The following is a 115,343-nucleotide window of genomic DNA, read 5'->3' as shown; positions in this document are numbered from 1 at the left end:
GTTAATATAAGTTAAAATAAACAGTAATTTTTTGTTATCCCTATTTATAATTTTGGGTAGAATTAAAATATAATTATTCTTTGGGGAGGAAAGCTATTATGTGGGGTTATTTATTAGCTACTGTAGGACTGTGTTTTTCTGCTAGCTTGGGTGCAGCGATGGATATCCCTGCCCATGACAAACAAAAAAGATATCCACAAGAATGGGCTTCAGTCGTTCATTCTTTAGAAAAGAAACATAAAAGTTCTACTCGCCATACAGTCAACTTTTCAGACATAATAGGAGAGATAAAAGAAGGGGACTACACACCATGTGTAGATTTTTCTAGAAACTTAAAAGATTTTATGCCTGATGAATTAGATAAAAGTATACCAGAAGAAAATATACTCCATAAGAGCTATGATAGAAGAGAAAAAGTAATAAATACATCTCTACCTCCCTATTGTTTTCATGCCGGACTAGAAATCGCATTTCCTAACTCTGACTCATACTTAGGAACTGGCGTTTTAATAGGCCCCAAACACATACTGACAGCTGCACACAGTATTTTTAATGCGCATCGAGGGGGATGGGCAAAAGAAATTATAGTAAAATTAGGTCAAAATGGGGGCAAAATTTTTAATAAAATGAGGGCTTCACAGCTGATCTGCTTTAAAGGATGGACAAGATACCCGGTCCCTGACCCAATTTATAATATAGCAATGATCATTTTAGAAAGAGATATTGAACCAAAAATAGGGTGGTTTGGTTTATTTCCTGCTCCAGATAAATTTCTTAAGAATCACAAAGTCTCTGTAACTGGGTATCCTGTAGATAAAGGGGGAACTCAAATGTGGACTATGAAAGGAAAATTAATTCACTCTCAACCAGAAAGATTATACTACGATATTGATACTACTGAAGGACAGAGCGGTGGAGGTGTGTGGATATCTTTAGTTGACAAGGGCTATTATCTTATTGGTATTCATGCTTATGGTGAAGCGACAGAAAGTCAGGAAGTTGCAGAAGAAGGATATCAGAGAGGTAATATCGCCACGCGATTGTCTGTGACAAAATTTACTCATCTCCTTTCCTGGATGAAAGAGAGCAATTTTAAACCTAAAATTAATAATTATTTCCAACCCTCTTTAATAAGAAAAGCTTCTTACCTAAAAAAGCTTATGAAAAGCGCTCAAGAGAACGATGCAGAATCTCAATATAAGCTTGCCAAGCATTATGAGGCAGAGTGCAACTTAGTTCAATCATTAGAATGGTATCAAAAAGCGGCCACCCAAGGGCATGTTCACGCGAAAGGCAGGCTAGGGGCCGCTTATCTAAGGAATTCAGAAACTAGAAAGGAAGGCAAAACCTTACTTCGAGAAGCAGCTCAAGCAGGCAATATTTATGCCTTACTAAATATTTTAGACTTAGACAATAATCCTTTTACAGAAGACACTTATTTAGATTTTTTCTATAATTGCTTCCAAGCTTCTTCTAACTTATTGGAAATGGGTACTTATGAAAATGAAGCATGGATGAATAATATGATAGGCGTCATCTATCACGAAGGTAGAGGTGGAGAACAAAACTACAAAAAAGCCCGGCAAGCATACGAGATGGCAGAAGCAAAAGGAAATCCAGCAGCAACTCGTAATCTCGGGTATATGTATTACTATGGTGAAGGAGTTAAGCAAAATTATGTTAAAGCCTATAAATACTTGGCTCGTGCTTTTATGGAGGGGTATCAAGAAAGCTTTGTACTAAATGCCTTGTGGGAAATTCGGGATAATTATCCTGCAATAAATGTAGAGGTACCTGGGGTTTTATCTTTGGATCAGTATAAAAACCTACCTACTGAGGAACAACTAAAAACATGTCGATTTTTAAGTCATTACTACCAGGGTAAAAGAAATGACTATTCAAAGAAAAATCCCAAGCACGACGAATATAGCAAGCTAGCTAACGATTATTTTGCAATGGCGGGAAAAAACTTATATGCTTCTCTTCCTAGGAAAGAGTATCTTGAAAGAGGTGGCATAACAACATCTTTTGTTAAAACTCTTCAGCTTTATTTAGCCTATCGAGATGGACTCCTCGACCCCTCATTTCAAGGCCCTCATAGAGTAGAGATAGCATCCAAACTAGGCCCTTTACTTCTTAAAGACAAAAGAAAAGGCACACTGTCCCTGGCTGATATTAAAGAACAGGAAACTACAAAGACAAGTGAAGAACAAGACAAGTTTAAACATTATTTATTTACCCAATTTAAGCTTCAGCAATTAAACCTTTGCTCTTGTCTAAATAAATTATATGCTCCATGCGTAGATGAGAATGGCTTTATTTGGCTATTTGTTTCTTCTGACCAGGGAAAAAGTTGGGAGAAAAATTTACCTGCAGAGTCCGTGGAAGAGGATGATTGGATTGCAGTTACAAATGGGTTTCCATGTCCTATTAATAGTCCAATTCAGATGATTGCTATAAATAAAGGCTTATATTGTGCTTTTGTAACAGCTAATTCAAGCATCAGAATGGCTTATTCAGAGGATGGCCGACAATGGAAGTTACAAAAAAACTTAGAGCTTTTACGTAATGCTGGTTATAATAAAAGTATTACTCACTTTAAATTGATAAATTTTAAAGATGAACTTCATGCATTTTGGATGGAAAAGGCGCACGATATGGCAATTCTGCGCTATGCTTCTTTTGGTGAGGCTGGTTATAGTGATTGGTATCATATAGATCAAGTAAAAAAAGTCGCAAGTATTTTCCCAGAGTGGTTACCAATAGAGCAAATGGAACCCATATGTTGTATGGATGTAATTAACCATAAAGAACAGTTTTATATTGCGTATGTCGAAAAAGAAGATTTAATTAAGATTGGAATACTTAATCAAAAATACAAACAGATCGAATCATTAAAGCGCTTTGAAAGACCTGTCAACGACATAGGTAAACTTAAAACTATAACTTCTATAAAGTTTATTGAATTTTTAAACAATTTATATTTAGTGTATGCAGATAAGGAAGGCCTAATTTACCATGAGGACCTTGAAGATTTAAAAAAAATTTACAAAGGTAATAACACTACAAATGAGGACAATAAAGTTCTCCCACCGACAAATTCACTAGAAGAGATGCATAATCAAGAAGCATACTTTCCCCGGTGTTTGCTTTCATAATTTCAAGGGTCCGTCGCATTTAGAAAAGCAGGCTATAGCTATCGCTTATCTTTGCACCGTCATCAACTTGTCTGTTTAAAATCCTGCAAGATAATACTCATCAAGGGGTGCCGTCAAGTTGTTTAGAGGGAATAAAATAGGGATTCCTTCCCCTCTCTTATTTGGCATAATGGTGGTGTGAAGCCACAATTTCGTTAAAGATAGCTAAAGATTGAATAAATTTTTGTCGATACTCTTTGGCGCTCTGTTTATATCGTCTTACTTTTAAAAGGTTAAGAAAAGCACCCATACTGCTCAAAAACCTTTGGGCATTTGGTACACTTTTAAAACCTCTCATTTGTCTCTCTTTTTCTCGGGTCGGCTGATGATCTAGCCCCAGATTGTAAACTGCCGCGCTATTTTGCACTTTTTCGGCCGAATTAATTTGCCAATTTTTTATAAACAACAAACAAGCTCTAGCATTCACTATCATAATTGGGTATTGAAATTGATGCTTATCGTGTATATGTAATTTTTATGCTTTCTATCTTTTAATTTAATAAGAATATTTAAAATGCGAAATCTAACTATTCTTTATACTAGCCTTAGTGTAGTTGCCTCCTTTGTTTTTTCTTCTGTACAAGCATCAGAAGAACTAAGCAAGGAGCAGAATCCCCAAGCCTTAACGACGCAAGTTATCCAACAATCTGACGAGGAATTATATCAAGAAGCTCTCAATTACCGGAAAGATAATAAATTCAAGATTGATAAGAAAGATCCTGATACATTAAGAAAAGCGGAAATTCTTTTTCTACCTTTAGCAGAGCGAGGTCATTTTAAAGCCATGCATAATGTTGCGACGATCCAGTATGGAATGGGAAATTATCTTTCTGCTTTTAAATGGTTTCGAGAAGCAAGTAAGAGCGGGATAGAAACCTCTTCTGGAAATCTTCAAAAAATGAAAAAACTAATCGAGGAAAATAAGTTAAAGTTTAAATCAATAAAAGAAGAAGAAGAAATAAAGAGTCTTATCCGGAAAATGGCTTTTAAAGAGAGGTGGGGAGATGAGAATCTAACAGTTCTTGATATCCTACCTACCGAAATAATTGATTATATTTTAGGTTTCTTCGCATTAGACAAGGTTCCTCAATTCGAGTCTGTATCAAAGCCACTCCGCGATATAATTGTGATGAAATTCAAGCATATTGGTGAAAAAACAGTCCATCCACATGATATTTTATATTTTAAGTCTCTCTATGGGAACGACACACCAATAAATTGGAAAAGACTAGCGATTTGTCATAATTGGGTGGAAAGGGGTTGTTTCTTGTTAAGTAATATGTACCTGAGCAATAAGAAAATTGGGATTTCTTTACTAATAAGAGCGGCAAATAATGGGTCAATAAGAGCTCATAAAAAGCTGATAAGAAAGATTTTACCAGCAGTCTCAAAAGAAACTACGCAAGTACGACAAGAAGCTAAGGAGTTGTCGTTAAGATATTTATCTCTATTAAGGCCTATCCTTCCTTCTATCGGTTTGTCACCTAGTGAAGAGGAATATTTACAAGCTAAATATTCTATTTTTCTAGGTACCGATGAGCAGGAGTCTATAGAAGCTTTTACCCGATTAGCGGAGAATAGCCATCCTAAAGCTTTATATAAGTTATATCAACTTACAAAAGATCAATTTTATTTGGAGCGTTCCTCAGAGGCTGGATATGCTTCCGCACAGTTTGGTTTAGGAACTATTATGCAATCAAAACGCAGCATTCAGGAAGCTAAAAGACTGTATACCTTAGCTGCTGATCAAGGTTGCACCCCAGCACAATATAATTTAGGTGACTTAATGGAAGATGAGGGAAATAATGAGGAAGCTAAAAGGCTTTACACTTTAGCTGCTGACAAAGGTTATGCTCCAGCTCTATGTAATTTAGGCAATTTAAGGAAGAAAGAGGGAAATAAAGAGGAAGCTAAAAGGCTTTGCACCTTGGCTGCTGACCAAGGTCATCCCCCAGCTCTATGTATTTTAGGCCGTTTAAGGAGGAAAGAGGGAAATATTAAAGAAGCCAAAAGGCTTTACACCTTGGCTGCTGATAAAGGTAGTGTCTCAGCTCTATGTAATTTAAGCGGTATGATGATAGATGAGGGAAATAAAGAGGAAGCCAAAAGGCTTCTCACCTTGGCTGCTGATAAAGGTAATGCTCACGCTCAATACAATTTAGGTGCCTTACTCTACAATGAAGGTGATATTGAAGAGGCTATCAAGCTACTCATTTCATCCGCCAAGCAAGGGAACCCTGATGCTAAGAGAGCTTTAGAACGCTTTAATATAGATTATTGATAAGGGGGACTCCCCTTTTTCTTCCTATAACATATGGTTATGGTTTTCAGCTTTAGTTGGCTCTTTACCGTTTATAGTGAAATTGCAATGAGGGACGGTAATGGTTTAAGGTAGGAGCAAAAAGCAAAAGGTCCCGGAAAAATGACACAAATTGGGGTTGTGCATCGGAATGACGGATATTTGACAAACCCGTCTATAGACTTATTGATTTTAACAACAGTGCCAACCTATTTATCCTCTATATCTTGCAGCTCTTCAAGAATCATGCCCTCTTCTTCCAAAGCCTCTCGTGAAGCTTTTTTTAGATGTTCTCTAAGTAATTCCTCATCGAATTGATTAATATCTTTTTTTGTTGCTCAAGAAACCTGCTTTTTAAAGATGTCTTTTGCTCAACCTGTACCTCTTCCTGATTAGTTTGCATTCTATCTCTGTCCTTATTCCCTATTTCATCTGTAGTATTTATAGGCTTCTCAATAGAGAGTTCCATGGAGTTGACGAGAACAATGGAAGCAGGATAAGCCATTAAAAAAAATACACTTAAAAAAAGGGATTGTTTATTGTTCATGATTTCTCTCCACAATTCTTTAACCACTTTAATTATAAATTACCATTTTTTATCCCCAGTAAGTAGGAGAGCATCCCAAACCCGGGGGTCATTAGGGAAAGCAAGGAAAAATATTTTATAATTGTTAATTTAAAAGTATACAGGCTTATTTTTATGAATTTCTAGGCAAATTGAGGTCATGTGAATTTAACAATAATCTATTTCTTTTTGCCGTCACCCCCAAGTTTGGGATGGTCCCCAAGCTGGTGTTCTTGCAAATGGGGAGCTTTTGTTAAGGACATAGCTCGTTATCCGAACTTTATTTTTTCTTACCTTACTCTATTTTTGCATTCTTGTTAAGTTGACGATGCCCCTGACACAGATAAACTTTTTAAAACGGATCATCGTCACATCATATCTGAATTAATACACTTAATTTAATATTTTTATAGATAATACGAAAACTTGTATTTGCTTGGGTCAAAATTTTGCAATTCTATATTTGTATTAATAGTTAACATAGTATCATCAGAACTAGAAACTTTTTACCTCAAAAGCAACAACTTAACAAACCTCTCTGTTTGTTATACAATTACCTTATACTTTAATCCTACCTACACAAAATTCCTAATGGCCCCCTTTATTTATATAAACAAGGCAAAAAACCCAATTACACTATTTCCCATAGCTATTAATTGGGTTTTTCCAGATTTACTAGCTTAAGACTCTGCTTCTTCGGTTGCTCCTGGCTCAACAGTTGCATCATAGTTTGTCAACAAGGTGCTAGGTGCTACTACTGAGCTTGTAGGCTGTATTATTGATGAAGAAGTTATTATTGAGCTAGTGGTTCCTTCATTTTGCTCATCAAAATTCATTCCTCGTCGGATGGAAGTTCCTTTGGTTTCAAGTCCAGCTCGGCGCCTTATAGCTGTTATTGTTTTATCTGCATTATCTAACTCGTTTGTTGGAGTAATGGGTGAGCCAGTGTTTACATACGTAATGCTAGGGAGATTAGCCTGCTGATTTCCTCTTACACCTCCAAGATTTTCAAAAAGAAATATAAGTTCGTTTACAGATGTTTTAGTGTCTTTTCTAACTGCTTTCTGATGGTATGTGGGTAGATCACTAAGATTTATATTTTGGGAAGCTTTCTGTCTAAGTATGGTTTGATTGTTTGAATTTGTAAAATGACTTCTAACATATGCAAGATAATAAGGACTGCCTTTCATTAATTTGTTTACAAAGAATTCATTGAAGTCATTTAATTCTTTTTCTAAAACAGATTTTTCATCTTCTACCCTTGCTATCTCTTCTGTCAATCCACTAGCTATCTCTTCTAGTTCACTAACTTTATTTTGGTACTGCTCAAACCTTGAAGTAACTTTAGCTAGAATAACGCTATCAGGTTCTTCTTGATGTGAGCTTGCGAAGGCAACAGAAGAAATAAATAAGTTAATTAAACTTAAAGTAAAGTACAAACCTAATTTTTTTTCATTTCTAAATTCCTTTCTTATATAAGAGATTAATTTTTTAGCTTTTTTAAGTTTAAGGACACTTTAAGAATACTGCGGAAATTAACTATATCTATCCGTCAAACATACCTAAGATAAGTACTTAAGTAATATTTTGGGAACCATTCAAAAGTTGGGGCTGCGACACGAGGTCTTTGTTGAGAGCTGTTCTCCCTTGAATAAAGGAGAGGACCACCTGTACCACCAGGTGAACCTAAGGACATGAATAAAGTCGCACACAATCTCCTGGCGGATCTTGTTTTATATGTAAGAAACAGAATCAGCCCTGCTATTGTGTGGATGTCGGAGCTACTTTGAGAGTTATGACCGTCCGCTCAATGGCGTCTTGTACCCGTAATAAAGTCTGGTCTTGGGGCTTGTGGTTTTTATATTGATGGATCGTAAGATACCTCGTTTAGGAGATTATACATTTCAAACCACCCCAACTATAGCAGCTCCGGCAATGGCCTAAGCCCCATATAACCGGAGGTTTTACAATGAGCAAGAAAAAAAGCGCTAGTGCAAAAGGGTTGGAAATGATTAATCTTGATGCGGCAGGTATAGATATTGGCTCAAAAATACATTACGTTTGCGTCCCAGAAGATAGAGATAGTGTACGCATAAGATCATTTGGCAGCTTTACTGAAGACATAAATATGATGGCAACATGGTTAAAGAAATGTGGAATTAAATCTGTAGCTATGGAATCTACAGGTGTTTACTGGATTCCAGTATACCAAATACTTGAACGCGCAGGATTTGAAGTTAATCTTATTAATGCTCAACATGTAAAAGGTGCACCTGGACGCAAAAAAACTGATGTCGAAGATTGTGGTTGGTTGCAAAAATTACATAGTTATGGATTGTTGAGAGCTTCATTTCGGCCTGATGATCAGATTTGTGTTCTTCGTAGCTATATACGTCATCGAGCACGTTTAATTGAAAGCGCGTCAAGCCATGTTTTGCGTATGCAAAAAGCTTTAACGGAGATGAACATACAGCTCCATAACGTAATCAGCAATATTACTGGCGCTACTGGTACAGCTATTATTAATGCGATTCTTACAGGTGAACGTGACCCGATTAAATTAGCCAAATTACGAAATAATGGGATCAAAAGCAGCGAAGACGTTATTGCCAAATCATTGAATGGTGATTATCGGCAAGAGCATCTCTTTGTATTGAAGCAAGAGTTTGAATCATACAATTTTTATCAAAAACAGATAGAAGACCTTGATAAAGTAATTGAGGTTTATTATCAGGAACTTGACAAAAAAGAAAATAAAGAACCATTAAAAAAGAAGAAGCGTAGGTTATCATCTTCAAATATTCCTAAATTTAATCTTAGGGAAAGCTTATATGCGCTTATAGGTGTAGATTTTACGGCTATTCCTGGTCTGAACGAGCTTACAGTGCAAGCTATTACAGCAGAAATTGGCACAAACATGAGCAAATGGCCCACAGAAAAGCATTTCACGTCATGGTTGGGTTTAAGTCCTGCAAATAAAATTAGCGGTGCAAAAATATTGGGGAGTAAAACCAGAAAGGTAAAAAATAGTGCATCTAAGGCATTTAGATTGGCAGCCTGCTCTGCAGGGAAAACTCAAACGGCAATTGGGGCATTCATGAGGCGAGTAAAAAGCAAAGCAGGAGCACCGAAGGCAATTACGGCAACTGCCAGAAAAATAGCATGTTTATTTTATAGATTGCTTAAATACGGCCAAGATTATGTTGAGCAGGGTATAGAATGCTACGAAAAGAAATATAAAGCAAATTTAGTGGGGAAATTGGAAAAACTGGCAAAACACCTCGGATATGATTTGATAGAAAAGATAGAAAAACAAGGATTTAATATAGGTGTTTCTTAGGAGGAGAGCTGTCCTGACAATGTAGCGAAGCATAGTAATGCAGGATAGGAATCGTGAGAGGAATATCCTCCTGAGAGCCGAACTTGGGATAGCGCTAGGTAGCTGGTATGGTGAATGTAATGTGAACTCACGTAAGGATCGTAATTTGGGAACAGGTGCAACGGCTGATACACCTGACCTAAAAAAAAATAGGAAAAGAGATAAGAATGAGAGCTTCCCTAATCTCCATTCGTGGTTAAGACATCTCTCGGTCTACAGTGGGCACCTAACCCAGTATGCTTTTGACAAGGAAACGTGGCAACCTTGTATAGTTCCCAGGTATTCCCTGGGAAAGCGCGTCGTGAGATGAGCTGGTAACTATGCAAGAAAAGGAGATGAGAAAAAGCGAAGGCTACGCTGTAATGGCGCAGATATTGGTTTAAATGTTACCAAGCACGAAAGTGAGCTGACGTCTCATTGGTCTTTAATCGTGAGAGAATTGGCAGAACCGATAGAATGAAGAAAAGCAAATGACAGTAATGGAAGCTCCACAAGCTGGTGCATCTTCAGCATACGATAAAGACTGGGATAGCATTGATTGGCAACCAGTTATCGCTCATGTACATCGGCTGCAAATGCGTATCGCGAAAGCTTATCGGGAAGGGAAGAAAGGCAAAGTAAACTCTTTGCAAAGGCTTCTTACCCATTCGTATTATGCTAAGCTATTAGCTGTAAAACGAATTGTCCAAAATCGAGGTGCAAAAACACCAGGTATTGATGGAACTGTCTGGAGAACATCCAAACAGAAAATACAAGCAGCAAGATCGCTCAAGCGTAGAGGGTACAAAACCCAACCGCTAAGGCGTATCTATATTCCTAAGAAAACAAAAGGCACGTTTCGCCCATTATCAATTCCAACGATGGAATGTCGAGCCCAACAGGCACTTCACCTGCTTTCACTCGAACCCATCGCAGAAATGATAGCAGACAAAAATGCTTACGGTTTCAGACCTCTACGATCAACCGCAGATGCGATTGCCCGGTGTTTTGATGCACTGGCTCGAAAGGATGCTGCTGAGTACATCTTAGAGGGGGACATAAAAAGCTGCTTCGATAGTATATCAGGAACATGGTTACAAGATAATGTACCCATGGATAAACGAATGCTCAAGAAGTGGCTTGCTGCTGGCTACATAGAAAAAGGGCGATTTTACTCTATGGAAAACGGTACGCCTCAGGGTGGGACAATTTCGCCAGCACTTTTAGTCATTGCGTTAAGTGGCCTAGAAACAGTAGTTAAGGCTGTCGCTAGAAGACAAGATAAAGTTAACATATGTATCTACTGTGACGACTTTATCATTACAGGCGCAACAAGGGAAGTGCTAGAAATAAAGGTCAGACCAGCTGTAGAAGCCTTCTTGCAAGAAAGGGGTTTATCTCTTTCACAAGAGAAGACGAAGATCACTCATATCAATGAAGGAATTGATTTTCTAGGAATGAATATACGTAAGTATAAAGGTAAGTGCATCATTAAACCTGCCAAAAGCAATGTTAAACGATTTCTTACTGAAATTCGAGAAATCATAGAGAGCCGCGCAACAGCAAAGACGGAAGAGATTGTCCAACGTCTGAATTCAAAGATTAGAGGCTGGGGAAATTACTATCGTCATGTTTGTTCAAAGCAAACCTTCAGCTATGTAGACGCTCATATCTTCTTCACTCTATGGAGATGGTCCAAAAGACGACATCCGAATAAAGGCAGAAGATGGATTAGAGACAAATATTTTCTACGATACCAACAGAGAAACTGGGTGTTTTCCGTGAAAACTAAAGATAAGAATGGAAATCAAACTTACCTAAGGTTGATGGAAGCAAGCAAGATTCCTATACAGCGGCATATCAAAATAAGAGCTGAAGCCACTCCCTATGATCCAAATTACCAAGAGTATCTTGGCAATCGATTAATAAAGCGTAAAGGTGATCAGCCTAAACGCAGAAGGTTGGGCTTGTTATGGGAAAACTTGTTAAAGGTACAGGACAGAAAAGCTGGATCATCAAGAAATGGTCTTATAAAGGCTTGAGCCTCGTGGACAGAAATGCCCACGAGGGGTTCTTAGGAGAGTTGGGCTCAGCAATGGGCCCTGCTTATCCGGCGTGACGGCAAAAAGAAATATATTATTGTTAAATTCACATGACCTCAATTTGCCTAGAAATTCATAAAAATAAGCCTGTATACTTTTAAATTAACAATTATAAAATATTTTTCCTTGCTTTCCCTAATGACCCCCAGGTTTGGGATGCTCTCCAAAATATCTAAAGCGAATAGAGTTAAAATTCTTCCTATATTCATGAGTTTTTCTAACATTGCAAAGCTTTTCTAAAAGGTTGCTTTGAAACTTATGCTAAAAATAAAAGGTAAATAAACCGCACTAAAAAATTAGTAATTTATCCTTCTATAAAATGGCGTTTTTGAGAAAGGAGATTTTTTATCCTATAGATGCATATGCCAATTAGCTATCAAAAAACTACGCCATTTAATTCTCAAGTTTAATAGAGTAGACCAGTCAGTTTCCTGAGCTGGCCCCTCGTTAGAACCACATCATGCCCTATTAAGGCAATGGGCTCACGATAACTTCATTCACCTGGGTGAGATGCTTAAACCATACAATGTACAATGTGAATTGATGGAAGTGGAAAACGCTTTATAAACAGTCTAAAGTGTTCCCAGTCAAAGGATCGACGTTGGCTCCGTCGATTCAGCCACTTAAACATAATTCTCGTGGCTTTATCGATGAATGTCTGTACGCCCCTAAAGTTGAAGCTCACCCCATAGTATTGAATGTGACCTCGTAGTTTTGTACACAATGCTTGCCAAATTACCTTGAGTGGATATTGATTCCGTATTCTCTTCGCCCATTCGTTAACACGCTTAAGCTTTGCACGTAACCGTTTACCACTCGTCCTTATCTTTGGAACAATCGTGCCACGGCGTGATTTCCCTAAGTAAAAGGTAAATCCAAGAAAGTCAAAGACACCTTGCCTGGTACCTTGCTTGCTCTTGCTCTTTGAGAACGAGACAAGTTTTGTCTTTTCCTCATTAAGCTCAAGCTTGAACTTGGCAAGCCGTTTGATCATGACTTCCCTAATCCGCACTGCATCTTTCTCGTAGCGGCAGCAGATCACCAGGTGAGTCAGCATCGGGAACTTCCCCCAATGCTGCTCGCAGAACGGTGCATGAACCTCTCGACTCACACCGCTCCCATTATCTAACCGGTGATCCAAGACCTAATCTCCAGTGAACAAATAATCCAGACTCGCGTTTTCTTACACGACCCAGCCAATTCCTTGCTCTGTGTCTATGCCTTTGGAATCTTTTGTATTTCCTCATAACCCATCGGATCAGATAACGCTCTATGTTACGCAAAAATGGATACATGGCCGATTTGTAGTATCGTCCATAGTAATTTACCCATCCTTGTACATAGGCATTGAACATCCTTGCTAGGTCATCAATGTTCTTGTCACTTCGCAGATGAATCTTCCAACTTCGGATTTCTTTTCTAATCCGATTTGCAGCTTCTTTGCTAATCGCGGGCGTAAAGTTTACAAAGCCCTTCCCCATCTTGTTCTTTGACAGACGAGGACGAAATGTGTACCCAAGAAAATCAAAACTTTCGTGCTCGTAAGAGCCCTTGCGATCCGAATCCTTACAATACACAATCTTTGTCTTCTCTGGATGTAACTCAAGACCACATTCTTTCAATCTGTTCCTGATTCCCTCCAGCACCTTTTCCGCTTGCTTTAGCGAACTACAGTGCGCCAAAATATCATCTGCAAAACGCTCATACTTTACATTAGGAAAGTATCTCCTCATCCACTCATCAAACGCATGATGCATGAATATATTGGCTAGCAAAGGGCTAGCAACTCCCCCTTGGGGAGTGCCTTTCTCCCTTTTGATCAGTTCTCCATCTTCTGTTTGTAAAGGGGCTTTTAGCCATCTCTCAATGTAAAGATGAATCCACTTCTCCTTTGTATGGAATTTTATTGCTTTCATCATCAATGAATGATCTAAGTTATCAAAGAAGCCTTTGATATCCAGATCAATACACCAATCCTGCCGCCAACAACGCTTCCTGGCTACTCCTACCGCATCCAATGCTGATCTCCCAGGACGATATCCATAAGAATCTTCATGGAACTTCGGTTCGACTATATTTTCCAAGTAGCTCTTAACAACTGCTTGTGCAATTCGATCCGAAACGGTCGGAATTCCTAATAAACGCTTACTGCCGTCAGATTTCGGTATTTCCACTGCCCTCACTGGTGGAGGAAAGTAGGTACCCGATGACATTCGATTCCATAACTTATAAAGGTTATCCTTTAAGTTTAATTCGAAATCTTCAATAGATTCTTCATCAACCCCAAAGGCCCCTTTGTTCGCCTTAACTCTTTCCCAAGCGGCCATTACGCTTTGCTTGGAAATACAAAATGGTTTCGTCTTACTCACTTCGTTCCTTCCATCTTCATGGTTGACTCAATAGTAAAACCAGATAACTCGACCCCTTCGCTCCATTAGCTTTCACTAACTTCCTCACTAATACGAGTCAATCCGCCCCTGTGCTCTGCTTTGGTACTCTAATCCTTGTGGGGCTTCCACTTGGATGTCTCCCTTTGCATCAGAGCACAAGTTCCCACGTTCCATATAAGAGCCTGAGTCAAGTTCATGCCACCTCTATGCCGGAGACCACTTAGCCAGTAAACAGGTTTCCGCTAAGCTTATCCCGAGTTAACGACTCCCCCTCGGTTTTGATCTCATCGATACGCTTTCGACACTTCAGCAGTGGTTTAATCGCTTCATCTCCTTGATTCTTACCTGATATCTTGCAAGATACCTTTTCTCTAACGCTCACCACCCTGGCTTTTGACCAGCGCAGCTTAGAGTGGTTTGAAGCCTCTTCCTGCAAAGCGGCTTCGGAGGGCCTACCTCCATCTCTCATACAGTTGCACACAAATTCAAATCATACTTCTGGCTTCATACAATCCTTCTTTGTGCTCGTGGCACACAATCATCACAGTACCTAAAAAGGCCAATCTTGTTCCGACAATGCTTTTTAACCACTTCTTCGAACCATTCATCTATCACATAGTGAGCAAGTATATTGGCAAGTACTGGGCTTACACAGCTACCTTGAGGTACTCCTTCATCGGATAGTATTAGTTCACTTTCTGACAATACACCTGCTTTAAACATTCGGACAATGTAGCGTATAAAACGCTCATCTTTAATTTTAAGTCTTAGAATATTTTCCAATATGGAATGGTCAATTGTGTCGAAAAACTTGGCTAAATCTACATCAATAACAGTGTCTACCTGTTCTTTATATAGATAATTATGTAGTGCTCGTATAGCATCGTGACACCCTATTCCTTGCCTAAATCCAAAAGAACATGACAGAAATATTAGCTCATATATGCTTTCCAAGATACGCTGAAACTGTTTTTGAACCAGCTTGTCTTAAAAGTTACTTATCCCCAATGGACGGTATTTACCTGGCTCTCCAGTCTTGGGTATCTCTACGCGCCTTACTGGAGATGGCCTATAGCCCATACGTTTCATTCGGGTAGTTAAATCTTCAAGATTAGCTGTAAGATATTCACCATATTGTTCTTTTGTAACTCCATCTATTCCTACTGCTTTCTTTACATCCAGTAAGTAATAGCATTCCTGCAAGGATGCGATATTGACGTGATGCATTATATTGCTAAACGTCTTTGTCGAGTCACTTGCAGACAACCAAGCTATCCTCTTAAGTTTTGTTGCCGTATCTATCTGGAATTCTGTTGTTCCCATTTACGTTTCCCTTTCGATGTCAAGTTTACCTGGAAGCCTTCCCTCCCGTGGCATTACCCACGCTCAGCGATACTATGCTTCCTCTGACTCCCTAATTATCATCTTGTGTTCCTTGCCATTCAGACTTGTCGCTCAATACGCGTCCTTTGCGAATAATTAGGGTCTCCCACGTTCACTTTATGGCTTTAACAACATGCCGTGCTCTACGACCCCGAGAGTGTTGAAAACGCATTGCCCGTAGTACGCGCTTCAATATTGCCTTCTGATATCTGAAAATCATCGGCCACTCTAATTTGACCTTAACGGAGCTCAATCACTTCAGCTTATGCTTACGGCCTGCTGTTTCCCTACCTACGCTTAACATCAGATGTTACCATATGAGGCTCAAGGCTCAGTACATAGTAAGATGGGGCTTCTTTTCTATCACGGTACTTCCAACCGTTAGTCACAAAGCGCTTCGTGGCGCACTCAGATTAGGTCTTAACTTTTACACTTAATAGGATCCAGATATTGGTTTTTCATGGACTTCTTTCCTTTTGTCATAAGCTCTAATCCTTTAGCCTTAAGCTTTTCAGCCAGGGGGCCGCTAATGTATCCCTTATCTCCAAAAAGCCATCCGTTTAAGCCATGTGTTAACTTTTCTACGACTTTACGGTCATCGACATTTCCTGTTGTCAGTTTGAAACGGCGCCGTCAAGTTAACTATTGTGAAGATGCAAAAGATGTTCTCAAGTGGACTCATTTGCGTCTAATGAGTCCAATTAAACATATCTTTACTATCTACAAAAATTAACTTGACGGCGCCGTTTTTAACCAAAAACAAACAACTCGAGACTCCTTTAAAATTTGCTTGCTAAACGGGGGGCATTACAATGAGACATTTAAAATAAAAGAAATATCGGCTTTTTCAACAGCCCCGAGAGGTTAGCTTACCCCTTTTTAACTTTAAAATAAGGAATGACCTAGTGTCAGCTATTTAAGGACTGGGAAAGTTAAGGTAAATTGAGTAAATTCACCTTCAACAGAGTCGCAAGTAATATCGCCACCTAGGTGTTGCATCACCATTTTACAAAAGGCAAGTCCCACTCCTGTTCCATGGTCAGTACGGCTATAAAACTGATTGAAAATATGAGGTAAACTCTCTTTGGAGATGCCTTTTCCGGTGTCTTTAAAGTGTAGTTTATTTACCTGTTGCCCTTTCTCCGTCCATATTGAAATCTTTCCTTTTTTAGCGGCCTTGACATAGTAAAGAGAATTTTTAAGCAAGTTAAAAAACACATGCTTTAGAAGGTCTTGGTTTGCTTTGATCTCAAAATCTTCACCTCTTTCTACGGAGATCAAGTTCCTTTCTTGATTTGTCAATGAATAGGCATTGAGCGCAATCTCCACACAATCCAGCATGGAACATTTCACAAGAACAGCTTCTGGTGGGTTTTCTCGTAAATTCATGAGGAGCATATCAATGACATTAGAAGCGCTTCCAGCAATTGTTTCTAGTTTTGTCGGCATGCCTTCAAGAGATTGTAGCTTGTTTTTACTAATGTAGGGAATGTTTTGATCTTTTTCTTGTGCAGTTTGCTGAGTGTTAATAAGAGTTGGTAGATGCAATTTCAATCCATTTACTATGTGCTTCACGGCCGATAAGGGAGTTCGCATTTCATGTGCTATAGCTGCTGCCTGCATTTTGAGAGATTTTTGCTTTATATTTTGGATGTTTTCTTTCCTTTGAGCAAAAATGGCGGCTATAATTGCTGCCCATAGGTAATTAACAAAAGCACCACCCAGAACTTCCATGTTCAAGTAAGTTGGCCCTGCTACCAAGTAATGAGCAAAAGCTCCTAGTGAAACACCTATTAATAAGAAAAGAATAAATGTTATCCAATTTGTTATTAACACTAGCCAGACCAATCCAATACTAATATTGGTGAGCCATGAAATAGAGTTGATATTCTCCAAGAACATATAGGTACCAAAAAACGGAAGACAATATATGACAGTTAAATGCCAGAATAGAGGAATAAATTTTTCTAGCTTATTAGGCCACCTTTCTACAAAAGTAATGCAAAGACAGAGGATAAAAGCAATACTTCTAAGAAAGAGTGACTCGTAGTTTCCTTTATTTAAATATTGAGGGAGCAGATAAAAAAGAGGAAAGTTAATAACACTAAATAAGCCAAATATTTTGATAATATTCAAAGATACTTCTGACTCAAGTAGGAGAGAACGTTTAAAAAAATCAAAAATAGATCTCATATTAAATTGACCCTGCTTTAGCATGATTAGCTACGCTTAATATTAAACAGCTTATTATAATAAGACATATAGCTTATCAGTAAATATTTAACTAAAAAATTTATCGGTATCATATTTGGCTATACAAGATAGGGTAATATTTTATCGTTTAGTTTTTCTTCCTTTATAAAATGGATAAGTTTTTTCGTAGATGATTTCCTTTAAAATAATCTTTGAAATAATCTAAGCTCTCTTCAAAATCATCAGAAAATTCAAACATCATCATCATATCAGGACTTAATCCGAAATTTGTTTCCAACCTGTCATAAACATAATTAACCCTATTATGAATAAGATCCCTTAATACTTCATCCCAGCCAGCTTTAGGAAGCTTCATAGACCGTTCATAGGCACCACACATATAATGGCGAATAGCTTCTTCTATGCTTTCCTCTTTTGTAAAAGTTTTGATTAGTGAACGTTCTGGTTTGAAGATATTGTTTAACTCATGAGGTAAACCAAGTATTTTTCTAGCCATGGAGTCCCCCAAAAAGGGTGACTGGTGGAATCCGTCTCTATAAGTCCCTGTTAACAGCCAAAGACCGTTTATAGATGTCTCACCTATTAAAGGAAAAGTATCAATGGTTGCAGGGCGATTTCCTGTATAGTAAGTTTTTATATCAGATTTATGTAAGTTTTGGTTTATCTGTTCTAAAGCACATTCTAAAAGAAAATGGGTAAAGCCAGCCTTATGATGAGTTTTAGGATTCATATAAACATTATTTGTAGCTCCAATATATAAATTCCCCTCTCCCTGAGGCATTGCATGTAAACCACAGGCACCAGAGCGATTTGGAGTACGGATAACATGTTGAACAATGTTATTGTTATCTTGATTGACAACTAGAGAGCATCCCATGCCACTTAATAATCGAGGGATATTTCTTGATATTTGAGGAAGAGTATCAATTAACTTTTGACTGTAGCTGCCCATAGCTAAAACAAATGTTTTTGAGCTAATGGATTCTCCACTTTCGATGTTAATAGAAGTGACAGAATTACCTCTTACATTAAAAGACTTGGCCTTTTTATTTATAAAAGAAATTTTATAATGGTTAGTTGCTATGTCTTGTAAGGCTCTCATAAATTTCCCTGAGTCTATACATCCTTCATTAGGTAGATATAAAGATCTTAATGGACGACAATCTTCCAAAGGATGTAATCCAGGTATTTCTGCAGGATTAACTTCTTCATAGGGTTCATTGTGTTCATTGAGAGCTTTAAGAATGGAGTAAAAATTTTCAGAATCTAATATGCCAGACTTTGAGTTAAGGATTAGGAATGTTCCCTTTTGATAGGTGATCTGGTCAGGAACTGGAAGAAAATCATTTATTTTCTTTATCCAAGAATCCCACCGTTTAGAAGCTTGGATTGAGAGGTTAAATTTTTCTTGACCAGCATATGATTTTAAAGAAGTAGAGGTGATTTCAGCAAAAGCATTTAACATTGCTCCTGCTGCTACACTGGCTCCCCCCTCTTTGTTTTCTGGGCCAACAACCCCTATTTTTAATGATGGATCTAAAAATGCTAGGGAAAGAGCCGTAGAAAGCCCTAAAATCCCATTTCCAATAATAGTAATATCGTAGGTCATTTTGTTTTCTTTTTATTTTTTAATATCAGTGAATATTTTTAGTTTTATTAAAATAGGCATCTTAAATTATGATGGTCCCATCAATTAATGTTATAGCTATTGCATTTAACATGGATGGTCAATAAGTATAATTTTAGATCGTTTCTCTATAATTTTGTGCGTGAATGGTAAGAAAGGTTTGTACAATGCTAAGGCTTTTGAATTCGCGTTCTAGAGCTGGGAAATGGTAAAACAGTTATGAAATTACGCTTTAACTCTACCTTTTTTGAGGACCTTCTGGGCGGGTGTGTAAATAATCATAAAGTTCATTAACGACACGGCTTTCTGATAAAGCTTTGGGGTATGTATAATAGATATCGATGGAATGAGTCAGCGTTTCCGGCAAGATAGGAATCAAAGAGGATTGGCTTAGATTGGCGACGGTGTTAGGAAGGGGGCCAATGCCAAGTCCGGCTTCAATGGCATGCGCGATCCCAAGGGGACAATCAATAACTATAGGTTGTTTTGTTTTAGAGATTGAATTTAAGGGCCAATTAACAGGAGCATAAGGAAAGAGATAATCTCTGGAAAAGGAGATGAGATGATGGGATTCAAGGTCGCTAGCTTGCTTTATCGATCCTTTTTCCTGAAGATAGGATTTGCTGGCATAAAGGCCAATGTCATAGGTCATCAAATACTTTGCTATAATATTCTCATCTGGTTTTGAAAGTGGCCTGATATCAATATCAATCTTTCCTTCATTAAGGTCGGGCGCCTCTGTCAAAGTTTTAATTTCTAGAGAGATGTTAGGATGAGCTTTAATAAAGGGTGCTATTTCCTCCACAAACCATGAACTACTGATAAAAGGGGGAAGTGATAAGGTAAACTGGCCTTCCATCTTATTGGAAATTTTTCCCATTTCTATGAGGCAATGTTCATATTCCGCAAAAAACCTTTTAACGGTTTTAAGAAATATCTCCCCTTTTGGTGTCAAGGTAAGATGTTTGCCTTTTTTTGTGAAAAGCTGGTGCCCTACTTCTTCCTCAAGAGCTTTGATAAGTCGATTAACCCATGAAGCGGTAACATTTAGTTTGTTAGCAGCATTTACCGTAGACCCTAAGGTTACTGTATAGTAGAAAGCTAAAAGTTGATCCTGATCCATGAATCATTCATTTTTATTGTAAGCTGGAATAAATGTATCCTTTACCTTCAAGGTTTACAAGGATATCCAAAATAAATCATTGAGATAGTCCTTTACGAAACCTCTTTCATTTTTTCTTTCTTATAAAGTTTAAAAGTAGGTTTTTTCTATAAATAACTCAATATGTTCTTATAAGGAAAATTATACATATTTTTTCACTTAGTGTTTAGAGGTGAGATTTTATTAGAAAGGCTAAGTTATGGTAGTAAATATAAGTTGCCAGACGAAACATAAATAACTATTATGCCCTTACAATATGTACCATTTAAGAACATATTGTAAAGGCTTAAAAAGATATGTTAGGAGCCGGAATGAATAACTTTACAAATAATTTTTTTATGAATGATCCAAATTTGTTTTGTGCTTTAGAAGAGAGCGTCTCTTCTTGGGAAGAGCTAACATTTTCTTACCATCTTGGACATAATTATTCATTTCATGAAAACATACTAACTCTTTCACAAAAAGAAACCGGTTTTTCTGTCTGCTTGTCTTTGGAAAATGACAATGAGAGCCTAACTCTTAAAACATTTAGTTTGGAGACAGGCGAGCTTTTAGGAATGCGAAGTTTGTCTTTGTATGATGCTGCAATGGTTGAAATTGTATTACAAGGGTTAGAGCTTCTTTTCTTTATTGCTGATTACTTTGATGAGGAAGCAATAAGGCTCATTTTGGAAAAGAAAGATGCTGAAAACTTATCACCTTTTGATTCTTTTTTTACTTCTCCCTTATATCAGGATGGCCGGGTTCTCTTGATGCTCCCTGCATCTCCTGAAGATTATGATCGGTTTGTTGAAAAAACAGAAAATCTAAAAACCATAATCCGTAAAGAGTTATGGAAAAGGCAAAAAGATGATCTTTTACTTAAACATTATCTTCAAAACGAAACAAAAAATGACCTTTTTCCCCTAAAAGCTAAAAGCCAGGAAAAAAAGCTAGTTAGTTCTAACAGAGAAAACGTAATTCCTTTTCCGATTAGGGAAAGAAAAGCAACTATAAAGAAGGCTATTCAATAAGAAAGACAGATATAAAAATGCCAACGAAAACTTCCTCCATAGAAAGCCTGATAGGCAAAAAACTCAAAGAACGTCGCAAGCAATTAGGATTACCACAGCATCATGTGGCAAAAGCTCTTGGGGTAACAAGCCAGCAAATTCATAAATACGAAAATGGTTTAGATCGCATTCCGGCAAGCCGTCTTCTTGATCTAGGTCAATGCCTTTCTGTTCCTATCACTTTTTTTTATGATGGATTAGAGAAATATGAGGAGTCTGGAAAAGAGATTCTTGTAAAGTGTGTCAATCCCAAAGGCAAATTCATTCTCAAGATGATAGGAGAAAATTATTTGAATGGTGTTACCCATGGCCAGGAAATCATTGTAGCTCCTGATTCTAAGCAAGCCAAAAAATGGTTTATAAAAGCAGCTGAGCAAGACGATAATTTTAGAGCATGTTGGTTATTGTATAAACTATGCGAAAAGAAATTAATTCCCTGCGAAGGTCCTTCAGAAAATCCTTCGAAGCGCATCAGAAGATGAGTTAAATGCCCTCGCTGAAACAGTAAAAGATTACCCTCTTGCTCTTGGGCAGTCTGCTTTGTTCTTACACCATCATAAAGCCATCCCCATAAAATCCTACATTAACCTCTATTTTTTTTCTGGATCGTTTTTACGGGGCAGGGTCAATAGCAAAATATCAATCCCTGTTAGTTCGAGGCCATCAGTAATATATAAATTACCCGAACAGAGCTCTAAACATCAGGGCTTTTGCAGGTGCGCCAGGAGAAGCCCTGGTCACAAGGGTGGTATCAAACTATCCAGGGGGCGTCGTCAAGTTGATGAGCTTGTGGGATTGACAATAAATATCCAAAACTTTAATGTAAGAGAAATTTTTCCTATTTTTATTGGTTTAATTTCCACTCGATTGGGATTGAAATAATAAAAAGAGCGTACTTATAGATTTATCCCTATGAAAGTGTCGTTGAACATGGTGTTGATTATCTAAATTTCTATATCGACTATTTAACATTAACACCTGTTCATAGAATGATATTCATATTATTTTTCGCATTAAATTAACTAAATCATTAAATTAACTAATTCAAGGAACCTAGCAATGAAAAAATTCTTAGTTTTATTTGGTCTCTTGTTATTTTCAAATTGCCTTTCTTATGCTTCAGATTTTGAAGAAGAAAGCCTTTGTTATACTGAAAAAAAATATTGCAAACATTGTGATCATTATCATTATAAACACTACCATCCTGATGATCTCAGTCAGTTTGATAAACTTAAAAGAGTCCTTAAATTAGACTACAGTTCTTCAAGTATTGCGGATTCTAGTGTTCAAAATGATCAAGTCATACATTTAAAAGAAATTCTGCATAGAATAGATATGCAACTCAAAAGTATCAACAAACATACTTCTAAGTTTCAGGTGAAAATAGATTTGTCTGAAAATTATTTAAGAGATGGAGGTCTCAAAGAGCTCAGGAACTTTATAAAAAAAATAGCCTATTACAAAAAAACTTAGTGAAACTAGATATTAGCAATAATGAAATCACAGAAAAATCTTTTGAATATTTAGAAAACATTTTGCAAAATTGCATAAACACAATAATAGATATTTCAGCTAACCCTATTAACATAAAAAGTTATAGGAAAAAATTCAAAGATAGTCCTATAAAGTTTGCTGCTTATTAGGAAGTTTGTCTTATGAAAAAAATAATTGCTTATGCGCTAAAGACTATAATAATTTTATTAGTTATTTGCCAACCTACATTTTGTTCTACTAATGATGAGTCAGATGAATTAGTAGAAGAAGGATGGAGACTCCATAGCACTTTTAAAATCCAAGCCAAATTGGGAGAAAAAACTTTTGATTTTGACTTGTCAGAGGAGCATTTTGCTATGGCGCATATTCTACGCCCTTATCCTTCAACTGATAAGGTAGGAACTAAAGGTGAGGCAAGTGATAGGTACCTTTGTTTATTTAGCTTTAACCCTGTCTATCTTCAAGATAATCAGCTAACCTTGGGCGATTCTGTTGTTTTAACACAAGAAATTTTTGATCATAAGGCCCAGTATCCTCAATTAAAAGGAAAGGAAAGAGTATCATACAATGAAATAGGATTTTTAAGTGGACATTGTGATGTTGACAAAACCAGAAAAAATGAATCGAACAAAATAAGCTCTGAATATATATGTTTAATATCCGAGCAGCAACGAGAAAGCGTTACAGCTACCCCTTTCGCCCTAAAGCTTGCGCAAAGGGTTCATATTAATCCAGATCGTTTGAGGCAGGCTATCAATTTCAGATATCCAGAGACTACAGAAACTCCACCGTGCTTTGCTGGTGGAAATTATCAAAAGCTTGTAGAAGCAAATGCTGTAACTAGAATAAACTTAGAATCATTAGTGTTAGCAAGAAAGAAGATTCTAAATAATATAAAATCTTCCCTTGAAAGAGGCAACAGATATGAGGCAGGCAGGTTTATTGAGCGTCTTAACCCCAAAACTAGTGATAGAAATGATGACGAGAAGATCTTTACTGAGTTTTCTAGCAACCCAAAAATGAATAGTTATATGTGTGCTGAGCAAGCAGCCTTAGATTTTCTTGAACATCCAGAAGTTCAACAATATTTAATGAATAAAGTTAATACTAGTGACTCTGTTAAAGGAGTAATTATAAATGTTCATTGTTCTCATACCCCTTGTTGTTCTTGCGCAGCTGTATTTGCAGCAGAAATTCAAGAGGGCGGGACTCTAAAAAGTATTTTCAAAAATAGAAGTATATTTCTTATTTGCTCGACTCAGCAATGGTATAAGAGGCCAGAAAAAGTAGGTATGATTCAGTATAATAATACCAAGTTCCTTCATGGTGCTAAAACCTCTCATATAGATTTATCCCTATCTATAGAAGAAATAGAAGAAAATCTTATAAGAGACATTGAAAGTTCTCAAAACAAAGCTTTAGAATTTTGCATAGATGAAAATAAAAACACCCCTTATCCTATAGTACAATTAGCATATAATGAGAAAAGTAATAGCTTTGGCATAAAAACAAATAAACTGATGATAGAAAATTATGTTACCGTCTTTCTAGAAAAAATAATTAGATTAAAAAATGCAACCTATTTGAGAACCTTTTATAATTTGTCTAAGGTTAAGCCAAGTAATGTTTTTGATGGTACCATCAACTTAACTGAGTAAAGGTCAAACTATTTTACAAAGTTTAAAAGCTGGACAATCCAAGGGCGTCCATTTGTTGTCGGACCTTTCACATTCCCAGAACTACTTTATACGACTATTTAGATAGGGTTAAATCTCAAAAGAAAAATATATCACTCTTGAACGGTCAATTAGATCTTCAGATAACGGATAGAAAAAACGATCCTTTTTCTCTTGTAATCAAATTGGAGAATGACATGCAATACAAATGCTAATTTTCTACTAAACAACTATGTAACTTAGTTCTCAAGTTTACAAAGTGATGTTTTAACCTTTTCCAAAACCTCTTGATTATTAAAGATCCATTTTTCTGAGAAGGGAATTTCTACAAACGGTGTTAAGGTGATCTTCCAATTTTCTTCTTTTCTTACACGGTAACTACTAACACCTTTTGCCAATTCCCCTAAATTGGTTTTTCCTTTTTATTCTTATTGTAAATATGTTCCTTACATATTTTTACATATATTTTTAATTGTCTATGTTGAAAAATATTTCCTTAAAAAACGAATAAAATAGCGTGTGATATTCTTCTTGAAATAGTTAAAAAAATATTAAATATCTCCTTACTTCCCTTTCATCAATAAAGCATCTCTAGGGGAGCTTTACTCATCAAGCTGAGAATCAGGTACAAAACTGTGCAAGAAACGGTGAATATATATTTTGAGAGATAAAGGTATAAAAAACAGGCAAACCCTGGGTAGGGTTGGAAAATCCACAAAAGGATTTAGTCTAATACTGTTGCTACAGCCTCTGTCTGCCTATGGGATGGAAAATCCTGACAATTGGGGAGAAAAAGTAAATACCCTTTTTACTGTTGTGGCGTTAGGCTCTGCGCTGCCTCAACCTATAGTTAAACTTAATGAATATCCCTTAGATCATAGGGGAGAGCAATTAGGTGTTGCATTACCTCCTAACGCTAACTTAATTCACTTAGATTTGTCCCGCACAGGTTCAAGAGGAGACCAGCTTCATCTGTTTTTACAAAATTTCCTAGATCTTCCAACCCTTTCAACTTTCCTTCTAGCAGAACATAGAAATATGGATGCAAGTGTAGCTCCTTTGTTTTGATTTTTATTAAATAATTAAGAAGTTAGGGTATCTGGACCTAAAAAATACTTAAAAATAAGGAAACCTAATTATGAATACTTCAAGAACTGTCAAATCCATACTTTGTTATTTATTGATAAGTACCTCAACCTATGCCATGGAGGAAGGATCTTCCCCTTCTTATGTGATGGAGACGCAAAGAAGTGCTTCTCTCAAAGGAAACCTCATACCTGCCCATCCTGAAGAAGAGTTGGCCAAGATTATTGCCAATGCTGCCAGTAGGGAGGAAGACTTTAATCAAGCAAGAGAATGGGAAAAAGAAGGAACATTAGAGGGATATCAAAAAGCAGCACAGGCCTATCAAAAAGCTGGGATGAGCGGTTATACTGAAGCTTTTATCCATTTAGGATACTTATATGAGCAAGGGAAGCTGTATAAGGCACGAACTATCGAAGAGAAACGCCTTCTTGATGCAATTGCAGGGTACTATATTGAGCGAGGAGGAGCTACCTTTCTTGAGGGGCAGCAAGCCCGCTTTCATTTTGCTGATGACTTGGGTGAAGAGGAAGAAAATGAGGAAGAGGGGCGAAGTTCTACTCCGTCCTTAGCTGATATTGAAACCGATGAAACCCTCCCTCGTGCTGAAAGATTTTTTAAGATCGGCCAATGGTATGAACAACAACGTAAATCAGAAGAAACCGCTGCTGAAAAACGCCTCAGATACGCTTATGCAGCCCGGTACTATGAGGAAGCGGCTCTATACTATCTTTATCCTCAAGCTTTTACAACTTTAGGTCATATGTACTATTTTGGTAGAGGCATTGACATTTCAGATATGCCTTTATCTGCGCGTCTACAGGCAGAACAGTATTACAGAGGTCACGATTATCAGGAACGCTTTGATCCTGAATCTCAGTTTATGATGGGCTTTTTGTTAGAACAAGATCAAACCCCTGAAGCTGACCATGAAGCTGGCTTTTATTACCAGCAAGCAGCTAGCGCAGGACACACTGCTGCTGCGTTTCGCTTAGGCGTGAGAGCTGAGCATGGGCAGGAAGATTTGTCAGATATAGCCAGATTTTATCAACAAGCAGTAACATATTATAATCAGGTTTTAGAAGGTAAAAAGCCCTCTTCTCAGATAGCTCAGCTGGTTGGCATACTTGAGAATCTAGAGAATAAAATCAAGGTGGTTAAAAAACTGCAACAAAATCCTGAAAATTTAGAAGTGCCTGTCTATGGACTTTTAGAGACGGTATTTTGTGACCATCTTCGCCAAACCTTGCCAGATGTTTTGATACCCTATTGGGTAGATTTATCGCTGGCACGATATGCCCATGATCACGGGCTTGCCTATAAAACTAATCCTGGTGAAACAACCCAAAGAGTTAAGGATATTGCGACACTATTAAGTGGCTCACGAGCAGCTCAGCTTATTCCTGGCTTAACCTCCCACGAACAAAAGATGCTCAATGTCCAATCGTCCAAGAACACTTTTCATAATCCTGCTGCTCAGCAAATGCGTATGATGCAAATCAGGCAATATTTAAGCCAGGAAGATGAAAACTGGCGAGAAAACCCCCAAGGTCAAACCCAAAGCCATGTTCATAACTGGCTTCAAAAGGTACAAGCCTTGGCCGATGGAATTAATAATCTGTACAGCCCTTTTGAAGGAGAGGCCTTCTTAACAACCCTTTTGGCCCGCATTCAAACTCTCCCCGCCACAGATCATACCCTCAATCCTTCTGTCAAGCTTTGGCCCCAAGAGTATGAAGAAGCTTTAACCAACGCTTTGACAACAATGAAGCAAGAGAGTCAAAGTATCTTTAAAGCTTTAAAGCTGCATGAGCGATCCTTGTCTGAACAGCTTATGGTCTATAAAAGCTTACAAAAGATCAAGCAACATATCGGCGCCCCTTTCTCTGATGAGATTTTGAAAGATATCCTTTTAGCTCGCTCCCTTCTAAAAAAAGATTCCAGGGACCAAGATCAAGTAGAAACCATTGTTAAGCATTTTTACTCTGCACGAGCTTTAAAAGAATATGCCCTTTCCCACGACTTATCTCTTGAAGAGGCACAAAGAGAACTAGATAAAAAAGCACAGACAATACTTAAGGTCTTGAGTCCTCAGCTTCATGATTTTTCTCTGTTAGGGTACGATGTGATTACCAGGCTTGCTCTTGCATCTTCCTCTGAGAGCTGGATAGAAGCCTCTCATAATTATCGTGAGCAGTTGCGTATTTCACTTAACCAAGACGGCTTTGATCAGGCATGGTTAACAGCAGGGCGCCTTGCTCCCTCTTACCTTTCAGGACAAAATAATCCTCAAAGTATATCACTCACTAACTTATATGAGCAAGCCAAAGCTTACATTGATCAACAGCAAGCCATAGTTCCTTCAGATCAACCCTCTCTGAATCTTTTAAGTCTAACCTATGAAGATCCCTACATAGGACTTTATGGCACTATTGTCTCAGACGCCCTTAAAAATCTCCAAGATGAGGCCCTTGCTACACAAGAGGATTCCCTAGGCGTATCAGGACAAGAGTTATATGAGTTCATACTCGATCGAGACATTTTAAATATTCGCCAAATTATTAGTCAAACTCCTGGGATAAAGGCTTCTTATGTGAGAGCCATTGATAATATCATCCGTGTTCTTGAAGATTCCAGCCGCAGCCTTTTTCAGAAAATTGATCGTAAACAAAACTTCTTATTTACCCTTGTTAAAAGTGCTGATTGGCACAATTCAAGCCCTGAAGATATAGCAACAGCTGTTTTTGGAATTGTGAAGGGTACTAAGGGACGATGTCCAGATGGGCAAGCTAACTTCTTTCAGACATGGATTCTTGAGTATATTTTAAATAATTTAACCCTAGGAGATCATCCAACAAATCTAAAACTAGGGGTTAGACTTAGCGTATTACTACAAAACTATAAAAACAGCTTTATAGAGAAACATACATCCCCTTTTACATTAGGAGGCAACCCTCGTCTAAATGCCAATGAAGATCGCACAGCGATGAATACTCTACTTACTCAAATGTTACGGTTACCTTTAAATCTTACAGGATCTTACAACACAGTGCTTTATCCCCAATTTGCTGTTCGCACATTAGAAAATAAAGAAAGAGCTATACAGATTCTCAATATGATGAAGCGCTATGTAGAAGGTGGAGAAATCAGCTATCAGGATCATCGCGTCACTCAGACTGGTGGAAGACGTACCCACCATGATATTGATGAAGATGGAACCCCTGAGTTTTATCGATTCAGTCGCTCTTTTGCGCCATTAACTTTAAAGAATTTAGGAAAGGTTATTCGTGAATCTTTTGTTTTACCTAAAGATAGAGAAGCAATCCCTGACCCCTTACCTGGTTTACTTTCTGAACCTCGCCTAAGCTTTGTCTTATCCGAAAAGCTTATTGAAAGCTTCTTGCAACATGATCCAGTGTTGGCAAGCTTTTACACTACCTTTATTAACTCCGGCTACAGCCAAGGCAATATCTTTTTTGATGGCAACGCTGCTTTTGAAAAGGGATATCACCTAAAACATATCCTCAAGGATGCAGCCATCTTAAGAATATTAGAGGTAACAGGATACGCTAAGGTGCCTCAGGGTTTTTATGAAAACCTCCCTGAAGATTGGCACTTTAGTGATTAACGAGACGACCTTAACTGATTAACAGAAAAATAAGAATAAAAGGGGAAGAAATGAGGACAAGGGCAGTTATCTACCAAGCATGGAGAAAAGGCATTGCGTTGACCACCGCCCTTTCTCTAGTACTTTCCCAAACGTCTGCGTGTTATGCCATGGACAGAGCCGAGGAGGAATCAGAGGGGAGCGTTTCTTATATAAGGGCAATGCCTCCTGCTGTCTTGGACACGACGGCTCAACGGCTTGAGGAGGAGTTATTCTCCTCCATGCGTGATCTGACACATCAGTTTATGGCTTTAACAAGGGCACAGCCTTTATCCACTGCGTCCTCAGACCATGTCATTGTTCAAGGCAGATTTCTTACTCCCCATGTATTAACCCAAGAGCAAGCTCGGCTTATCCTGGGCATTAATGAGTATGGCTTGCCTGTACCAAAGTCTGACCTATCCTCCTTTGATGCCCAGTTTCAGATTCAGATGGCAACCCTTCAAGAGCCTTTACCTATCAGCACTTGTTTAAGCCATTATCTTTTCCATAAGCTTCTTACAGGTCAAGAAGGTGTCATCCCAAGTACCATTTTAACGTTACAAAACGTTCAGATCCTTACGCCCTCCCAAGGGCCCAGCATGTCTTCTTCTGCCACAAGGTCTACTTATCTGGGTATGCAAGAGCTTACCTATGCCCTTAAACCCCATCCTTTTGTCTTCATGCTCCAACCCAAGGGCCATGAAACATTGAAGAAACTCTTATTTTCCAATTCCTTGGAGGCTCAAAACTTTTCTCCTGTCTGGACAGGAGCTATGCTCCTCTCCAGCTTCCTGATCCATCCATCGGAAGTTTTGGCTGAGGATATTGTCGTCCTCCAAAACGAGGAAGGAACACCTCTTCTTTACTATCCGCCCAACCCTCTAACGCCTTCACCGATTTCTTTTTCCAAAGCTTCCTCACGCCATTTCTTGGATGTCAGAAATGCTTTGTACCAATTGCCAGAATTTATGGATCAACCGATTGACCCTCTTTTAAGAGCTCATCTATCAAGCCTTGATCCAAGTGTATTTGTCTTGAGGTGGCTTAACCTTTTGCAACAGGAAGAAAAACACCATAGGCGACTATTGAAGGATACGGGTCTCAGCCAGGATCACCAGTTGGATCTAGGGTTACCTTTAACTCTTCCTCCAGGCTTGAGTGATAGTTTTTTAAAAACCATCTCGTCTTTACAACAAGCCCTTAAAACAGCTTCTTCCTATCAAAACCTATTTGAAACCTATGCGCCGCTAGTAGCCCATACCTATGGCCGACTCAAAGAACTGTTTCCCAACACTCCTTGGCAAGGCTTAGACCTTGTTAAAACTCAACAAGATGCCCTTACGGGGCGCATTCTACCTGCCCAAAGCCTTGAAGAAGTATTGGACTTAACCGCCAGTCTTGCAAATGGAAATCATGTGTTTGAAGCTTTGGAAGAAGAGCGCTTTCCTTTTGCTGGCAGCATCCTTATTCAGTCCCTGCCTGAGGCCATTCACAAGGTCATTGAGAAACTTCAATTCAACACAATCGAACGCAAAGATCAGCTGGCTCTCCTTTCCCTGTTAGGAACCTCCTTTAAGGACCAAACCTTAAACCACGCCCAAAAACTTAAAGGTAACTTTATAGAACCAGGTCTCTTGGATTCTTTTCTGTACGATGCTCTAGATCAAGCTTCCATAGAGCTTCTGGTGGCCTTAGGAGCCAATGTCAACACCAAAAATACCCAAGTACATAGCCCCCTTTATGCTCGCATTCACAATCTCAAGGAAGATGAGCAAGAAAAGGCTTGGCCCCTGTTGGAAACCTTGGTTCAAGGAGGGGTGGACCTTCTGGCACAACCAGAGGTAGGCATCTTTGAGGTGATGTTGGAAAAGAACCTAGATGTTACCTTGACTCGCTTGCTTGAACAAGCCACAAAGCAATGGAAACCTTACAAACCTTTGGATATTAACCCCCAGATTCTTTTATCTCGGTACCGCTCATGGGTAAGAGCGGGGAAACAAAATGAAAACCTAAAGCAAGCTTTCACGCTCTTAAGTCAAATGAGCCCCATCAATGCCTGGCACCTGGCTTTAGAGGATGTTCTGCCTCTTCCACAGTCTCCTGAGCTTACTTATGACACCCTATTAAGCCTGGCCCAACAGCATCTAGACGATGAAGATGACAGAGATGATATTCAAAGAATGATTGAAAGAAAAAGACCTCTGGAAACTATCAAGGTCAAGCTGGAAAAACTCTTAGGCAGAAGCTTAAGTGACCTGCAACCTACAGGCAAAAAGCTACAAGGTATATTTATGGGTGAGCGCAGCTTAAGGCCTGAAATAGAGGCTCAGTTATTTGACGAACAGGGGCAAGTAAGACGCAGTAACACCCATGGGCGCCGTGATGTAGCACGCGTAGAGTATCAAGGCAGAGTCCTGTACTTTAAGCATTTACCGGAATTACCAGGGTTTGAATATGCCATGTATCGCTTGCATGAGAAGCTCATTGGCCACGGCATTGCCCCTAGTGAGTTGGTTAAAGTTGGTAATCAGACTTTCCTAGTTAGCCTCGGCATTGAAGGCCAAAACCTTCATGATGTGATTAATAATACCCCTGAACTCTTAAGTAAGATTGAACCTCGTTCCTTATCAGGCATGATGTTGATGACCATGCTCACCAATCCTGAAGATGCTAAGGCCGATAACTTTATCTTGGCTCCCCTACCCTTTCAGAAAGATCAGTATCAGTTGGTCAGTATTGATAATGACCACTCATTCATGCCCACTTTAGCACGAACCACTGAGGATCCACGTAAAGCGGTCCTGCAGGTCAAGTCTATCCTTTATTGCTTGGATCAGATGCAGCAGTCTGTATCCCAGGACATCCAAGCGCTATTCCATAGCCTAGATCCCTATAAGGTGCTCAAAGGGTGGCTTGAAGAGCTTAACCAGCTGGATAACTATGAAAAATTATTTTCTAATGAGGAAGCAAGGTCTTTAAGTACACAAGGATGTGTGGTCTCTATTCCCTTTAAGGCCCAGATGGTTGCCCAGGCCTATGATAAGATGGTGCGCCTTCAAGATATGTTTGTCCCCAAATCAACGACCAGATCGACTAAATCCCTGAGCCACCAACAAGTTCTCTTACAGCTGGAGCCATTGTTGGGAAAGCGCTACGGTGTCGGATTTTCAAAACCTCAAAGTGTGGCGGAGCGGTTTAAATTGATCAATGGACGGTTCTATAAACAAGGGGATACAGGGGCCTATATATCAACAACCACCTCATCTGTGTTGTTATGCTCCTTAGGATTACCCGCGGAGGCCAACCTTATTAATACTGTAAGACGCACGGGAGAGCTGAGTATTACTGGAGCCCTGGAAGAACTGGAAGCCATTCGCCTTGAAAGAGACCGAGAGCTCCTAGGAGGTGACCGGGCTGTTGAGCACCTAAAATTGCTCAAAAGTGAAAATGCGCGGAGTCTGTATTTATCCCGCCTTGATTTTAAGGAATTGGGCCTTGCGCAGCAACAAGCCTTGCTAAGGGTGCTTAAAGACAGTGATCCCCGGCGGCTTACTTTTAAGAATTGTATAGCGCTGACCCTTCAGATATTGCTTGAAGATATCGGCGTGGGTAACCTGACCCAATTGGTGATTGACAATAATCCTACCCTGGATGATGGGTTTATTAAAAAACTACAAGAACACAACCAGGCCTTAAGGCGCCTTGTTTTGCACAATTTACCGCAGCTTATCACTATTCAAGCGATATTTCCGGAGTTAGAGTATTTATGTGTGGAGGGCTGCCCTAATTTAAAGGCATTAAGTATTACCAGTCCCAAGTTACGCAAGCTCATAGCTCCTCACAACCCTACGTTGGAGAAACTTGCCGTTGTCCAGCCCGAACCCACTCTACGCTTGTTGGATTTGAGCCATAATGCATCATTAAAAGATGAGATGCTGGAAAGTCTTTTAGCTACTCAGGCAAAGCTAAAGTCCCTCAATGTCAAAAACTCTCTTGGTATATCTTTCGCTGAGATCAGAAGTGCTGATCCTACTTATCCCGTAGAGCTTCTGAGAGCATTAACGCCAGAAGATTCTAAAGTCTTACTATCCCCTATTGCTCGCCTTCTAGCTCAAGATCCAAAATTCTGTACGCTGAGCTTACAGCCAATCGGGCTTAATGCTGCCAAGGCTTTGACTGAAGTCTTAAGGCACAACACTACTCTCCAAAAGCTCATAGTTAAAAATATCATTAACGATGAGGAATCAATAGAATGGGATAAACTGGACCCTTTTACTCTTATATCTCTTGTTAATCCTGAAAATAAAAGAGCGAGAGCGAGAGCTGCAAGAGCTGAATGGGTAAGCCAACTCGCTGAAATTTTAAGGGAGAACAACGCCCTTAAAGAGTTACATTTAGAGGGCAACCGCATAGGACCTAAGGGCGCCCAGGCTTTGGGTGAAGCCTTAAAGCATAATACGACTCTTCAAAAACTATCCTTACCGAACTCCCATTTATATATAACAGACCACTCCATAAAGACTATAAAAACTTTATCCAGTGGGCAGTTTCTACGCAGGGATCTTCTTTCTGAAATGTGGGATTCCTGTCTCGGAGCACATGGAGCATCTTATTTGAGTGATGCCCTTGAGCATAACACCACCCTCAAAGTACTAGACTTATCTTTCAATCTTATAGACAGGGGGGCAATGGAGTTAGCTCGGGCTTTAAAACGCAACAGTACCCTCCAAGTACTAAATTTATCTTACAACTTTATAGTACCACCCGACTCTTGGTTGTTTGGAGCATTAAAAGAGAATAAAGCCCTCCAATCGTTAGTCTTGAAGGAGAACCTTATAAACCTTGGAGAGGATCCAGGCTTTTTTGAATCTATTAAATATGCCCTAAGCCACAACACCACTCTCACAAAGCTGGACTTGAGTGATAACTACGTCGACTATAAACAGCTCTCCTTAATAAACAAGCTTCTTAAATCCCGACGCTCTGCTGTTGCCTCAAACGCCTCTCCTAATCCTCAGGAAAAAGGACCATGCCGCCCTATCTATTTACAAGGCACATGGGAAAGTGTGAACTTTTCTCTTCTCCCTGCCTCCATAACTTCTCCCGACCTTCTGGATCTGTTGGCGTTGGACCGCGGATATGGGGTCCAGCAGTTGCTTAAGGCAAAGCATGTATCTGAATATCGAGAAGCTTTGGCACCTGATATTCAAAAGGCTTTTTTGAAGAACTTATTCCCTCCCGCTTTTATGCATGACTCTTATGCCCAGGCTCTCTCTCAAGAATTCTTGTCAGGTCACAAACAACCTGACTTTGACCAACGCCTTCAAGCCTATGTTGAAGACCCTAGCACCTATACTACTTATGTGCGTTTTGTCTTAGGCAAAGACACTCCTTGGCAACATCATTTCCAGGAAGCAAGTCTGAGACTAATGGCCCAGCTCCATGGCTTCTCTTACATAGTCTGGCAAAAGGATCCATCTTCATCAAACCTTAAGGTCCTTGAACAAGTCCTCACCCAACCTCCTCTAAAGCATGTTTTGTATAGCCCTTCCCCCGCAGGAGACCTGTTTGGGCAATATGAACTGTTACAAGAGCACAAGGTACAAGGTTCTTTAACTTTCCCCACAACACCTGCTTTTGAAGATGAGACCCAAGATATCCCTTGCCCTTGGTTAACACCGGTGGTTGAAGACGCATCGGTTCCTGCGACTTTCCTATTTCAAAGCTCAGACTTACAAGGTCTAAGTCCTGATCTGAGGCGCTTACTAGAGCCCTTAAGAGTATCCACGCCCGAGCTCACATGCCTTGGGTTAACCTCCAATGATACACATCATCTGGCACAGCTGTTACAAACCAACAGCACCTTGAGACGCTTGGTACTGCCCGCCTGTGATATGGGAGATGAGGAAGCCCAAGCCTGGGCCCGTGTGCTTGAACAAAACAAGGCCTTAACCTTCTTGTCCTTCGCCCAAAACCACATCCAAGCCCAAGGCATAGATGCTTTAAGACACGCTCTGCAACAAAACTCCACCCTAACCCAGCTACGCCTTACAGGCAACCCAGGTCTTAATGCCCAGACGGGCAAAGCCATCCAAGATCTGTTAAGCCTCAATCAAGCACGCCAATACAGAGCCTATATAGGCAAAGAACAACCCAAGGACATCTCCATCTCCCACATGGGGGCGCCAGGAGTTCGTTTACTGCTGAAAAACCTCAAAGACATGCCCTTCTTAACAACTCTCAGCCTGCAGTTTACCCCCTTGTATGAACCAAAAACTCTACACAGGCTGAAAGAATTCTTATCTGTGGCGCCTCACCTTAAGCAACTCATTCTCTTAGATACTCATTTAACCGATGAATCCCTACATGAGATAAGGGACTCTCTTGCCTATCATCCACAGCTCACATTACTTGATCTACGGGGCAACCGCCTGCAAGAAGCAGGTATTCAAGCTTTATGTGATCTCATAAGACAGACATCCAGTTTACGTCATCTGGATGTGCGGTGGAATTTTATGGAGGAGGCGAAGATGTCCACGTTGGTAGAGGCGTGGAGGTCCACCAATGCTTTACAGACATTGATGATGGACGTAAGAGAGAAATCCCCTCTTTACCAACAGATCGGCCAACTAAGGCAAGAACACCAAGCTGCACAGGGATTGCCGCTTACGGATCGTGGAAGAATTCAACGTATCCAAACAGGTTTTCAGGTGACCTTACGTGGGGTAACCCAACGCATGAAAGTACAAGAGGTTAAAGGAGATGGTAACTGTGGCTACTCTGCCCTGAAAACTACCCGAGAAGAGGTAGCACAAAAACTATTAGAGCAGGTGGCAGATCCTAACATCCGCCACATCTTAGGCGTCGAAATAGAGGACAACTTTGATCTGCTTCCTCCTCCCCTCAAAACAACTACCTATCGGGACTTACAAAAACGCCAGCAAGCCCTAGACGTACAAAAGCAAGAGAAGATTAAGAAACTTAATGATGCTTTAAGGAGACCTGAGGGAGATCGTTGGAGCCAAGACAAATTGTTAAAGGAATACTTTACATCGCAAGAATCTTTAAAGGAAAACGTCATTGCCCTCATGCAGTCACTGATTGAGCTGACATTACAAGAAGAAAAGTTGATGCAAGAAAAGCAAGAATTTTGCTGCCATGAAGACACATTAAGACTTTACATACAGCATTACATCAGACCGTCAGCTGAGGAGTATGCCAATCAGTACTATCCTGAATTGAATTGGCTCACCTTCTCACCACAATTTGATCATGGTTATTACCGTTTGGGTACTGTAGGTGCCTTAGCCCGTGTTTTAGGTTGTAATGTTGCTGTTTGGAATAGCGAGAATCTATCTCTCGCCCACGAGTATTACTGGAACCCTAACGCTTCAACAATACATCTGCTGTTTAATGGTCGTAACCATTTTGATCGCTTAACTATCAATACGGATTAAAAAATGACACAGCTTGGCAACTTGTCACATTGGTGAATAAAATGATGCACCGTTTGAGTAAACAAGATAATAAACAATCATAATGATATTTTAAAGCTATAGACTTAACACATTACTTTACTTGATTTTTTAATAAGTTACCTTTAATTATCACTAAGGATGAAGGATGGAAGTTTTAAAATCCTCTCCATTAGATTAGGTGGTATGTTTTCTCCAAAATACTGTGTTAGCTTATTTTCACGCTCTGCTCTTTTTAAAAAATTAATTGAGTCTGCATCTCTTTTTTCAGCCGCCTCTATATACCATTTTAAAGCTTCCAAGGAGTTTTCTTTTACACCTTTCCCTCTCCATAAACGACTTGCATACTCTTTTTTAGCAATTAAACAATCGCCCAAAGCACCTAAACGTAATAAAGCAGTACTACGTTCAGAGTTATTAACCATCTTATCAGCCAGGGCATATTTATAGGTGAGATGCGCTAAAGTTTCTGGATTGATTTGCTTTATATCTTCCTCCTGAAGCATATTTAAATCTTCAAGTGGTAATTTAGATAATTTCTCTGCATCAATAGTATTTAAATTTAATCTAGATGGATTAATTTTCATAGAGGGAGCTTTTTCATAAGAATGCCATAAAGGAGAAATGGAAGTATTGTGATGATGCGGGGGGCTGGCAAAATCAACCGGTTCATTGTTTGAACTTCCATAACAAGAGTTTCCCATAAGAAAGAGACTACTTAAAAACAACTTATATAATTTCATAGTAATAACCTCCTAGAGTTTTTTCAAATAAAGACTATAGCTTATTTGCTTCTTTTTGGATAACTCGATTTTCAACTTTTTCTACTTCGATAGGCTGATCATCTTGTTTTTCTTGCTCTATCATAATTGCCTTTTTTGGTCTATCAAAAGTAGTGTTAGCACTAACTTCCACTAGTATTTTTAATCCATTTTTGGTGACCTTGGCCACGTTATATTGAAGAAGTGTCGCCAAGAATTTAGGATTCTCCAATATCCTAAAATAAGTTCCTGAACACCGTCGGCAAGCTTCTCTTGTAATGCCCCCAGTTTAGCAAGCGAATATTAAAGGAGCCTCCTGTCGTTTGAATTTGGTTAAAAATCTCTGTTCAAAGGTATTTGGTGATGTATACCCAAGCGTTGAATGCAAATAAGCCGCATTGTAGTGTTCGATCCATTGGTTTAGCTTATCAATAAAAGCCGTTGGGCTAGTCCATTCCTTCAGCCAAACAAACTCTTCCTTGAGAGTACGCATAAATCGCTCAGTATCTGCATTACCTTTAGGATTGTTGTAGCTGGTGAAAGCCTGGTGAAGTCCCAAAGCACGGCATGCCGCCATAAAGCTAGTATCCTTGTTTTAAGTTCTCTTGCTTAAAGGAGTTTTGATGCTAATAGGTTACATGCGCGACTCTAAGGCAAATGGATCACAGTTACTTGATTTGCAACGTGACTCTTTGCTTCAGGCTGGACTAGATCAACCAATTTGTGCTTCATGTTAATGATATTTTCCAGGCTGTGGCGGAACAAATCTTGGCTCAAATCTCTTAATATTTTGGTGGCTGCATTGTTTAAATCTGATTTTTATTTTGCAAGGTTTTAGGGGGATATACCCTTCTTTTTTGCAATTATTTTATCAGATTTTACCACAAAATGCAGCTGTTTCCCTGCCTCCATATCCTTTTTAACGGAAGACTATTTAAAACTTTATAGGAAAGAAGATTGAAGATTTCCACAAAAGTTCTTGGCCGTCCATTATTTTAAATTTTTGCTCTTTTGCTTAGTCATTAAGAAGTGTTCGCGAGCCTCTATTGCGGCATGTCCTTCTCGTATCCCCTCATCTGAGATCTTTTTAATCTCGGATATCAACTCATTTTTGTTAGCAAAATGGCAATCAGGATCCTCGCTAGCTTTAAGAAATATATGCGCTAGATCTCCTTTTTGTGAAAAGTTTAATGTGTGCCAGCTTTGAATAATAGAAGGATCTTGGGAATACCTACTTGCTTTAGTAAATTCGTCATTGCTTAAATAAAATTCAAGAACCCTTACCCATGCTTGATAATTTGAAGGGTTATAAAAAATGGCTTGACGCAATAAATTAAGGCGCTTTTGCAAAATAGCATCATACGTAACCTCAAAATTTAACATGCTTGGACCCTTCTGGGTTGTATAAGTAATATGGCCTTTCAAAGGAGAATAGCTAACCCAAGTAATTTTGCTGCTAAATACGAGCAGGTGAGTATAAGTTTGCGAAAGTTGATAATAAGCATCGGAAAGTAACTTGTTCGTTTCTTCATCGTAATAAAGGCCTGACCCATTAGTTTCGATGCTAGCAATAAGCGTTGTAATAATATACTCTGCAGCGTAATCACCAAAATCAGTTGTAAGTTTAGGATTGTATGGATGGTTAAGGTGTCTAAAAGCATTGGCAATGGATAAAATTTGGCTCCCTGATAAATAAGAATTAGAGGAAAAAAGCTTATCATCAATAAGAGTGTGTAATTCTGCAAATGTCAAATTTTTTGATTCCCACTCTTTAAATAAAGTATCGAACAGGGCATATCCTTCAGTTATTCGTTTCTTTTTTTCAACCGACCATTCTTCTTTCATCGTAAAGCTTTTTTGTGAAAGAGATCCGAATTCAAGATTCCTTCCTTCTGAAGTGGAAGTCCATATATCATTAAATATATTTAACTTAAAAGTGGGATACTGGGTGAAGCTTAAGAAAACTCTTTGATTATAAGGTAGCTTTGAGATATCAATCAGGCTGCTTAGATAGCTCTGGTGAAGAGGTTGTTGAACGCCATAAGGCTGTATTAATGGCATATTAGCAATATTTGCGTTGGAACCTTGTGAGAATCCGGTATCCATTGCTAAAGCTGCTGTTAGGGTCGTCCCTGTCAGGATCGTCCCTAAGAATAGATTCCTCATAAACATAAAATGCTGCATTTTAATCTTGCTCTCTCTCAAATAAATTCCCAGAATACAAGTTAATATTTATTGTAAGAGTGTCAATATGAATACTTAAAGAAGAATTTGTTTAGCTGAAAGAATGAACTAGACCAACGGACCCTCTAAATGCAACAGCCCCATAATTCATCAGTATTCCATTATAATAATCAATGTAAGGTAGCTGCAAGATATGCTAACCCCAGATTAAAACTTTTTAGCTTTTTAAGTATCGATAAAAGATAGCACGAGATATATTAATGTTCCGCAAATGTTGTACACTATAGCTTACTGCTAATCTGTCCAATATTTGGGGGCCACCTCTGTACTAACCTCATTTAGCTTGGTTTATCTGACAGAAGCCTTTGGGCATTATGGCTTATGGGTAATTATGATTCCTATTACTGTCAGTTTCTTATGGAGAGTCCGTCATTTTGAAAAACTGGAAAACTTACTTGAAAATTCTAGAAAAAGGTCTTTATGCCAGAGAGTTTTAAGCCAAATTCTTTCTAAGAAAAGCAGAATCGCTAGTTAGTTAGTATGATAATAAATGTCTACTTTTCTTTATTTAAACTAAACATAAATATATTCACCTTTTAGGTTGACAATATTTAAATTGAATTCACCTTATAAGTTGATATAACAAGTATATATTTCAACTTATAGAGTGTTATCTCGTGCTTGATTTACTAAGAAGACAAATTGATAAGCAAATAGAAGTAGTAAAAGATCTAAATATTATCGAACGACCTCATTTAGGTTGGATTCGTGCTATACGTGAATCTCTTGGAATGACACGCGCAAGCAGCTCTCCAAGAAAATAGGGATTTCCTCACAATCTATTGAGAAGATAGAAAAATCAGAAGCATCAGATACCATATCTCTAAAAACTTTAAGAAATGCTGCTGCTGCTCTGGATTGCCGGTTAGTATATGTTCTTATTCCTAAAGAGCCGCTTCAAAAAACTGTTGAAAAACAAATTATAAAAAAAGCAACCAACATTGCAGATACTATCTCTCATTCCATGAAGCTGGAAGACCAAGGAACAAGCTAAGAAGAACTATCAGAACAAATCAAAGACATTATTGCAGATATTAAACGTCGCAAAAATATCTCTCTTATTTGGGAGGATGATGAATGAAATTTGTCTACGCAGAAGGAGCAACTCCCTTTAACCAAGATGACTCTGCCCAACTTATACCCAAACATATAACAACCCAAACTCAGCTTAACGAATGGGAACAAGCAAATATCATAATTGCCGAAAAATGGCTTTTTTCTCGTAAAAGAAAAGACCTTCTTACTATTGACTTCATAAAAAAATTACATCTTAAAATGTTTGATAAAACATGGTTGTGGGCGGGAAAGTTTCGGCATCATCAAACAAATATTGGTTTGCCATCCTTTCAAATTCAGCCAACTTTAAAAATTTTATGTGATGATGTGCAATTTTGGATCTCTAATTATACATTTCCTATTGATGAAGTAGCAATACAGTTTCACCACAGACTTGTTCATATTCATCCTTTCCCAAATGATAATGGAAGGCATTCTCGATTAATGGCTGACGCCTTGTTAATTCAAATGAGTACATCACGCTTTAGTTGGGGAAGAAAGAATTTAGCGCTTTCATCTGATACACGGCACCAATACATAAGCACTCTTAAATTAGCAGATAAAGGTGATTACCAACACCTTCTTAAATTCGCAAGAAGTTAAATGAAATTAAGCCATAGGTTGAGGTAAAACATCCTGTTTAGCTGGAGATACCGACTCATTTTCTAGTCCTTTTTTACTCGGGACTATAGCTTAACATCCTGTCCGAATTCTAGAGCCCACCTCTTTAGCGTTATAGAAAGTTTCTTTAATGTAGGGGGTAATTCTTTGCATATTCCGCAAATTGTTGGTTCTATAAATAATGAATTTAAGACTTGCTTGACAATACGTGGCTTTATCTTGAATTCTACAATCAGAGAATTAAGTGCCTTTCGTTTAAACAACGGGCTGTTAGCCGCGTAGCAAGAGTAATCGTGATGTCAGTGCCTAAACATATAGTACCCTTATTTATTATTATTTTAATTGTGGGTCTTCCTCAGTTAAGCGAGACAATATATACCCCTGCCCTGCCAGAATTAGCTAGTAGTTTGAAAATTACAGATGCTTTGGCTGAATATACTCTTACGACTTATCTTATAGGATTTGCTTTTGGCGTTCTTTTATGGGGGAGTCTCTCTGATAAAATAGGAAGAAGGCCTGGTTTATTTATGGGATTATCTGTATATATTTTGGCTTGTGTTGGATGCTGGTTAAGCACTTCAATTGAGTCTCTTCTTATCATGCGTTTTATCCAAGCCTTTGGTGCAAGTGTTGGTTCAGTCTTAGGGCAAGCTATTGCGCGAGATGCTATTACGCCTGAAAATAGAGGTAAAGTATTTTCTAAAGTAAGTATCGCAATGGCTTTTGCGCCAGCTGTTGGGCCTATTCTTGGAGGAGCAATAACTCAATATTATAGTTGGGAGTCAGTATTTATCGCTCTCATTTTTCTTACCTTATTAATAATTGGCCAGATTTATTATTATCTTCCAGAGACCAACCTTAATATCAAAGCAAATAAGGGTAAAAAAAGCCTTTTTACCGAATGCTTACAAAAAATTATTTTTGATAAAAGAGTTTTTGGGTTTGGCTTTATTATTGGGTCAGTGAATGGAATTTTATTTGGATATTTTGCTGAATCTCCATTCTACTTTATTGAATCAATGGGGATGAATAGTGCGCAATATGGAATGATGGCCTTCTTTATTTGTTTCCCTCTTGCTTTAGGAGGAATGATTTCTAAAAAGTTGCATTCCTTTTCTTATACCTCAAATGAGATTATTAATTTAGGTATACTTCTCTCAACTTGTGGCGCCGTCATATTTTATACGCTGACAACGTTAAATATAATTGTAACTGGTTTTTCATATGGTTTGATTGGCCTATCCCTTTTATGTGTATCCATTGTTATGACGGGTATAACAATGATTATTCCAAACTCTTTGAGCCAAGCTCTAGAAGACTACGGTCAATATGCAGGAACTGCTGCGTCAATTTTTGGATTTTATTATTATCTTATAATTTCAGGAATGACAGGTCTCATGGCATTTCTCCATAATGGTAGCCTTGTAAGGCTACCATTGTTCTTCCTAATCCTAACCGGTTCAATGTATGCCGTCTTTAAGGTAACAATTGAATCAAGGAAAAACGTTAAACTAACAATAAATTAAAAATAAATGTATACTAAAATATTTTCTATTATTCTAACTAATGGTACCATCCTTATTATTCCTGGTCTAAACTTCGCGGTTATTACCAGGAATACAATCAATGATGGTATCAATGCTGGTATAAAATGCGCTTTAGGAGTCTCACTATCAATTATGGTGCATGTAGTTTTATCTATATCTGCCATAAATGGTGTTGTTTCTTCTCATTCTTCTTTGTTTAATGCAATAAAAATCCTAGATCTTTATATATTTTTTGTCGTTGCATAACTCCTCATATTTCTCTAATCCATCATAAAAAAAAGTGATAGGAACAGAAAGGCATTGACCTAGACCAAGAAGACGGCTTGCCGGAATGCGATCTAAACCATTTTCGTATTTATGAATTTGCTGGCTTGTTACCCCACAAGAGCTTTTGCCACATGATGCTGTGGTAATCCTAATTGCTTGCGACGTTCTTTGAGTTTTTTGCCTATCAGGCTTTCTATGGAGGAAGTTTTCGTTGGCATTTTTATATTTGTCTTTCTCGCTAAATAGCATTTTTTATAGCTGCTTTTCTTCTGCCAACAGGAAAAGCAATCACATTTGCCTTGGAAACAACGTGTTCCTTTTCGGGGCTTTGAACCTTAAGAGAAAAAAAAACAATCTAAAATTATACTTATTGACCACCATGCCTAAATACAATACGTATAACATTTATTGATAAGGTCATCTCATTTTAAGATGCTTATTTTAATAAAATTGGATGTTTCACATAGATATAGAATTCCTATAATAAAAAAATAAAAAAATGAAGGGTTTACAAGAAATGGAAATAAATACTTTAATATCCAAAGATTCTAAAAAAACTCAAATCCACTATAAAATCTTAAATGAAAATTTTTATTCTTCTATTAGAAGAGAAATTACTGAAAAAAGACTATCTTACCTTTCTGAAGCTTCTAAAAAGTTACCTCTTCCTTCTCTATTTGGCAAATTCACATCCGATAGTCATTATCTGGCAACCGTAGATTTATTCATAAAAGCAACTGAGGAAACTCGGAATCGAGGAACATTCTTCCTTAAACAGATTATCCCTTCTCTCCAAAGTTATGGTAAACTTTTGGATATAGGCCCTGGAAACGGTATGCTAACGAAGTGGGTTGGGAGAAAATTTAAAGACATAACATTGATAGATCCAGTCCCTCAAGTTTTAGAAAACATCTTACCAAGCTTTTTTTCTAAAAAAACTGCTTTAAAAAAAATTAATCAATCATTTTTGCAAACTATTCTTCCTAAAAACTACTTTGATCTTATTATACTATCGCATGTTATATATCATTTCCCCGAAGAAAAATGGATCGATGTAGTAAAAAAGGCCCTAGTCTCTTTAAAACCAAATGGAATATTAGCAATTGTAATTAACAGCGGATTAGATAGAGAAAAGCTGGGGGATAATTTTAAGGGTAAAACTTACCCCATTGAAGATCTTATTCTTAAAAGCAGCCAATTAAATAAGAAAATAGAAATTTTTTCTTCAAGAGAATCCTTTTACGCTAAAGACTTAACAACCATGCTTCATATTTGTGGGTTACATCTTCATGACCTTAAAGGAGAAGCAGTTCAAAATGATTTAGAAAAATATATAAAGAGTAACTATTTGTTAGGAGAAGATACATATAAAATGGAAATGTTCCAACATTTTATTATTATTAAAAATGACCCTATTGAAAACTATTGATAGAAAAATTATGGATAAAGCTAAGGATGAAAACTATCCTTACTTTATCTATGCGTTGTTTCAGACGATAAGTAACCCTATATATTACCTGCTATGGTATTATTTTGATAACCATACTTATGATAGTTTTACAGTTAGGCTAATTATTAATCTTTTATGTATTCCTTTACTGTTTCATAAATTCTGGCCTACAAAGATTTTAAGATTTTTGCCATATTATTGGCATGTTACTATTCTTTATTCCTTGCCATTTTTTTTACATTTATGCTTTTAAAGAATAATTTTTCTTATGAGTGGTCATTAAATTCTTTAACTGGTTTTGTGCTATGTATTATCTTTATTGATATTTCTTCTCTATTATTTCTACTACCAATTGGAGTTGGTCTAGGAATATTATTTTATGATTTCTCAACAGACCAGCCATTTTATCCCTTAGATCGTATCCAACCTGTATTGATAACCTATAGCTCTATAATTATATTTGGTAAGCTATTTGTTATTAGGAATAGTGTGGTTCAAAAAATCAAGCAACAATCCCTCAAAATGCAGGCAGCAGCCATAGCACATGAGATGCGGACTCCTTTAGCTGCAATTTCCCATTTAGCTGATGGACTGAAAATCAATCTACCAATACTTATAAACACTCAACAAACGACGCAAGATAAAGATGAGAGCGTAACCTATGTTCATAAAAACCAATTACAATACCTTGAAGATACCCCCACAGAACTAGAAGCCGTAACAAAAAGCGCTTTTATCGTCATTGATATGTTATTGATGAATTTACGAGAAAACCCATCAGAAGCTGTACTTGAGAAACATTCTATATTAGATTGTGTAAAGAATGCGCTTGATGCCTATGCGTTAACAAAACGAGAGAAAACTTTGATTTCACTTGATATTGCTGATGACTTTGAAATTATGGCAAATTCTCATCTGCTAAAGCATGTCTTTTTCAACTTGCTTAAGAACTCCCTTCATTATATTAAAGCCGTCCGAAAAGGGAAAATTGTGATATGGACAGAAAAGGGAGAACAGGTCAATAAATTATACTTTAAAGATACCGGTAAAGGCATCTCCAAAGAAAGCCTGCCTTATGTCTTTAACCAATTTTATAGCCGTACTGACCATGGAACAGGGGTTGGACTTGCCTTTTGTAAAATGGTGATGCAACACCTAGGCGGCGACATTACTTGCGACTCTATAGAAGGTGAATTTACTCAATTTACTTTAATATTCCCAGTCCTTAAATAGCTGATAATTATTCTTCTTTTGGGTTAAAGAAACCAGGGGGCCGTTAGCCCCCCTCTTCTTTCATCTACTCCGACTATATTTCTCAAAAGAAAGGACTTCGGAATGGGTTACATAATCTGCATCAGGAACATAGGCTACATAATACGTTTGATTTCCTTTCACTTCTTGAACAGGATAGGCATACTTCTCCCATTTTTCAGGCTCTGGGTGCATTTCGCCTCCACAGAAAGGCAAGCAAACCATCTTTCGTTTTTCTTCTAAATCTTTAATTAAAGAAGAAGATATCTGTTTTGTCGAAGTCATTTTATCTTCAAGGATACCTTGGAATTCTAATTGCATTCTTTCGAAGATTTCTTCTGGGTATGTAAATAAAGCACTTGGCTTACCTTTTGGCGAAAGAAAAACAAAGCTGCCAAAAATTTCATTTAAGTAATATTCGCAAAAATTATGCTTTTTTACTAATTCATCAAAATAATCAATAAATGCAGGATCGTAAAAAGCTGTATCTCCTGGATTTTCAGCAGAATACTCTCGCAAAATAGCTTCAACTGATACATCTGTAAGAGATCTAAAGTATTTTAGCTGACTTTCTTTCACAAAATCATTAATGGCTGCAGATGGATCAGGGTGATTCTTTGGAATATATCCATCAATAATACCTTTATTAAAAGCTGTTATTGCCAAGCTTTCATCTGCTGCTCCTGTATATAAAATTTTGCGAATATATGGATTTTGCAAATTTTCGCAGAACTCCAAACCTTTCATGCTTGGCATCTCATAGTCGACAATGACTGTGGATATTTCTTCATAGCGTCTAGGATTATAAATAGTTTTGTAAATCTCATCGATTTTACGATCCTGAATAGAAAAGCTTGATTCCGAATTATTAATCAGCTCTAACGCTGCTTCAGGACTATCAAAATAATCATAGCTTGCTACATTCTCATCAAGGATAGGCACCAAGCTCTCTAGCAGCAATGTACTGTCATCAACAAAGATAACTTTCGTAGGATAATAACAGCATAAAAGAGATTTCATTTTTTTTCTTCCATTCCTCACGCATATAATTCTAGTTTTACATAAAATAATTAACAAATAATAGATTTAGTAGAAAAAATCACTTCCAATTAAATATAACTCTCCAGAAAAGCATATTATCTAAAATATATCTTGCTCTTTAAAGATCTTTTTTAAATAGTCTCCAAATGCTCGAACGCTCTTTACTTCCTTTAGTTCTTCAGGAAAAATATAATATATTTTCATCACTGGACCAGGAACATCGGGCAGAACTTGCCTTAAATTTCTAGTCTTGAAGCCGGTATAATCCGAAGGTGCGGAAATAATCCCCACCCCCTCCTCTGCAAGCTTTAGTCCTCCTAGGAGTGAATTTATCTGTAAGGAAGCCTCTCTACCATTTTCTAATGTAGTCCCTATTTTTAAATGCCAATTGGTGTCTACTAGGATGTTTCCATAATCCTCTACCTCTATTAATGAATGATTATCCAAATCTTCCACTGTTTCTGGCTTGCTATACCTGCTCAAGTATTCAGGGCTTGCATAAAGCTTGTATTCAAGACGGGTAATATAATGATGAACTAAATCAGGCCTGTTTTCTATATATGGATGGATAAGTATATTTTCGCCAGAAAGAGCCAAATCTATCCCATTATTGGCTTCTTCAAGAATAATTTTGAGTTTCGGGAAACCTTTCATGAAATAACAAAGTTGAGAAGATAAATACATGGATATGAAGTTAGAAATACTTACTACTTTCAAGTGTCCATCTATGTCCTCATTTGATTGCTGCAAAAGAAATTGTAGGGGAGCAATTTCCCTAAAAACTTTTTCGACAACGCTGAAAATCTCTTCCCCTTTAGGGGTTAAGCTAATCTCTCTACCATCACGAAAAAACAATTGATCATCCAGAGTCTTCTCCAGGTCCCTTATGCTTCTGCTAACAGCAGATTGATAAACCATCAAATGACGGCCTGCTTTTGTAAAGCTTTTAAAGTAGGCTACGTAATAAAATATCCTTAGTTTATTCCAATGTGGGAAATCAGGTGACGAGGCATACAATGCAGTTCTCCTATAAATTTTGATCTTTATAAATCAAAAAACTAAATACTGGCTTTAATAGGATTTCCCTAAGCAGCTAGCTTCAATATAAATTTTATTTTAAACCCCCAATTCGCATAAAAATCCCCTCACTCTTTTTGTTGAAAAAGAATGTTAAATTTTTTCAAAATGGTAATTTGCTATTTTATTTTTTATTACAGATATAAATAGTGATTATAATTTTTGACCAGTTACCAAATAGATAGTCACTATTTTTGGTATGTCAATATGCCCTATTCAATATGACAAATAATCATAGCAAGCAGGCAGCAGCATCACATAATCTTTTTCAAATTAAACACCTTAGAGCATCACAACCAGCCTTAACATGAATATCTTTGGCTAGAGATTTATAAGATCAAAAAATGAAGCTGCCATGCAGCAACTATGTATTCGAATTCCAGATCAGCGTTTAGGCTGGACGTGCACTTGTTAAGAATGAGACGGAAGGGGGAGAAAAAAAACCACTGCAATGGGTGGGGGCAACAAGATCTAAATTACCTAATCGCTGGAGAGTATAACACTAATCAACTATTAAGCTCTCATACGGTAATCTTTATTCATAATTAGTTAGCTCTCTCTTAATATCGTCTAAAAATTCATTATAGGAAGGCACCACTCCTTTATCATAAGGGGTATAAAATATTGAAACCATGTCTATGAATCTCACACTATTAACACTACGCCCTAAACGATCAAGTTTCCAAGCCACAAATGTATCGCCTTCCCGCAGCTGCTCAAGTGGTTGATTTGCCATCCTTCTCTTTGTAGGGTTACATGAATACGACGATAGCCATAATGCACACGGCTATAAGCAATATCCCTTATCTTTTGCTTTAATACAGCCTGCTGATCTCGGCGAGATTGATAGTAGTAAACGGAACGCTGAAATACGAAAACACGGCATATTCGCCTACAGCTTACTCCATAAAGCTCTGCCAGCTCATTGACAATAATCCGCTGATCGGCAGGCTTTAACCTTTTTTTGATAACACATCCTGAAGCATCTTCTTATCTAGGGCTAAGTTCGGCTACAAGTTGCTTCAATTTACGGTTCTCTTCTTCAATTAACTTTAGGCGCTTCACTTCAGAAGGCAATAACCCTCCATATTTACTTTTCCACCTATAAAACGTGGCTTGGGAAATGCCTAAATGCCTTGTTACATCTTCAACGCTTGTTCGTTCCGTTTGATGTAAAGCTAAGGCTATTTGTTCTTCTGTAAATGTCTTCTTCATCGAAAATTCTCCTTATCCTTTGTTGCTATTATATTGAGAATTTTCTCAAATCCCTGGTCCAGGTTTTTTTTTGGGGGGGGGGGGGAAGACCAAATTATTCAACAAGGTTCGGCGTTATATTAGGTAGGGTCCCCTAATCCGAGCTGTTTAAGAACATGCTCATATGCGTCAAGTGTTCCTATCCAAATTAATCCTCCTTGTGAAATGGCATTAAGTTGCTTTGTAAACTTATCTCTCGTCTCTTCATCACAATTTTTTAAATGTATCATAATTGCACGGTTGAAAAGGAAAGTTGCGTTATTAGCGTCCTCATTTAATGGATTTGATGCATCATATCCAGCCCAAAAATAATAGTATCTTGCCATTCTTAAGTACATGTTAATATCTTCGTCATAAGGTTTTAGCTGGTCATCACCTTCTTTATCTTTTTCATATAATTCTTTTAAAAAATTGAAAGCTATCCTTTCCTTTCCCTTTAATATTCTTCTGTAATCGTAATATTCCGTTGTTGAAAAGAATGTGGGCTGAGAGGAAGAGCATTTTAATGTGCAGTTGACCCTAGGAAAAAGGGGGCTTTCCATAAGAAATTTTTTAAAATGAGCAACTGCTTTTTGACGGTTTCCTTCTTCTGCTTCAGTCCAGGCGTCCATTGCTTGGTTCCATTGCTGATTGATTATTGTTAAAGCAGGACCTGGTGCTAAAATATCTCCGTCATAGGTAGACAGACTCCCCTTAATAAGTCTCCACAATCCTATTCCATAGCAAGCCGTACCTCTTTGAAAACTTGGTAAAGTGCTTGCTATTTCGTTTGCCTTATTATAATATTCATATGCTTTATCTAGATTTATAGGCAATACGGATAATTTCTTTCCCTGACTAGTGGTTATTCCAGTAAGATGCGCTTCATAAAGGATAAGGTTTGCCTCTATAGACCCAGACAAGCTTGTTGTTAATATATCAAGAACTTTTAAAACTTCCTTTTTTGATTTACGTGCCTCAAGTCGCTCGTCTAAATAATGGGCTACATTCTTATCTAAGGATAAATCAGTGCCTACTTTCTGTTTCTTATAAACTTCTTTTATTATTTTAAAATTCTCGTATATGTTATCCTGGCATTTCTCGGCATTCATAAATAAGTGTTTTTGAAAGACAAAAGAAACAGCTGACAGATCATATGCCTTAAAAGCTGGATCTAACCACTTATTCCGAGGAGGACGCGATTCTCTGTTAGAACGCTTGTATTGTGTCTTGTATTGTGTAATTCCGATAGCTGCATGAGCACGGGGACGACCATCACGAAAGTCACTCAAAAACTCATCCATATTTTTATACTGCCCACACTTTACTATTTCTTTGAAAACCGGTACAAGACTGTAGACAGCATCTCTTGTTTCATGGGAAGCAAGCAGCAAATTTGCCAAATCTTGCATCGAACAATAAGAAAGGATTAAGTCTTTAGGTTCATCGGAAAGATATACTTTGCTGTTATCATCCTGAGAAGTGGGCTGGGCAAAGAAATTACAATAATATTTTTCTACCAACTGGTTAAACAAAGCTTCCAGATCGCTTAATCTGTTTTCATGGTCGTCCCCCAGAATTAATTTTCTAATTTCTGGCGTAAATTTTTTTAAAGAATCTAGGTTTTCCCTATATTGGGCAATTTTATTATATTTTTCGCTGCCCTTATATTTCTCTTTGTATTCCTCGCCATGTTGTTCTTTTTCGTCAAGTGCAGCCATGATTTCATACGCTTGGGTTCTTTGCCTTTTATGCTCTTGAGATCCTTCTTCCTCTTTTTCTATCTTTATCGAACTATAGGGCCTTTTTGGTGCCCTGGGGAGGCGTTGTATCATCCACTTCCATAGCCATGGTCGTCATTGGTGCAACAGAGAGAAAGGAAATTAAGATTTTTATTGGTATTTTCATTTGAAAAAGTTCCTTTTTTATTAAGATCAAAGAAAAAATTACAATTATATACGGTAAAAATTTTTCTTCCCCTATATATAAATATAAAAAAAATGAGTTCAATAAGTTTATGAATTATGTCCTGTATTTTTAACGGAAAAGGCAACTTTATATGTATAAAACTGATCTCTTTTTCTTATGAGTATAGGTTCTATATACCTTTTATTCTAAAAGTTTAGGGTAAACTTACCTAACATTTCGGCATCTAATTCATGCTTAAAGCTTGATAAAATTAATAAAGGTGGTTCGATTGGCGGTAAAAGTCTGTCCATTCTTGCTTGGGGGCCATTAATTATCGTTTGTAAAAGGGTTGTTTTCAAGCTTTTATATTTTGAAGCATACTGTTCTATAAGGTGTCGAACTAAGGGTGCAACGCTATAGTTTGCACTCAATTTCTTACACCAGTCTACTGCACAAACTATAATTTTAAACCTAGCTGTAGTATCAGCTTCTAACGTGTATAGGCGATCATAACTATTAAACAATGAGTTAATGTCCTCAGAGTCTCCAATATTTTTTCTTAATGATAATATCCGTTCATTTCTCTCAATAATATTGAGTAATAATTTTTTTGATCAGCAACATCTTCCGTCAGTTCCAAAGACGATTGAAAAATTTTAAGATACACAGCATTATATAATATTTGATCCTGAGAAGGCAAATCAAATTTACGGAACAAATCAATTGCGTGGGTATGAAAGGAATTATAAGTAGCCAATAAATCTTCAAAACAAGCTAGCCTATCGGTTGGATCCTGATATGCGATATCACCTATTTTGGCCAAATATTTTAATAAATTCACATGTTTACCAAAGCAACGAACCTCAAGAGGACGCTTCAGAATAGCATGAAGAAGATGTTTTCCTAACGACAAGAATTTTTGGTTCTCTTTTAGAGTTTTGCTACCAGCCATGAAGCCCCTATACATATAACTCACAAGTTGCAAACCTTTATCCGTTTCAGCAGCTGTTAGACCTTTATTTGCTTCTGAAAGTCTAAGTAATTTTTTCAGCTTCTCTTTTGAAGTTAAATTTTTATCTAGCAACCAATTTGGCAAATCAGATGAGGAAGACCACCCCTCAGTACGTCGACGTTTTGTTCTTTGTGGAGCTACCTCAAAATAAGTCGTTTGATCTAAAATAGATATATGCGCGTGGAGATTCCTTTTACTTCTTGTGTTAGTAGAATCAACCTCCATGCTAAAGAGAGGTGTGGAAATAAGTATGAACAAAAAAAGAAATTAAACTTCATTGGGCATTATCCATTCTAAAATTAATGTTAAAACTTTTGTGTTTTAAGATTTTTTATTTTATATCTCTTACGTAATTTGAATAAAATAAATGCTAAAGTCACTAATTTTTTGATAATATTGGCTCTTGGACGGGATTCTAGCAAAAAAGGACACCATCATGGCGATCTATTAGTTTGCCGTTAACTTAATTGAGCCATTAAAAAGTACACGCAGATCCCCTTGTATGTTGGCTTTTTTCTTGGATTAAGTGAAGGTGATCTTGTAACCATTTAATGGACTGGAGGAGTTTGCCGTCTATAAAAAAACCCACCTTACCTCGCGGCAGTATGGGTTGAATTAAAAATAAGAAAAATAAATTTAGAGGGAAGCTTGGATCCACTCAACGATTTTACCTTTTGGTAAAACACCAACTTTGGTAGAAACAGCTTGCCCATCTTTAAAAAGAGTCAATGTGGGAATACTGCGTACGCCAAATTGAGCTGGAACATTTGGGTTTTGGTCGATATTAATCTTAACGATTTTAATTTTCTCACCCATTTCCTTGGAAACTTCTTCTAAGATTGGCGTGATCATCCTGCACGGACCGCACCATTCAGCCCAAAAATCCACAAGAACGGGAGTACTTGACAAGAGAACGTCTTGATTAAACGTATTATCGCTTGTTTGATGTAATGATGACATTTATGCCTCTGCTTAATAGGTTGCTTACTCTTGTATAAAATATAGCACACTAACCTTTAGAAGAAAGTGGCCTTTTTTTCTATCATACTCTTCGTGGTTCAAAAACCGAGAGTTTTAGGCATGAGGTTTGAGCAAAATTTTGAACTCAAAATGTCCGCCGAGAGCCTGCTCTACCGAAGGAAGTTTTAAATCAAAAAGGCGCCAAAGGTCATAAGCTAAAAAACCGGTTTTTGGATTATGATGAATATAACAATTCTTCTGGAACATAATGCAAAATAGGCCCGGCTGTCCACAACAAGTAACACTCAATATGATGATTTGGATAGATAGTTGCCATCGCTGCTGCATACTCACGTAGTTGCGCTAAAATGGTGGGATGGGTTGCTGTAACCGATGAGGGAAAGCTTACCGAGGTTTTAAAATCTAGAATTTTAATTATGTTTCCCGTCATCACCACCCGGTCAAGGCGCAACAATGTTCCATCTTTGGCTGCAATTTCCATTTCTGCAATCGCTCTTCCCTCACAAAATGGCAGTAGAATCTCGTGCCGCAGCGTCTCTAAAATCCTCGCTAACGACACGTCGAAATCAGGTAAACTATGCTTCTTTAAATACGCCATCGCCGTCGCTTTTCGAGATGATGCCGGCAGATCCATCAATAACTCAAATAATCGATGAATCAAAACCCCACGTTGCATTGCCTCTGTCTGTGGGGGGGAATCTTCAGCTTCCACTTTTGTAATTTTACGATGTTTGACTGGTTGCTGTAGCCAATTCTGCGCTGTGATCGCGCCGTCCCCTCTGGCCTGATAGTCTGATATCGATTTTACATCTGTGGGAATAGCGTAAAACTTTAGCCATTGGTACCAAGACGCTTCAGGGATTTCACTATCCCCATAGCCAGCAAGATAAAGTTGATCTTGCGCCCGAGTCAACGCCACATAAAACAAACGTTTATCTTCTTGCGCTTCTAACTGTGTTACTTTAGCTTTCAGCTCGCTGGTATAAATAGTATCTGTGTCGTTTCGGGGACGCATCAGCATAAACTGTGCTTCGCCTACATTATCGAACTCCCATAATAAGCGGTCTGGCATTGTTCGCGTCTTAAACTGTTCCACAATGAAAACAACTGGCGCTTGCAACCCTTTCGACCCATGTACAGTCATCAGTCGAATTTGATTTTGAGAATTATCTGCGCCATCTCGCTTTATATGTTGGGGGGTGTTTTGTAAGTCACCTAAAAACTGTTGTAAGGTTGCCAAGTTATTTTCAGACGCTTTAAAGGCATAGGTCAAAAACTCGAAAAGCGCATCATCTGCTTCCCGACCAAAGTGAGATCTAAATTTTTGAAGCCCCTGTAATTTAAATAAAATCAGATGATAGAGCTGATAAGGAGTGAGATAGTCGACTTCTCCCAACAGTCTTTTCAAAAAATCAAATACCACCTGAAGTTTAGCAGAATCCGTCTGACGTCGGCTCAATTCTTGCCACAAGGATTCTGGTCTATCAGCAGCCAACTGCATTAATTCGTCTTCGGTCAACTCAATCAGGGGCCCTTTCAACACGCAGGCCAAGGCAAGGTCATCCTGAGGCAAGAGTAAAAATTGGCTAAGCGCTACCAAGTCTTGCACAGCTAAGTGACTGTTCAGCAAAAAGCGATCCATCCCTGCCACAGGGATTCCCTGTTTTTTGAGAGTACGAATGAGTTGGGGTGCCAACTCCCCGCGCTGTTTAACGAGCACCAAAATATCCTTAGGTTGGATCGGTTTCCCCGTGGCAGATAAGATTGCTTGACTGCCCAATAACTCTTGAATTTTCATGGTTATCTGTTGACATACCTGATCAAGCGATGTTTCCAAATGGCAGGGTTTATCAGGAATTGGCCAAGGCTCTAAAGATAAGGACTGCTTTGGCATCAAAACAGCTGGCAATAAATAAACACCTCCTGGGGCCCCGCTCGGCTGAGGGGCCCGAAAGGGCAAATGCTGGGTTTGTGCTTCACGAAACTGGATGTCCAGCTGATGATCCGGTTGATTGACAATCCTATCAACCACCGATAGAACTTCTGGAGTTGACCGAAAAGAGACACAAAGATCAATATCCAACCAAGTTTGACCAATGGCCTCGCATTTTTGTCGATACCAGTCACGCAGGGTAATAAAGTCGCGGGGACTTGCGCCTTGAAAACTGTAGATTGACTGTTTTACATCGCCCACCACAAAAATTGTGCGATGTTTTTTATGGGGGGTCAAAAAATCTTCTGTCAGCGCTAAAATGACACGCCACTGATCTGGGTTAGTGTCTTGCGCTTCATCCACCAATAAATGCTGAATCCCACCATCGAGTTTATAAAGAATCCAAGGGGAGATTTCTGGTTGGGTTAAAAGATTAATTGTCTTTTCAATCAAATCCTCATAATCCAATAGATTTTGCCGTTGCTTAAGGAGTTGATACTCCTGAAAAATAGCACTTCCTAAAGAAAAGAGACACGCTGACTTTTGCGCTAATTCGAGTGATTCTAGGGTTTTGTTCAGCCGATAAATTTGGGTAGCTTCTGCCTCATGCGGTACCTTTAGCTTTTTAAGGTACTCCCCTTTTTTGGTAAGATAGAGGGCTGCATACTCAGAAAATAACTCAAATTTTTTGGTCGCTTCGGCAATAAGCCACTTCTCCAATACCGGATGAGGATTGTCAGCTAAAATTGCCAAGAGCTGCTGTCGATCAGAGGGGGTTAATTGATAAGCCTTGGTAAAATAAGATTTTTTAAGTTCTGGGTCGAGGAGATTTTTTTGAATCTCTACTCCTAACTTATTACATAACGCCATTGCATACGAGGCCATATCCGGATACTTTTCCATAACGCGTCTAAAATAACGCCGATTGTCAACCATTTCTTGGAGCGCCGTCTGAAAAGATCCATCCTTAAAATGGGAGACTAAAATTTCTGTCAAGCTCTGCTGAGTTTGACCCAGTGCATTGGTTAACGCGCGGCGTTTTGCTTGGTCCAACAGCTCAGCACTTTGGACTTCATCCATGATATCTGGGTTCGGGGTAATTCCTGCTTCCAACGGAAATCGATTTAATAATGTCTGGCAAAAACCGTGAATAGTGGCGATTTTTAAGCCACCTGGCGTCTCTAAAGCAAGGGTGTAAAGTTGCCGGGCTCGGGCTAATTGCTCCAATGTCGGGGCTTTTGCCAATAATAAGGTTAAGGTTTTCTGGAGCTTTGCTTCATCCTGCAAAACCCAATCTTGCAATGCCCCTAAAAGACGTTGCTGCATTTCAGCGGCTGCAGCCTTAGTAAAGGTCAGACATAAAATATGCTGAGGGTCCACACCGCTTAACAATAAAGCGAGCAGCCTGTCAATCAGAACTTTGGTTTTACCGGTTCCCGCCGATGCACTCACCCAGGCACAAGCCAAAGGGTTGGCTGCCAATTGTTGTTGGTGAATTGCTTGATCTAAAAGTTCTTGAGTCATAGGCATATACTCTTTGGGATTAAAGAGGAAAGATCATAGTTCGATTGTTTTTTAGATTCTGCGCATTTCTTTTTATGCAAATACTTGATGTGATGACCCTAATGGTTAGTTGGTTCGACAATCAGTCCCACAAAACGCCTGACGATTGGCAACATAATAAGAACACTGGGAAATGCAATGCTCCAGGCAAGCCCCCAGGAACTTAGCCAAATAAAGAATACTCCTGATTGAAACCCACCATTCTTGATTGTGAGAATGGCGGAAATAATTCCAGAGATGAAAAAAGATAAAATAAACGGCATTACAATTCCAAGATAGCGTGCTGGAATTTTTTTAAAGTGTAAGGATTTTTGAGTTTGCTTAAAAGTGCTCATTTTACTGCCTTTCTGGAATCATCTCGTTAACGTGACTCCCCAACATAACAACCATTATTATATTTTATGGTGTAGTGACTATTTTTCCATTTTTCAAGAGAAATGAAGAATTTATCGAGTCTCCCCGCCTCAGATCATTCTTCCCCGCCTTCACCTTCTTTCCGGATATTTCATTCATTCACCTTACTCACTCATTGGCAAAAGCATAAGCTTTGTTGGCCTCAACTCTGTCTTTAAAATATTCTTATACTAAGTTACCTCTTTCCCTTGACCAGCCTTTATTTTACTCCATATTTTATAAAGCTAAATTCCGTATCTTGACTGGAAAGTTCCTGCCAAACTCTCATAACGGATACGAAGTTTAGCACAGGTGTTCTTTTTTGAGAGGGAGGTCAATGCCATGGTAATAGAGTCTCATTTAAAGCAACTTCTTGAACGGCATTCTAAACTTGATTATAAGATTCATGAGATTGAGCTGACAAATACGGATGATGTCTCTGTACATGAGATGAAGAAGCAGAAGTTAAAGATTAAGGAAGAGATCGAGCGCCTTAAACTCTATAATAATTCGGACTCAGCTTTTATTCACAAAAATGGCCACTTTAAAGGAGTACATTAACCTTATTTTTTTATGCAGTAGTTGACAAATATGGCTAGCTACTCGTTCAGCCTCACGTAAAGGGTGATAAGTCGCTTGACTTAGGTTATCATGAATCGTGGCAATCATGTTCATCGATAACAACTTTTGATAAAACTCGGCAAAACCGTAAGGCGTAGCATGGTTGAGCTTATAATGCAAAACTGGTTTTCCAGTAGAACAAGCCTTTGACAAATTAGCGATTTCATCACCCACACAGACGATAATATCAGCCCAAGCAAAAGCCCCAATCAACGGATGATCCTGATCTAGAAAAAAGGCAGGTGTTTTTTGAATGGTATCCACTTTTGCCTTCAGGCGGTGATCTGGATCAAGGGTTTGGCTAATAATTAACGTCCCGCCAATTTTATTTTGTAGCTGGCTCAAATCATCGGCAATATGCGCAACTTCAGTATCACTTAACAACACTGTCTGCGCCTCATCACCACCGAGCACGAGAATCTGGGGTGTTGGCAAATGATCAAAGGTGTAAGCGTAGTTTTTTTTACTTAATTTTTCTGGTTTGATCCCATTTAAAAATCCCGTGATAGGAAAGACATTGCTTGCTTGAATCTTTTCATGTTCCGGTGCAATGATAAGATCAAAACTGGCGTGTGAGATTTCAGGACGATGCACATTAATAAGGAAACTCTTATTATGGCTGCGTTGTTTAACCATCATTGCGATCGCAGCAGTAGAGGGATGACCATTAATGATAATATCGGGCCAAGGAGCAACAAGTTGATCGGCTCCATGCTCAAAAAAAGAATCATGAGTATACCCTAAAAAAGAAGTAACATGCCGCCACAATGGTTTAAGGGTTGCTGATTTAAACTCAAAGTGGCCAGAAAATTCTTGGCCTAAGCTTTGAATTTGTTCATCATTCTCACGAATGCCGGAGTGAATCCCCCATATTTTCATAAAAAACATCCCTTTTATCGTCTACATTCCATCGTAGAGAGAGAATCTTCTTAACTCAATTATGAAACGAATTTACTAATAATCCGTTCATGCGCTATATATTATTAGTATACACTCAAAATACTTAAAAAGATGATTTTTCATTCATTAAACCTTGAAAAGATGGAAAAGTTAGCACGGCAAATTGCCTTGCGACTTCATTCGGGTGTTTCTCTCTGTTTGTGGGGAGATTTGGGAGCAGGAAAAACCAGCTTTGCTCGGCAGATCTTGAAAACCCTAGACCCCTCTTTGGATGACATACCAAGCCCGACTTTTACCATCGTACAACATTACTCGACGATGGCAGGAGAGATATGGCATTGTGATTTTTATCGCCTTAAGCAAGCAGAAGAAATTTTTGAGTTAGGCATGGATGAGGCATTTCATACGGGAATTTGCCTGATAGAGTGGCCAGAAAAAGTAGGCCCCCATTTGCCAGAGAATCGCATTGACTTACATATAAAAATTTGTCCCGATGCAAGGCGCGAAATTTCCCTATATCTACGAGGTAACATCAGTGACACTTTCTTTGATATCGAAATTTGATATGGCATCAAAAGTACGTGAACAACAACGCCAGGCATTTCTCGTCGCCCATAATTATGATCCTGAGCATTTGGTGTTTTTAGCGGGCGATGCTTCCCCACGACAATATTATCGCTGGCAGCAGGATGGAAAGTCTGTAGTGTTGATGGACACCCCTTTAAGTGAAAAGCCAGAGCAATTTTGTAAACTTGCCACAACTTTGTATGATCGAGGGTTATCGGCTCCAGCAATTTTAGCGACCGATTTTGATAACGGGTTTATTTTGTTAGAGGATTTTGGTGATCAAACCTATACCCGTGCCTTAACCTCAGAAAATACACCCGCTCTTTATAGAATTGCAGTAGATGCCCTCATTCATCTTCATCGAAATTTTGTGCAGAAAGAAGCCTGTGTTTCTGAGTACACGGCAGCCGAACTTTTACGTGAAGCTTTGTTGTTTTTGGACTGGTATTACCCCGCCACCCAAGACAAAGAAGCATCCAGTGCGACTCGGAAATCCTATGAATCGCTGTGGCAGCAAGCATTTACAATCGCACTGCGACAGCAACCAAGTTCCCTTGTTTTACGCGATTATCACGTGGATAATTTGATGCTTTTGCCGGGGCGTGATACCCATCAACAATGTGGCTTACTTGATTTTCAAGATGCCTTGTGGGGACCTGTAGGCTACGATCTTGTCTCCTTAGTTGAAGATGCCCGACGTGATGTTAATCCCGCCTTAAAAGAGGCTTTATGGCAGCAATATGGCGCTGCCTTTCCTGAGCTTGACCTTGAGCTTTTACGTCGTTCCAGTGCCGTAATAAGTGCGGGTCGTCATTTAAAGATTTTGGGGATTTTTACCAGACTGGCGATTGGCCAGGGCAAAAAACATTATCTAAGTTATCTGCCACGGGTTTGGCGATTACTCGAGATTTCTTTGGCAGAAGCTAAGCTTCCCAACCTCACCGCTTGGTTTAGTGACCATGTAACACAGTGGAGTATCCCGCATGTTGATTGATCAGGCCATACTGTTAGCCGCAGGGTTTGGCAAACGATTACAGCCCTTAACCTTAACAACACCTAAACCTCTTTTGCCGGTTCAAGGCACCCCCATTCTAGCACATTTGCTGGATCGGTTGCGCCAGCACGGTGTTAAAAAAGTAGTAGTCAATACCCACTATCTTGCGCAACAGTTAGAAGATTATTTAGCAACAGTCAAAACCCCCAACATTCTCATTTCCCATGAGCCCGAATTACTCGAGACAGGCGGCGGCGTCCTGCAGGCCCTCTCCCACTTTGAAGGACACCCATTTTTTTGCCATTAATGCCGATATTTGGTGGCAAGAAGATGAGAGTATATCGCTGCTACAACGCTTAGAAACCAGCTGGGATGACGCTTCGATGGATGCATTGTTGGCAATCATCCCCAAAGAACAAGCCATCGAGTTTTCAGGGGCGGGTGACTATCACCTAAAAGAGGAGTCTAGACTGACATTTCGCGAGGAAGGACGTGCGGCACCGTATATTTTCTCAGGCGTCCGTATTTTACATCCCCGATTATTTGAAGGGGTATCACCTGGTTCATTCCCGCAGCTTCTCTTATTCCATAAGGCAGAGGCAAAACATCGTCTTCATGGAGTTATCCATAATAACCGATGGTGTGATATGGGATCCTTCGCCGCCTATCATGCTTTAGAAGACCATCTTCGCTCATGACTATTTATAATATCGACGTAGGGCGACCTTTTCTGCGAAATTTAGCCGCCGGCATTATTGATCGCTTTGGTGGCGACCCGATAGCGATGGGGCAAACAGTGGTGCTGCTGCCAACCAGGCGAGGCTGTTTATCGCTGAAAGAAATCTTTAAACAAAAAGCAAGCGAAAAATCTTTGATTTTACCGCGCATCTATGCCCTCGCCGATTTGGAACAAGAGCCCATTCTGCCAGGGTTGCCTTTTGATATAGATATAAATCCTCCTATTAAAGTGATCTCCAAATGGCAGCGGCTGGGACACCTCACTCAACTTGTGCAACAGTTTTTACAGCAGAAAAATTTGTGTCATACAACGCAAGCAGCCTATCCTCTCGCGCAAGAGCTTGCCACATTACTGGATGAGTTTTATATCTCCAATGTTGAGTTAACCAAATTAGAAACGTTGGTGGAGGATGAGTTTTCAAATTACTGGCAACAGAATTTGGCATTTTTAAAGATTATTTCCTCCTATTGGCCAGCGATTTTAGAAGAAAACGGATTGAGCGAGGCAGCGCAATTTCAGCAGCAAAATTTAAGATTCATTGCCACCCATTGGCGACCCTCTTTTCCAGTAATTTTGGCAGGGACTACAGGAACCAGGCCCGCTACCGCCGAACTTGCCCGCAAAATCCTTGACTTTCCTCAAGGGATGGTGGTCTTACCAGGGTTTGACCCGCATGCTAGCTCTAATGTTGGGCCGACGCATCCTAACTATACTTTGAGTCAATTTGTGAGTTATTTGGGCGGGCCAGCAGCCAAGATCCAGCCTTGGCGGGAGGTCCCTATCACTCTTGCAAAAACACAAATTTTACACCAAGCAATGGCACCCCTTTTAACGGCGACAGATCACTTGCCACCCCTTGTGGGATCTGCACCTCAAATCATCCTGATCCCTTGCGCAACAGCTGATGAGGAAGCGCTTGTGATTGCCACAATTTTAAGATCAGTTTATGAGCAAGAAAATGAAACTGCAGCGCTGATTACGCCAGACCAAGGTCTCACACGGCGGGTGCAGGCTTATCTTCAGCGTTGGGATATTGAAGCAAATGTCTCCGCTGGAACGCCTTTGAGTGAGACCGTTGTTGGCACTTTTTTAAGTCTGATCGGCCGCCTTGCATCGGACATGGCTATCACCGATTGGATCGCCTTATTAAAGCACCCGCTCTTCTTAAAAGGGGAGGATCGAGGCTCCCATTTAGGGCGCGTTCGCCAATTAGAATGCGAGGTTTTCCGTAAAAAACGGGGCGTCAAGCTGGGAGATTCTCATCTTGTCCCAGAGCCATTACGAGCCTGGTATGATGGGATTTTAGAGTATATTGCACCCGTACTCTCTCCGCCAAAAAATTGTCTTTTTCCAGAGTGGTTGGCCCTTCATTTAGAGGTTGCCTTGGGATTGGCGGGGCCCTCTCTTTGGATGAATAATGATGGTGAAGTAGCCCATACTTTCCTAAAAGAAATTCAGGCAGAAGCAACAGCATTCCCACCGATGAGTTGGAAAGATTATGCGGCTCTTTTGGGGCGTCTCCAAGCTCAAGTTTCTGTTCATCGCCGACAAGGGATTGGCTCCCCGTTGAAGATTTTAGGAACCCTAGAAGCAAGACAAACTGAGGCTGATGTGATGATCCTAGCCGGTCTCAATGAAACGGTTTGGCCCCAGGCAATCGATGAGGGACCGTGGCTTTCCAATCAAATGCGACTCAAGTTAGGACTTTCGTCCCTCCAACGTCGCCTAGGCCTGGCAGCGCATGATTTTTGTTTGGGTTTTTCAGCAAATGGCGTTTATCTTACCCGCTCAGAACAGCACAATGGCAGTGCGACGGTGCCAAGCCGTTTATGGCAACGCGTGCAAACGGTTCTTAAACAATATCAATTAACTTCCCCAGAAGGGGCTAAACTGAAAGCATTGGTGCGTCAGCTGGATCAATCAGACACCATAAAGCCTGGGATTGCTCCCCAGCCGCAACCGCCGTCTCACGTTAAACCAAAGCATTATTCCGTGACCGATATCGAGCGCTTACTACGGGACCCTTATAGTGTTTATGCAAAAAACATCTTAAAACTTAAAAAGCTAGAGCCTTTGGATCAACCTTTGACGGCCCGCGAATGGGGTCAACTGGTGCACCAGGTCCTCGATTTAACCTTCAAACGTCACCACCCACGTGAAGGCGCAGCGTTTGTTGAGGCAATGAAACAAATTGGTAGAGATATTTTTACCCCCTATCTCGAGGACGTCGTCGTAAAAACATTCTGGTGGTATCGATTTCAACAGATTTGTGATTGGATTGGCCAGATACCTGGCTTAGCAGATACTGCGAAAATCGCAACCGAAGTGCGTGGGCAAATAGAGCTTATGATCGGCACACAAGCAATTACGCTTACCGCGATTGCCGATCGGATTGACACCTTGGGCGGCGGTAAGTATCAACTTGTTGACTATAAAACCGGCATGCTGCCCACGGAAATCGATATTCGATTAGGCTTTGCCCCCCAACTGGCCCTTGAAGGTCTCATTTTAAAGCGCGGTGGCTTTGGCGCCCTGCAACCGGATGAGCTAAACGCCGTCTATTGGGAGCTGAAAGGCGGGCTTGATGGAGGCACCATTAAGTTTCTCAAAGATTATGGAACGCTGTTAAGTGAAGCGGCTAATGGCCTTGAAGCGCTTCTTAGTTATTTTCATGGGGAAGGAGCGGTTTATCTTTCCTGTCCATGGGGGGAGGAAAAAGTTAAGTTCAATGACTATCGCCAGCTCGCCAGAGTCGATGAATGGATGTAAGGTCGTCCTAAGACTGAGGAACTCTGGGTCTCCCCCACCCCCCTTCAATCTGAGTAAGTCTTCTCCACCGCTGAATTTCCGTTGCATGACCTCTTTGGCATGATGCCCTCCTGGAATGAGAGACTTACGTCCCCACTCACTTGATTTGCGGCGGCAAATTGATTTTTTCAATCAGCGCATTCAGCTCTTGTTTTGCAGACAGATGTGACAGCGTCATTGGCGTATTTGTCTGCCGCATATCCAACAAGGTGAGTCCATTTAAGAATAGTTCTCTGAAAATGACACGCTCGCCAAATCCAGGCACTAGGCGAAAGCCGATCCGTTTAGAAAGCGCCTGTAAAACGCGCTCCATTTCTTCCTTGTTACGAGAGTGAATGCTGCTGAGTCGATTTCGCATCACAATCCAATCCATTTTACCGCCATCACGAATCGCGCGTTGCTTTTTTTGATCCCAAACCATTTCTGAATAAGTACTCGGGCGTAAAATATCCAGGGAATCGGGATTTACCCGAACCAGCATGTCTAAGTCAATAAAACTATCATTTAAAGGGGTAATTAATGTATCTGCATAAGAATGGGCCAGCCTAGACAGATAGGTGTCACTTCCCGGTGTGTCAATCACAATGAATTCGCAATCGCGCAAAAGCTCTACAGCCTGAGCAAAACGCTGCTGCTCTTCTTCTTGAGCGGCTGTTACGCTTTCTAAGGCGCTTCTATAAATGGGGTAATGGCGTGGCATCGACAACGCCAGCCCGGTTTCCCGAATGTGATTATCTCGATTTTCAACATAGCGGGTAAGCGTTCCTTGCCGCGCGTCGACGTCTAACGAGCCAACAGTGTATCCTTGATGCAAGAGCGACGTCACCAAATGCATTGCAGCTGTTGACTTGCCTGTGCCCCCTTTTTCATTCCCCAGAACAATAATATAAGGCTTAGATTCTGTGACCATATCTAACTCACTGTAATTTATATAGTTTTACTTTACGTCAAGTTTTTTCAAAAAAAACTGTGCTTTGATAACTCAATCTTTAATTTATTTTGATATTTTCATATGTAACGCATCCTTTGAAGCGTATCCAGCGGAATATTAGCTTGAATTTTTTTGCTAAAGCCCATAAATTCTGCTTATATACCTAAAATAAGTGTAATGGGCTTGTTTATTCCTGAAAAAGGAAAACAGCTTTTTATACTTAAAAAATCATTACCTACCTGAAAAGGGAAAGGAAATCAGACTCGGTGGACATTATAAAAAAGATAGAAGACATTATTGAACAACCTCTTATTGATAAGGGATATGGTATCGTGCGCGTTTTGCTTTCCGGAAATATGCGCCGCACCTTGCAAATAATGATCGATAGATTAGATGGGGTTTCCGTTGATGTGGATGACTGCGCAACGGTTAGTCGCACTGTTTCTGTTTTACTTGATCAATACGATCCGATTGAGGGCGCTTACACATTAGAAGTTTCCTCACCTGGACTTGATCGTCCACTCGTTAAACTTAAAGATTACATCCGTTTTCAAGGCGAAGAAGTTATTGTCAAGACACACGAAGCCATTGATAATCGTAAAACTTTTATTGGGCGGCTTGAGTCCGCCACTGAAACTGAAATAACGTTGACTTTAACAAATGAGCCCAAACAAGAGAATCTGCACATTACGATTCCGTTCTCAGACATTAAATCAACACGTTTACATATAAATTTTGACAGTCATAACTGATCAGAGGATAACGACAGTGACTACAAGAAAAATTAAAACTACGGATCATACCAGCAACCTACCTCGCCATGAACTTTTGCATGTTGCTGAAGCTGTTGCGCGTGAAAAAAGCATTGACCGTGAAGAAGTCCTAAGCGCTATGGAACAAGCCATTCAAAAAGCGGCAAAGGCCAAGTATGGTTATGAACATGATATTCGCGCGGTTGTGAATCGCAATACCGGTGAAGTGTCAATCTTCAAAGGCATGACCGTTGTTGACGTTGTTGAGGACCCACACACAGAAATTTCGCTTACTGACGCAAAGCTTGAAAAAGAAAATGCCGTTGTTGGTGATGTACTGGAAGAACGGCTTCCGCCTGTGGAATTCGGTCGGGTTGCTGCCCAAAGCGCGCGTCAGGTCATCTTCCAAAAAGTGCGCGATGCTGAACGGGCACGCCAATATGAAGAATTTAAAGACAAAGGTGGTCAAATCATCAGCGGCACAGTCAAACGCGTTGAATTTGGCAATGTTATTGTTGATTTAGGACGAGCTGAAGGTATTTTGCGCCGTGATGATATTATTCAACGGGAAACATTCCGCTCTGGTGATCGTATCCGCGCTTACATTGCCGACGTTCGCCCTGATGCACGCGGCCCTCTTGTTGCCCTATCCAGAACTCACCCCCAGTTTATGGCCCGGCTCTTTGAACAAGAGGTTCCTGAAATCTATGATGGTATCATTGAAATTAAATCAGTTGCGCGGGACCCGGGTAGTCGTGCTAAACTTGCCGTATTCACTAACGATGCTTCCATTGATCCAGTAGGCGCTTGTGTTGGCATGCGTGGTGCTCGTGTTCAAGCCGTTGTTACAGAGCTTCAAGGGGAAAAAGTTGATATCGTTTTATGGTCAGCCAATCCTGCAACTTTTGTGGTCAATGCTTTAGCACCTGCTGAGGTGGTAAAAGTTGTTCTGGATGAAGAAAATCACCGGGTTGACGTCGTGGTGGGTGAGGATCAGCTGAGCCTCGCTATTGGCCGCCGTGGTCAAAATGTTCGCCTTGCGTCTCACCTGACTGGCTGGAACATTGATGTGTTAACCGAATCCCAAGAAGCCACACGCCGCACCGAAGAATATGCTTCACGCACTCAGTTGTTTATGGATAGGCTGGATGTTGATGAAATGATCGCCCAGCTTCTGGCAGCAGAAGGGTTTAATACGCTTGAGGAGTTGATTTTAGCTCCTATTGACGAACTAACTGCTATTGAAGGTTTTGATGAAGATATCGCCCGTGAGTTGCAAACACGTGCAATTGTTTATCTGGAAGCAAAATCAAAAGAATCAGTGGCTGCCGCAAAGAAACTTGGCATCCAAGAAGATCTTCTAAGCATTGAAGATATTACTCCGGAAATGTTTGTCAAACTTGCCGAAAATGGAGTTAAAACTCTTGATGATTTTGCGGACCTTGCCGGTGACGAGCTTGTTGAAATTGTAGGCCCCGCCATGTTAACAATTGAAAAAGCGAATGAAATGATCATGGCGGCACGCGCGCATTGGTTTGAAGATGAGCAACAATAATGCAACACTGATTTTGGGTACTCCCCACTTTTGAGATAATGAAAAAGGGTAAAAAGAACGTAATGACTGAAGAATCAAAACAAACAGAAAAAAAGACACTCACGCTCAGCCTCAAACCTGATGCGAAAAAAAGCAGTGATTCTGAGCAAGTTCGTCAGAGCTTTTCTCACGGCCGCAGCAAGACTGTCGCCGTTGAGGTAAAGCGCAAGCGCGTTCACCCTGGTGACTCACGATCTCAAGGAGGAGCTGGTTCAAAAGGACAATCTGGCAGATTGACAGAAGGCGAGCTTGGAGCCCGTATGCGGGCGCTTCAAGAAGCAATGAAGAATCAATCGCAAAACGCCACTGAGCAAGAAGAAGCCATTCGCAGAGCCGAGGAAACTCGAAAAAAACTTGAGGAAGAGCGCATTCGTGTGTTTGGAGAAGAACGCCTAGCTCAAGAAGAAAAAGATAAACAAGTAGCCCGGGAAAAGGAAAAGCAAGTAGCGCCCGCGCCAAAACAATCAAAGCCTGAACCGCGAGCACCACAACAAGCTGCGCCCCAGATTGAGTTGCCTCCTGCAAAGGAAACTTCTGAGTCCCATCGCCCATCCCAAAAACAGCATCCTCGCCCAATTGATGAAGATGATGAAGAGGAAGCTGGTAAAAAAAGGGCAGCTGCCAAAGTTGTTGAAGCTAAAAAGCTGGTACCGACCTCACCCCGCCGTGATGGTGAAGCCCCCCGTAAGTTGAATCGCAATGTGATTTCACGAGCCCTTAGTGGCGACGAAGAGCGTAGCCGCTCTATGGCTGCTCTAAAACGCGCACGACAAAAACAAAAATATGCCGGACAAGCTGCTGCTGATACAATCAAAATCGTGCGTGAAGTTATTATTCCTGAATTTATCACCGTTGGCGAACTGGCAAATCGTATGGCTATTCGCTCTGGTGACGTGGTTAAATCCTTGATGAAACTCGGAATGATGGTCACTATTAACCAATCCATTGATGCGGATACAGCTGAACTGATTTGTACTGAATTTGGGCATACGCCAAAACGTGTCTCCGAAGCTGATGTGGAAACTGGGCTGAAAGGCATTGAAGATAAGACCACTGATCTTTTGCCACGTGCACCAGTTGTCACGGTTATGGGTCACGTTGACCACGGAAAAACATCACTGCTTGACGCCTTGCGCAAAACCAATGTTGTCTCTGGCGAAGCGGGTGGGATAACCCAACACATTGGGGCTTATCAGGTCCAACTTCCTCAAGGGAAAAAGATTACCTTTATTGACACACCCGGTCACGCTGCCTTTACCGAAATGCGGGCCCGCGGCGCCAACGTTACTGACATCGTTATTTTGGTTGTGGCTGCAGATGACGGCATCATGGAGCAAACTAAAGAAGCGATCAACCATGCAAAAGCGGCGGGTGTGCCCATTATTGTTGCCGTCAACAAGATTGACAAACCGGATGCAAATCCAGAACGCGTTCGTAGTGAACTTTTGAACAGCGGCATCGTCACCGAAGAGTTTGGTGGAGACGTGATGTGTGTTGAAGTATCTGCTAAAATGGGCTTGAACCTTGACAAACTAGAAGAGGCGATCCTCCTTCAAGCAGAAGTTCTTGAACTTCAAGCGAATCCAAATCGCAGTGCTGAAGGTGTGGTTGTTGAAGCAAAAGTTGATCGCGGTCGTGGAACAGTGGCGACAATTTTGATTCAGCGCGGAACCCTTCAAGTTGGTGATATTTTTGTGGCTGGCACTGAAATGGGTCGTGTTCGGGCGCTCATTAATGATCAGGGCCACAAAATTGACATTGCCACTCCAGCGATGCCTGTTGAGATCTTAGGTTTTAACGGTGTTCCTTCTGCAGGTGATGAATTCTTTGTTGTTGAAACCGAAGCTCGTGCCCGGGAAGTTGCTGAATTCCGCTCTCGCCGCGAACGGGATGCAAGAGCTGTTGCTTCTGTTCGCAGCTCCATGGAACAAATGATGTCCCGTATTGCTGCTGGAGAGGCCAAGGAGTTAGGTGTTGTTATTAAAACTGACGTTCAAGGATCGCTCGAAGCCATTGCTCAAAGCCTCGGCAAACTATCGACAGAAGAAGTTGGCGTGCGCGTCCTTCATGCGGCTGTGGGTGGTATTAACGAAAGCGATATCGTGCTCGCCCGTGCGTCTGGTGGCGTCGTGATCGGCTTTAACGTCCGTGCCAATCCACAGGCGCGTGACCTTGCCCGTCGTGATGGAGTTGATATCCGTTACTATTCAATTATTTATGATGTGATTGACGATATCAAAGCTGCAATGTCTGGCCTTCTTTCACCAACGCTTCGCGAACGTTATCTCGGTTCTGCGGAAATTCGTGAAGTCTTCATCAATAGTAAGGTTGGTAAAGTTGCTGGCTGCTACATCACTGAGGGAATGGTTCGTCGAGGCGCTAAGGTTCGGTTGTTGCGTGATAACGTGGTTATTCACGAAGGAACGCTTAAAACTTTACGCCGCTTCAAGGATGAAGTTCGTGAAGTTAAAGAGTCATATGAGTGTGGTATGGCCTTTGAAAACTACAATGACATTCGCCAGGGTGACATTATTGAATGTTTTGAAATTGAATCGGTGGCTCGCCAACTCTAATGAAAAAAAAACCTTCTACTTCGCAAAACTTGGTGCCAACAAAGGCACCAAGTAATCGCCAAAAACGTGTTGCTGAAGAAATTCGTCAGGTGCTCGCTGGGATTATTTCTCGAGGGGATTTCTTCTCACCCGAGCTTCGCGATCGTTCCATCACCGTTACGCAAGTAACGGTATCCCCTGATTTACGCAATGCGTTGATTTTTGTGATGCCTTTAGGGGGGGAGCATATCCAAGAAACATTGACACACCTTAAGAAATACCGAGGTGAGCTGCGTTATTTGCTTTCCAAAGAGTTACAGCTCCGGTATGTTCCCAACCTAAAATTTGTGCTGGATGATGCTATTGAACAAGCAGCTAAAATTGGCGAATTATTTGCTAAAATTAAAACGCCAGATTCAAGTAGTGAGGAAGAAATAGAGTAAGGGTTACGGAGTTATCCTTTTAGAAAAGCCTGCCATTTTTAAGAAATATAATTTATCCCCAAGATGACTCTCGGGGAGTATTGAAGGAAACCTACTGTTGTGAGTTTTCCTTTCCATCATTCAGTCGTTTAATAAAAAGTTTGGGACCAGCTCTCTGAGTTATCAGATTGATATTTAGAATATCTATCAAGTATTTCTTTAATCACTTTTTTATCTGCTGCTTCTTCAGGTGCCTTAAGGCTTAAAGTTGCATTAGCTTGATAAAGACCACTTATGATTTTTTGTAACCGTGCATCTTCTTCATGATGTATTTTTGCAATCTCCTCGTCTGAAGTATTTTGAGCCTTTAAAGCTTTATAATCAATGATATGGCGATTTTCAGCTTGGCGCTTTAACTCTTCCGCTTTTTGAGTTTCTTCTGATTGCCCCATCGCTTCTCGCAACATAGCATCTTCATTTGTGGACGTTTGAGGTTGCATTGCCAATGCAGGCAGAGCAGTCATAACTGTTACCAATAAAATTCGATTTAACATAATCTATACTCCAATATAAAACTTTATCGCTAATACAAGGTAGCAAAAACATATTAAAAGAAACTTAACCTATCAAGGCCTCCTCTACGTAAGTCACCATATTACCTCTATTCATCTTGAATGGAAATGGGGGTTTATGCCCATTATTGTAAAGAATATCCTGGATTTATAGAAAACAAGTAATTATTCTAAAAATATAGATAATTCTCAAGTAATTCTGGATGAATGGTAGAAACAGACAAAAAACCATTAGCAGCACCCCCCCATCAACAATGGTTGCAAGCCCTTAAAAGCCGGGACTTATTGGAGACCATTGGCTGGTTACTCGCTATTATAATGCCTCTATTTGCCTATCACTTTCTCCCCCCAATTAATCCGATGCACGCGCAGGATGAGCCTAAGATTTTTCTTTGTGTTATCTCATGTGCCTCCGTCATGTGGGCGTTTTCTTTACTACCCGAACTTGTGCCGATGTTTTTCATTATTTTAACAACAGCAATGCTTTCGTTGGTGGATCCGGCTATTATTTTGTCTGGATTTTCTTCTTCAACCTTTATCATTCTCTTGGGAATTTCGGCTCTGACTGTTGGAATTATGCAATCTGGCGCCTTAAAACGTTTCATTCTTTATTTTATGCAGACATCTTCATTTCAAAGGCTGAACACTGTCTTTTTTTGTAGCGGGGTTATTGTCTCCCCTCTTTTGCCCTCTATTATCAATCGCTGCCAGTTACTGGGAGCACTCCTCTCAGATATTAGTAGTAGTATTAAAATTACGCCAGGCAGCAAACCATTTTTAAGAATGTTCACTAACGGTTTTTTTAGCATAACCCTTTTTTCAAGTTCATTTTTAACAGCGTCTTTGATGAACTTTATTATATTTTCGGTTCTTCCGATTCAAGAACAGCAAACATTTCAAAGTGGGGGATGGTTTTTAGCCACCATTGTCTTAACTGTTTTCCTGCTGATTAGCTATTTGATCCTTTTTTTCTGCTTTTTAAGGTCCAGCGATAATGTAGTGATCCGCGAAGCAGATATTTCTGAAAACTTAAAACGGATGGGGCCGATTAAAAAAAGTGAAAATTTTACCACACTTTGTTTAATTGCCCTTTTTTTGGGGATGCTAACGGTAAACTACCACCATATTCCCCAAAGTTGGCTGAGCTTCAGTATTTTGTTTTTATTGCTTGTCTTAAATCACGTCAATATTAACGATTTTCAACGTAATATTGATTGGTCTTTTATTCTTTTCTTGTGCTCTTTAGTCAGCCTTTCTCAGACCTTTAAGAGCTTAAAACTCGATGTGTGGCTTTTTGAAGGTTTAGTGAATCATTTCCCCGAAATGCTTGTAAGCCGAGTTACTCTTTTTAGTTCAATGATTGCTATTACCTTAATTTTACGTTTTTTTCTACCGATTGGTGCCGTAGTTGCACTTCTTATCCCGAGTGCCATTTCAATTGCCTACCGAGTAGGTATTAGTGCTTGGCCTTTGTGTTTCACAATTCTTTTTATTGCTGATATTTGGTTTCTTCCCTATCAATGCACTTTTTATAAAGTTTATAAGAATCCTTTTGGTGAGGCTTTTTCCTTTGAGCGAAAATTTCTGCTCTTTAACGCTATTATGAATATTTTCAAGATTCTAGCTATCCTAACGAGCCTTCCTTATTGGAAATATTTAAGCATTATATAGGATAGATCATGTTAATGAAGTGTATTTTAAGATTTAAAAGATTTGCGATTTTTAGCTTTTTGATCCTTCTGTGCGGATACTTAGTTTATATGAACTTGACCCGTAAAACAGTCTTAATTTTGCATAGCTATGATGAGGATTATGCCTGGGTTCGCGATGTTAATATTGGTATTGAACGTGTTCTTGGCGATAAAAAAAATGTTCGGGTATTTCGCCATTATATGGACACAAAAACCCACCCAGATTCTAAATATAAAATAATGGCGGGCGCTATTGCCCGGCGAGTTGTTGATTACATAAAACCTGACGTTGTCCTCGCTTCAGATGATGATGCGCAACAATATGTGATGAGGCACTATAAAAATCGCGAGGATATGCAAATCGTCTTTATCGGTGTTAATGCAAAACCCGAACAATATGACTATCAAAACGCCATTAATGTCACTGGCGTTTTAGAGAGAATCCCTTATGAAGCGGTTAAAAATGTTGTGGAGATTATCGCCAAACAACATCATATTAAACCACCTTATCGGGTGATTCATATTTCAGATCGCTCTATTATCGTGAAATATGATGATATTAACATGCATGAATATCCGAATTGGGCTCCCGTTAATCTGTTAAAATCTAATTTAGTTGGGACCTTTAATGAATGGAAAGACGCTATTCATAAAAGCGCTGATATTGCTGATATTATTTTAATTTCTAACTATCGAAAAGTTTATGAAAATGACCAAAAACAAAAATTTGTTCCCTTCAAAGAGGTAATGGAATGGTCCTATAAAAATGCGCCCCTTCCTATTATCGGTATTAATGGTTTTGTCTGTGAGGAAGGAGCGGCATTAGCGATCGCCACCTCCCCTATTGAACAAGGTGAAATTGGGGCAAGGATAGTGGTTGATATTTTAAGAGGGGAGGTTTCTGCAAAAGATATTCCCTTCCAAAATAGTTCTTTTCCAATGATTTACATTGATGAAACCAGATTTAATCAATCTGGCTATGAACTCCCACAGCTTTATGTCGCCTTTGCTAAAGCTACAAATAACTTTTTTGAAGCAAAGCATCACTGGGGATCTAGACAGAAATAGCATGAGGCTTCTTGCTATTCCTGTGCTGGGACACGCATTGTCACTTTAGTATTTTCAACAAGATTTGCATTGGGGTTGAGGATGAGTTTGTCAGTCCCCTCTAACCCTTTTGTCACCTCCACAACTTTTCCTAAATCACGACCCAAATCCACAGATTTGAAATGAACACTGTTTTGGGGCGTCACTGTTGCCACAAAGGTGCCTTCTGGCCGAGTTAAAATGGTATTAGAGGGGACTTCAAAAATAGGCCGTAAAGATTTAATAAAAAAGCGAATGATACAATACATCCCTGGATAGAGCTTCCCATCCTGATTATCCACATCGACCTCCACAAGAAGCGTCCGCGATGTAGGGTCAATCGCATTGGAGGATCTTGAAACCTTTGCTTGAAGGGGCGAGTCAGGAAATTCCAAAAACTTCACTTCAACCCTGTCGCCCTCTTTGATACTCATGGCATTAGTTTGGGGGACATTGACAAAAATCCGCAATCTACTTTGGTCAGAAATCTCAAACAAAGAACTACCGCCCGTGCTATCTGCCAGCACCAAATCGCCACGATCAATTTTGCGACTGGTAATTGTTCCTGAAAAAGGCGCGGTAATTTCCTCAAAATCTTGCAACGCCCGTAGACGCTCAAAGTTGGCTTGCTGGGCTTTTAGGTCTGCTTGCGCGGAATGATACAATGCCTCATTCTGATCATAAGTCTGTTGGGGGGTATCATTGGTTTTGACAAGCTGTGCCGCACGGGCCATGTTCAGCTCTGTCACTTTTACTTGTGCTTCAGATTTTAAAATCGCTGCTTTTGCCTGATCAACTTGCGCATCTAAATCTGGGGCTGAGATTTCAGCTAACAGGTCTCCCTCCTCCACAACACTTCCGATATCAAAGTACCATTCGTCAAGATAGCCATTGGTTCTGGCATAAAGCGTCGCTTGTTGCAAAGCTTGTGTTGTACTAGGTAAGTCGAGGGGTGTTGTTTCCGGTTGTGGTTTTGGTGGCACAACATAGACTACAAATCCTTTGTCTTGTTCCTGTTTTGGCTTAAATAATTTAAACCCAGCCCCAAAGAAGAGGAGCAAAACAATCCCACCCACACCCAGAGCAAGGGTTTTGCGCGTTGTGGAAAGGTCATGATAGTTTATACTCAAAATGCTTGAGGATATATCATTAAAGGTCTTCTGTATCAAGTCCCGTATCATTTTGTACCTGTATGCGTTTGAGGATTGTATAAACCATTGGAATAAAAAACAGCGTCGCCGTGGTTGCAAAAAGCAACCCACCCACAACGCTTCGACCAAGGGGGGCATTTTGTTCACCACCTTCCCCAAAGCCAATCGCCATCGGAATCATGCCCAAGATCATCGCCGAGGCAGTCAGAAGCACAGGGCGCAGTCGCGAATAAACAGCTCCTAAAATCGATTTATGGACACTTTTGCCTAAAGCCAATTCATCATTGGCAAAGGAAACAACCAAAATACTATTCGCCGTCGCCACACCTGTTGCCATAATAATTCCCATGAGAGCAGGCACACTAAAGGTTGTGTGAGTGATAAAAAGCATCAGCATGGAGCCTGCAATACAAATGGGAATTGCGGTAATAATAATGAAAGGATCAATCCAGGATTGGAAATTTACAACCATTAAGAGATAAACCAAGATAATAGCAAATGCCAGTCCCAAACCAATATTTAAGAAGGATTGGTTCATGCTTTCCACTTGCCCAGCAATGGTAATTTCATTGCCTGGTTTAAGCTGTGATTTAACTGAATCAATAACTTGTTGGATTTTTGTCGCTGCAGTCCCTAAATCGATACCATGGACGTTGGCATACAAATTGTACATAGGGTTAAAGTTGTAGCGACTGATATTGGCGGCAATATTACGGTATTTTAGCAAAGATAAATTGCGCAACAAAGGTTGAGTTTTCATAGACTTAACGGTCATCAATGGTGTATTCCACAAATCACCGGCAGTCCGCACCATAAGCTGAGGCGTTTGTACCGCAACGGTATAAGGAATCCCTGCCGCATAATCGGTCCAAAAGTTGGGAAAAACGACCGTGCTTGAACTTAAAGAAGTTAGCAGATCAAAAGCAATATCATGTTGGGTCAAACCATATTCAATAGCGCGACTTCGGTCAACATCCACCAACACACTCGGCAAATCGAGAATTTGGCGCTGCACGACATCAACAATGCCTGGAATTTTGCCGATTTTCTCTCGAATTTCTTGCATTACTTTCAGATTATTTGCACTGTCTCGTCCGGCGATTCGAATATCAATGGGCGAGGGTAATCCAAAGTTCAAAATTTGGTTAGTGATATCTGGGGGTTGGAAAAATGCCTCTAAATGGGGAAACTTCTCGCGCATCATATTACGGATTTTATTCTGATAATCGAGAGTAGAGCCGTGACCTTCTTTCAAAGAAATCAAAATTTCACCATCAAAGGCTCCCACAGTAACAATATCCATAAAGCCAAGGTTAATGGGGTCTGATAAACCGATATTATCAATGATCAAATCAAGTTCTTCTTGAGGGATGACTTCTTTAATCGCCTTTTCAACCTCAATAAAGATTTTAGCTGATTCCTCAATACGTGTGCCTGTAGGGGTTCTCAAATGGAGTTTAATTAATCCTGCATCAACATAAGGGAAGAAATTCCGCCCGATCACAAAGGTCAGTGCCAAAAGAATCACCACCACCCCAGGAATGATTTTTAAAATCACGCGACGATTAATAATTGCCAAACGCACGGCGTATATATACCGATCTCTTAATTTTAAAAACTCTCTTTCAAACCAATCCGTCATCACCGTAATTTTTTGAGTCAATGTACTTTGATTATCTGGGTTATAGGTGCCATCAATATGATCTTTAAATAAATACTGCATCATTGACGGAACAACTGTTCTTGATAACACATAAGAAGCCGCCATCCCAAAAATCACTGCCATTGCCAATGGAGTAAACAGATACTTGGCAGGACCTGTTAAGAAAAAGATCGGTACAAAGACGATACAAATGGATAATGTAGAAATAAAAGACGGGAACACAACTTGCTCTGTTCCATCTAAAATAGCTTTGCGAAAAGATTTTCCTGCTTCTACATTTCGGTGGATATTCTCAACAACAACAGTGGCATCATCCACTAAAATTCCAATGGCCAAACTGAGTCCTCCAAGGGACATCAAATTTAAACTTTGGCCAAAAATATTCAAAATAATAATAGATGTTAAAATCGACAAAGGAATTGAGATCAACACCACAGCGGTATTCCGAGTACTCCCAGTAAAAAGAAGGATGAGAAGCCCAATCAAACAACCTACGGTAATCCCCTCAATTAAGACGCCCCGAATGGCGGCACTTACGAACAAAGATTGATCAAATAAAGGACTGATCTTAAGGCCTTCAGGCGCGGATGCTTGCATGACCGGTAATCGTTTATAAATCTCTTTCACAATATCAACAGTAGAGGCCCCACCAAGTTTAAGAATTGTCAATAACACACCCGTATCGCCTAAGCTTCGAACGATGTTGTTTTGGACCGCATAACCATCGCGGACAAACCCAATATCGCGCATGTATACGACAGCATTATCCACATATTTAAGGGGAATATTATTAAGGTTATCAGACAATACTGGGCTACTGTTCATAGAAACGGTATATTCCAGCATATCTTCTTTAAATGTCCCTGAAGGAGTCGTTAGATTTTGAAGATTTAAAGACGTGTTGATATCGTTTGGCGACAATCCTTTAGATTGTAATTTCAACGGATCAATATCAACCATAATTTGACGAATTTTGCCACCAAAAGGAAGCGGCAACCGTAATCCCACCACCCCAGTCATTTGGGAGCGAATCGTCACCCGACCATAATCGTAAAGCTGCGCTTCATTGAGGGTATTACTGCTTAAGACGAGCTGTAAGATAGGCACACTTGAGGGTGTATAAGTGGCAATGAGCGGTGGCTGGGTCCCCGTTGGCATACGCTTGAGGATTGTCTGCGAAACCGAAGTCACTTGAGCGAGAGCTGTTGCAATATCCACTTGTGGTTGAAAGTAGACGCGGATCAAGCCAACTCCGTTAAGGGTTTGCGATTCAACATAGCTAACATCGTCAACGTTATTGGTTATGGATAATTCGCTGAAGGAGGTGATTTTGGCGGCCATTTCATCAGCTGGCAAACCCGTATAAGTCCAAAGAACAGTGACGACGGGGATATCAATGCGCGGCAGCACGTCTGTCGGCATCCGCGAGATTGAAAAAAAACCAAAAATTAAAATAAAAATCCCTAAAACACCAAAGGTATATGGACGTTTTAAGGCAATCTGCACAATTCCCATTCAATCACCTTCTTCCTTATCCCCAAGATACCTGAAGAAACCGATTTCTGGTTTCGCATCTTTTGGCTCAATTTTATCTTGTCGCTCCTTAAAGAGTGCCGACTATTAGCGTCACCCCAAAATAAAATTTGCCTCAAATCTGCTAACCATAGTCCCGTTTCTTCAGGTATCTTGGGTACATCCTAAAGGATAATCGACAAAACCTTAAAGTTTCGTAAATTTTGAGGGTTAAGTGATCGGAAATAACAGGATAGCCATGATAAAATGATACCAATTCTCCTCAATTTCGATTAAATTCGCGATATAATATTTTTTTAAAAAAATGAGCAGATCTATGATTTTAATTACCGGGGCAACAGGCTTTATTGGATCAAACTATGCGCATTTACTTGCCACCCAAGGTGAAGAAATCGTGGTCTGCGATTGGTTTGGCCATCACCATAAATGGAAAAACTTGAGTGGGCTTAACTTGGCTGATATTGTTGTGCCGGAACAGGCGCTCGAATGGTTGAAACATAATAAAATTTCCCTCGTCGTCCATATGGGAGCCATTTCCACCACGACTGAGTCAGATGTGGATTACTTACTAAAACAAAACTTTGAATTTTCAAAACAATTGTGGAATTGGTGTGCCGATGCCCAGATCCGCTTTATCTATGCTTCTTCAGCCGCGACCTATGGCGCTGGGGAGCATGGATTTGTCGATGATAATTCCATCGACTACTTACAAAAACTACGCCCTCTCAACGCCTATGGCTGGAGCAAAAACCTCTTTGATATGTGGGCCGTTACCCACACAGCACGCGGCCATCACCCCCCTCAATGGGCTGGCTTAAAATTCTTTAATGTATATGGCCCTAGAGAAACCCACAAAGGCCCACAGCGCAGTGTGGCGCATCAACTGTATGAGCAGGCTGGGCGTGGTGAGACGATTAAACTCTTTAAGTCCTACAATCCGTCTTATCCAGATGGCGGCCAGTTGCGGGATTTTGTCTTTGTCGATGATTGCTGTAATGTTATTGAGTGGCTAAGACAAACTCCAGCGGTGTCTGGTATCTTGAATGTTGGTACAGGCAAAGCGCGAAGCTTCACGGATATCACTCATGCCCTCTCACAGGCTACAGGACAAGAGGTGAAGGTGGAATTTATTGATATGCCAGCCCAAATCCGTCAGCATTATCAATATTTCACCCAAAGTGACATGACGCGCTTGCGTCAAGTCGGCTATCCACAAGAGTTTACCTCCCTTGAACAAGGTGTGGCTGAGTATGTGCGCTTCTTAAAGGACAATCCGGGGTTTTAAAAAATACCCAGATTTAAAATGAGTAACAAACAATGTTAAAAAAAATAATGATATTATCCCTGTGTTGCATTCTTTTATTGTCACTTCAAGGAAAAGTCGTCCAGGCTAAACAAGTAAGGCTACCCTCTATTGATTTTATCCTCATTGAAAAGAAAAAAGATTGATGACAGTTTATCATGGCGATAATCCCCTGAAAACTTATAAAATTGCTCTTGGATTCTCACCTGAAGGTCACAAACGCCAAGTGGGGGACGGGAAAACCCCCGAAGGAACTTATCGTATTGAATTTAAAAATAAGAATAGTCAGTTCCATCGTTCCTTGAAAATATCCTACCCTTCCCTCACCGATGCAAGGTCTGCCAAGCAACGCGGTGTTCGGCCCGGTAATGATATCATGATTCATGGCCTTGGAAAAGGGTTTGCCTTCCTTGGTAAAATTCATTTTTTAAAAGATTGGACGCGGGGTTGCATTGCTGTGACCAATCAGGAAATAGAAGAAATTTATGCTTCGACTCAACCTGGCACAACAGTTAAAATTGTGCCTTAGAAGCTTGATGAGCTAAGAAAGGAAATAAAGTTGACAAAACTATCCTTAGAAAAAACATTCACAAAAACGGCTCCTCCTGTTGAAACATTACTGCTTATTTGTGAAAAATGTGGCAAAAAGCAGATCCAAGCTGACCAGGAAAACCCCTCTTCGCTTTTACAAAAAAGCCTAAAGCTTAAGATCAGAGAAAGCTTAAAACCCGGAACAGCGCGGGTCATTACGACCAGCTGCATGAACATTTGCCCTATTGATGCGATCGCCATTGGTCATATTGACGCCCTACCTGGGAACACACAAGCGCAATTTTATCTATTACACGAAAAAGATATTGACGCCGCAACAACACTCCTCTTTGACCAATTTTTAGAAAGAAACCAACCTTAATGTGGCTTGATCCACGTTTAGAAGCAAGCTCCTCCTTTATTATAGATTTGGAGCTATGTCAGGTGCGCCTGAGTCACAATGCGGCCTTCCCCTGGATTTTACTGATCCCAAAAGGCAATGACATTGTTGAGATTATTGATCTGAACATGGTTGAACAGCAACTCCTCATGCAGGAAATTGCCCTTGCAAGTCACGTGATGCGCTCCCTCTTCAGCCCCCACAAGCTTAATGTTGCCAGCCTTGGAAACGTCGTGTCGCAATTACACGTTCACATTATCGCCCGCTTTGACAACGACTCTACCTGGCCATACCCTGTGTGGAATACCGTCAGTGAAGCCTATCCGCCTTCCAAACAAAACGAACTTATTGCTCAATTAAAAGCAGCATTTACAACTATCGATTGATTCCCCCCTATAGGATTAATCTTTCTTTAAAGAGTTTTGAGTATTCTTTGCTCATATGGTCGCAAAGCTTCTTCCCCCATGTCTAGATTACTTCTGTATATTACTCTCCTCTTTTCTTTAATATGTGGCAGCGTGGATAGTAATGCGACTGATAGCTCAAATCTAATACCAAATAAAATCAGTAGCAAACCAAAACCATCCTTTCCATAACAAACCTTTAGTCCTAACGCCACGATTTTTACTCAGGCCGCAAGAACTGGTGCTGAGACTTCTAAAGCAGGTCCTTCCACCTCTCATGCAATACAAGACGCTATCTAGATTATTGTTCATGCGGTAGGACAAGGAAATTGTATTTTGGTTAAAATTCCTATGGAGAATAATCAATACGGTTATATGCGCGTGAATTGCAGATGGATATCTTCATTAAAAGTAAGAAAAAAGATTAACACAACACAAAAAAGCCCTCTACAAAGAGGGCTTTTATATAGTAATTTCCTCGGATCATAGAACAGGAAAGGGAGAAAAGCCTCTACTCTCCTACGCCATAAACCGATAATACTTTAATTTTTTGCACTACGTTCGGCGCGTTTACGTTCATTCGGGCAAAGAAACGCCTTACGGATACGAATATTTTTTGGTGTCACTTCAACGCGTTCATCATCTTGGATATAAGAGATCGCTTGCTCTAATGTCATCAGCTTTGGGGGCGTCAAACGAATCGCTTCTTCTTTTCCTGAGGCACGGAAGTTAGTGAGCTGTTTTGCCTTCAACGGATTGACTTCGAGGTCATTATCGCGGCTATTTTCCCCAACAATCATTCCCATATAAAGCTGGGCACCCGGAGCAACAAAGAGTGTTCCTCTTTCTTCCAACGCATTCAATGCATAAGCGACCGCTTCGCCATCCCCATTAGAAATTAACACACCATTACGGCGACCTTCAACAGCACCACGATAAGGCCCATAATTGTGGAAAACACGGCTCATAATCCCAGTTCCGCGGGTTTCGGTTAAGAATTGACCGTGATATCCAATCAAGCCTCTAGAAGGCGCTAAAAAGATAATACGGGTCTTACCGCCGCCTGAAGGACGCATATCAATCATTTCTGATTTACGTTGGTTCATGGAATCAACCACAGAGCCAACAAATTCTTCATCCACGTCAATCTGAACTTCTTCAATAGGTTCAAGGCGTTCACCAGTTGTCTCATCTTTACGATACAACACGCGGGGGCGACTGATGGAAAGTTCAAACCCTTCACGACGCATCGTTTCAATTAAAACGCCCAACTGCAATTCACCCCGGCCAGCCACTTCAAAGGCATCTTTATCTTCCGTTTCAGTGATACGGATCGCCACGTTACCTTCAGCTTCACGCATCAAACGGTCACGCACCATCCGTGAGGTAAGCTTTGTCCCTTCACGACCAGCCAACGGTGAGTCATTGATGGAGAATGTCATTGCCAACGTCGGTGGGTCAATCGGTTGTGCAGGCAAAGGAACATCAAGTTCTGGCACGGCAATCGTATCTGCCACGGTTGCTTCTTGCAAACCAGCAATCGCCACAATGTCACCTGCTTCTGCAGTTTCAATTGGTGTGCGTTCCAATCCCCGGAAGGATAACAACTTGCTAATACGTCCTGTCTCAATGACTTGCCCTTCACGGTTCATCACTTTAACCGCCATATTAAGCTTAGCCACACCCGTTTGAATACGACCGGTGAGGACACGGCCAAGATAAGAGTCATATTCGCGGGTTGTCACCAACATGGAGAACGGTTGCGTTGCATCAGCTGTTGGTGCGGGCACGTGATTGACGATCAAATCATACAGGGGAGTAATGTCTTTTTTCTCATGCGCCATATCCATAGCCGCCCAACCGCCACGGCCAGATGCATAAACAACAGGAAAATCCAGCTGCTCATCATTAGCATCCAACGCCAAGAACAACTCAAAAATCTCGTCCAAAACTTCATCAGGCCGCCCGTCAGCACGGTCAATCTTGTTAATTACAACGATCGGACGCAAGCCCAACTTTAATGCCTTTCCAAGCACGAACTTTGTTTGGGGCATCGGGCCTTCAGCCGCGTCTACCAATAAGACAACTCCATCAACCATGGAAAGAATACGCTCAACTTCACCACCAAAATCTGCGTGGCCTGGGGTATCAACGATGTTAATCCGAGTGTCATTCCAAACCAACGATGTACACTTCGCCAAAATGGTAATGCCGCGTTCACGTTCCAAATCATTGGAATCCATTACGCGTTCAGCTACTTGTTGATTTTGCCTAAAAGTACCACTTTGCTTCAGCATTGTATCCACAAGGGTTGTTTTCCCGTGGTCAACGTGAGCAATAATGGCGATGTTACGAATCGTGGTCATTAATCCATATTCCTGTTAAATGAGCTTAAAGTCTTTATAAAACGAAATGTTGCAAGTTTTCTATTATTAATTCAACTCTTTAAGAATTGAGCGTATTTACCTCGCTATTATCCCCTCCCCGGGGCCACCAGAAGATAAATTCGCAACACTATGTTCTTTAGTCTACTAAATATATGCTATTGCTTTAAAATTATACAACCTGATTCTTAGATTTTGTGCACAAAATATGGGCGAATTGCTTTAATTTGCCAATTTTGCAAGGTTATAATCACATAAATCCGCCAGCACACACCGATAACACTCAGGCACCCTCGCTTTACAAACATATCGTCCATGTAAGATCAACCAGTGATGGATATCCATTTTATAATGCTCTGGTACAACTTTTTCCAATTTTAACTCAACCTCGAGAGGCGTTTTGCCAGGCGCAATGCCGGTTCGATTACAGACGCGAAAAATATGAGTATCCACCGCAATAGTCGGCTGATGAAAAGCCACATTCAAGACCACGTTTGCGGTCTTGCGCCCTACGCCTGGCAATTGCTCTAATTGCTCGCGTGTTACTGGCACCTTTCCGTCAAACTGCGTCACTAAAATCCGCGCGGCCTCCATCAGATTTTTTGCTTTGGCATTATGCAAACCAATCGTTTTTATATAAGAAACAAGACCATCTAGCCCAAGCTTCACCATATCTTCCGGCGTGTGGACTACCTCAAAAAGTGCCTTCGTTGCCTTATTGACTCCAACATCAGTAGCTTGCGCTGATAACGTTACCGCCACCAAAAGAGTATACGGATTGGTATAATTTAGCTCCGTTTTTGGATTTGGCATCGTTGCTGCCAATCGGTTAAAAGCTTCCAGTCGTTGAGTATCATTCATAGTAGTCACCCCAAACTTTTAAAGGCTTCACATGCACGAACCAGCTCCGCGCACAAAGCAGGCTCACTGGCTGAATGGCCTGCATTCGGGACAATGCGGTAATCTGCCTCGGGCAACTCTTTTGCGACGAGATCTGCCGTGATAATTGGGCAGACAATATCATAACGCCCTTGCACAATAATTGTCGGAATATGGCGAATAAGATATAAATTCTCAAACAGAAAATTGTCTGGCAAAAAGATGTTATTGGTAAAATAATACGATTCCATCCGTGCCAATCCCAGGGCTACAGTGTCATCCAAAAACGTCGTAACTGTTTCAGGACTGGGCATCAGTGTCGCACACGCGCCTTCATACCGACTCCACGAAAGAGCTGCCGGCATATAAACCTCACGGTCCGTACTCATCAACAGCTTGTGATAAGCTGCTGCTAAATTATCTCGCTCAGATTCACAAATAAACTCAGAAAAAGTCCGCCATTCTTCAGGAAAAATCGTCTTCATGCCATACATAAACCAGTCGATTTCTTCACGTCGACACAGAAAAATACCGCGTAAAATAAGCCCTAAGCACCGATCTGGGTGATGTTCCGCATAGGCAATCCCCAAAGTTGAGCCCCACGAGCCTCCAAAAACAATCCAACGGTCCATCCCTAACAAGGTGCGAAGTTTTTCCAAGTCAGCAATCAAATGTGGCGTTGTGTTCTCACGCGTCTCCCCCAAAGGGTTAGATCGTCCCGCGCCGCGTTGATCATAGACCACAATCCGATAATAATCCGGGTCAAAAAATCGCCGCGCCGAAGCGTCTGCCCCAGCCCCCGGACCTCCATGAATAAAGACAACAGGCACCCCATTTGGATTGCCGCACTCCTCCCAATACATGTCATGGAGATCGTCAAGTTTGAGGTAACCTGTACGATGAGGCTCAATGGCTGGATATAGTTCTGACCGCATTTATATACTGCTCACCTCTCAAATTTAATTATTTCGATGAATAATTACGAATTCGCTCAATTTCCCGTTCCACCATTGCTTCAACAATTTGCGCAAGATGTTGATCTAACCATTCTTTAATCATTGGTCGAGCCAAATTTGAAATCAACGTATCAAGGGTTAAAGCACCCAGCATTTGTTGTTCGCCTTTAACTTCTGCCAACTTTGAGAGAGCCATTGCTGCCGCTGAAATCGTTGATTCAGAACTCACGCCACTTTCCGTTTCAGCATGGTATTGTGGTTGCGGATGAGGCTCTTTTATTTCGGGATGCGGCACACTGTGTGGCTCTGAGGTAAAAGTTGTTTCTGCCCTCTCAAAAGCAGGTGTACGGGGTATTTCTTGTTGTTCACGCACCATTTCTGGCGGGACATATGGTGAATTATAATCGTCCCCCTTAGCGGTTGATTGTTCCGCAACAGGTGAACGAGCTGACAGCAGTTCAGGCTGCTCTTTGAAAATGGACCGTCGAGTCTCAGGTATTTCGCGTGGCGCGTTTTGATCTTCTGTGACATACCGACGAATCGAGGCTAAAATTTCGTCCATTGTCATATCTTCTTCGTCATCATGCTTTGTCACAGTTTTTTTTCCCCAACCTAACACCATTATTCATTCCTTTGGCTTTATAGACTTTTAGTTTCAAAATACTCTGATTAAAAAGTGAATGGAATAGTTTTTTAACTATAGTTGACGCCAAGATAAAAAAGCGAGGTTATGGTTTTAACCCCGCCCTCTCTATCACACTTACAAAGAGCTTCTAATTTCCCTATAATGCAACGTGGGGTCGTAATGTTCAACCTGTAGTTGCATATACTGTGCTGTTAACATTCCCATCAATACCAAAATCTGATAGGCAGATTCATACAAGCTTTGCTCAGCTTGAACCAGAGCCAACTGTGCATTGAGCAATTGGTTTTGGGCATTCAAAACGTCAAGCAAGATCTTGGAACCGACCAACATTTCCTGCTTTGTCCCTTCAACGCTGATCTCATTCGCTCGTACCTGTTGTTCATAGTAAGGAATATTATCGCGAGCAGCGACAAAAGTCTGATAGATCTGAATCAACAATTGTTCAATCCTTCGCCGTGCTGTTTCAATTTGGATTCGGTTTTGTTCCGCAGTCTGAATCGCCTGACGCTTTTGCGAACGGGTGGTCCCGGCTTCATATAAAGGAATTTTTAGATTTAAGGTAACTGCATGATTAATGGTAGTTTCATTGCTCACTACGTTACCTCCTTCAGGAACTCCAACCAATCCCCCGGACGTTCTATTTTTTGTTGGACCCGACGTCCCTTGCACATCGAGGCTTGGCAACAACCCTCCATTAATTTGGTCGACTTTTCGGCGAGCAGCAATTTCAGCAAACTGGCTTTTGAGGACTGTGGGGTTATTTAACCTGGCCCGATCCAGCGCCTCTTTCACCGTTTTTGGTAATCCCTTTGGTACTTCTGGCTTTTCAAGTTTGCCAGGGACACGACCAACCACTTGCTCATAGGTTGCGACTTTGGCAGCAAGGTTCGCTTCAGCGGACTGACGTTTAGCTGTCGCCTCCGCATACTGAGCTTCAGCTTGGGCAACGCTGGTCCGGGTTTCTTCTCCCACGTTAAATTTATCTTGTGTTGATTGTAAGGTTACTTTGAGGAAGTTTTCATTCGCGCGCAGTACTTCCAATTGCGCTAATTGAGTGATCAATCCTAGATAGGCTTGAACAGCTGCAAACAAAGTCCCTTGCTCTGTTTCTATAAGAAGAGCACGTTGCGCCTTAATATCCGCTATAGCACCAGCAATCTGAGCCGTGGTTGCCCCGCCATTAAATAGGTTTTGTGTTAATTGTAGCTGGGCAGTTTGCGTTTCACTACCCTGAACAGGACGCGTGCCTGTTTTCCCCTTCGAATAAGTTTTTGTATACCCAACTGATCCCGTCGCTACTAAACTTGGCCGCCAGCCAGCTTTTGCCTGCACGACATTTTCATCAGCTGAACGTACCGCAGCACGTTGAGCCAAAATATCTGGATTTGTTTTGTAAGCTGATTCCATTGCTTTCACAATGCTATCCTGGAACTGGTTGGCCTTTGAAACTCCCAAAAGCTCCCCGCTCCTGGCTGCAATTGTGGCAAAGGTCACCAATGGTGCAGCTTTTATCTTGTCCTCTTTGGTAGCGTCAACTTCTGCAGTTTTCGCAATTGGCTTGTCCTCTTTGGTAGTGTCAGCTTCTGCGGTTTTCGCAATGGGCTTGTCCTGTTTCTTCGCAGGTACAGCCAAAGCAGCCCCACTTAGAACAGTTGACGTCAAAAAAAGAGTTAATGTCTTATAAAATATTGTTTTTTGTTGGTTGAGAGGCATCATCCTAGTAACGCTCCATTGTTGGGTTTATGTCCCGTGCCCAGGCATCGACACCACCTTGTAGACTCACAGCCTTAGGATAGCCACATTGTCCAAGGAGAATCGCTGCCTGCTTACTTCTTACTCCATGATGACAGATAGTAACAATCTCTTTGTCATCTGGCAATTGGGTAGTGAGTTTATCTAAATCATTTAAGGGAATGTTGAGGCTATTCGGCAAGTGGCAAATCTTAAATTCCCATGGTTGACGAACATCTAATAGCACATAATCCTGGCTTTCACTCAACATCAATTGCAGATCTTGGGGAGAAATTTCTTGAACCACGCTCAACCTCACTATAAAGAAAATGTCTTAGGACTAGCAAACCCAGCCAACGTCGGGACATAGGCATCAAATACACAAGTAGATGTGATAGCCCCATTGTTCTTACGCCAAATGCATCCGCTTCCCATTAAATGATTCTTGTTATATACGGCAACCACAGAACCACCCTCTGATAATTGATCAAACACCTTTTGCGGAATAGTTTCAACCCCTCCTTCAATTAAAATAAAATTGAAGGGCGCTTTCTCTGGCCAACCATCCGTCAGAGTTCCCTGCTGAATCCGCGACAAATAGTCAGGCTTCTCCTTAAAATTATCCCGTATCATCTGGACAAAATCCTGATCTTGCTCAAGAGAAAAAACCGTGGAGGCAAGCTGCGATAGAATCGCTAGACTATAGCCTGTCAGACCACCGATAATTAAACAACGATCCGACTCTTTCACCTCAACTAAGTTTATTAACCGTGCCAGTGTCAATGGTGACGTAAAAAAACGCTGATTTCCTGCTTGTAAATTGGAATCAATATAAGCAAGAGAGTGATATTGTGGTGATAAAAAGTCAGCCCGATCCTTACTCTCAAATGCTTGAAGCAAGTCAGGGTTTAATACCTTATTGGGCCTCAGCTGCCCATGAATAAAATTCCTCATAACATCATCGGAATTTTTTTTACCAATAATTGCTTGCATACTCGTAACTTCTCTTGACCTTTGCGTTCAAGAGTACTATACGGTAAAAAGAGAAGAGATCATACCCTGCTTTTTTAAGTTTTTAAACTTAATTTAGCTAAATTAAGTAGGCCGGATGGCAGAGTGGTCATGCAGAGGACTGCAAATCCTTGTACGTCGGTTCGATTCCGGCTCCGGCCTCCATTCATTCTCTTCCTCTCCTTTTCTAGCATCTTTCTTTTAATGCATTTCTTCACAGAAGAAATACTGGGGCTCAATCGCACTTTGTAGCATTTCTAAAAAAACCATACTTTCCTGCTTAAAAAAATATGCTTTTATGCTTAAAAAAGTGTTGCATAAGCTCATCCACTCATGTATAAGATCAAATTACCTCAAGTCCCCATCGTCTAGAGGCCTAGGACACTGCCCTTTCAAGGCGGCAACACGGGTTCGAATCCCGTTGGGGATACCACTTAAAACTCTAAAAACCTTCCTTAGTCCGACTTAGAGTTTGTTCCTGAGATACTTTATTATCAACTGCTCCAACACCTTGGCTGGCTAGCCAAATAGAAAACAATGTAATAAAAGTTTTCATTTTTTATCCCTTTCATCTTGGGAAAAATACTCCAGAGCAACTCTAATCCATAAAAGCAAAAAAGCGCCAAAGCATCCTAATGAGCTTGAATCCGACCCAAGAAATATGAAAAAGAAAAGATTTCTTGGCTACTGCGGATGTATAGTGAATCTCATTGACATTCGGAAAATTATAGCTATGCAATATTTATCAAAAACAAGGGAGAAAGAAAGAGAAGGGTTAAAGGTTTATTTTGTGCCTTTGTATAAAGCCAAGCGCGCGTAATAAGCTTCCTTTTCGATTGATAGTGGAGCGCTCTAATGGGCAGCATAGGGAAGAATTGTCGGGTGAACAGATAGCGAGTAAACGGGATGAGAATCCATATTGCCAGTATATGAGTGGGTGCCATCACTTTACATACAAGCTATGCCCGGCTAGACCAATTTACCATTAAATATGCTTTCATATGGGAAGTTTCAGATCTATTCTCTCGTTGCCCCTAGCTCTTTAACCATCAAGAATGATTTTTGGCCCGTAAACACCCCTTTTGTTACTGCATAGTCCCCAACCAGATTAAACCCAGCCTTTTCATAAACATGCCTTGCCCGTGGGTTGTTTTCCTCCGGATCAATAATGAAGGTATCGGCTGATGGGTCAACTTGGGACTTATAAAACTCAGTAAATGCTTTTAAGGTGGGGGCTGCAAGGCCCTTACTTAAATAATTTTTATTACCGATCCCAAAATCAATACAAATTGTCTTCCCTGTTTTTGATAAATGGGCTCTGTGTAGGTCGGATAAGTCTTCCTGAGAAGTCAGTAAGTTGTCTGTTAGGATGAAACAAAAGGGCTCATCATTTATGATGCCCATCCAATAGATTATCGTCCCGTAGAAATAATTGGAAGGCTCTTTACGACCGTTAATAAAATTAAGGATATCATCTTTATGCTCCTGGCTATTATCCCAGAATTCTTGCAGATGAGGTTCTGCAAGCCAATCAAAGATGGTCTTTTGATGGGCGCGGCTGATGACCTTTTCAAAATGAATAGTGAAGCTTGGATTCTGAAGAGGCATAATTTCTTTTCCTTAAGATGATAGCTTGAAAAGCAGCCAAAATCTGTTATTTCTCATAATTAAATTGACATAAATCATCAAAAAAAGCATTTAATTACTTGATTGATGAAATAATTTTATTGATAATTCCTATAGCGATTGGTTAACATCACGCAGAGTTTAAAAAATACCCCTTTAACTTACGACAAAAAGTTCCTATCTATCTTTTAGGAATAATTTTGTGCACGGAGATGATAAAGAATGCAACCAGTGCCTAAATGGTCAGACTCACAGCCACTAGTGCCATCAGGTTCTTCTGCTCCTTCTGTCTCTTCATCTTCCAACCATCCTAGATCAAGCAAGAATACCATGATCCCACTAACTGTATGGCTTTTGGGCGCCGTGATGTGCCTTATAAATATATCATTTGTTGTCATTTATAGCCTTTCAGCGCTGTACCTCAATGTGTCCTTAGGGGTAAGCACTATGTGGATCGGTCTCCTGGAGGGCGCTGTTGAGGCAAGCTCCTTTGTCATGAAATTGTGTTCTGGCCTTGTGAGCGACTATCTCAGACGCCGAAAACGCATCATGGTAATCGGATACTTCTTCACCGTGATCAGCAAACCCATCCTGGCACTTTCCACCAGCTTTGGTGTTGTCTTTGCCGCCCGTTTGTTTGAGAGACTTGGAAATGGCATTCAGGCAACACCACGTGACGCGATGGTCAGTGACGTTGCCCCAGCCAATCATCGGGGAGCTAGCTTTGGATTAATGCGAAGTTTGGGTACCGCAGGATCCTTCTGTGGTGGTTTGTTAGGGGTTGCTGCCATGTGGTACACTAACAATGACTTCCAACAAGTTTTCTGGATTGCCAGTATTCCCGCCTTATTCGCTTTTATCATTCTCATGCTCTTCATCAAAGAACCCAAACAACACGTCACTCCTGAAGGAAATATCATTCCCCTCCGCTCTGAGAAGCGCCCCATTCACATTAAAGATATTTTTCTTCTCGGCAAACCTTATTGGATGCTGATGATTGTCGTCAGTATTTTTATGGTTGCCAGGGTGAGTGAAACATTAATGGTTTTACATGCACATAATAATTTCGGGTTGGAAAAAACTTTCGCCCCTTTCATCATGAGTATGTACAATCTCACCTATAGCTTGTCTTCCTATCCAAGCGGTCTCCTTGCTGACCGCTTTGGTCGTCATGTGGTCCTGTTTTTTGGAATTGCGGCACTGGTGTTATCAGACTACTTCCTCTACAGTGCCTCAACCCTTTACGGTGTCTTTTTAGGTGTATTTATCTGGGGTATTCAAATGGGTGTAGTCCACAACTCCTTCGTTACCCTCATTGCTGATTACGTTCCTGAAGATTTGCGCGGCACCGGATTTGGTTTCTACTACCTTATTGGAGCTGCTTCCTCAATTGTGGCGGGTTTTGGTGGCGGCACAATCACGCACCACTTTGGTGTTGCCACAACATTTTTTACCAGTATGATTGTTGCCCTCTTTTCTTTGATCGCTTTATTAATTTTCTCTATCAAAACGAAGAAAGTGGTAGCATCAACAGCAAAATCGCAGTAGTAAATAGTTATATTTAATTTTAAGGAGGATTGAATGGCAGTCCCACTTATGCCAAAAGCAACGGCTGTATGGCTCATTGAAAATACCTCTCTGACCTTTGAACAGGTTGCTGAGTTTTGTGCACTTCATATTTTAGAGGTTCAGGCGATTGCCGATGGAGAAGCCGCTACGGGTATGATCGGCTTTAACCCTATCACCAGTGGTCAGCTCACTGCGGATGAGATTAAGCGTTGTGAAACCGATCCAAATCTTTCACTGACGTTAACGCCCCCTCTAACCGCTGACTCGGTTTTGGGTAAAAAAGCATCGCGCTATACCCCTGTATCTAAGCGTCAAGATCGGCCTGATGCCATTGCTTGGTTACTTAAGTATTACCCAACACTTCCAGAGACACAAATTTGCCGCCTGTTGGGAACGACGAAAAATATGATTGCTGCTGTTCGTGGTAAAACCCACTGGAATAGCACGAACATTAAACCACGCAATCCCGTTCACTTAGGTCTTTGCACCCAGGCTGAACTTGACAAGCTTATTGCTCACATCGCTCAAGAGGAAGCAACAGAAGAAATTGGTTAAGACCTGTGCTCCACCTCAACTTAAAATAAACCTCGCTGCGGCGGGGTTTTTTAATAGCCCTTCATTCTTTCTTTGCCTTTACTTAGCCAAGCTAAAGCAGCAGACCGCCCTCTTCTCCAGACATGGAATGATAGAAATTCCGAATATCAATTGGATTCACTATATATATCTCAGCTTGGTCTATGGCGCAGAGGTGGGAAGCCATCAACTGGTTTAGCGTTTACCCTAATACGATGATTGAGTTTTATCCTTACAATTTGGTGTTGATCAGCATTATTCCAATTTCAGCGACTAAGTCTCTTAATGTTATTGAGTTTTATCAGGATAAAGAACTCAAAGACTATGAATATGGGGAAGCACTGCGTCAGCTTTTAAAGATTCTTATATGGAAACAGCGGTTGAAGACGATAAGGCGTGCCTGCAAATCCAGATGGTACGCAATTTATTATTCCAAATTGGCATTCATAAAACTTCTACAGTTCACTATTCCCCTTCATTATACTATGCCTGCGGCTAGGTCTTCATTATTGAGGCGAAACAGTCGTAAAAATAAATTTTTTGTTTAATAACTCACCAAAAAATTCATATGGCCGTAAAAATTGTTTCAAAAATTACTTGTACAAAGAAAAAAAGGTTCCTATATACCTTTTAATAGATTAGTTAACCGTATTTTGCGTTAACAACATCCCAACTTCAATGAATTGGTAACATTATGAGAAAAAATCTCCTCAATATCTTACTTGCTGGAAGCGTTTTAACAGGTTCAACTTTTGCTGCGGAACAACAAGACATTCTTAACTATTTAGCTGGTAAAAACCCGCATGCTCAAATGGCTATGTCCGACCGCGGGTTTGGTAACCGACTTTGGGATAACGCGAAGCAACGGTTGACTGAATTTAAAGATAGCTCGGTTTTTTGTTATGAGGCTGGCAAAAAATGTTTTACTCATGGAGATGTTGGCACTGTCATAACTGAACTCTTTGAAGCCAGTATGAAGTCAACATCTGAACAATTCTTTAAAAAATATTTTCATGGCAAGCAAGATAGCAGTGAGTTTAATGTCGAGGCTTTGCGTCCCCTCGTTGAAAATGTACAAAACATCTTCTGTACAGCAATTGAAGGGCTCATCATGAAGCAACCGCTTTATGCCTATGATCACAGAACAGGGACCAAGCTAAAAATATATGAGGACAAATCGGTCTTTAAAAAGCTCTTAGGCGCCCTTGTACCTGATGCTGTTCCTTTAAAAGGTGTGATGCTAAGCCTGGCAGATGCATCCCCTATTCGCAACTATGTTGTGCGCAAAATAGACGAACTGACCATTGAATATATTTTAAAATGTTACAAGCTATGCACCGGAAAAACGGTTAAAGGGTCTATTACCGATATTCTTAATAGTTGGAAACAATCAACCCCCCGCGAAAAAACCTCAACCTCTGAAAATGTGGCCGCAACTGCCGCAAACAGTGTTATTTCAACTGGGGTTCAATCACCGCAAGCGCTTGAATTCAAAGAGTCCCCCGCGGTACAGCAAGAAACAAATGATCAAATATCTGAACCATTATTCCCTTCATCCATTCTTATGGAAGAGACAAATGAATCACTCTCAAACTCATTTATTTTTGAAGATGTCAATGAGGAAGTTTTAGAAAAAGAATTATCCTCTATTTGGACATATTTGGAACCTCGCGTGACCCATATGTTACGCAATGCCGTAACTGAAATCATGCTCCCAATGTTTAACAAAGCATTGGAAGAGTTAACGTTAGAACTGCAACGTAAAGTTGTTCCACAAGGGAATACGGTAGGTACTATCTTGACGACAGCCGGAATAACCGGTTCGACGTTATTGTTTGGGCCAAATGCATTGCTCATTGCGCCTTTCACTGCAGTAGGCGGATATTATGCAACGATTTTTGGAACTCAAGTTATTACTAAAACGCTCGTTGACTATGCTGAAGAACACAAAGAATTATATACAAAATATTACCTTGATTCATTTCTCTCAGAAAGCAAAGGTGAACACTATCTCTATGGATTAAATGCTATGCCAATTGAGGCTGAAAAGGATATTTTCTTGAGAGATTACTATCACAAAGCTATTCAGCATGAAGAAGGGTTAGCCCGAGCTGTTCTCAATGATTTATCCAAAGTATCCTATATTGGCGCTCTTATTAAAGGAGTGTTGGCATCGGCTCAACCAAGTCCTCCCGTGATTGCTGAGCAAACAAATGACGACTATGCCTCTTTCCTCCTGGGTAGAATTCTAGCCAAGTTAGAAGTAGGCAAAACGTTAACTTCAGAAGACACCCTTTTGCTGCAGAATTTGCAAAAATATCCATCCTATGCAATTAAACAGAGTGTTTCTGAAGTGGTCAAACAGTGGAAAGAAAGCAAAAAAACAAACTTTAGCACGTATAGTAAAGAGCAAAAAGAGCAGCAGGAAAAGGCTGAAAAGAACCTTATTAATACTTACCGCTTATATCACCATGAAATTCCAGCCGATATTGCTGGTGCCTATCAATTTGCTGGCAGCTCTGGTTGGGAAGAACAATTTGAACTCGATTACATTATCGTTGAAAAAGCTGTTCAAAATAACTTTGCCTCTCACCTAAAAACATTTTCCCACAAGGATCTTGATATTTTAAAGCGTGCAACGAAAGATTTTCACTTTCTCTCGGGCTTCTTCCAAACATACCTTGACAAAAAGGCAACTGAGGAGGAAGTAAAACAATTCTTGGAATCACGAGAGTTCCTAGAGGCGATGATAGTTCAGTATATCAAGCATTTTGGTTCCACCTATGTCCCTAAAAATAAAGAGGAATTTCAAGCATTAAAAGATTCTTCTCTTGGTTTTGGTCTGTCAGATATTGAATTGATTGAGCTGCATCGTCATATGTCTCAACGAGACATTGAGGAGCATCTAGAACAAAGTGATCTGAAAATCCAAGCAAAAGAGCAAGAACTTGCCATAATCAAAAAGCAAGTTGAAGCAATAGTAACTGAAAATAAATCTAATATTTTGCGTCATTATGCGACTCAACTCACCAAAGAATTGAATTTGGATGAAGTTGTGCGCTGGGCTTATGAGAATGCAAAAGGTAACCTTCCTAATTTCAAAAAAATGGCTGAAAATAGTATTTTAGATGAGTCTCAACACAACTCACTACCAGGCTATAATCCTGAGCAAAAAAAATTGGCTATGGTTCAGGCAGAATGGCTTAAAGATCGCGCGTTGCTCAATCTCCCTATCGGTCAGAACTTCAGAAATCAATTAAAAGGATTCTTAGGATCGCAGGAACGAACTCTTGTTTACTCCATAATCATGACAAATGGTTTTTATCCCTACTTGTTGGCAAAGAATATCCACTTCAACAGCTTGAACTATTCAACAGACGAGTTTGTTATGTTGAATCGTATTGGCGGAAACGAAAAGGCTGACATTACTGTGCCAACCCCCATAATCATTCCTGGCGGTGATAAGGGCGACATTGAGGTGACTGCCTATGATCTTGATTGCTACGCGTCCATTCCAACAACTAAGTCTGAGCAAGGAATCTTTAATAAAGTATACCTAGCCGGAATTTTAAATATGGTGCACAAAGGTGAACGCATTAAAAATATCTTCGCTATGACAGATGAAGAAATTAACTTAATTCACCAGGCGATCATCGACTTCAAAAAGAAAACACTTTCTGAAGCTGAGGTGTTAGAGTTTGTTGAAAATGAACATGCGCTCCAAGAATTGATGATATCTCAAATGCCACAATTAGCGAAAGATCATGACTTATTCTATAGCTTTACACCATTGTATGAGAAGCTCATAAAAGAGAAAAAACAAGCTGTTGCTAAGATTACGAAGCAACAAGCAAAAAAATAGTGGAAAACCACTAGCCCTCTTAAGCATTGTTCTCCTAAAAAGAGACCTTGCTTAAGTGAGAAGTTTCGGCTTCTTAATTACATTATTCGCAACCAGCGACTATAGAGGAAAAAAAAATGAAAAAGAAAAAACTACTTAGTTTAACTATACTAGCAGTTCTTCTACAAGGAACAGCTTTTGCAAATTACACAAGCTCTGATCTAATCATAGAGATTAATTCAATGGAAGGAAGTATGTCTATGACAAAAAGTCTATGCTTCTCTCCTTTTGATGATCTTGAAACCTCAGACCTAAGCAAGAGTGTGATGGATGCTAAAGTTGATGGCAATCTGCTTTACGAAAATCTTGATAAGCAGGAAGCGGGAATGGTGCGTGTAAAAAGCATTAAAGAAGCTGCGGCCGTTAATGCCGAAATTGCTAAGCAGTATTATGGTCAACGAGAACTGGAAGCAAATGCGCAGAAGCCAAGCTTTAAACACAAAGCAGCCACTGTCTGGAATGCAGCAACTACTCAAGTTAAATCATTCTTTTCAAGCATCACCACAAGCATTCTCAGCTGTTTCGGCGTCCGTTAATGTTTTGGGTCTCTTATAGGCCCTAAAAAACAGCCCTCTCTTAACGGGGAAGGCTGTTTTCTCCAAGCCTAATAAAACTACTGTAAGCATAAAGAGGGGGGAAATTATGTCTCAAGCAAACAGTCTACTGATTGAGGAAATTGTAACTGCATCTACCTCACGCCGTCGTTTTTTACAATCGCTTAGCCATCTTGGATTGATGTCTATTGTGGCAGGGTCAGGTCTTCTTATCCCCAAACGTCTCTCTGCGCCAACATTGCCTGAAGGGTTTGCACTGGCGACACCACCTACAGCCCCTATCATAAAAGGACCGGAACTTGCTCTCTCTCTCCATAATACGCATACTGGTGAGACTTTAAAAAATCATGTATTTTGGGCGGAGGGGAATTTTATCGAAGAACAATTACGCACGATTAATCATCATTTCAGAGACCATCGTACGGGTGATGTCCATGCCATTGACCCAGAATTATTAAGACTACTGACGACGATCACAGACCTCGTGGATACGAAAGAGCCGATTCATCTAATTTCTGGCTATCGTTCTCCAAAAACCAACAAAATCCTTGCTTCCCAAAGTTCAGGTGTTGCCAAAAAAAGTCAGCACTTATGTGGCAAAGCAGCAGATATTGTGATTCCAGGGCGCAGTTTAAAGCAAGTTCAACACGCTGCCAAATCTCTAAAAGTGGGTGGAGTCGGCCGTTATGCGACTTTTGTCCATGTAGATACAGGACGGGTTCGCTCCTGGGGCCTTGCTTAGGAAGGCCCTAGGCTTTTCTGTAGATCTAAAGGCCTTCTGTGGAAATAACCATAATAAACAAGTAAACAGCGATACTCGCCGCGGCGCTCACCGTAAACCCAAATTCTGCTCCCATCATTATACTCCCTTTTATGCTTTTGTAGCACATGTGAATTCAGTGTATCTTGTTGTTATCTGGTAAATGTGCTACTCACAATCAAGAAAAAAATGTTAACCTTGGTTTAAAGGTTAACATGGTAAACTTAAGGTAAAAAGAGGACAAATGTCAATGTACCAAAATAAAAGAAAATATATACTCCCCTTTTTAGTCCTTGGTGTGTTCCTCGTCCTTGCCGTTATGACCTATTTCAAGGTGGAAGACATTACCCATTGGCCAATCTATTCCAAGGAACATATTTTAAGAAATATTAAACAAGTCAAAAATCGTCCATTGGTAGAAAAGCTTTTTGAAATCAATGAATCTGTTAAAGAGGTGATTGACCAAAAATCAGGGTCTGTTGAAGATCCACAAAAAAGGGCTGGCTTAATTCTGCTGACTAAAATTTGTAAAGATTCCTGCAAAGCAATTCGCTGCCGGGTTGATCCTGGTTTGGGACAAGCTTGCCGGCAAAATTGCCCGGAAGGTAAAGTTGATTTTTGCATTCTAGCAACTAAACGCTTAGCTGATGAGCCAGAACCTTCCGAAAAAAAGTGACGTATAATAAATTGGATGGGAAAACTGACATTTTCTTTACAAGGATTTAGCATACGACAGTAAGGGAGAAAAATACCTCCCTAATGGTTGTTATCTTTGTTCTTAACGTTCTAATAACCCGCTAATAACTCGCAGTTCTGGGTATCAGTTATTAGGGTCGCCCTCCAGAACGGTGATGGAATCCCTGCTGATTTTGCTTCCTCCACTAAAAGTTTGGAATCAATTATACTTCCTGCCTTTGAATCCTGAGGTATTGCTGTCCCTCCCGCGAGAGGGAGTAGGTCAATTCCTAAAGGACACACAGAAACTTCAAATACTGACTCCACTGGTGAGCTAATTGTTTTACAAGAAGCACAAACATCATCAGAGGCTTGCATGCATTTTGTACCCCATTATTAATAAACTACGAGTACAAGCAAAGGCATTATGTTATACAGTGGAAACCCTCCGCTCAGGTGATGCATTACTATATAAGATTGACTCTGGAGAATAGTAATTCAGAAAAATAGGTGCCTCTAACAGGGTACCCACCCCTCCTCTATCAGTTTTATTTTTCGGCCGGCGTCACTTCAGCTTTAGTATTATTAATAATCACCGTTTGCGCTGAACTAGGTGGAGTGATTTTTTCCGTTTCTAAATAGGTTTTTAGTTTTTGATTAAACGCGCGAACAAATCGGTTTTTAGGATCTGGTTTAATTCGAATGGAGCCAGTTATCACAAAGCCAGCATCTGTAAACCGGTCAATCCCTGCAATACTCACAGGATCAATCACCATCCGTTGGAAGAAAGGATCAGCGATAGTATCATTATAAGCCGCCTGCAACACTTCACGCACTTTGCTCATTTCTGTCTCATAGGGAAAGGGAAGCTCAATAGTAATGGAGGTATAATCCCGCGATTTATTGATAATGTTAGACACTTCCGAAAAAGGAATCGTCTGCAAGGCCCCTGTTGAATGACGTAAGGAAACCCCTCTTAAAGAGAGTGACTCAACGGTTCCCGTATGCGGTCCAATAACCACCACTTCCCCAACGGCAATGTTTCCTTCCATCAACGTTAAGATACCATTGATTAAGTCTTTAACAAGGCTTTGCGCACCCAAGCTGATAGCAATACCGATCACGCTGATACCGTAGATGATTGGCATAATTGGAATGCCCACTTCTTCTAGAATCAAAATAATCGCCGTAATTGCTAGTACCCAATGGCCAACGCTTTGTAAGATGGGAGTAATGGTCTTAGCAAATAAGCTTGGTTCAATTTTCCGGCCATTAATTACTTTTGCCTGAATATGACTCGTTGCAATGTAATTCGTCCAAATCCATAAAAGGCGAATGATGGCAACAATCAATACAATCGAAATAGCGCTTGCCAAATAAGGATGGACAGTTTTGTTGGCAATCAGTCCAAAGGGATCCGCCCCCCATGTTTGAAATAACAAAATAATATAAATTGTGTGAAGCAGGAATTGTAAGAAATTAATTAAGGCCATTCTAGGTTGGGCTGATAACGACAGGAAAAGTCGACTATCTTCTTCGGCGACTTTGCGCTCTAACCAGCTATGCAGCTTTTTCAAGGCATTTCGCAGCCATAAAGTGATCGCCGTTATAAATACTGTCAGCGCCGTAGCACTAGCAACAAATAAACTGTGCGTCGTCATCCCAATAAAATAAAGGAAAAAGCTTAACACTAAGGCAAAAGAAATAAACCAATGCCAATAGTTACCTAGCAGCTGCACAAGCTTAATGCCCATCATTGCGAGATTTGAGCAGTTTTCATCTTCAAATTCAAACTTAGCTATACCCCAAAAACGGATCTTCCAAATCGCAAGGATCAGTAAACTCGTCACTCCAAAACTTAAAATTTTGAGCCAGACTTGGTAGATCTGATCACCCGCCCCAAGAATTACTCCAAGTTCTGCAAAGATAATTCCTGTCACTAAAATTTGCGCAATCGCTAAGGCAAATTGATAGGAAGAAATATACGATTGACGGTTTTTCTCCGTTGCTCGCATATGGCGTGAGGCAAATAAAATCCGTAATACCATAAAAGAAGTGCGAATCATCACAATGGCTGTCACCCACATAAAACTGGTGTCCAATGCATCGCCTGAGGCTATGGGATAGTAGAAAAGAACGCTATACGCTGAAATACCAAACAAAATAACTGGCAAACTGTTGCGGAAAATATGCTGCGGAAAGTTATAAAGCGTGTAAGTTTTGGGCCGATAAAATTTAAATTTTGCCATCATCCGCCGGATGATATTTTCAACAGCAGCTCCAACGGCAAAGGCGACTAAAACTGTCAGCATAATATTCAATGCATTTTTGGCGTTGCTCTTTTTCGGAAAGATTATGCGCAATTTGGGTAAAGGTTTCTGGTGCCTTGGCAATAAGTCTCAAACTATCCAATAAAAATTCAGAAGTTGTATCAATAATGGAAGTGAGAAAATCAGTAAATTGCCCTGGAATTGACTGTTTCTTCTCGTTTTCAGCCTGGATATAGGCAAGAGCTGACAAGACTTTAATCACCTGATCACGATCTTTTTTAGTTTGCAAAATTTGAATTGCTGTTTTGAGATCTGAAACTTTAATTGATTGGGTTAGATTTTTTGTCGTTTTATTATCTGTTTTTTTCCCCGTAAGGCCCGATAAAACATCAAGGATTTCAGACATTTGTTGCTGAGAATTTGGGCTTACTTCTCCCTCCTCTTCCGCAATACTCATTCTACCGGTCAAGAGCACGATGATGAGAATCAAGAAAGCTTGCTTTAAATATCTGATAATCAAATGATTCATATTACATCCTCATTGCTCTTTTTCCAAACTGTCACTGGGAGGAGAAAATACTCCGTAGCAATCTCCCTTTCCAGTTGCAAGAGATCGCCCCCCCTCTAAGGGAAGGCTCCCAGTGACAATAAAGAAAGAGCCTCATCAACAATAAGGCAATTTAGCTATCACCCTTTGCTGGTGTTTTATCTTTCAGATCGTCTTCCAATTTAATGGTAATATACACCATATCACTGCGACGATTCACTAACAGAGTCATATTTTGGCGCTTATTTTTCTTCGCTTCCTCAATTTGGTTAATGAAGTCTTCAGGTTTTTTTATTGGCGTTTGATTGGCCTCAGTGATCACATCGCCTGGGCGCAGACCAGAAGAAGCAACCGCACTGTCAGATGAAACATTAACGACAACAATACCTTCTACATTTTCGCCAATTTGGAATTGCTGTGCAAGCGAGGCAGTGAGTTTAGAAAGCTTGAGTCCCAATACCTCTGTCAATTCAGTTGACGGAGACTTTGTCCCTTTGCTTTGTTCGCTGGTTGAGCTATCTGTCGATGTTTCAAATTCGCCCAATTTTGCGGTAACATTTACCTCTTTACCTTTACGCCACAATTTTACTGGCACGGATTTGCCCACTTCAGTTTCACCCACAATCCGAGAAAGTCTATTCTTCTCATTAATGTCTTTACCATTAAATTGAAGGATGATATCTCCTGGTTCAATACCAGCTTCCACGGCAGGTCCCTTAGGGGTAACGCTAGCGACGATCGCCCCCCTTGCCTTGCCAAGACCGTAGCTTTCCGCCATGTCATCAGACACATTCTGAATGCGAACCCCAAGCCAACCACGCTTCGTGCGACCAAACTCAATGAGCTGCTTAACAGTTTCAGAAGCCAAAGACGCTGGAATTGCAAAACCAATCCCAACATTACCACCACTAGGGGAGAAAATAGCTGTGTTAATTCCGATCACGTTACCCTTCAAATTAACCAATGCACCACCTGAGTTGCCTTTGTTGATGGAGGCATCATGTTGGAAAAAATTATCAACATATTCACTAATGCGGCTGCGTGCATCGGGTTTTAAATCGATATTGCGGGAGATATTTGAGAGAATCCCCGCTGTTACAGTGCCGCCTAAACCGAATGGATTCCCAAAAGCAAGGACCCAATCCCCCACTTTAGACTGAGAGGAATCTTCCCACTCTAAAGGGATTATATTACGCTTTTCCTCGGGAACAGAATCCAAATTAATTTTCAAGACAGCTAAATCAGTACGCTCGTCTATTCCTTGAAGCGTTGCCTCAAGCTCTACATTATCATGGGTAATCACGGTAATCTTTTTAGCATCGGCAATCACGTGATAGTTAGTCACCACGTAAGCAATCGTGGCGCCATCTTTAACAGCTACTTTAATAACAAAACCAGACCCGAGAGATTGAACGCGGCGTGGTTTATCCATTTGATCAAAGAAATCTTTGAAAAGTTCATCCAACGGCGACCCTGGCGCAAATTGAGGCATATTACTTTTATCTCGGCCTTCAATCACTTGCGTTGTGGAAACATTCACCACTCCTGGAAGTACTTTTTCAGCAATAGCGGAGAACCCTCCAGCCAGATCAAACTTAGCATTTAGCTGATTTGCCGCAGCTGTTATTTCAGTCTTCGCGTCTGACTTTACTTCAGCCAGGGACTTGCTCTTATCAGTTTTTGATTCAGAAGCTTTATCAGCGTCTTGTGCTGCCTTATCATTAGCCTTAGCAGCTTCTGTTACCTTTTCTTCCTTTACAGGCTTTGAGGAAATAGCCAGCGCCTCGGTTGCTACCAATGGTCCCACACCAACTGTTAGCTGTAAGGCCAGAAAAATCCCTAATTTTTTGCAGTTCATCATATATTTACCCCTCTTTTATTTTCCATACATCCAGAATACTTGAAGAGACCAGGTTATGGCCAGCAGATTTGAGCCCACTTTTATCGTGGCGCATGGTAAAGAGTCACTTCTTTTTAACGAGCGCCAATTGATAAGTGAGCCCAAAGGTAACCAAGCCAAAAACCGGCTGCTTCAGGTATTTTAAGCATAACTCTCTAACGAACATTTTTTTCCGGATTGCTGAAATACTTAAACAATTCACTTTCAGTTGATAGAATCATTATCGAGTCACTTTTCAATGTCTTCTTATAGGCTTCAAGTGAGCGATAAAACGTATAAAAATCCGGATCTTTACCAAGAGTCGAAGAAACAATTTCTAAGGCTTTTGCCTCGCCTTCCCCTTTTATTTTCTGTGCCTCTTTTTGTGCTTCAGCCAAAATAATCGCTCGGTCTTTTTCAGCTGTAGAACGAATGGTTTGTGCTCGCTCTGCGCCTTTCGCCAAATTTTCTTTGGCAATCCGCTCCAGCTCAGAATTCATACGCGAAAAAACAGCTTTACGGTTTTCAATAGGAAGTTCCGTTCGAATGATTCTGATGTCAATAACATCCATTCCCAAAGGTTCCGTCAGTAATTTAACTTCTTGGTGGATTCGCTCCATGGTTTTGGCGCGCTCTTCTGTCAGCAAGCTCCTCAATGGGATTTTACCGATAACATTACGCACCGTACTACTGATCAGCGCCTCCAATCGCATCGCCGCCCCTTGCTCATCCGCAGGTTTGATGGTTCGGAAAAACACCACTGGATTGTTGATACGATAACGTGTGTATGTGTCAACCACAATTCGTTTTTGATCACCGGTGGTAATGGGAATCGCCGGTAAATCAAAATCTAATACGCGCTTATCGTAATATGTCACATCTTCAATAAATGGTATTTTTAACTTAAGGCCAGGTGTATCAACGACCCTTTTAAGCTCGCCAAACTGCAACACAACGACCTGACTTCGCTGATCGACAGTAAAAATAGAACTAACGAGTAAGATCCCAAATATACCAAGAGTAACAAGGCTAAAACCTAAATATTTCTTCATTGTTTTGTTCCTGATTCTTTAGCAGTTGTGGCAGCTTCGTTTTTTGCCTCCTTTGACATTTCTCGTAACGGCAAATAAGGAAGAACACTATTGCCAACTTTTGGATCAATAATAATTTTATTAGTTTCAGATAAAACTTGCTGCATTGCATCTAAGTAGTATCGCTTAATCGCAATGCGGGGGTTCTTTTGATAGGCTTCATAGACTTGGCCAAATCGTGAGGCTTCCCCTTCTGCTTCAGCAATTTTTGTTCCACGAAACCCTTTAGCATCCTGCTTGATCTTTTCTGCCTCACCTCTTGCCCGTGGGATAATATCATTGCTATAGCCCTGGGCCTCATTACTCATCCGATCGGCGTCAGTCAGTGATGCCTGAAGACCGTTAAAAGACTCAATCACGTCGCGGGGTGGCGCGACATTTTGCAGCTGGATCGAGACGATCTGAATCCCCATTTTGTATTGATCCATTAATTTTTGCAACAATGTTTGCGACTTTGTACCAATCGTATCACGTCCTTCTGTCAACGCTGCCTTGGCTGTTGTCTGACCAATCACTTCACGAATAACGCTTTCGGCTGCTACTTTAATAGTGATTTCTGGATTACGTGCTGTGAATAAGAATTCAGTGACATCTTTAATTTTCCACAAAACGGTGTAATCTGTGTGAACCATATTTTCATCACCGGTCAAAATCAAAGTTTGCTCTGCCTCAGCATCATTGCCACGCCCTTCGCGCAGACCACCGCTAATGGTATTAACAGCAGCCACTTTGGTAATAATGACGTTTTCAACAGGTGAGGGCAGATGATATCTTAAGCCAGGCGAAGATATGCGAACCATCTCCCCAAACCTAGTCACAACGGCAAGCTCACCTTCTTGAACGCGGTAAAACCCAGTCAAGCCCCATAAAACAGCAAGAGCCACCATCCCTAAACTAAGCAAGGATAAGGACAACTCAGGCCTCCCCTTGCCACCACCGCCTTGACCAAAAGTTTTTTTGATTCGCCGTTGAAATAAATCGATGGTCTCATCAATATTTATTGGTTTTTTGGATTGTTGATTGGAAGGCTTCCCCCAAGGACCAGAGTCCTTTTGGCTGTCATCATCCCCAGGGCCTTTTCCCCAGGGTCCTCCTGCCATTTTATGGATAGCTGCCTTGAAATTAGAGAGATAATCCTTGATTATCCCTCGATGGAAATTCGTATTTTCGGTCATAATAAGTATACGCAGCCAAATTCTTAATTTTAATTTTCCCTGATTTGACTATATAACAAAGCAGCGACGCGAACAATGAGGACAAGAGAGATGATACGAGAAGATCTGCTTCGTGACTTTTTAAACACGGTTTCTATCCCAGAAACCAACGAACCGCTCTTTAAATATGCGCTCGTCCCTTCCATAACAGAAGATAGAGTGCAATTGATGTTCGAGGTGCCTGCGTCTTTATTGACCAAAGTACAGGCTCTCTTGCCACAAGTTGAGTCCTGGTTAAAACAAACATTTCCGACACATCAAATTTTTTGTGGGATTACGGCTGAAAAAACCGCCAAGATAAAAACCAAGTTAACACTGGAGAAAGTTGAACACATTATCTGCGTCGCGTCGGGAAAAGGCGGCGTGGGCAAATCAACAACTGCCTTGAATCTTGCCATTGCTCTTCAACAACAAGGAAAGCGCGTTGGTATTTTAGATGCGGATATTTACGGCCCCTCGCTACCACAAATGCTGAATTTAACTGAAAAGCCTAGCATCACCTCAGCAAAAAAACTGATTCCACTTAACCAATATGGCCTTCAAGCATTATCGATTGGGTTAATGATTCCAGCAGACAGCCCTGTCATTTGGCGCGGCCCCATGGTGCAAGGCGCGCTCATTCAATTATTGAAAGAAGCCGACTGGGACGTGGATATTCTGGTGATTGATATGCCCCCCGGCACAGGTGATGCCCACCTCACCCTTACCCAACAAGTTTCTGTCTCTGGTGCGGTGATTGTATCCACGCCGCAAGATGTCGCCTTGATTGATGCTAAACGGGCGATTTCGATGTTCCAGCGTGTTGCTGTGCCGATTTTAGGGATTATTGAAAACATGAGCTTTTTTGAGTGCCCCAATTGTCATCATCAAAGCCATATTTTTCATCATGCCGGCGCTAAACTCACGGCGGAGGCGTTAGACGTTCCCTTTTTGGGAGAGATTCCCATCGATATTGATACCCGCATTGGTGCCGATACAGGAAAGCCCATCACCGTCTTTGAACCAGATCACCTCTGCTCAAAAATTTATCGTCAAATTGCCGTAAAAGTTCTGGAGCAGTTATCCCAAACAAGCTCTAAACACATTCAGTTTGAGGTTAGTTAACGAGAGTTATGGCATATGAGGAAATTGGCACCTAGTAGAAAAAAACAACAAAAAACCCACGAGAAAGGGGTTATCTTTATCCCTAACGATTCCCAGCAACTAGCGAATTTTAGCAGTGCCCTTTATGATGCAGCCATGATTGAGTCGTTATGTACTCCTCATGATGTGTATATCTCCCCCACCTCAATTTCGGTTGAAATGGGAAAAGCAGAGTTAATGATCTCACTTGGAGACGCGTGTGTCATCAAGGGAATCGCGCAAACAACAGTTGTTCCTTGTCCTGGTTCAGAAGATAATTGGACTCGTCCGCCGTGGAGAGTAATAAAACTCTTCACCAACGGTAAACCTAGGCCTGTGCCATTATATTGGCGACCGGCCGTGGTTGTCTCAAACAATTTAAAAATTCGCCCTTGATCTTCAGTTCGGATGCCAACGCCTGTATCCTTGACAATAAAACAAATCTCTTCGCCATCTTCTCCCATATGCTTTTCAGCAATCAAGTCAATCCTCCCACCAGAAGGGGTAAACTTAATCGCATTGACCAACAGGTTAAATAATGCCTGTTTAAGACGACGTTCATCCCCGTAAAAAATAGAAATCTCCGTATCATTATGACAGACAATTTCTAATCCATTATCGTTAGAACGGTTAAAGATCAGAACAATCAAACTCGACAAAAAATTCTTTAAATCAATAGGATGGATCTTCAGCGTTAATTGTCCCGCCTCAACACTGGCAAAATCAATGATATCATTGATGAGAGAGAGGAGTCGCTGCGAAGCATCATTAATCCCATTGCAATAATCGATTTGTCGTTCATTCAAAGCGCCAAAATATTGATTCATCAGAATTTCAGTAAAGCCAGCAATCGTATTGAGCGGCGCCCTTAATTCATAAGAAACATGGGAAATAAATTCTGACTTGAGGCGATCGGCCTGTTCCAAGGCATCATTACGCTCATGCAATGCTTGTTCAAACCGCCAACGATCCGACACATCCAAAAAGCTTAATAAATGTGAGCCATCGGGCAAGGGGACATAGGAATATTGCAACATGCTTTGATCTGCTAGACTCAAGCGATCGGTGATGGTTTTGCGTTCATTAAAGAGAACAAGCAAGCGCTGCCTAAACTCCTCCCACGCTGAAAATCTATCAAACTTGTGGCGAATCACATAAAGGATTTCTCCAGCATGACGGCCAGGAGCAAGTTCAATCGGATCAATATCCAAAATCCGGGAAATCGCCTGATTTGACAGTCGCAAACGATTATCACTGCCCAGCACAATAATCCCTTCATACAAGTTATCGATTGTCTCTTTTTGTACCGCAATCAAGGTGTTATATCGCCGTTCCAACGCCAGCTTATCCGTCACGTCATCGAACATAAACAACAAACCACCAAGAGGATGAGGCACGGTCATAATCCGCAATACATGTCCATCGGGCTGATGCATCATCTCCTGTAGAGGGGTGATCAAAGTGTTGAACATCTGAAGTTGTGCGTTCTTAAACACAGCAAAATCCGTATATTCCGGCAATTTGCGTCGCTCGCGCAAATCTTGCAGTACCTCACCATAAGTGGGCTTTTGATAAAGCCATTTTTCATCAAACTGGAAGAGCTTTAAATAAGCATGATTAAAAAATTCCAACCGCGTATCTGCCGCATAAACCGCCACTGGTGTTGAGAGGTGATGCAATACTTCCTGGTGAGCCGCAATGTGTTTAGCCAGTTCGGCAGCTGATTCTTCTATATCCGTAAGATCGAGAGCGTATCCAATACTTTCATGCTTGTCCACAAGCGGTACTGTCGTAATTTCAATCATCCGGCGATGCCCTTCAATCACCAAATGCGCTCTTCTTGCTTGTGGTTGGCCAGTTACTCCGGCCTTTAAGGCCATTTGGTAAGGGCTACTACTTTTCTCTATTTCAATAAGTTCACGCCCCTCTTGAACCACCTTTCGCGGAACTGTGTCGAGAATCCCTGCATAAACCTGATTACAAAACTCAATTTTATTGCCTTTGCCACGATACCAAATCGCAACAGGGACCATGTCGACCAACAGGCTAAGGCGTTGAAAATTTTGAGTTAGTTGGTCTAATTTTTTTTCTAACTCTTCCCTTTTAGCCTGATCAGAGGTCACATCTGTAAATGATAAGACGCAAAAGCAAGTCCCATTTTCAACAAATTCTGCTCCCCGAAGGCGAATCATTGTTTGCTCGTCAATAAGGTACAGACACTCAGAAAAAGCAGCGTGATTTTTTTTCAGATTTCCAATAAGCGTATTGAGTTTAAAGGCGTCTTGTGAGGCAAATTGGTTGATAATATCTTGTAAAAAAATGGGCTGGTCACTGTTGAGACCTAAGAGATGGATTATTCCATAGGTTGTTTCTACCGCTTGCGTTTCATCCTGCCACCAGCACCGAGCCTCATTTGCCGTGTCAAGAATGGTCTTTAAGGTGGTTTGCTCCCCTTTCAACTGATCAATGTCTCGCCGCAGCTGTCGCCATTTACGAATCAGCGGGGTTGCCACAACGGCAGCTCCAACGGTCATTGATCCACTAATCAATTGGGACAATGACAAGACACTTAAATCAATAGAGGCAATGACCGAATAAAGTGCCACATCTTTCCTTTCTCATCCAAAACTGGTTAGGCTGCCTTCTCACATGTTAATCGGTTTATCGAAAGCCGCAAGTGCTGCCTCTTTTAATGCCTCAGAAAAGGTCGGATGGGCATGACAAGTACGCGCAATATCCTCAGCAGATGCGTGGAACTCCATGGCAAGGGTGGCTTCCGCAATCATATTACCAGCCTGTTCTCCAATAATGTGTACGCCCAACACACGGTCAGTTACTTTATCGGTTAAGACTTTGGCAAACCCGGTTGTTTCATGCACCGTCTTCGCACGTGAGTTAGCAAGGAAGGGGAATTTGCCAACCGCATAATTCACAGCATGAGCTTTCAGCTGCTCTTCTGTTAGCCCCACACTTGCTACTTCCGGGGAGGTATAAATTACCGCCGGAATCACATCGTAATTGACATGCCCATATTTGCCGCACAAGATTTCGGCGACGGCAATGCCTTCTTCTTCGGCTTTATGAGCCAACATGGCGCCGAGAATCACATCTCCAATAGCATAAACACCAGGACAGCTCGTTTGATAGTGATGGTCCACTGGGATGAAGCCACGACCGTCAACCGCCACGCCAATGGTGTCCAACCCTAGGTTTTGCGTGTAGGGCCGGCGCCCTGTGGCCACCAATACAGTATCGCAACGAATGGTCTCTGATGGCGCATTCTCCCCTGTTGCAGAGGCAATGTGAAGCTCAAGCTCTTTGCCTTTAGTGTCAATCTTCATCACCTTATGCTGCAATTTAAAGCTAATCCCTTGAGTGGTTAAAGCCTTGTGCAGCGCTGTACCTACTTCATGATCCATCATCGGCACGATGCGATCAAAAAACTCCACTACAGTCACTTTAGCTCCAAGTCGCGCCCAAACAGATCCAAGCTCAAGTCCGATATACCCCCCACCAATCACCACCAAGTGTTTTGGCACTTGGGATAAAGATAAGGCGCCCGTGGACGATACAATGCGTGTTTCATCCACGTCAACACCGGGGATAGAAGCTGGTTCGGATCCTGTTGCGATAATGATCTTGTTTGCCTGGTAGGTTACAGTCTCACCTGCGGCGAGATTGACCTGAAGCGTCGTGGGGTTTTGAAACGTTGCTGTCCCTTGAATGTAGGTAACCCCATTTTTCTTAAAGAGAAAACCAACGCCTTTGGTGAGTTCGGCCACTACTTTATCTTTATTGGTAAGCATGGTGGGGAGATCAAGGGCAACGTTCCCAACTTTAATACCAAGCCCCGCAAAGTGATCTTTTGCTTCCACATACTTATGTGAGGTATTCAGCAGCGCCTTTGAAGGAATACAGCCAATGTTCAAACAAGTACCACCAGGAAGTGGTTTTTTATCTACAACTGCTACTTTTAAGCCTAGTTGTGCCGCCTTAATCGCCGCTACATACCCACCAGGACCAGCACCAATAACAATGAGGTCAAATACTGTTTCTGACATTTTATAGTTCCTAGATTTCTAAGAGTAAGCGTTCTGGGTTTTCAATATTTTCTTTGACACGAACCAGGAATGTTACCGCTTCTCGCCCATCAATCAGTCGGTGGTCATAGGAAAGGGCAATGTACATCATCGGCCGGATTTCAATCTTACCATCAACGACCATTGGGCGATCTTGGACTTTGTGCATTCCCAAAATACCTGTTTGGGGCGGATTCAAAATCGGTGTTGACATCAAGGAACCAAAGACACCCCCATTGGAAACGGTAAAGGTGCCCCCCGTCATATCATTCATACTGAGCTTACCATCTTTGGCTTTAAGCCCAAGCTCACCAATTTTTGCTTCGAGTTCAGCAAAAGACCTCATATCGGCGCCACGCACCACAGGAACGACCAAACCTTGAGGTGCTGAAACAGCCACACCGATATCATAGTAGTTTTTATAAATGATATCTTCACCGTCAATTTCTGCATTAATGGCAGGAATTTCTTTCAGTGCCTGAATCGCAGCCTTAACAAAGAAGGACATAAAACCAAGGCGAACACCATATTTTTTCTCAAATTTTTCCTTATACCGCGCCCGACATGCATTGACCGCGGTCATGTCAACTTCATTGAAAGTCGTCAAAATTGCCGCGGTGTTTTGCGCCTGCTTCAACCGTTCAGCAATCCGTTGGCGCAGACGCGTCATGCGGACACGTTCTTCTTGCTTATCACTGTGATACGTTGGCACTTCCATTGGTTGCACTGCTGTTGCCGTTGCCAAATGGGTTACCACATCAGCCTTGGTCAGGCGATTATCTTTTCCTGTAGCGGCAATTGTTTCAGGCTTGAGATTGTTTTCTGTTACCAGTCGGCGCACAGCTGGAGAGAGAGTATCCGTATTGGCTAGCGATGTTGGTTGGCTTTGCAGAGCTGGGGCCTCTGCTTTAGGCGCAACCGGTGCTGGTGCCACTGTGGCTACACCACCTACTTCAACAACTCCTAATATATCACCCACCAAAACAGTTGCTCCTTGTTGCTGGGCGATTGACTGTAAAACGCCATTAGCAGGCGCCGTTACTTCTAAGGTCACTTTGTCAGTTTCCAATTCCACAAGAATTTCATCAGCCACAACGGCTTCACCTGCTTTTTTCGTCCAGCGGGCAACGGTTGCTTCACTCACGGATTCCCCAAGTGGTGGCACTTTTACTTCACGATTTTCTGGCATTCTTGTCTCCAACTATAATACTGAAATTTTACTAAAGCTTTTTTCATCACGGATAAGCGCATCGTGGACTAATTGTAGCTGCTCTGCTTCATGGCGTTTGCCATTCCCCGTTGCGGGTGAAGCTGCTTCCACGCGCCCTGCGTAAAAGAATTGAGTCTGTTTTGATCCGATCCGACGTAAAATATGATCTAACCGTCGATCCAGGAAATTCCACGCTCCCATATTCATTGGTTCTTCTTGACACCAGATAAATTCCGCTTGCGCATAGGGTTTCAACGCCTCAATCAAATACTGTTCTGGGAAGGGGTAGTATTGCTCTAATCGCACCAGTGCCACATCTTTGAGATTTAAAGAGTCGCGTTCTTGCAATAATTCATAATAAACTTTACCACTACACAAGACGACACGTTTGGCCTCCTCCGGTTTGACTACTTTTTCAGGATAAACCGGTGTGAATTGAGTGCCTGTCACCATATCGTTAAGGGAGGACACCGCATGCTTGTGTCGCAGTAACGTTTTAGGCGCCATCACAATGAGGGGTTTGCGTGTTTGCCCCAGCAACTGACGTCGCAATGCATGGAAATAGTTTGCAGGCGTGGAGCAATTGACAACCCGCATATTACCTTCAGCACATAGTTGTAAATAGCGCTCTAACCTTGCCGATGAGTGTTCTGGGCCCTGGCCTTCAAAGCCATGAGGCAGTAACATCACCAATCCAGAGAGACGATTCCATTTATACTCGCCTGAAGAAATGAACTGATCGATAATCATTTGTGCTCCATTGGCAAAGTCACCAAATTGGGCTTCCCACAAAACCAACACATCAGGATCAGCCAAGCTGACACCATATTCAAAACCCAAGACAGAAGCTTCTGCTAAGGGGCTGTCGATGACTTCATACTTAGCTTGGGTCGCACTGATATTATTAAGCGGAACGTATTTTTCTTCTGTTTCTTGATCCACCCAGACAGAATGGCGATGGGAAAAAGTACCACGACCAACATCCTGGCCACTTAAACGAACTTTATACCCCTCAGTTAACAGAGTTCCAAAAGCAAGTGCTTCACCTGTTGCCCAATCAATAGTCCCATTGGCAATAGTCTCATTAGCAATATTTTCACTGGTCTCTAGTTGCTCTGCTTTTGTTTTTATAAGGCGGACCAATCGTTGATTAAGAACACGTTTTTCAGGAAGAGTAACGAGAGCCTTACCTACTTCCTTTAATAAACTCATCGAAACACCCGTTTCTGGGGCCATATCCTGCATTGGATTTTTGTTGTCGGGTGTCTTAATTTTCTCCCACACGCCTTGCAACCAGCCTGGATCAGAAATGATTTTCTTCGTCACTTCTGCACTTAATCCCTCAAACTCTTGTCTAAGTTCACTCTCATAATTTGTTATAATATCCTGAACCACATTGGCACTAACATTTCCCGAATTCGTCAAGCGAGCCGCATAAAGTTTAGCTGTGGGTTCGTGCGCCGCAATAGCCTTGTACATTAATGGCTGGGTAAAACTTGGTTCATCAATTTCATTGTGACCATGGCGACGATAACAAATAAGATCAATCACTACGTCTTGGGCAAATTGACGTTGGAAATCTGCCGCCAGCCTTGCCACCCAAACAACGGCTTCTGGATCATCCGCATTCACATGGAAGATCGGCGCCTGAATTGCTTTGGCCAAATCTGAACTATAAGGTGAGGAGCGTGAATGGGGCGGACTTGTGGTAAAGCCGATCTGGTTATTAGTAATGATATGCACTGTCCCACCTGTCCGGTAGCCTTTTAGGGCGGAAAGCTCTAAAGTTTCTGCAACGAGACCTTGACCTGCAAAAGCAGCATCTCCATGCAGGAGCACAGACATAATACGGCAGCGCCCTTCGTCACCACCAGCGTCTTGCTCAGCCCGCACTTTACCCAGGACAATGGGATTCACTGCTTCCAAGTGAGAAGGATTTGGCATCAATGACAATTTCATGGACTTGCCATTTATCTGACGGATAGAGGAAAAGCCAAGGTGATACTTAACATCCCCTGTTCCTTGAACGGAATTTGGATCCACATCTCCTCCTTGGAAATGGGCAAAAATCATGTGGAACGGTTTTTTCAAAATATTCGCAAGAACACTTAAGCGACCACGATGCGCCATACCAAAGACAATTTTTTCGACACCTTGATTGCTAGCGCGCTCTAAAAGCGCATTTAAGGCTGGAATTAAACTTTCCCCTCCTTCCAAGCCAAATCGTTTGGCGCCTGGATATTTCACATGTAAAAATCGCTCAAATGAATCGGCGGCAACCAGATTCTGCAAAATCTCTAGTTTATCGGCGGCATCAACTCTGGCTGTGCTTAACGTACTTTCCACACGTTCTTGAATCCAACTTTTTTGCTCTGGATGTTGAATATGCATAAACTCGATACCAACAGTTCCGCAATAGGTTTGCTTCACCTTGTCAATAACTTGCCGAAGGGTAGGATTAATAAGACCGAGCACACCATCCAAAAACAATGGCTTATCTAAATCTTCGGCTGTAAAATCATACCCTTCCATTTTCAGCTCAGAATGCTGACCCCTGTTTTCCAACCCCAAAGGATCTAAATTTGCATTCAAATGCCCCCGCACCCGATAGGCTCTTACTAACATCAAGGCCCGAATCGAGAGACGAATTTCATCAACTGAAGCAGTCCCATTAGCTGCTTCTTGACCTTGATGCTTTGGCTTCGCCCAGAGGGGCGGGCGATCATCGAGGGCTAGATAATCTCGCTCTTCAGCACTCAATGAGGTAAAAAATTGTTGCCAATCTGCCGTCACACTATTCTTATCTTTTAAGAAGTGCTGATATAAATCGATGACAAATGAAGCATTGCCCCCATTTAAAAACGTTTCTTGTAGAATTTTTTCTCGACTCATTGTTTGCCTCTAAGCATTAAGCATCTAGTTTACTATATGTGAGTATCAGGTTGACTGCGGTGATAAAGGGGCAATCGCCGTTCTATCTCAGGAACCCCCTCGCGGTATGTCAGAAAAGACCAAACGTCAGTAGTTAATAAAATCACAGCATCTTTGGAAATGTGGCCTATTGCTTCCAGCTGGTGGAAAACTTCGCCTACTTTTGATTCACTCTCGAACGTTAACCCCCGCTCCTTACGCAGCCACAACACCATATCGCGGGCCCAAAATCGGTAGGTATAATTGGGATCTGTCTGACCTGATTTAAAATTTTTCCAAACCCGCAAAGAATCTTCATGCACATGGGGACAGCGTTTTTTGAGAGACGCCAACGCGGCTTCAATATCGGCTTGTGTCACTTTTTTGGATTCTGTGATCAGAGAAGTTGCTCCCTGTTCAGAAAGGACTGTTGGCTCAGCAAGGGCCTCACCACTTACCAGCTCCGCACTCATCAATCCTATACTCATCGTGATTGGAAATGCGGATTTATACCATCGAGATATATGGCGACTTTTCTCTTGGCCCTCTTTAAGAGGTGCCAAGATAATATTGAGCCCATAGATCGATAGGAAGAAATTCGTCGTTTCAGTCATGATGAGTATATTATCCAAAAAAGTGCGCGCATTAATGGCTCGCCCTTTTTCCTTGGCTTTCACCTTTCATGGATTTAAGCATTGTCGCGCCCAAAGAAGCTGGGGAATCGGCAACATCAACACCCGCAATACGAAGCGCTTCCATCTTTTCTTCAGCAGACGCACCTGCCCCTGAAATAATAGCCCCCGCATGGCCCATTCGGCGCCCGGGAGGCGCAGTGACACCCGCAATAAAGGCAACCACCGGTTTATAGCGGCCTTTGGCATATTGATGTTTGATGTATTCCGCCGCGCGTTGTTCATCATCTCCACCAATTTCACCGATAAACAGAATACCTTCCGTAGCCGCATCATCCCAGAATAGCTCAAGAACTTCGGTGAAATTCATGCCTCGGACTGGATCGCCACCAATCCCCACGCAAGTGGTTTGACCCAGACCCGCTGCGGTTGTTTGCGCCACTGCTTCATAAGTCAATGTGCCAGAACGGGAAACAATCCCAATCTTACCTGGTGTATGAATGAAGCCTGGCATAATCCCAATTTTACATTCCTCGGGGGTGATGATTCCTGGGCAATTTGGGCCTATTAGGCGAACGGATTTTCCTTTGAGAGAGCGCTTTACTTGAATCATATCTTGAACCGGAATCCCTTCCGTAATACAAACGACTAGCTCAACGCCCGCATCTGCTGCTTCAAAAATCGCATCTGCAGCATAAAGGGCCGGCACATAAATCACCGAGACTGTCGCCCCCGTTTTACGAACCGCATCCCCAACAGTGTCAAAAACAGGAAGATCTAAATGCGTTGTCCCCCCCTTACCCGGTGTCACGCCGCCCACAAGTTTAGTACCATAGGCAAGCGCTT

The 115,343-nt window shown here is 40.8% G+C and carries 94 protein-coding genes, 2 tRNA genes and 3 pseudogenes (2 of these 99 cut by a window edge); 46 read left to right on the top strand and 53 right to left on the bottom strand.

Going from position 1 to position 115,343, the window contains the following annotated elements; translation table 11 throughout:
- Together IG80_RS13305 and IG80_RS0107595 are read left to right on the top strand one after the other, a co-directional pair.
- Nucleotides 1-5 carry the 3' portion of a tetratricopeptide repeat protein gene (locus IG80_RS13305; protein WP_052046216.1) on the top strand. It extends 1,954 nt beyond the left edge of the window, so the window shows 5 of its 1,959 coding nt (coding positions 1,955-1,959); its start codon lies off the left edge, out of view; its stop codon occupies nt 3-5.
- Between the two features lie 93 nt (nt 6-98).
- Nucleotides 99-3,158: a trypsin-like serine protease gene (locus tag IG80_RS0107595; RefSeq protein ID WP_032113185.1), complete on the top strand. Its 3,060-nt coding sequence runs from the start codon at nt 99-101 to the stop codon at nt 3,156-3,158.
- 157 nt (nt 3,159-3,315) lie between these two features.
- On the opposite strand, the gene IG80_RS0107590 is transcribed toward IG80_RS0107595, so the two are convergent.
- On the bottom strand, nt 3,316-3,603 hold the full coding sequence (locus IG80_RS0107590; protein ID WP_032113184.1) for a hypothetical protein: 288 nt from the start codon (nt 3,601-3,603) through the stop codon (nt 3,316-3,318).
- 378 nt (nt 3,604-3,981) lie between these two features.
- Here IG80_RS0107590 and IG80_RS13300 point away from each other — a divergent pair, with 378 nt between their 5' ends.
- The gene (locus tag IG80_RS13300; protein ID WP_198027269.1) at nt 3,982-5,478 is read left to right on the top strand and encodes a tetratricopeptide repeat protein; all 1,497 of its coding nucleotides are present in this window, start codon (nt 3,982-3,984) and stop codon (nt 5,476-5,478) included.
- Between the two features lie 301 nt (nt 5,479-5,779).
- On the opposite strand, the gene IG80_RS0107580 is transcribed toward IG80_RS13300, so the two are convergent.
- Nucleotides 5,780-6,043, bottom strand: coding sequence for a hypothetical protein (locus tag IG80_RS0107580; RefSeq protein ID WP_032113183.1), 264 nt, complete (start codon nt 6,041-6,043; stop codon nt 5,780-5,782).
- A gap of 698 nt (nt 6,044-6,741) precedes the next feature.
- Nucleotides 6,742-7,500 (bottom strand): hypothetical protein, encoded by a 759-nt coding sequence (locus tag IG80_RS0107575; RefSeq protein ID WP_032113182.1) that lies wholly within the window; start codon nt 7,498-7,500, stop codon nt 6,742-6,744.
- Between the two features lie 530 nt (nt 7,501-8,030).
- Between IG80_RS0107575 and IG80_RS0107570 the strand changes: the two genes are divergently transcribed.
- Entirely contained in the window at nt 8,031-9,401 is a 1,371-nt protein-coding gene (locus IG80_RS0107570) for an IS110 family RNA-guided transposase (RefSeq protein WP_032112572.1), read from the top strand.
- 509 nt (nt 9,402-9,910) lie between these two features.
- On the top strand, nt 9,911-11,461 hold the full coding sequence (gene ltrA, locus IG80_RS0107560; RefSeq protein WP_075553171.1) for a group II intron reverse transcriptase/maturase: 1,551 nt from the start codon (nt 9,911-9,913) through the stop codon (nt 11,459-11,461).
- A 574-nt stretch (nt 11,462-12,035) separates the two neighbouring features.
- Here ltrA (IG80_RS0107560) and IG80_RS0107555 read toward each other — a convergent pair.
- From IG80_RS0107555 to IG80_RS0107525, 9 genes and pseudogenes are all read right to left on the bottom strand, one after another.
- Nucleotides 12,036-12,662 carry an RNA-dependent RNA polymerase family protein gene (locus IG80_RS0107555; RefSeq protein ID WP_052046214.1) on the bottom strand — a complete coding sequence of 209 codons (627 nt, stop codon included), beginning with the start codon at nt 12,660-12,662 and terminating at the stop codon, nt 12,036-12,038.
- Nucleotides 12,643-13,848, bottom strand: coding sequence for a group II intron reverse transcriptase/maturase (gene ltrA, locus IG80_RS0107550; protein ID WP_156962095.1), 1,206 nt, complete (start codon nt 13,846-13,848; stop codon nt 12,643-12,645). Before ltrA (IG80_RS0107550) ends, IG80_RS0107555 begins: the two co-directional genes overlap by 20 nt.
- 283 nt (nt 13,849-14,131) lie before the next feature.
- Nucleotides 14,132-14,380: a hypothetical protein gene (locus IG80_RS0107545; RefSeq protein WP_032113179.1), complete on the bottom strand. Its 249-nt coding sequence runs from the start codon at nt 14,378-14,380 to the stop codon at nt 14,132-14,134.
- Nucleotides 14,381-14,415: 35 nt separating this feature from the next.
- A complete protein-coding gene (locus IG80_RS15080; protein ID WP_156962115.1) occupies nt 14,416-14,892 on the bottom strand; it encodes a reverse transcriptase/maturase family protein in 477 nt (158 codons plus the stop codon).
- A 6-nt stretch (nt 14,893-14,898) separates the two neighbouring features.
- A complete protein-coding gene (locus IG80_RS15075) occupies nt 14,899-15,234 on the bottom strand; it encodes a reverse transcriptase family protein (protein WP_052046212.1) in 336 nt (111 codons plus the stop codon).
- A gap of 510 nt (nt 15,235-15,744) precedes the next feature.
- Nucleotides 15,745-15,918, bottom strand: a pseudogene (locus IG80_RS14020) (transposase); the annotation flags it as partial.
- 288 nt (nt 15,919-16,206) lie between these two features.
- Nucleotides 16,207-17,130, bottom strand: coding sequence for a sensor histidine kinase (locus tag IG80_RS0107535; protein ID WP_232224350.1), 924 nt, complete (start codon nt 17,128-17,130; stop codon nt 16,207-16,209).
- Nucleotides 17,131-17,650: 520 nt separating this feature from the next.
- Nucleotides 17,651-19,117, bottom strand: a complete 1,467-nt coding sequence (locus IG80_RS0107530) for an NAD(P)/FAD-dependent oxidoreductase (protein WP_032113177.1) — start codon at nt 19,115-19,117, stop codon at nt 17,651-17,653.
- A gap of 256 nt (nt 19,118-19,373) precedes the next feature.
- Nucleotides 19,374-20,258 carry a LysR family transcriptional regulator gene (locus IG80_RS0107525; protein ID WP_032113176.1) on the bottom strand — a complete coding sequence of 295 codons (885 nt, stop codon included), beginning with the start codon at nt 20,256-20,258 and terminating at the stop codon, nt 19,374-19,376.
- 350 nt (nt 20,259-20,608) lie between these two features.
- Here IG80_RS0107525 and IG80_RS0107520 point away from each other — a divergent pair, with 350 nt between their 5' ends.
- The 5 genes from IG80_RS0107520 to IG80_RS0107505 all read left to right on the top strand — a co-directional run bounded on the left by IG80_RS0107520 (nt 20,609) and on the right by IG80_RS0107505 (nt 24,501).
- Complete coding sequence (locus IG80_RS0107520; RefSeq protein ID WP_156962094.1) at nt 20,609-21,310, top strand: hypothetical protein; 702 nt, start codon at nt 20,609-20,611, stop codon at nt 21,308-21,310.
- A gap of 17 nt (nt 21,311-21,327) precedes the next feature.
- Nucleotides 21,328-21,831, top strand: coding sequence for a helix-turn-helix domain-containing protein (locus tag IG80_RS13285; protein WP_052046211.1), 504 nt, complete (start codon nt 21,328-21,330; stop codon nt 21,829-21,831).
- 577 nt (nt 21,832-22,408) lie between these two features.
- Nucleotides 22,409-22,822, top strand: a complete 414-nt coding sequence (locus IG80_RS0107510; RefSeq protein WP_032113174.1) for a hypothetical protein — start codon at nt 22,409-22,411, stop codon at nt 22,820-22,822.
- On the top strand, nt 22,822-22,992 hold the full coding sequence (locus IG80_RS15720) for a hypothetical protein (protein WP_198027267.1): 171 nt from the start codon (nt 22,822-22,824) through the stop codon (nt 22,990-22,992). The genes IG80_RS0107510 and IG80_RS15720 overlap by 1 nt, the downstream gene beginning before the upstream one ends.
- A 12-nt stretch (nt 22,993-23,004) precedes the next feature.
- Nucleotides 23,005-24,501, top strand: coding sequence for a hypothetical protein (locus IG80_RS0107505; RefSeq protein WP_032113173.1), 1,497 nt, complete (start codon nt 23,005-23,007; stop codon nt 24,499-24,501).
- Nucleotides 24,502-24,758: 257 nt separating this feature from the next.
- Here the strand turns inward: IG80_RS0107505 and IG80_RS15715 are convergent, their stop codons facing one another.
- Complete coding sequence (locus IG80_RS15715; protein ID WP_198027265.1) at nt 24,759-24,917, bottom strand: hypothetical protein; 159 nt, start codon at nt 24,915-24,917, stop codon at nt 24,759-24,761.
- A 340-nt stretch (nt 24,918-25,257) separates the two neighbouring features.
- Between IG80_RS15715 and IG80_RS0107500 the strand changes: the two genes are divergently transcribed.
- The 3 genes from IG80_RS0107500 (at nt 25,258) to IG80_RS0107490 (ending at nt 36,708) form a co-directional block, all read left to right on the top strand.
- Nucleotides 25,258-25,587: a hypothetical protein gene (locus IG80_RS0107500; protein ID WP_156962093.1), complete on the top strand. Its 330-nt coding sequence runs from the start codon at nt 25,258-25,260 to the stop codon at nt 25,585-25,587.
- 70 nt (nt 25,588-25,657) lie between these two features.
- Nucleotides 25,658-29,230 (top strand): SEL1-like repeat protein, encoded by a 3,573-nt coding sequence (locus IG80_RS0107495; protein ID WP_032113171.1) that lies wholly within the window; start codon nt 25,658-25,660, stop codon nt 29,228-29,230.
- 50 nt (nt 29,231-29,280) lie between these two features.
- Complete coding sequence (locus tag IG80_RS0107490) at nt 29,281-36,708, top strand: hypothetical protein (RefSeq protein ID WP_032113170.1); 7,428 nt, start codon at nt 29,281-29,283, stop codon at nt 36,706-36,708.
- A 143-nt stretch (nt 36,709-36,851) separates the two neighbouring features.
- Here IG80_RS0107490 and IG80_RS0107485 read toward each other — a convergent pair whose 3' ends face one another.
- The 3 genes from IG80_RS0107485 to IG80_RS0107475 form a co-directional block, all read right to left on the bottom strand.
- The gene (locus IG80_RS0107485; protein WP_032113169.1) at nt 36,852-37,469 is read right to left on the bottom strand and encodes an SEL1-like repeat protein; all 618 of its coding nucleotides are present in this window, start codon (nt 37,467-37,469) and stop codon (nt 36,852-36,854) included.
- Between the two features lie 34 nt (nt 37,470-37,503).
- Nucleotides 37,504-37,701: a hypothetical protein gene (locus IG80_RS0107480; RefSeq protein ID WP_032113168.1), complete on the bottom strand. Its 198-nt coding sequence runs from the start codon at nt 37,699-37,701 to the stop codon at nt 37,504-37,506.
- Between the two features lie 75 nt (nt 37,702-37,776).
- Entirely contained in the window at nt 37,777-38,064 is a 288-nt protein-coding gene (locus tag IG80_RS0107475) for an integrase core domain-containing protein (protein WP_032113167.1), read from the bottom strand.
- 46 nt (nt 38,065-38,110) lie between these two features.
- Here IG80_RS0107475 and IG80_RS14015 point away from each other — a divergent pair.
- A pseudogene (locus IG80_RS14015) lies at nt 38,111-38,200 on the top strand (recombinase family protein); the annotation flags it as partial.
- A gap of 277 nt (nt 38,201-38,477) precedes the next feature.
- On the opposite strand, the gene IG80_RS0107470 reads toward IG80_RS14015, so the two are convergent.
- The gene (locus IG80_RS0107470; protein ID WP_156962092.1) at nt 38,478-39,332 is read right to left on the bottom strand and encodes a hypothetical protein; all 855 of its coding nucleotides are present in this window, start codon (nt 39,330-39,332) and stop codon (nt 38,478-38,480) included.
- 1,120 nt (nt 39,333-40,452) lie between these two features.
- Here IG80_RS0107470 and IG80_RS16815 point away from each other — a divergent pair.
- The 7 genes from IG80_RS16815 (at nt 40,453) to IG80_RS0107440 (ending at nt 45,905) form a co-directional block, all read left to right on the top strand.
- The gene (locus IG80_RS16815; protein ID WP_084756286.1) at nt 40,453-40,725 is read left to right on the top strand and encodes a helix-turn-helix domain-containing protein; all 273 of its coding nucleotides are present in this window, start codon (nt 40,453-40,455) and stop codon (nt 40,723-40,725) included.
- A gap of 83 nt (nt 40,726-40,808) precedes the next feature.
- Nucleotides 40,809-41,390: a mobile mystery protein B gene (locus IG80_RS0107465; protein ID WP_032113165.1), complete on the top strand. Its 582-nt coding sequence runs from the start codon at nt 40,809-40,811 to the stop codon at nt 41,388-41,390.
- 132 nt (nt 41,391-41,522) lie between these two features.
- A complete protein-coding gene (locus tag IG80_RS16810; RefSeq protein ID WP_156962114.1) occupies nt 41,523-41,690 on the top strand; it encodes a phosphopantetheine-binding protein in 168 nt (55 codons plus the stop codon).
- 14 nt (nt 41,691-41,704) lie between these two features.
- Complete coding sequence (locus tag IG80_RS0107460) at nt 41,705-42,934, top strand: multidrug effflux MFS transporter (protein ID WP_032113164.1); 1,230 nt, start codon at nt 41,705-41,707, stop codon at nt 42,932-42,934.
- Between the two features lie 6 nt (nt 42,935-42,940).
- Complete coding sequence (locus tag IG80_RS15710) at nt 42,941-43,201, top strand: hypothetical protein (RefSeq protein WP_198027262.1); 261 nt, start codon at nt 42,941-42,943, stop codon at nt 43,199-43,201.
- 520 nt (nt 43,202-43,721) lie between these two features.
- On the top strand, nt 43,722-44,651 hold the full coding sequence (locus IG80_RS0107445) for a class I SAM-dependent methyltransferase (protein WP_032113162.1): 930 nt from the start codon (nt 43,722-43,724) through the stop codon (nt 44,649-44,651).
- 510 nt (nt 44,652-45,161) lie between these two features.
- Entirely contained in the window at nt 45,162-45,905 is a 744-nt protein-coding gene (locus tag IG80_RS0107440; protein WP_198027261.1) for a sensor histidine kinase, read from the top strand.
- Between the two features lie 60 nt (nt 45,906-45,965).
- Here the strand turns inward: IG80_RS0107440 and IG80_RS0107435 are convergent, their stop codons facing one another.
- The 10 genes and pseudogenes from IG80_RS0107435 to IG80_RS0107385 form a co-directional block, all read right to left on the bottom strand.
- Complete coding sequence (locus IG80_RS0107435) at nt 45,966-46,943, bottom strand: response regulator (protein ID WP_032113160.1); 978 nt, start codon at nt 46,941-46,943, stop codon at nt 45,966-45,968.
- A 120-nt stretch (nt 46,944-47,063) separates the two neighbouring features.
- Nucleotides 47,064-47,981: a LysR family transcriptional regulator gene (locus IG80_RS0107430; RefSeq protein WP_032113159.1), complete on the bottom strand. Its 918-nt coding sequence runs from the start codon at nt 47,979-47,981 to the stop codon at nt 47,064-47,066.
- A gap of 688 nt (nt 47,982-48,669) precedes the next feature.
- Nucleotides 48,670-48,762, bottom strand: a pseudogene (locus IG80_RS16805) (recombinase family protein); the annotation flags it as partial.
- 269 nt (nt 48,763-49,031) lie between these two features.
- A complete protein-coding gene (locus IG80_RS12490) occupies nt 49,032-49,256 on the bottom strand; it encodes a transposase (protein WP_075553170.1) in 225 nt (74 codons plus the stop codon).
- A gap of 119 nt (nt 49,257-49,375) precedes the next feature.
- Nucleotides 49,376-50,797: a hypothetical protein gene (locus IG80_RS0107415; RefSeq protein ID WP_232224349.1), complete on the bottom strand. Its 1,422-nt coding sequence runs from the start codon at nt 50,795-50,797 to the stop codon at nt 49,376-49,378.
- Between the two features lie 591 nt (nt 50,798-51,388).
- Nucleotides 51,389-51,706 carry a hypothetical protein gene (locus IG80_RS0107405; protein WP_032113155.1) on the bottom strand — a complete coding sequence of 106 codons (318 nt, stop codon included), beginning with the start codon at nt 51,704-51,706 and terminating at the stop codon, nt 51,389-51,391.
- A gap of 35 nt (nt 51,707-51,741) precedes the next feature.
- Nucleotides 51,742-52,419 carry a hypothetical protein gene (locus IG80_RS0107400; RefSeq protein WP_156962089.1) on the bottom strand — a complete coding sequence of 226 codons (678 nt, stop codon included), beginning with the start codon at nt 52,417-52,419 and terminating at the stop codon, nt 51,742-51,744.
- A 411-nt stretch (nt 52,420-52,830) separates the two neighbouring features.
- On the bottom strand, nt 52,831-53,154 hold the full coding sequence (gene trxA, locus IG80_RS0107395) for a thioredoxin (protein ID WP_032113153.1): 324 nt from the start codon (nt 53,152-53,154) through the stop codon (nt 52,831-52,833).
- A gap of 235 nt (nt 53,155-53,389) precedes the next feature.
- Nucleotides 53,390-56,632, bottom strand: coding sequence for a UvrD-helicase domain-containing protein (locus IG80_RS0107390; protein ID WP_032113152.1), 3,243 nt, complete (start codon nt 56,630-56,632; stop codon nt 53,390-53,392).
- 98 nt (nt 56,633-56,730) lie between these two features.
- Nucleotides 56,731-57,006: a DUF2798 domain-containing protein gene (locus IG80_RS0107385; RefSeq protein ID WP_032113151.1), complete on the bottom strand. Its 276-nt coding sequence runs from the start codon at nt 57,004-57,006 to the stop codon at nt 56,731-56,733.
- A gap of 400 nt (nt 57,007-57,406) precedes the next feature.
- Here IG80_RS0107385 and IG80_RS16800 point away from each other — a divergent pair, with 400 nt between their 5' ends.
- A complete protein-coding gene (locus tag IG80_RS16800; protein WP_075553169.1) occupies nt 57,407-57,625 on the top strand; it encodes a YdcH family protein in 219 nt (72 codons plus the stop codon).
- Here the strand turns inward: IG80_RS16800 and IG80_RS0107380 are convergent.
- Nucleotides 57,581-58,564, bottom strand: a complete 984-nt coding sequence (locus IG80_RS0107380) for an ELM1/GtrOC1 family putative glycosyltransferase (protein WP_032113150.1) — start codon at nt 58,562-58,564, stop codon at nt 57,581-57,583. The genes IG80_RS16800 and IG80_RS0107380 overlap by 45 nt on opposite strands.
- 132 nt (nt 58,565-58,696) lie before the next feature.
- On the opposite strand from IG80_RS0107380, the gene tsaE reads away from it, so the two are divergent.
- Genes tsaE through IG80_RS0107360 form a run of 5 tightly spaced genes read left to right on the top strand, consistent with a single transcriptional unit; the run spans nt 58,697 to nt 63,654 of the window.
- Nucleotides 58,697-59,149 carry a tRNA (adenosine(37)-N6)-threonylcarbamoyltransferase complex ATPase subunit type 1 TsaE gene (tsaE, locus tag IG80_RS0107375; RefSeq protein ID WP_032113149.1) on the top strand — a complete coding sequence of 151 codons (453 nt, stop codon included), beginning with the start codon at nt 58,697-58,699 and terminating at the stop codon, nt 59,147-59,149.
- 1 nt (nt 59,150) lies between these two features.
- Entirely contained in the window at nt 59,151-60,146 is a 996-nt protein-coding gene (locus IG80_RS0107370; RefSeq protein WP_052046209.1) for an aminoglycoside phosphotransferase family protein, read from the top strand.
- Nucleotides 60,136-60,453 carry a nucleotidyltransferase family protein gene (locus IG80_RS14645; protein WP_052046208.1) on the top strand — a complete coding sequence of 106 codons (318 nt, stop codon included), beginning with the start codon at nt 60,136-60,138 and terminating at the stop codon, nt 60,451-60,453. The genes IG80_RS0107370 and IG80_RS14645 overlap by 11 nt, the downstream gene beginning before the upstream one ends.
- Nucleotides 60,425-60,844 carry a glycosyltransferase family protein gene (locus IG80_RS14640; RefSeq protein WP_052046207.1) on the top strand — a complete coding sequence of 140 codons (420 nt, stop codon included), beginning with the start codon at nt 60,425-60,427 and terminating at the stop codon, nt 60,842-60,844. Before IG80_RS14645 ends, IG80_RS14640 begins: the two co-directional genes overlap by 29 nt.
- The gene (locus IG80_RS0107360) at nt 60,841-63,654 is read left to right on the top strand and encodes a PD-(D/E)XK nuclease family protein (RefSeq protein ID WP_032113148.1); all 2,814 of its coding nucleotides are present in this window, start codon (nt 60,841-60,843) and stop codon (nt 63,652-63,654) included. The genes IG80_RS14640 and IG80_RS0107360 overlap by 4 nt, the downstream gene beginning before the upstream one ends.
- A gap of 136 nt (nt 63,655-63,790) precedes the next feature.
- Here IG80_RS0107360 and IG80_RS0107355 read toward each other — a convergent pair whose 3' ends face one another.
- Nucleotides 63,791-64,603: a division plane positioning ATPase MipZ gene (locus IG80_RS0107355; RefSeq protein ID WP_032113147.1), complete on the bottom strand. Its 813-nt coding sequence runs from the start codon at nt 64,601-64,603 to the stop codon at nt 63,791-63,793.
- A gap of 287 nt (nt 64,604-64,890) precedes the next feature.
- Here IG80_RS0107355 and IG80_RS0107350 point away from each other — a divergent pair, with 287 nt between their 5' ends.
- From IG80_RS0107350 to rbfA, 4 genes are all read left to right on the top strand, one after another.
- The gene (locus IG80_RS0107350; RefSeq protein ID WP_032113146.1) at nt 64,891-65,376 is read left to right on the top strand and encodes a ribosome maturation factor RimP; all 486 of its coding nucleotides are present in this window, start codon (nt 64,891-64,893) and stop codon (nt 65,374-65,376) included.
- A 16-nt stretch (nt 65,377-65,392) separates the two neighbouring features.
- Entirely contained in the window at nt 65,393-66,931 is a 1,539-nt protein-coding gene (gene nusA, locus IG80_RS0107345) for a transcription termination factor NusA (protein ID WP_084756225.1), read from the top strand.
- Nucleotides 66,932-66,993: 62 nt separating this feature from the next.
- A complete protein-coding gene (infB, locus tag IG80_RS0107340) occupies nt 66,994-69,543 on the top strand; it encodes a translation initiation factor IF-2 (RefSeq protein ID WP_032113145.1) in 2,550 nt (849 codons plus the stop codon).
- A complete protein-coding gene (rbfA, locus tag IG80_RS0107335) occupies nt 69,543-69,965 on the top strand; it encodes a 30S ribosome-binding factor RbfA (protein WP_052046206.1) in 423 nt (140 codons plus the stop codon). Before infB ends, rbfA begins: the two co-directional genes overlap by 1 nt.
- 128 nt (nt 69,966-70,093) lie before the next feature.
- Here the strand turns inward: rbfA and IG80_RS0107330 are convergent, their stop codons facing one another.
- Nucleotides 70,094-70,498 carry a hypothetical protein gene (locus IG80_RS0107330; RefSeq protein ID WP_032113144.1) on the bottom strand — a complete coding sequence of 135 codons (405 nt, stop codon included), beginning with the start codon at nt 70,496-70,498 and terminating at the stop codon, nt 70,094-70,096.
- A gap of 225 nt (nt 70,499-70,723) precedes the next feature.
- On the opposite strand from IG80_RS0107330, the gene IG80_RS0107325 reads away from it, so the two are divergent.
- On the top strand, nt 70,724-72,187 hold the full coding sequence (locus IG80_RS0107325; protein ID WP_032113143.1) for an SLC13 family permease: 1,464 nt from the start codon (nt 70,724-70,726) through the stop codon (nt 72,185-72,187).
- Between the two features lie 89 nt (nt 72,188-72,276).
- Entirely contained in the window at nt 72,277-73,275 is a 999-nt protein-coding gene (locus tag IG80_RS0107320; protein WP_156962088.1) for an ABC transporter substrate-binding protein, read from the top strand.
- 14 nt (nt 73,276-73,289) lie between these two features.
- On the opposite strand, the gene IG80_RS0107315 is transcribed toward IG80_RS0107320, so the two are convergent.
- Nucleotides 73,290-74,423: an efflux RND transporter periplasmic adaptor subunit gene (locus tag IG80_RS0107315; RefSeq protein ID WP_198027259.1), complete on the bottom strand. Its 1,134-nt coding sequence runs from the start codon at nt 74,421-74,423 to the stop codon at nt 73,290-73,292.
- Nucleotides 74,424-74,442: 19 nt separating this feature from the next.
- Nucleotides 74,443-77,622, bottom strand: coding sequence for an efflux RND transporter permease subunit (locus tag IG80_RS0107310; protein WP_032113141.1), 3,180 nt, complete (start codon nt 77,620-77,622; stop codon nt 74,443-74,445).
- 334 nt (nt 77,623-77,956) lie between these two features.
- Here IG80_RS0107310 and rfaD point away from each other — a divergent pair, with 334 nt between their 5' ends.
- From rfaD to IG80_RS0107290, 4 genes are all read left to right on the top strand, one after another.
- Complete coding sequence (gene rfaD, locus IG80_RS0107305) at nt 77,957-78,925, top strand: ADP-glyceromanno-heptose 6-epimerase (RefSeq protein WP_232224348.1); 969 nt, start codon at nt 77,957-77,959, stop codon at nt 78,923-78,925.
- 163 nt (nt 78,926-79,088) lie between these two features.
- On the top strand, nt 79,089-79,472 hold the full coding sequence (locus tag IG80_RS12480; RefSeq protein WP_052046204.1) for a L,D-transpeptidase family protein: 384 nt from the start codon (nt 79,089-79,091) through the stop codon (nt 79,470-79,472).
- Nucleotides 79,473-79,502: 30 nt separating this feature from the next.
- Nucleotides 79,503-79,856 carry a hypothetical protein gene (locus IG80_RS0107295; protein WP_032113139.1) on the top strand — a complete coding sequence of 118 codons (354 nt, stop codon included), beginning with the start codon at nt 79,503-79,505 and terminating at the stop codon, nt 79,854-79,856.
- A complete protein-coding gene (locus IG80_RS0107290; protein ID WP_032113138.1) occupies nt 79,856-80,260 on the top strand; it encodes an HIT domain-containing protein in 405 nt (134 codons plus the stop codon). Before IG80_RS0107295 ends, IG80_RS0107290 begins: the two co-directional genes overlap by 1 nt.
- A 560-nt stretch (nt 80,261-80,820) precedes the next feature.
- On the opposite strand, the gene typA is transcribed toward IG80_RS0107290, so the two are convergent.
- The 7 genes from typA to IG80_RS0107255 form a co-directional block, all read right to left on the bottom strand.
- On the bottom strand, nt 80,821-82,644 hold the full coding sequence (gene typA, locus IG80_RS0107285; protein WP_032113137.1) for a translational GTPase TypA: 1,824 nt from the start codon (nt 82,642-82,644) through the stop codon (nt 80,821-80,823).
- A 240-nt stretch (nt 82,645-82,884) separates the two neighbouring features.
- Entirely contained in the window at nt 82,885-83,523 is a 639-nt protein-coding gene (nth, locus tag IG80_RS0107280) for an endonuclease III (protein ID WP_032113136.1), read from the bottom strand.
- Nucleotides 83,524-83,528: 5 nt separating this feature from the next.
- Complete coding sequence (gene pip, locus IG80_RS0107275) at nt 83,529-84,476, bottom strand: prolyl aminopeptidase (protein WP_032113135.1); 948 nt, start codon at nt 84,474-84,476, stop codon at nt 83,529-83,531.
- A 28-nt stretch (nt 84,477-84,504) separates the two neighbouring features.
- Nucleotides 84,505-85,119, bottom strand: a complete 615-nt coding sequence (locus IG80_RS0107270) for a DUF2497 domain-containing protein (protein WP_032113134.1) — start codon at nt 85,117-85,119, stop codon at nt 84,505-84,507.
- 138 nt (nt 85,120-85,257) lie between these two features.
- The gene (locus IG80_RS0107265) at nt 85,258-86,859 is read right to left on the bottom strand and encodes a TolC family outer membrane protein (protein ID WP_032113133.1); all 1,602 of its coding nucleotides are present in this window, start codon (nt 86,857-86,859) and stop codon (nt 85,258-85,260) included.
- A gap of 1 nt (nt 86,860) precedes the next feature.
- Nucleotides 86,861-87,181, bottom strand: coding sequence for a rhodanese-like domain-containing protein (locus IG80_RS0107260; protein ID WP_052046203.1), 321 nt, complete (start codon nt 87,179-87,181; stop codon nt 86,861-86,863).
- 11 nt (nt 87,182-87,192) lie between these two features.
- Nucleotides 87,193-87,867: a protein-L-isoaspartate O-methyltransferase family protein gene (locus IG80_RS0107255; protein ID WP_032113132.1), complete on the bottom strand. Its 675-nt coding sequence runs from the start codon at nt 87,865-87,867 to the stop codon at nt 87,193-87,195.
- A 109-nt stretch (nt 87,868-87,976) separates the two neighbouring features.
- On the opposite strand from IG80_RS0107255, the gene IG80_RS0107250 reads away from it, so the two are divergent.
- Both IG80_RS0107250 and IG80_RS0107245 read left to right on the top strand, forming a co-directional pair.
- Nucleotides 87,977-88,050, top strand: a tRNA-Cys gene (locus IG80_RS0107250).
- Nucleotides 88,051-88,242: 192 nt separating this feature from the next.
- Nucleotides 88,243-88,318, top strand: a tRNA-Glu gene (locus IG80_RS0107245).
- Nucleotides 88,319-88,902: 584 nt separating this feature from the next.
- On the opposite strand, the gene IG80_RS0107240 is transcribed toward IG80_RS0107245, so the two are convergent.
- Nucleotides 88,903-89,493 (bottom strand): GNAT family N-acetyltransferase, encoded by a 591-nt coding sequence (locus tag IG80_RS0107240; protein WP_032113131.1) that lies wholly within the window; start codon nt 89,491-89,493, stop codon nt 88,903-88,905.
- A 206-nt stretch (nt 89,494-89,699) separates the two neighbouring features.
- Nucleotides 89,700-89,909 carry a hypothetical protein gene (locus tag IG80_RS15700; RefSeq protein WP_052046202.1) on the bottom strand — a complete coding sequence of 70 codons (210 nt, stop codon included), beginning with the start codon at nt 89,907-89,909 and terminating at the stop codon, nt 89,700-89,702.
- Here IG80_RS15700 and IG80_RS0107235 point away from each other — a divergent pair.
- From IG80_RS0107235 to IG80_RS0107200, 6 genes are all read left to right on the top strand, one after another.
- Nucleotides 89,842-91,059: an MFS transporter gene (locus tag IG80_RS0107235; RefSeq protein WP_075553168.1), complete on the top strand. Its 1,218-nt coding sequence runs from the start codon at nt 89,842-89,844 to the stop codon at nt 91,057-91,059. The two genes, IG80_RS15700 and IG80_RS0107235, sit on opposite strands and share 68 nt — an antisense overlap.
- A 33-nt stretch (nt 91,060-91,092) precedes the next feature.
- Nucleotides 91,093-91,635, top strand: coding sequence for a cell cycle transcriptional regulator TrcR (locus tag IG80_RS0107230; protein ID WP_052046200.1), 543 nt, complete (start codon nt 91,093-91,095; stop codon nt 91,633-91,635).
- A 712-nt stretch (nt 91,636-92,347) separates the two neighbouring features.
- Nucleotides 92,348-95,515: a hypothetical protein gene (locus tag IG80_RS0107215; protein ID WP_032113128.1), complete on the top strand. Its 3,168-nt coding sequence runs from the start codon at nt 92,348-92,350 to the stop codon at nt 95,513-95,515.
- A gap of 116 nt (nt 95,516-95,631) precedes the next feature.
- Nucleotides 95,632-96,090: a hypothetical protein gene (locus IG80_RS0107210; protein WP_032113127.1), complete on the top strand. Its 459-nt coding sequence runs from the start codon at nt 95,632-95,634 to the stop codon at nt 96,088-96,090.
- Nucleotides 96,091-96,196: 106 nt separating this feature from the next.
- On the top strand, nt 96,197-96,850 hold the full coding sequence (locus IG80_RS0107205) for a YcbK family protein (RefSeq protein ID WP_198027258.1): 654 nt from the start codon (nt 96,197-96,199) through the stop codon (nt 96,848-96,850).
- Nucleotides 96,851-97,112: 262 nt separating this feature from the next.
- Nucleotides 97,113-97,544, top strand: coding sequence for a hypothetical protein (locus tag IG80_RS0107200; RefSeq protein WP_156962086.1), 432 nt, complete (start codon nt 97,113-97,115; stop codon nt 97,542-97,544).
- A gap of 110 nt (nt 97,545-97,654) precedes the next feature.
- On the opposite strand, the gene IG80_RS0107195 is transcribed toward IG80_RS0107200, so the two are convergent.
- The 6 genes from IG80_RS0107195 to hflK all read right to left on the bottom strand — a co-directional run bounded on the left by IG80_RS0107195 (nt 97,655) and on the right by hflK (nt 104,505).
- Complete coding sequence (locus IG80_RS0107195) at nt 97,655-97,921, bottom strand: hypothetical protein (RefSeq protein WP_032113125.1); 267 nt, start codon at nt 97,919-97,921, stop codon at nt 97,655-97,657.
- A gap of 170 nt (nt 97,922-98,091) precedes the next feature.
- On the bottom strand, nt 98,092-99,855 hold the full coding sequence (locus IG80_RS0107190; RefSeq protein WP_032113124.1) for a mechanosensitive ion channel family protein: 1,764 nt from the start codon (nt 99,853-99,855) through the stop codon (nt 98,092-98,094).
- Nucleotides 99,812-100,342 carry a hypothetical protein gene (locus IG80_RS0107185; RefSeq protein ID WP_032113123.1) on the bottom strand — a complete coding sequence of 177 codons (531 nt, stop codon included), beginning with the start codon at nt 100,340-100,342 and terminating at the stop codon, nt 99,812-99,814. The genes IG80_RS0107190 and IG80_RS0107185 overlap by 44 nt, the downstream gene beginning before the upstream one ends.
- 151 nt (nt 100,343-100,493) lie before the next feature.
- Entirely contained in the window at nt 100,494-102,221 is a 1,728-nt protein-coding gene (locus IG80_RS0107180; RefSeq protein WP_052046199.1) for a Do family serine endopeptidase, read from the bottom strand.
- Between the two features lie 194 nt (nt 102,222-102,415).
- On the bottom strand, nt 102,416-103,291 hold the full coding sequence (gene hflC / locus IG80_RS0107175; protein ID WP_032113122.1) for a protease modulator HflC: 876 nt from the start codon (nt 103,289-103,291) through the stop codon (nt 102,416-102,418).
- The gene (gene hflK, locus IG80_RS0107170; protein ID WP_052046198.1) at nt 103,288-104,505 is read right to left on the bottom strand and encodes an FtsH protease activity modulator HflK; all 1,218 of its coding nucleotides are present in this window, start codon (nt 104,503-104,505) and stop codon (nt 103,288-103,290) included. The genes hflC and hflK overlap by 4 nt, the downstream gene beginning before the upstream one ends.
- Before the next feature lie 90 nt (nt 104,506-104,595).
- On the opposite strand from hflK, the gene IG80_RS0107165 reads away from it, so the two are divergent.
- A complete protein-coding gene (locus IG80_RS0107165; protein WP_075553167.1) occupies nt 104,596-105,648 on the top strand; it encodes an Mrp/NBP35 family ATP-binding protein in 1,053 nt (350 codons plus the stop codon).
- 158 nt (nt 105,649-105,806) lie between these two features.
- On the opposite strand, the gene IG80_RS0107160 is transcribed toward IG80_RS0107165, so the two are convergent.
- The 6 genes in view from IG80_RS0107160 to sucD are tightly spaced (at most 39 nt apart) and all read right to left on the bottom strand, a layout consistent with a single transcriptional unit that may run on beyond the window.
- Entirely contained in the window at nt 105,807-108,272 is a 2,466-nt protein-coding gene (locus IG80_RS0107160; protein WP_052046197.1) for a PAS domain-containing sensor histidine kinase, read from the bottom strand.
- A 39-nt stretch (nt 108,273-108,311) separates the two neighbouring features.
- Nucleotides 108,312-109,727: a dihydrolipoyl dehydrogenase gene (lpdA, locus tag IG80_RS0107155; RefSeq protein WP_032113121.1), complete on the bottom strand. Its 1,416-nt coding sequence runs from the start codon at nt 109,725-109,727 to the stop codon at nt 108,312-108,314.
- Between the two features lie 10 nt (nt 109,728-109,737).
- A complete protein-coding gene (gene odhB / locus IG80_RS0107150; RefSeq protein ID WP_032113120.1) occupies nt 109,738-110,934 on the bottom strand; it encodes a 2-oxoglutarate dehydrogenase complex dihydrolipoyllysine-residue succinyltransferase in 1,197 nt (398 codons plus the stop codon).
- Between the two features lie 12 nt (nt 110,935-110,946).
- A complete protein-coding gene (locus tag IG80_RS0107145; protein WP_052046196.1) occupies nt 110,947-113,847 on the bottom strand; it encodes a 2-oxoglutarate dehydrogenase E1 component in 2,901 nt (966 codons plus the stop codon).
- Nucleotides 113,848-113,879: 32 nt separating this feature from the next.
- Nucleotides 113,880-114,479 (bottom strand): hypothetical protein, encoded by a 600-nt coding sequence (locus IG80_RS0107140; protein ID WP_156962085.1) that lies wholly within the window; start codon nt 114,477-114,479, stop codon nt 113,880-113,882.
- A 31-nt stretch (nt 114,480-114,510) separates the two neighbouring features.
- A protein-coding gene (sucD, locus tag IG80_RS0107135; protein ID WP_032113118.1) for a succinate--CoA ligase subunit alpha crosses the window boundary here: on the bottom strand, nt 114,511-115,343 show its 3' portion. Its footprint extends 79 nt past the window's final position; only the last 833 of its 912 coding nucleotides appear in the window; its start codon lies beyond the right edge, outside the window; it ends in the stop codon at nt 114,511-114,513.

This window comes from Candidatus Paracaedibacter symbiosus, from assembly GCF_000757605.1.
GTDB classification, from domain to species: Bacteria; Pseudomonadota; Alphaproteobacteria; order Paracaedibacterales; family Paracaedibacteraceae; genus Paracaedibacter_A; species Paracaedibacter_A symbiosus.
The sequence above is the reverse complement of the archived record's forward strand: the minus strand, read 5'-3'. Positions and strand labels throughout refer to the sequence as shown.

Coding starts and splice junctions, on each gene's coding strand:
- IG80_RS0107595 (WP_032113185.1), top strand. CDS start 99: ATGTGGGGTTATTTATTAGCTACTGTAGGACTGTGTTTTTCTGCTAGC.
- IG80_RS13300 (WP_198027269.1), top strand. CDS start 3,982: ATGCATAATGTTGCGACGATCCAGTATGGAATGGGAAATTATCTTTCT.
- IG80_RS0107580 (WP_032113183.1), bottom strand. CDS start 6,043: ATGAACAATAAACAATCCCTTTTTTTAAGTGTATTTTTTTTAATGGCT.
- IG80_RS0107570 (WP_032112572.1), top strand. CDS start 8,031: ATGAGCAAGAAAAAAAGCGCTAGTGCAAAAGGGTTGGAAATGATTAAT.
- ltrA (WP_075553171.1), top strand. CDS start 9,911: ATGACAGTAATGGAAGCTCCACAAGCTGGTGCATCTTCAGCATACGAT.
- ltrA (WP_156962095.1), bottom strand. CDS start 13,848: ATGGCCGCTTGGGAAAGAGTTAAGGCGAACAAAGGGGCCTTTGGGGTT.
- IG80_RS0107545 (WP_032113179.1), bottom strand. CDS start 14,380: ATGAGAGATGGAGGTAGGCCCTCCGAAGCCGCTTTGCAGGAAGAGGCT.
- IG80_RS15075 (WP_052046212.1), bottom strand. CDS start 15,234: ATGGGAACAACAGAATTCCAGATAGATACGGCAACAAAACTTAAGAGG.
- IG80_RS0107530 (WP_032113177.1), bottom strand. CDS start 19,117: ATGACCTACGATATTACTATTATTGGAAATGGGATTTTAGGGCTTTCT.
- IG80_RS0107525 (WP_032113176.1), bottom strand. CDS start 20,258: ATGGATCAGGATCAACTTTTAGCTTTCTACTATACAGTAACCTTAGGG.
- IG80_RS0107520 (WP_156962094.1), top strand. CDS start 20,609: ATGAATAACTTTACAAATAATTTTTTTATGAATGATCCAAATTTGTTT.
- IG80_RS13285 (WP_052046211.1), top strand. CDS start 21,328: ATGCCAACGAAAACTTCCTCCATAGAAAGCCTGATAGGCAAAAAACTC.
- IG80_RS0107510 (WP_032113174.1), top strand. CDS start 22,409: ATGAAAAAATTCTTAGTTTTATTTGGTCTCTTGTTATTTTCAAATTGC.
- IG80_RS0107505 (WP_032113173.1), top strand. CDS start 23,005: ATGAAAAAAATAATTGCTTATGCGCTAAAGACTATAATAATTTTATTA.
- IG80_RS0107495 (WP_032113171.1), top strand. CDS start 25,658: ATGAATACTTCAAGAACTGTCAAATCCATACTTTGTTATTTATTGATA.
- IG80_RS0107490 (WP_032113170.1), top strand. CDS start 29,281: ATGAGGACAAGGGCAGTTATCTACCAAGCATGGAGAAAAGGCATTGCG.
- IG80_RS0107485 (WP_032113169.1), bottom strand. CDS start 37,469: ATGAAATTATATAAGTTGTTTTTAAGTAGTCTCTTTCTTATGGGAAAC.
- IG80_RS0107475 (WP_032113167.1), bottom strand. CDS start 38,064: ATGGCGGCATGCCGTGCTTTGGGACTTCACCAGGCTTTCACCAGCTAC.
- IG80_RS0107470 (WP_156962092.1), bottom strand. CDS start 39,332: ATGAAAGAAGAATGGTCGGTTGAAAAAAAGAAACGAATAACTGAAGGA.
- IG80_RS0107465 (WP_032113165.1), top strand. CDS start 40,809: ATGAAATTTGTCTACGCAGAAGGAGCAACTCCCTTTAACCAAGATGAC.
- IG80_RS0107460 (WP_032113164.1), top strand. CDS start 41,705: ATGTCAGTGCCTAAACATATAGTACCCTTATTTATTATTATTTTAATT.
- IG80_RS15710 (WP_198027262.1), top strand. CDS start 42,941: ATGTATACTAAAATATTTTCTATTATTCTAACTAATGGTACCATCCTT.
- IG80_RS0107445 (WP_032113162.1), top strand. CDS start 43,722: ATGAAGGGTTTACAAGAAATGGAAATAAATACTTTAATATCCAAAGAT.
- IG80_RS0107435 (WP_032113160.1), bottom strand. CDS start 46,943: ATGAAATCTCTTTTATGCTGTTATTATCCTACGAAAGTTATCTTTGTT.
- IG80_RS12490 (WP_075553170.1), bottom strand. CDS start 49,256: ATGAAGAAGACATTTACAGAAGAACAAATAGCCTTAGCTTTACATCAA.
- IG80_RS0107400 (WP_156962089.1), bottom strand. CDS start 52,419: ATGGAGGTTGATTCTACTAACACAAGAAGTAAAAGGAATCTCCACGCG.
- trxA (WP_032113153.1), bottom strand. CDS start 53,154: ATGTCATCATTACATCAAACAAGCGATAATACGTTTAATCAAGACGTT.
- IG80_RS0107390 (WP_032113152.1), bottom strand. CDS start 56,632: ATGACTCAAGAACTTTTAGATCAAGCAATTCACCAACAACAATTGGCA.
- IG80_RS0107385 (WP_032113151.1), bottom strand. CDS start 57,006: ATGAGCACTTTTAAGCAAACTCAAAAATCCTTACACTTTAAAAAAATT.
- IG80_RS16800 (WP_075553169.1), top strand. CDS start 57,407: ATGGTAATAGAGTCTCATTTAAAGCAACTTCTTGAACGGCATTCTAAA.
- IG80_RS0107380 (WP_032113150.1), bottom strand. CDS start 58,564: ATGAAAATATGGGGGATTCACTCCGGCATTCGTGAGAATGATGAACAA.
- tsaE (WP_032113149.1), top strand. CDS start 58,697: ATGATTTTTCATTCATTAAACCTTGAAAAGATGGAAAAGTTAGCACGG.
- IG80_RS0107370 (WP_052046209.1), top strand. CDS start 59,151: ATGGCATCAAAAGTACGTGAACAACAACGCCAGGCATTTCTCGTCGCC.
- IG80_RS14645 (WP_052046208.1), top strand. CDS start 60,136: ATGTTGATTGATCAGGCCATACTGTTAGCCGCAGGGTTTGGCAAACGA.
- IG80_RS0107360 (WP_032113148.1), top strand. CDS start 60,841: ATGACTATTTATAATATCGACGTAGGGCGACCTTTTCTGCGAAATTTA.
- IG80_RS0107355 (WP_032113147.1), bottom strand. CDS start 64,603: ATGGTCACAGAATCTAAGCCTTATATTATTGTTCTGGGGAATGAAAAA.
- infB (WP_032113145.1), top strand. CDS start 66,994: ATGACTGAAGAATCAAAACAAACAGAAAAAAAGACACTCACGCTCAGC.
- rbfA (WP_052046206.1), top strand. CDS start 69,543: ATGAAAAAAAAACCTTCTACTTCGCAAAACTTGGTGCCAACAAAGGCA.
- IG80_RS0107330 (WP_032113144.1), bottom strand. CDS start 70,498: ATGTTAAATCGAATTTTATTGGTAACAGTTATGACTGCTCTGCCTGCA.
- IG80_RS0107325 (WP_032113143.1), top strand. CDS start 70,724: ATGGTAGAAACAGACAAAAAACCATTAGCAGCACCCCCCCATCAACAA.
- IG80_RS0107320 (WP_156962088.1), top strand. CDS start 72,277: ATGAACTTGACCCGTAAAACAGTCTTAATTTTGCATAGCTATGATGAG.
- IG80_RS0107310 (WP_032113141.1), bottom strand. CDS start 77,622: ATGGGAATTGTGCAGATTGCCTTAAAACGTCCATATACCTTTGGTGTT.
- rfaD (WP_232224348.1), top strand. CDS start 77,957: ATGATTTTAATTACCGGGGCAACAGGCTTTATTGGATCAAACTATGCG.
- IG80_RS12480 (WP_052046204.1), top strand. CDS start 79,089: ATGACAGTTTATCATGGCGATAATCCCCTGAAAACTTATAAAATTGCT.
- IG80_RS0107290 (WP_032113138.1), top strand. CDS start 79,856: ATGTGGCTTGATCCACGTTTAGAAGCAAGCTCCTCCTTTATTATAGAT.
- typA (WP_032113137.1), bottom strand. CDS start 82,644: ATGACCACGATTCGTAACATCGCCATTATTGCTCACGTTGACCACGGG.
- nth (WP_032113136.1), bottom strand. CDS start 83,523: ATGAATGATACTCAACGACTGGAAGCTTTTAACCGATTGGCAGCAACG.
- pip (WP_032113135.1), bottom strand. CDS start 84,476: ATGCGGTCAGAACTATATCCAGCCATTGAGCCTCATCGTACAGGTTAC.
- IG80_RS0107270 (WP_032113134.1), bottom strand. CDS start 85,119: ATGGTGTTAGGTTGGGGAAAAAAAACTGTGACAAAGCATGATGACGAA.
- IG80_RS0107265 (WP_032113133.1), bottom strand. CDS start 86,859: ATGATGCCTCTCAACCAACAAAAAACAATATTTTATAAGACATTAACT.
- IG80_RS0107255 (WP_032113132.1), bottom strand. CDS start 87,867: ATGCAAGCAATTATTGGTAAAAAAAATTCCGATGATGTTATGAGGAAT.
- IG80_RS0107240 (WP_032113131.1), bottom strand. CDS start 89,493: ATGCCTCTTCAGAATCCAAGCTTCACTATTCATTTTGAAAAGGTCATC.
- IG80_RS0107235 (WP_075553168.1), top strand. CDS start 89,842: ATGATCCCACTAACTGTATGGCTTTTGGGCGCCGTGATGTGCCTTATA.
- IG80_RS15700 (WP_052046202.1), bottom strand. CDS start 89,909: ATGACAACAAATGATATATTTATAAGGCACATCACGGCGCCCAAAAGC.
- IG80_RS0107230 (WP_052046200.1), top strand. CDS start 91,093: ATGGCAGTCCCACTTATGCCAAAAGCAACGGCTGTATGGCTCATTGAA.
- IG80_RS0107215 (WP_032113128.1), top strand. CDS start 92,348: ATGAGAAAAAATCTCCTCAATATCTTACTTGCTGGAAGCGTTTTAACA.
- IG80_RS0107210 (WP_032113127.1), top strand. CDS start 95,632: ATGAAAAAGAAAAAACTACTTAGTTTAACTATACTAGCAGTTCTTCTA.
- IG80_RS0107205 (WP_198027258.1), top strand. CDS start 96,197: ATGTCTCAAGCAAACAGTCTACTGATTGAGGAAATTGTAACTGCATCT.
- IG80_RS0107200 (WP_156962086.1), top strand. CDS start 97,113: ATGTCAATGTACCAAAATAAAAGAAAATATATACTCCCCTTTTTAGTC.
- IG80_RS0107195 (WP_032113125.1), bottom strand. CDS start 97,921: ATGCAAGCCTCTGATGATGTTTGTGCTTCTTGTAAAACAATTAGCTCA.
- IG80_RS0107190 (WP_032113124.1), bottom strand. CDS start 99,855: ATGCTGACAGTTTTAGTCGCCTTTGCCGTTGGAGCTGCTGTTGAAAAT.
- IG80_RS0107185 (WP_032113123.1), bottom strand. CDS start 100,342: ATGAATCATTTGATTATCAGATATTTAAAGCAAGCTTTCTTGATTCTC.
- IG80_RS0107180 (WP_052046199.1), bottom strand. CDS start 102,221: ATGATGAACTGCAAAAAATTAGGGATTTTTCTGGCCTTACAGCTAACA.
- hflC (WP_032113122.1), bottom strand. CDS start 103,291: ATGAAGAAATATTTAGGTTTTAGCCTTGTTACTCTTGGTATATTTGGG.
- hflK (WP_052046198.1), bottom strand. CDS start 104,505: ATGACCGAAAATACGAATTTCCATCGAGGGATAATCAAGGATTATCTC.
- IG80_RS0107165 (WP_075553167.1), top strand. CDS start 104,596: ATGATACGAGAAGATCTGCTTCGTGACTTTTTAAACACGGTTTCTATC.
- lpdA (WP_032113121.1), bottom strand. CDS start 109,727: ATGTCAGAAACAGTATTTGACCTCATTGTTATTGGTGCTGGTCCTGGT.
- odhB (WP_032113120.1), bottom strand. CDS start 110,934: ATGCCAGAAAATCGTGAAGTAAAAGTGCCACCACTTGGGGAATCCGTG.
- IG80_RS0107145 (WP_052046196.1), bottom strand. CDS start 113,847: ATGAGTCGAGAAAAAATTCTACAAGAAACGTTTTTAAATGGGGGCAAT.
- IG80_RS0107140 (WP_156962085.1), bottom strand. CDS start 114,479: ATGACTGAAACGACGAATTTCTTCCTATCGATCTATGGGCTCAATATT.